Annotated in this window: 116 protein-coding genes, 1 pseudogene and 1 riboswitch (2 of these 118 running past the window's edge); of the genes and pseudogenes, 46 read left to right on the top strand and 71 right to left on the bottom strand. The window is 47.4% G+C overall.

Annotation, left to right across the window (positions count from 1 at the left end; all coding sequences use genetic code 11):
- The 3 genes from KNO85_RS11730 to KNO85_RS11720 form a co-directional block, all read right to left on the bottom strand.
- Positions 1-180 carry the beginning of a hypothetical protein gene (locus KNO85_RS11730; protein ID WP_214790303.1) on the bottom strand. It extends 312 nt beyond the left edge of the window, so 180 of the gene's 492 nt are visible here — the first part of the coding sequence; it begins with the start codon at positions 178-180; the stop codon falls past the left edge of the window.
- A gap of 87 nt (positions 181-267) precedes the next feature.
- On the bottom strand, positions 268-825 hold the full coding sequence (locus KNO85_RS11725; RefSeq protein ID WP_214790301.1) for a GNAT family N-acetyltransferase: 558 nt from the start codon (positions 823-825) through the stop codon (positions 268-270).
- Positions 785-1,549, bottom strand: coding sequence for a TrmH family RNA methyltransferase (locus KNO85_RS11720; RefSeq protein ID WP_214790299.1), 765 nt, complete (start codon positions 1,547-1,549; stop codon positions 785-787). The genes KNO85_RS11725 and KNO85_RS11720 overlap by 41 nt, the downstream gene beginning before the upstream one ends.
- A 222-nt stretch (positions 1,550-1,771) precedes the next feature.
- Between KNO85_RS11720 and KNO85_RS11715 the strand changes: the two genes are divergently transcribed.
- The 3 genes from KNO85_RS11715 (at position 1,772) to KNO85_RS11705 (ending at position 5,539) form a co-directional block, all read left to right on the top strand.
- Positions 1,772-3,400: a PTS transporter subunit IIBC gene (locus tag KNO85_RS11715; RefSeq protein WP_214790297.1), complete on the top strand. Its 1,629-nt coding sequence runs from the start codon at positions 1,772-1,774 to the stop codon at positions 3,398-3,400.
- A 51-nt stretch (positions 3,401-3,451) separates the two neighbouring features.
- Positions 3,452-4,243, top strand: coding sequence for an endonuclease/exonuclease/phosphatase family protein (locus tag KNO85_RS11710; protein WP_214790295.1), 792 nt, complete (start codon positions 3,452-3,454; stop codon positions 4,241-4,243).
- A 117-nt stretch (positions 4,244-4,360) separates the two neighbouring features.
- Positions 4,361-5,539, top strand: coding sequence for an MFS transporter (locus KNO85_RS11705; RefSeq protein ID WP_214790293.1), 1,179 nt, complete (start codon positions 4,361-4,363; stop codon positions 5,537-5,539).
- A 35-nt stretch (positions 5,540-5,574) separates the two neighbouring features.
- On the opposite strand, the gene KNO85_RS11700 is transcribed toward KNO85_RS11705, so the two are convergent.
- Positions 5,575-6,279 carry an alpha/beta hydrolase gene (locus KNO85_RS11700; RefSeq protein ID WP_214790292.1) on the bottom strand — a complete coding sequence of 235 codons (705 nt, stop codon included), beginning with the start codon at positions 6,277-6,279 and terminating at the stop codon, positions 5,575-5,577.
- Positions 6,280-6,352: 73 nt separating this feature from the next.
- Between KNO85_RS11700 and KNO85_RS11695 the strand changes: the two genes are divergently transcribed.
- On the top strand, positions 6,353-7,618 hold the full coding sequence (locus KNO85_RS11695; RefSeq protein ID WP_214790290.1) for a purine/pyrimidine permease: 1,266 nt from the start codon (positions 6,353-6,355) through the stop codon (positions 7,616-7,618).
- Between the two features lie 21 nt (positions 7,619-7,639).
- Here KNO85_RS11695 and KNO85_RS11690 read toward each other — a convergent pair whose 3' ends face one another.
- From KNO85_RS11690 to KNO85_RS11675, 4 genes and pseudogenes are all read right to left on the bottom strand, one after another.
- Positions 7,640-8,032, bottom strand: coding sequence for an RDD family protein (locus KNO85_RS11690; RefSeq protein WP_214790288.1), 393 nt, complete (start codon positions 8,030-8,032; stop codon positions 7,640-7,642).
- Positions 8,029-8,676: an NAD(P)H-binding protein gene (locus KNO85_RS11685; RefSeq protein ID WP_214790286.1), complete on the bottom strand. Its 648-nt coding sequence runs from the start codon at positions 8,674-8,676 to the stop codon at positions 8,029-8,031. Before KNO85_RS11685 ends, KNO85_RS11690 begins: the two co-directional genes overlap by 4 nt.
- A gap of 34 nt (positions 8,677-8,710) precedes the next feature.
- Positions 8,711-10,005, bottom strand: a pseudogene (locus KNO85_RS11680) (nucleobase:cation symporter-2 family protein).
- Entirely contained in the window at positions 10,002-10,583 is a 582-nt protein-coding gene (locus KNO85_RS11675; RefSeq protein WP_214790284.1) for a xanthine phosphoribosyltransferase, read from the bottom strand. The pseudogene KNO85_RS11680 and the gene KNO85_RS11675 overlap by 4 nt, the downstream one beginning before the upstream one ends.
- A 76-nt stretch (positions 10,584-10,659) precedes the next feature.
- A riboswitch (purine riboswitch) is annotated at positions 10,660-10,761 on the bottom strand.
- Positions 10,762-10,887: 126 nt separating this feature from the next.
- Between KNO85_RS11675 and KNO85_RS11670 the strand changes: the two genes are divergently transcribed.
- Genes KNO85_RS11670 through KNO85_RS11660 form a run of 3 tightly spaced genes read left to right on the top strand, consistent with a single transcriptional unit; the run spans position 10,888 to position 14,258 of the window.
- Positions 10,888-11,496: an NAD(P)-dependent oxidoreductase gene (locus tag KNO85_RS11670; protein ID WP_214790282.1), complete on the top strand. Its 609-nt coding sequence runs from the start codon at positions 10,888-10,890 to the stop codon at positions 11,494-11,496.
- 60 nt (positions 11,497-11,556) lie between these two features.
- Positions 11,557-13,110 (top strand): ABC-F family ATP-binding cassette domain-containing protein, encoded by a 1,554-nt coding sequence (locus KNO85_RS11665; protein ID WP_074034179.1) that lies wholly within the window; start codon positions 11,557-11,559, stop codon positions 13,108-13,110.
- A 20-nt stretch (positions 13,111-13,130) separates the two neighbouring features.
- A complete protein-coding gene (locus KNO85_RS11660; protein WP_214790280.1) occupies positions 13,131-14,258 on the top strand; it encodes a DUF418 domain-containing protein in 1,128 nt (375 codons plus the stop codon).
- Positions 14,259-14,367: 109 nt separating this feature from the next.
- Here the strand turns inward: KNO85_RS11660 and KNO85_RS11655 are convergent, their stop codons facing one another.
- The 5 genes from KNO85_RS11655 to KNO85_RS11640 all read right to left on the bottom strand — a co-directional run bounded on the left by KNO85_RS11655 (position 14,368) and on the right by KNO85_RS11640 (position 17,175).
- Positions 14,368-15,297, bottom strand: coding sequence for a manganese-dependent inorganic pyrophosphatase (locus tag KNO85_RS11655; RefSeq protein ID WP_214790278.1), 930 nt, complete (start codon positions 15,295-15,297; stop codon positions 14,368-14,370).
- A gap of 93 nt (positions 15,298-15,390) precedes the next feature.
- Positions 15,391-15,525, bottom strand: a complete 135-nt coding sequence (locus KNO85_RS14975; RefSeq protein WP_256441184.1) for a hypothetical protein — start codon at positions 15,523-15,525, stop codon at positions 15,391-15,393.
- Between the two features lie 97 nt (positions 15,526-15,622).
- Positions 15,623-15,904: a HesB/YadR/YfhF family protein gene (locus tag KNO85_RS11650; RefSeq protein ID WP_214790276.1), complete on the bottom strand. Its 282-nt coding sequence runs from the start codon at positions 15,902-15,904 to the stop codon at positions 15,623-15,625.
- Positions 15,905-15,971: 67 nt separating this feature from the next.
- A complete protein-coding gene (locus KNO85_RS11645; protein WP_214790274.1) occupies positions 15,972-16,931 on the bottom strand; it encodes a LacI family DNA-binding transcriptional regulator in 960 nt (319 codons plus the stop codon).
- A 10-nt stretch (positions 16,932-16,941) separates the two neighbouring features.
- Positions 16,942-17,175, bottom strand: a complete 234-nt coding sequence (locus tag KNO85_RS11640; RefSeq protein WP_214790272.1) for a hypothetical protein — start codon at positions 17,173-17,175, stop codon at positions 16,942-16,944.
- 245 nt (positions 17,176-17,420) lie between these two features.
- Here KNO85_RS11640 and KNO85_RS11635 point away from each other — a divergent pair, with 245 nt between their 5' ends.
- The 4 genes from KNO85_RS11635 to KNO85_RS11620 all read left to right on the top strand — a co-directional run bounded on the left by KNO85_RS11635 (position 17,421) and on the right by KNO85_RS11620 (position 21,765).
- Positions 17,421-18,704 carry an NCS2 family permease gene (locus tag KNO85_RS11635; RefSeq protein ID WP_214790463.1) on the top strand — a complete coding sequence of 428 codons (1,284 nt, stop codon included), beginning with the start codon at positions 17,421-17,423 and terminating at the stop codon, positions 18,702-18,704.
- A 228-nt stretch (positions 18,705-18,932) separates the two neighbouring features.
- The gene (locus tag KNO85_RS11630; protein ID WP_214790270.1) at positions 18,933-19,670 is read left to right on the top strand and encodes a (Fe-S)-binding protein; all 738 of its coding nucleotides are present in this window, start codon (positions 18,933-18,935) and stop codon (positions 19,668-19,670) included.
- Positions 19,671-19,672: 2 nt separating this feature from the next.
- The gene (locus KNO85_RS11625) at positions 19,673-21,076 is read left to right on the top strand and encodes a LutB/LldF family L-lactate oxidation iron-sulfur protein (protein ID WP_285800896.1); all 1,404 of its coding nucleotides are present in this window, start codon (positions 19,673-19,675) and stop codon (positions 21,074-21,076) included.
- Positions 21,073-21,765: a LutC/YkgG family protein gene (locus tag KNO85_RS11620; protein ID WP_214790266.1), complete on the top strand. Its 693-nt coding sequence runs from the start codon at positions 21,073-21,075 to the stop codon at positions 21,763-21,765. Before KNO85_RS11625 ends, KNO85_RS11620 begins: the two co-directional genes overlap by 4 nt.
- A gap of 39 nt (positions 21,766-21,804) precedes the next feature.
- On the opposite strand, the gene KNO85_RS11615 is transcribed toward KNO85_RS11620, so the two are convergent.
- Both KNO85_RS11615 and KNO85_RS11610 read right to left on the bottom strand, forming a co-directional pair.
- A complete protein-coding gene (locus KNO85_RS11615; protein WP_214790264.1) occupies positions 21,805-22,833 on the bottom strand; it encodes a DUF4097 family beta strand repeat-containing protein in 1,029 nt (342 codons plus the stop codon).
- A complete protein-coding gene (locus KNO85_RS11610; RefSeq protein ID WP_214790262.1) occupies positions 22,830-23,150 on the bottom strand; it encodes a PadR family transcriptional regulator in 321 nt (106 codons plus the stop codon). Before KNO85_RS11610 ends, KNO85_RS11615 begins: the two co-directional genes overlap by 4 nt.
- Before the next feature lie 189 nt (positions 23,151-23,339).
- Between KNO85_RS11610 and KNO85_RS11605 the strand changes: the two genes are divergently transcribed.
- Entirely contained in the window at positions 23,340-25,295 is a 1,956-nt protein-coding gene (locus KNO85_RS11605) for an ATP-binding protein (protein WP_214790260.1), read from the top strand.
- A 190-nt stretch (positions 25,296-25,485) separates the two neighbouring features.
- Here KNO85_RS11605 and KNO85_RS11600 read toward each other — a convergent pair whose 3' ends face one another.
- The 10 genes from KNO85_RS11600 to KNO85_RS11555 all read right to left on the bottom strand — a co-directional run bounded on the left by KNO85_RS11600 (position 25,486) and on the right by KNO85_RS11555 (position 35,988).
- Positions 25,486-26,118: an SDR family NAD(P)-dependent oxidoreductase gene (locus tag KNO85_RS11600; protein WP_214790258.1), complete on the bottom strand. Its 633-nt coding sequence runs from the start codon at positions 26,116-26,118 to the stop codon at positions 25,486-25,488.
- A 16-nt stretch (positions 26,119-26,134) separates the two neighbouring features.
- Positions 26,135-26,260, bottom strand: coding sequence for an SDR family NAD(P)-dependent oxidoreductase (locus tag KNO85_RS11595; protein WP_214790256.1), 126 nt, complete (start codon positions 26,258-26,260; stop codon positions 26,135-26,137).
- Complete coding sequence (gene nfsB / locus KNO85_RS11590; protein ID WP_214790254.1) at positions 26,260-26,913, bottom strand: oxygen-insensitive NAD(P)H nitroreductase; 654 nt, start codon at positions 26,911-26,913, stop codon at positions 26,260-26,262. The genes KNO85_RS11595 and nfsB overlap by 1 nt, the downstream gene beginning before the upstream one ends.
- A gap of 117 nt (positions 26,914-27,030) precedes the next feature.
- Positions 27,031-27,399, bottom strand: a complete 369-nt coding sequence (locus KNO85_RS11585) for a winged helix-turn-helix transcriptional regulator (RefSeq protein WP_214790252.1) — start codon at positions 27,397-27,399, stop codon at positions 27,031-27,033.
- A gap of 56 nt (positions 27,400-27,455) precedes the next feature.
- Positions 27,456-28,424 (bottom strand): mannose-6-phosphate isomerase, class I, encoded by a 969-nt coding sequence (manA, locus tag KNO85_RS11580; protein ID WP_251130688.1) that lies wholly within the window; start codon positions 28,422-28,424, stop codon positions 27,456-27,458.
- Positions 28,375-29,535, bottom strand: a complete 1,161-nt coding sequence (locus KNO85_RS11575) for a glycerate kinase family protein (RefSeq protein WP_214790250.1) — start codon at positions 29,533-29,535, stop codon at positions 28,375-28,377. Before KNO85_RS11575 ends, manA begins: the two co-directional genes overlap by 50 nt.
- Positions 29,536-29,594: 59 nt before the next feature.
- Complete coding sequence (gene mngB, locus KNO85_RS11570; protein ID WP_214790248.1) at positions 29,595-32,207, bottom strand: mannosylglycerate hydrolase; 2,613 nt, start codon at positions 32,205-32,207, stop codon at positions 29,595-29,597.
- 13 nt (positions 32,208-32,220) lie between these two features.
- Positions 32,221-34,149 carry a PTS 2-O-a-mannosyl-D-glycerate transporter subunit IIABC gene (gene mngA, locus KNO85_RS11565; RefSeq protein WP_214790246.1) on the bottom strand — a complete coding sequence of 643 codons (1,929 nt, stop codon included), beginning with the start codon at positions 34,147-34,149 and terminating at the stop codon, positions 32,221-32,223.
- Positions 34,150-34,283: 134 nt separating this feature from the next.
- Positions 34,284-35,009, bottom strand: a complete 726-nt coding sequence (locus KNO85_RS11560) for a MurR/RpiR family transcriptional regulator (RefSeq protein ID WP_214790244.1) — start codon at positions 35,007-35,009, stop codon at positions 34,284-34,286.
- A gap of 181 nt (positions 35,010-35,190) precedes the next feature.
- Positions 35,191-35,988: a glucose 1-dehydrogenase gene (locus tag KNO85_RS11555; RefSeq protein ID WP_214790242.1), complete on the bottom strand. Its 798-nt coding sequence runs from the start codon at positions 35,986-35,988 to the stop codon at positions 35,191-35,193.
- A gap of 189 nt (positions 35,989-36,177) precedes the next feature.
- Between KNO85_RS11555 and KNO85_RS11550 the strand changes: the two genes are divergently transcribed.
- A complete protein-coding gene (locus tag KNO85_RS11550; RefSeq protein WP_251130687.1) occupies positions 36,178-37,500 on the top strand; it encodes a hemolysin family protein in 1,323 nt (440 codons plus the stop codon).
- A 200-nt stretch (positions 37,501-37,700) separates the two neighbouring features.
- Complete coding sequence (locus KNO85_RS11545; protein ID WP_214790240.1) at positions 37,701-38,693, top strand: 5'-3' exonuclease; 993 nt, start codon at positions 37,701-37,703, stop codon at positions 38,691-38,693.
- A 15-nt stretch (positions 38,694-38,708) separates the two neighbouring features.
- Here KNO85_RS11545 and KNO85_RS11540 read toward each other — a convergent pair whose 3' ends face one another.
- Positions 38,709-39,512: a VOC family protein gene (locus KNO85_RS11540; RefSeq protein WP_214790238.1), complete on the bottom strand. Its 804-nt coding sequence runs from the start codon at positions 39,510-39,512 to the stop codon at positions 38,709-38,711.
- A 107-nt stretch (positions 39,513-39,619) separates the two neighbouring features.
- On the opposite strand from KNO85_RS11540, the gene KNO85_RS11535 reads away from it, so the two are divergent.
- Together KNO85_RS11535 and KNO85_RS11530 are read left to right on the top strand one after the other, a co-directional pair.
- Positions 39,620-39,946 (top strand): winged helix-turn-helix transcriptional regulator, encoded by a 327-nt coding sequence (locus tag KNO85_RS11535; RefSeq protein WP_214790236.1) that lies wholly within the window; start codon positions 39,620-39,622, stop codon positions 39,944-39,946.
- Between the two features lie 63 nt (positions 39,947-40,009).
- On the top strand, positions 40,010-41,017 hold the full coding sequence (locus tag KNO85_RS11530; protein ID WP_214790234.1) for a S66 family peptidase: 1,008 nt from the start codon (positions 40,010-40,012) through the stop codon (positions 41,015-41,017).
- A gap of 4 nt (positions 41,018-41,021) precedes the next feature.
- On the opposite strand, the gene KNO85_RS11525 is transcribed toward KNO85_RS11530, so the two are convergent.
- Positions 41,022-42,242, bottom strand: coding sequence for a helix-turn-helix domain-containing protein (locus KNO85_RS11525; RefSeq protein ID WP_214790232.1), 1,221 nt, complete (start codon positions 42,240-42,242; stop codon positions 41,022-41,024).
- 109 nt (positions 42,243-42,351) lie between these two features.
- On the opposite strand from KNO85_RS11525, the gene KNO85_RS11520 reads away from it, so the two are divergent.
- Positions 42,352-43,605, top strand: coding sequence for an MFS transporter (locus KNO85_RS11520; RefSeq protein WP_214790230.1), 1,254 nt, complete (start codon positions 42,352-42,354; stop codon positions 43,603-43,605).
- A gap of 21 nt (positions 43,606-43,626) precedes the next feature.
- On the opposite strand, the gene KNO85_RS11515 is transcribed toward KNO85_RS11520, so the two are convergent.
- From KNO85_RS11515 to KNO85_RS11500, 4 genes are all read right to left on the bottom strand, one after another.
- Positions 43,627-43,923, bottom strand: a complete 297-nt coding sequence (locus tag KNO85_RS11515) for a DUF3817 domain-containing protein (RefSeq protein ID WP_214746837.1) — start codon at positions 43,921-43,923, stop codon at positions 43,627-43,629.
- Between the two features lie 80 nt (positions 43,924-44,003).
- Positions 44,004-44,510, bottom strand: coding sequence for a DoxX family membrane protein (locus tag KNO85_RS11510; protein ID WP_214790228.1), 507 nt, complete (start codon positions 44,508-44,510; stop codon positions 44,004-44,006).
- 178 nt (positions 44,511-44,688) lie between these two features.
- Positions 44,689-45,102, bottom strand: a complete 414-nt coding sequence (locus KNO85_RS11505; RefSeq protein ID WP_214695810.1) for a pyridoxamine 5'-phosphate oxidase family protein — start codon at positions 45,100-45,102, stop codon at positions 44,689-44,691.
- Positions 45,103-45,219: 117 nt separating this feature from the next.
- A complete protein-coding gene (locus KNO85_RS11500; RefSeq protein WP_015880427.1) occupies positions 45,220-45,420 on the bottom strand; it encodes a cold-shock protein in 201 nt (66 codons plus the stop codon).
- 261 nt (positions 45,421-45,681) lie between these two features.
- Between KNO85_RS11500 and KNO85_RS11495 the strand changes: the two genes are divergently transcribed.
- Positions 45,682-47,277, top strand: coding sequence for a glycoside hydrolase family 55 protein (locus KNO85_RS11495; RefSeq protein ID WP_214790226.1), 1,596 nt, complete (start codon positions 45,682-45,684; stop codon positions 47,275-47,277).
- On the opposite strand, the gene KNO85_RS11490 is transcribed toward KNO85_RS11495, so the two are convergent.
- Positions 47,241-47,747 (bottom strand): flavodoxin domain-containing protein, encoded by a 507-nt coding sequence (locus KNO85_RS11490; RefSeq protein ID WP_214790224.1) that lies wholly within the window; start codon positions 47,745-47,747, stop codon positions 47,241-47,243. The two genes, KNO85_RS11495 and KNO85_RS11490, sit on opposite strands and share 37 nt — an antisense overlap.
- A gap of 103 nt (positions 47,748-47,850) precedes the next feature.
- Positions 47,851-49,500 carry a glycoside hydrolase family 13 protein gene (locus KNO85_RS11485; RefSeq protein WP_214790222.1) on the bottom strand — a complete coding sequence of 550 codons (1,650 nt, stop codon included), beginning with the start codon at positions 49,498-49,500 and terminating at the stop codon, positions 47,851-47,853.
- A gap of 123 nt (positions 49,501-49,623) precedes the next feature.
- On the opposite strand from KNO85_RS11485, the gene KNO85_RS11480 reads away from it, so the two are divergent.
- The 3 genes from KNO85_RS11480 (at position 49,624) to KNO85_RS11470 (ending at position 52,748) form a co-directional block, all read left to right on the top strand.
- Entirely contained in the window at positions 49,624-50,403 is a 780-nt protein-coding gene (locus KNO85_RS11480) for a helix-turn-helix domain-containing protein (protein ID WP_214790220.1), read from the top strand.
- Between the two features lie 85 nt (positions 50,404-50,488).
- The gene (locus KNO85_RS11475) at positions 50,489-51,829 is read left to right on the top strand and encodes a globin family protein (RefSeq protein WP_214790218.1); all 1,341 of its coding nucleotides are present in this window, start codon (positions 50,489-50,491) and stop codon (positions 51,827-51,829) included.
- Between the two features lie 19 nt (positions 51,830-51,848).
- On the top strand, positions 51,849-52,748 hold the full coding sequence (locus tag KNO85_RS11470; protein WP_214790216.1) for a class F sortase: 900 nt from the start codon (positions 51,849-51,851) through the stop codon (positions 52,746-52,748).
- Between the two features lie 47 nt (positions 52,749-52,795).
- Here KNO85_RS11470 and KNO85_RS11465 read toward each other — a convergent pair whose 3' ends face one another.
- The 3 genes from KNO85_RS11465 to KNO85_RS11455 all read right to left on the bottom strand — a co-directional run bounded on the left by KNO85_RS11465 (position 52,796) and on the right by KNO85_RS11455 (position 56,334).
- Positions 52,796-53,503, bottom strand: coding sequence for an ABC transporter ATP-binding protein (locus tag KNO85_RS11465; protein ID WP_214742571.1), 708 nt, complete (start codon positions 53,501-53,503; stop codon positions 52,796-52,798).
- A complete protein-coding gene (locus KNO85_RS11460) occupies positions 53,503-55,140 on the bottom strand; it encodes an ABC transporter permease (RefSeq protein WP_214790214.1) in 1,638 nt (545 codons plus the stop codon). The genes KNO85_RS11465 and KNO85_RS11460 overlap by 1 nt, the downstream gene beginning before the upstream one ends.
- 132 nt (positions 55,141-55,272) lie before the next feature.
- Complete coding sequence (locus KNO85_RS11455) at positions 55,273-56,334, bottom strand: Fe(3+) ABC transporter substrate-binding protein (protein ID WP_214790212.1); 1,062 nt, start codon at positions 56,332-56,334, stop codon at positions 55,273-55,275.
- A 229-nt stretch (positions 56,335-56,563) separates the two neighbouring features.
- On the opposite strand from KNO85_RS11455, the gene KNO85_RS11450 reads away from it, so the two are divergent.
- Complete coding sequence (locus tag KNO85_RS11450; RefSeq protein ID WP_214790210.1) at positions 56,564-57,130, top strand: TetR/AcrR family transcriptional regulator; 567 nt, start codon at positions 56,564-56,566, stop codon at positions 57,128-57,130.
- Positions 57,131-57,162: 32 nt separating this feature from the next.
- Complete coding sequence (locus tag KNO85_RS11445) at positions 57,163-60,315, top strand: efflux RND transporter permease subunit (RefSeq protein ID WP_214790208.1); 3,153 nt, start codon at positions 57,163-57,165, stop codon at positions 60,313-60,315.
- 44 nt (positions 60,316-60,359) lie between these two features.
- On the opposite strand, the gene KNO85_RS11440 is transcribed toward KNO85_RS11445, so the two are convergent.
- Positions 60,360-61,007, bottom strand: coding sequence for a YwqG family protein (locus KNO85_RS11440; protein ID WP_251130686.1), 648 nt, complete (start codon positions 61,005-61,007; stop codon positions 60,360-60,362).
- A gap of 238 nt (positions 61,008-61,245) precedes the next feature.
- Between KNO85_RS11440 and KNO85_RS11435 the strand changes: the two genes are divergently transcribed.
- From KNO85_RS11435 to KNO85_RS11420, 4 genes are all read left to right on the top strand, one after another.
- Complete coding sequence (locus KNO85_RS11435; RefSeq protein ID WP_214790206.1) at positions 61,246-61,599, top strand: CidA/LrgA family protein; 354 nt, start codon at positions 61,246-61,248, stop codon at positions 61,597-61,599.
- Positions 61,596-62,270 carry an LrgB family protein gene (locus KNO85_RS11430; protein ID WP_214790204.1) on the top strand — a complete coding sequence of 225 codons (675 nt, stop codon included), beginning with the start codon at positions 61,596-61,598 and terminating at the stop codon, positions 62,268-62,270. Before KNO85_RS11435 ends, KNO85_RS11430 begins: the two co-directional genes overlap by 4 nt.
- A gap of 101 nt (positions 62,271-62,371) precedes the next feature.
- Complete coding sequence (gene pepT / locus KNO85_RS11425) at positions 62,372-63,610, top strand: peptidase T (protein WP_214790202.1); 1,239 nt, start codon at positions 62,372-62,374, stop codon at positions 63,608-63,610.
- Positions 63,611-63,662: 52 nt separating this feature from the next.
- Positions 63,663-64,112, top strand: coding sequence for an SACOL1771 family peroxiredoxin (locus KNO85_RS11420; RefSeq protein ID WP_376777996.1), 450 nt, complete (start codon positions 63,663-63,665; stop codon positions 64,110-64,112).
- Between the two features lie 38 nt (positions 64,113-64,150).
- Here the strand turns inward: KNO85_RS11420 and KNO85_RS11415 are convergent, their stop codons facing one another.
- Positions 64,151-64,792: a hypothetical protein gene (locus KNO85_RS11415; protein ID WP_214790198.1), complete on the bottom strand. Its 642-nt coding sequence runs from the start codon at positions 64,790-64,792 to the stop codon at positions 64,151-64,153.
- Between the two features lie 188 nt (positions 64,793-64,980).
- Between KNO85_RS11415 and KNO85_RS11410 the strand changes: the two genes are divergently transcribed.
- Positions 64,981-66,606: an ABC-F family ATP-binding cassette domain-containing protein gene (locus tag KNO85_RS11410; protein ID WP_214790196.1), complete on the top strand. Its 1,626-nt coding sequence runs from the start codon at positions 64,981-64,983 to the stop codon at positions 66,604-66,606.
- Between the two features lie 32 nt (positions 66,607-66,638).
- Here the strand turns inward: KNO85_RS11410 and KNO85_RS11405 are convergent, their stop codons facing one another.
- Entirely contained in the window at positions 66,639-67,388 is a 750-nt protein-coding gene (locus KNO85_RS11405) for a FixH family protein (RefSeq protein WP_214790194.1), read from the bottom strand.
- A 265-nt stretch (positions 67,389-67,653) separates the two neighbouring features.
- On the opposite strand from KNO85_RS11405, the gene KNO85_RS11400 reads away from it, so the two are divergent.
- A complete protein-coding gene (locus KNO85_RS11400) occupies positions 67,654-68,850 on the top strand; it encodes a LysM peptidoglycan-binding domain-containing protein (RefSeq protein ID WP_214790192.1) in 1,197 nt (398 codons plus the stop codon).
- 43 nt (positions 68,851-68,893) lie between these two features.
- Here KNO85_RS11400 and KNO85_RS11395 read toward each other — a convergent pair whose 3' ends face one another.
- The 5 genes from KNO85_RS11395 to KNO85_RS11375 all read right to left on the bottom strand — a co-directional run bounded on the left by KNO85_RS11395 (position 68,894) and on the right by KNO85_RS11375 (position 74,690).
- Positions 68,894-69,331 carry a hypothetical protein gene (locus tag KNO85_RS11395; protein WP_214790190.1) on the bottom strand — a complete coding sequence of 146 codons (438 nt, stop codon included), beginning with the start codon at positions 69,329-69,331 and terminating at the stop codon, positions 68,894-68,896.
- Positions 69,328-70,653 carry a PepSY-associated TM helix domain-containing protein gene (locus KNO85_RS11390; RefSeq protein ID WP_214790188.1) on the bottom strand — a complete coding sequence of 442 codons (1,326 nt, stop codon included), beginning with the start codon at positions 70,651-70,653 and terminating at the stop codon, positions 69,328-69,330. Before KNO85_RS11390 ends, KNO85_RS11395 begins: the two co-directional genes overlap by 4 nt.
- 216 nt (positions 70,654-70,869) lie before the next feature.
- Entirely contained in the window at positions 70,870-72,138 is a 1,269-nt protein-coding gene (gene aceA / locus KNO85_RS11385; protein WP_074036681.1) for an isocitrate lyase, read from the bottom strand.
- Positions 72,139-72,213: 75 nt separating this feature from the next.
- The gene (locus KNO85_RS11380; protein ID WP_015880380.1) at positions 72,214-72,510 is read right to left on the bottom strand and encodes a hypothetical protein; all 297 of its coding nucleotides are present in this window, start codon (positions 72,508-72,510) and stop codon (positions 72,214-72,216) included.
- Positions 72,507-74,690, bottom strand: a complete 2,184-nt coding sequence (locus tag KNO85_RS11375; protein ID WP_214790186.1) for a malate synthase G — start codon at positions 74,688-74,690, stop codon at positions 72,507-72,509. Before KNO85_RS11375 ends, KNO85_RS11380 begins: the two co-directional genes overlap by 4 nt.
- A gap of 180 nt (positions 74,691-74,870) precedes the next feature.
- On the opposite strand from KNO85_RS11375, the gene KNO85_RS11370 reads away from it, so the two are divergent.
- Both KNO85_RS11370 and KNO85_RS11365 read left to right on the top strand, forming a co-directional pair.
- Complete coding sequence (locus KNO85_RS11370) at positions 74,871-75,317, top strand: MarR family winged helix-turn-helix transcriptional regulator (RefSeq protein WP_214790184.1); 447 nt, start codon at positions 74,871-74,873, stop codon at positions 75,315-75,317.
- On the top strand, positions 75,314-75,949 hold the full coding sequence (locus tag KNO85_RS11365) for a nitroreductase family protein (protein ID WP_015880377.1): 636 nt from the start codon (positions 75,314-75,316) through the stop codon (positions 75,947-75,949). The genes KNO85_RS11370 and KNO85_RS11365 overlap by 4 nt, the downstream gene beginning before the upstream one ends.
- 38 nt (positions 75,950-75,987) lie before the next feature.
- Here KNO85_RS11365 and KNO85_RS11360 read toward each other — a convergent pair whose 3' ends face one another.
- From KNO85_RS11360 to KNO85_RS11345, 4 genes are read right to left on the bottom strand one after another with little or no spacing between them, the layout of a single operon-like run.
- Positions 75,988-76,650, bottom strand: coding sequence for an NAD(P)H-dependent oxidoreductase (locus KNO85_RS11360; protein WP_214790182.1), 663 nt, complete (start codon positions 76,648-76,650; stop codon positions 75,988-75,990).
- Positions 76,651-76,666: 16 nt separating this feature from the next.
- Positions 76,667-77,278, bottom strand: coding sequence for a class I SAM-dependent methyltransferase (locus KNO85_RS11355; RefSeq protein WP_214790180.1), 612 nt, complete (start codon positions 77,276-77,278; stop codon positions 76,667-76,669).
- Positions 77,275-78,282, bottom strand: coding sequence for an ABC transporter permease (locus KNO85_RS11350; RefSeq protein WP_214790178.1), 1,008 nt, complete (start codon positions 78,280-78,282; stop codon positions 77,275-77,277). The genes KNO85_RS11355 and KNO85_RS11350 overlap by 4 nt, the downstream gene beginning before the upstream one ends.
- A complete protein-coding gene (locus KNO85_RS11345; protein ID WP_214790176.1) occupies positions 78,279-78,953 on the bottom strand; it encodes an ABC transporter ATP-binding protein in 675 nt (224 codons plus the stop codon). Before KNO85_RS11345 ends, KNO85_RS11350 begins: the two co-directional genes overlap by 4 nt.
- Positions 78,954-79,172: 219 nt before the next feature.
- Here KNO85_RS11345 and KNO85_RS11340 point away from each other — a divergent pair, with 219 nt between their 5' ends.
- Positions 79,173-79,610 carry a hypothetical protein gene (locus tag KNO85_RS11340; protein ID WP_214790174.1) on the top strand — a complete coding sequence of 146 codons (438 nt, stop codon included), beginning with the start codon at positions 79,173-79,175 and terminating at the stop codon, positions 79,608-79,610.
- A gap of 113 nt (positions 79,611-79,723) precedes the next feature.
- On the opposite strand, the gene KNO85_RS11335 is transcribed toward KNO85_RS11340, so the two are convergent.
- The 6 genes from KNO85_RS11335 to KNO85_RS11310 form a co-directional block, all read right to left on the bottom strand.
- Entirely contained in the window at positions 79,724-81,169 is a 1,446-nt protein-coding gene (locus KNO85_RS11335) for a glycoside hydrolase family 1 protein (protein WP_214790172.1), read from the bottom strand.
- Between the two features lie 16 nt (positions 81,170-81,185).
- Complete coding sequence (locus tag KNO85_RS11330) at positions 81,186-83,036, bottom strand: beta-glucoside-specific PTS transporter subunit IIABC (RefSeq protein ID WP_214790170.1); 1,851 nt, start codon at positions 83,034-83,036, stop codon at positions 81,186-81,188.
- A 102-nt stretch (positions 83,037-83,138) separates the two neighbouring features.
- Positions 83,139-83,990 carry a BglG family transcription antiterminator LicT gene (gene licT / locus KNO85_RS11325; RefSeq protein ID WP_214790168.1) on the bottom strand — a complete coding sequence of 284 codons (852 nt, stop codon included), beginning with the start codon at positions 83,988-83,990 and terminating at the stop codon, positions 83,139-83,141.
- Positions 83,991-84,200: 210 nt separating this feature from the next.
- The gene (locus KNO85_RS11320; protein ID WP_214790457.1) at positions 84,201-84,944 is read right to left on the bottom strand and encodes an AAA family ATPase; all 744 of its coding nucleotides are present in this window, start codon (positions 84,942-84,944) and stop codon (positions 84,201-84,203) included.
- Positions 84,935-86,203 (bottom strand): sensor histidine kinase, encoded by a 1,269-nt coding sequence (locus KNO85_RS11315; protein ID WP_214790166.1) that lies wholly within the window; start codon positions 86,201-86,203, stop codon positions 84,935-84,937. The genes KNO85_RS11320 and KNO85_RS11315 overlap by 10 nt, the downstream gene beginning before the upstream one ends.
- On the bottom strand, positions 86,200-86,850 hold the full coding sequence (locus KNO85_RS11310; protein WP_214790165.1) for a response regulator transcription factor: 651 nt from the start codon (positions 86,848-86,850) through the stop codon (positions 86,200-86,202). Before KNO85_RS11310 ends, KNO85_RS11315 begins: the two co-directional genes overlap by 4 nt.
- A gap of 144 nt (positions 86,851-86,994) precedes the next feature.
- Here KNO85_RS11310 and KNO85_RS11305 point away from each other — a divergent pair, with 144 nt between their 5' ends.
- Complete coding sequence (locus tag KNO85_RS11305; protein ID WP_214790163.1) at positions 86,995-87,546, top strand: hypothetical protein; 552 nt, start codon at positions 86,995-86,997, stop codon at positions 87,544-87,546.
- A 35-nt stretch (positions 87,547-87,581) separates the two neighbouring features.
- On the opposite strand, the gene KNO85_RS11300 is transcribed toward KNO85_RS11305, so the two are convergent.
- The gene (locus tag KNO85_RS11300; RefSeq protein ID WP_214790161.1) at positions 87,582-88,289 is read right to left on the bottom strand and encodes a hypothetical protein; all 708 of its coding nucleotides are present in this window, start codon (positions 88,287-88,289) and stop codon (positions 87,582-87,584) included.
- Positions 88,290-88,352: 63 nt separating this feature from the next.
- Entirely contained in the window at positions 88,353-90,269 is a 1,917-nt protein-coding gene (locus KNO85_RS11295; protein WP_214790159.1) for an endonuclease MutS2, read from the bottom strand.
- Between the two features lie 457 nt (positions 90,270-90,726).
- Here KNO85_RS11295 and KNO85_RS11290 point away from each other — a divergent pair, with 457 nt between their 5' ends.
- Genes KNO85_RS11290 through nagE form a run of 3 tightly spaced genes read left to right on the top strand, consistent with a single transcriptional unit; the run spans position 90,727 to position 93,571 of the window.
- A complete protein-coding gene (locus KNO85_RS11290) occupies positions 90,727-91,215 on the top strand; it encodes a PTS sugar transporter subunit IIA (RefSeq protein ID WP_214790158.1) in 489 nt (162 codons plus the stop codon).
- 20 nt (positions 91,216-91,235) lie between these two features.
- A complete protein-coding gene (locus tag KNO85_RS11285) occupies positions 91,236-92,078 on the top strand; it encodes a PRD domain-containing protein (protein ID WP_251125162.1) in 843 nt (280 codons plus the stop codon).
- A gap of 2 nt (positions 92,079-92,080) precedes the next feature.
- On the top strand, positions 92,081-93,571 hold the full coding sequence (nagE, locus tag KNO85_RS11280; protein WP_214790156.1) for an N-acetylglucosamine-specific PTS transporter subunit IIBC: 1,491 nt from the start codon (positions 92,081-92,083) through the stop codon (positions 93,569-93,571).
- Positions 93,572-93,856: 285 nt separating this feature from the next.
- Here nagE and htpX read toward each other — a convergent pair whose 3' ends face one another.
- Together htpX and KNO85_RS11270 are read right to left on the bottom strand one after the other, a co-directional pair.
- Entirely contained in the window at positions 93,857-94,744 is an 888-nt protein-coding gene (gene htpX / locus KNO85_RS11275; protein WP_214790154.1) for a zinc metalloprotease HtpX, read from the bottom strand.
- An 18-nt stretch (positions 94,745-94,762) separates the two neighbouring features.
- Positions 94,763-95,311 (bottom strand): LemA family protein, encoded by a 549-nt coding sequence (locus tag KNO85_RS11270; RefSeq protein ID WP_015880351.1) that lies wholly within the window; start codon positions 95,309-95,311, stop codon positions 94,763-94,765.
- 128 nt (positions 95,312-95,439) lie between these two features.
- On the opposite strand from KNO85_RS11270, the gene KNO85_RS11265 reads away from it, so the two are divergent.
- Complete coding sequence (locus tag KNO85_RS11265; RefSeq protein WP_214790152.1) at positions 95,440-96,624, top strand: amidohydrolase; 1,185 nt, start codon at positions 95,440-95,442, stop codon at positions 96,622-96,624.
- A 9-nt stretch (positions 96,625-96,633) separates the two neighbouring features.
- Here the strand turns inward: KNO85_RS11265 and KNO85_RS11260 are convergent, their stop codons facing one another.
- The 5 genes from KNO85_RS11260 to KNO85_RS11240 all read right to left on the bottom strand — a co-directional run bounded on the left by KNO85_RS11260 (position 96,634) and on the right by KNO85_RS11240 (position 100,421).
- Positions 96,634-97,953 (bottom strand): hemolysin family protein, encoded by a 1,320-nt coding sequence (locus KNO85_RS11260; RefSeq protein WP_214790150.1) that lies wholly within the window; start codon positions 97,951-97,953, stop codon positions 96,634-96,636.
- Between the two features lie 98 nt (positions 97,954-98,051).
- Positions 98,052-98,525 (bottom strand): DMT family transporter, encoded by a 474-nt coding sequence (locus KNO85_RS11255; RefSeq protein ID WP_214790148.1) that lies wholly within the window; start codon positions 98,523-98,525, stop codon positions 98,052-98,054.
- A gap of 11 nt (positions 98,526-98,536) precedes the next feature.
- A complete protein-coding gene (locus tag KNO85_RS11250; protein ID WP_214790146.1) occupies positions 98,537-99,211 on the bottom strand; it encodes a Crp/Fnr family transcriptional regulator in 675 nt (224 codons plus the stop codon).
- Positions 99,212-99,225: 14 nt separating this feature from the next.
- Positions 99,226-99,651 carry a DMT family transporter gene (locus KNO85_RS11245; RefSeq protein ID WP_214790144.1) on the bottom strand — a complete coding sequence of 142 codons (426 nt, stop codon included), beginning with the start codon at positions 99,649-99,651 and terminating at the stop codon, positions 99,226-99,228.
- Positions 99,652-99,761: 110 nt separating this feature from the next.
- The gene (locus KNO85_RS11240; RefSeq protein WP_214790142.1) at positions 99,762-100,421 is read right to left on the bottom strand and encodes a type 1 glutamine amidotransferase domain-containing protein; all 660 of its coding nucleotides are present in this window, start codon (positions 100,419-100,421) and stop codon (positions 99,762-99,764) included.
- 373 nt (positions 100,422-100,794) lie between these two features.
- Here KNO85_RS11240 and KNO85_RS11235 point away from each other — a divergent pair, with 373 nt between their 5' ends.
- A complete protein-coding gene (locus KNO85_RS11235) occupies positions 100,795-101,898 on the top strand; it encodes a glycerol dehydrogenase (RefSeq protein ID WP_214790141.1) in 1,104 nt (367 codons plus the stop codon).
- Between the two features lie 17 nt (positions 101,899-101,915).
- On the opposite strand, the gene KNO85_RS11230 is transcribed toward KNO85_RS11235, so the two are convergent.
- Together KNO85_RS11230 and KNO85_RS11225 are read right to left on the bottom strand one after the other, a co-directional pair.
- Positions 101,916-102,383 (bottom strand): hypothetical protein, encoded by a 468-nt coding sequence (locus KNO85_RS11230; protein ID WP_214790139.1) that lies wholly within the window; start codon positions 102,381-102,383, stop codon positions 101,916-101,918.
- A gap of 55 nt (positions 102,384-102,438) precedes the next feature.
- Positions 102,439-102,657, bottom strand: a complete 219-nt coding sequence (locus tag KNO85_RS11225; protein ID WP_214790137.1) for a hypothetical protein — start codon at positions 102,655-102,657, stop codon at positions 102,439-102,441.
- Positions 102,658-102,830: 173 nt separating this feature from the next.
- Between KNO85_RS11225 and KNO85_RS11220 the strand changes: the two genes are divergently transcribed.
- Positions 102,831-103,670: a M15 family metallopeptidase gene (locus KNO85_RS11220; protein WP_214790135.1), complete on the top strand. Its 840-nt coding sequence runs from the start codon at positions 102,831-102,833 to the stop codon at positions 103,668-103,670.
- Between the two features lie 76 nt (positions 103,671-103,746).
- Entirely contained in the window at positions 103,747-104,085 is a 339-nt protein-coding gene (locus KNO85_RS11215) for an antibiotic biosynthesis monooxygenase (RefSeq protein WP_214790133.1), read from the top strand.
- Here KNO85_RS11215 and KNO85_RS11210 read toward each other — a convergent pair.
- Positions 104,065-104,766 carry a CBS domain-containing protein gene (locus KNO85_RS11210; protein WP_214790131.1) on the bottom strand — a complete coding sequence of 234 codons (702 nt, stop codon included), beginning with the start codon at positions 104,764-104,766 and terminating at the stop codon, positions 104,065-104,067. The genes KNO85_RS11215 and KNO85_RS11210 overlap by 21 nt on opposite strands.
- 114 nt (positions 104,767-104,880) lie before the next feature.
- Between KNO85_RS11210 and KNO85_RS11205 the strand changes: the two genes are divergently transcribed.
- Both KNO85_RS11205 and KNO85_RS11200 read left to right on the top strand, forming a co-directional pair.
- Positions 104,881-105,612 carry an AzlC family ABC transporter permease gene (locus tag KNO85_RS11205; protein ID WP_214790122.1) on the top strand — a complete coding sequence of 244 codons (732 nt, stop codon included), beginning with the start codon at positions 104,881-104,883 and terminating at the stop codon, positions 105,610-105,612.
- On the top strand, positions 105,609-105,911 hold the full coding sequence (locus KNO85_RS11200; protein WP_214790120.1) for an AzlD domain-containing protein: 303 nt from the start codon (positions 105,609-105,611) through the stop codon (positions 105,909-105,911). The genes KNO85_RS11205 and KNO85_RS11200 overlap by 4 nt, the downstream gene beginning before the upstream one ends.
- A 31-nt stretch (positions 105,912-105,942) precedes the next feature.
- On the opposite strand, the gene KNO85_RS11195 is transcribed toward KNO85_RS11200, so the two are convergent.
- On the bottom strand, positions 105,943-107,421 hold the full coding sequence (locus KNO85_RS11195; protein ID WP_214790118.1) for an HD domain-containing phosphohydrolase: 1,479 nt from the start codon (positions 107,419-107,421) through the stop codon (positions 105,943-105,945).
- Positions 107,422-107,524: 103 nt separating this feature from the next.
- Positions 107,525-109,276, bottom strand: a complete 1,752-nt coding sequence (locus KNO85_RS11190; RefSeq protein WP_214790116.1) for a mechanosensitive ion channel — start codon at positions 109,274-109,276, stop codon at positions 107,525-107,527.
- Between the two features lie 222 nt (positions 109,277-109,498).
- Between KNO85_RS11190 and KNO85_RS11185 the strand changes: the two genes are divergently transcribed.
- The 4 genes from KNO85_RS11185 (at position 109,499) to KNO85_RS11170 (ending at position 112,062) form a co-directional block, all read left to right on the top strand.
- Complete coding sequence (locus tag KNO85_RS11185; RefSeq protein ID WP_026824646.1) at positions 109,499-109,912, top strand: methylglyoxal synthase; 414 nt, start codon at positions 109,499-109,501, stop codon at positions 109,910-109,912.
- A gap of 2 nt (positions 109,913-109,914) precedes the next feature.
- On the top strand, positions 109,915-110,817 hold the full coding sequence (locus KNO85_RS11180; protein ID WP_251126185.1) for a hypothetical protein: 903 nt from the start codon (positions 109,915-109,917) through the stop codon (positions 110,815-110,817).
- Positions 110,818-110,928: 111 nt separating this feature from the next.
- On the top strand, positions 110,929-111,444 hold the full coding sequence (locus tag KNO85_RS11175) for a YflT domain-containing protein (protein ID WP_214790115.1): 516 nt from the start codon (positions 110,929-110,931) through the stop codon (positions 111,442-111,444).
- Positions 111,445-111,456: 12 nt separating this feature from the next.
- Positions 111,457-112,062 carry a YflT domain-containing protein gene (locus tag KNO85_RS11170; RefSeq protein ID WP_214790113.1) on the top strand — a complete coding sequence of 202 codons (606 nt, stop codon included), beginning with the start codon at positions 111,457-111,459 and terminating at the stop codon, positions 112,060-112,062.
- 38 nt (positions 112,063-112,100) lie between these two features.
- On the opposite strand, the gene KNO85_RS11165 is transcribed toward KNO85_RS11170, so the two are convergent.
- The 3 genes in view from KNO85_RS11165 to KNO85_RS11155 are tightly spaced (at most 48 nt apart) and all read right to left on the bottom strand, a layout consistent with a single transcriptional unit that may run on beyond the window.
- On the bottom strand, positions 112,101-113,063 hold the full coding sequence (locus tag KNO85_RS11165; protein ID WP_214790111.1) for a 2-hydroxyacid dehydrogenase: 963 nt from the start codon (positions 113,061-113,063) through the stop codon (positions 112,101-112,103).
- Between the two features lie 48 nt (positions 113,064-113,111).
- Positions 113,112-114,254, bottom strand: coding sequence for a YcjF family protein (locus KNO85_RS11160; RefSeq protein WP_214790109.1), 1,143 nt, complete (start codon positions 114,252-114,254; stop codon positions 113,112-113,114).
- Between the two features lie 14 nt (positions 114,255-114,268).
- A protein-coding gene (locus tag KNO85_RS11155; protein ID WP_214790107.1) for a GTPase crosses the window boundary here: on the bottom strand, positions 114,269-115,343 show its 3' portion. It continues 44 nt past the right edge of the window; only the last 1,075 of its 1,119 coding nucleotides appear in the window; its start codon lies off the right edge, out of view — the gene reads right to left on this strand; it ends in the stop codon at positions 114,269-114,271.

Raw genomic sequence — 115,343 nt, 5'->3', positions numbered from 1 at the left:
TTGCAAGTCTTTCAACGTGCTCGATGTTTTGGAATGCTGAAAAATCGTTTTTACGAACGCAAAAATAATGAGACCGAAAATAACCATGAACACGATGGGAAACATAGCGAACACTCCGGTAAAGAATGAGTCCCCCATGGAGTCACTAAACGGATCTCCTCCAAATCCAAACACTGTCATTTCAAATTCCCCCTTTTTCTTTATGTACGTTCATTCAGTCGAATCGGTTTCATCAAAAAACCGCGATCATTCGACCGCGGTATCGATTCAACTGTTCAGTTGTTTCTCCATCATGATGCGCGGCTCGCCATCTTCTGTGTAGGCGCCCATGATGTCATATCCGCAAAGGAGGTTCAAAATGATGACCCCTTTGTTCGTATTGCGTGCTTTCGTCCGAATCGAATGGAACCCTTGCGCTTCGACCCATTCGAGTTGCGTGTCCATCAGCTTGCGACCGATGCCATGCTTTTGAAAGTCTGGGTGTACCCCACCCGCCCAGCTATAAAATCGATAAGGCTCTGCCTCATAACCGATTTTAAAACCGACCAATTGCTCTTCTGAGAAAGCTAAGAGCACTAACGGGTTAGCGTGTCGATACAGGCGTTCTTTGAAACGCAACTGATCGAGATCGCCATACAGCGTGCGATACAGTCGGAAGAAATCCTCTTCAAAATCTTTAAAGTTGTTCGTCACATCTTTTACGATAAATGAACTCGTCGTACTCATCGTGCCATCCCCTTTCAGTTTCTGGACAAAGATTCCGTACGTCTGTTCTTTTCGCCGTTCATTCCGAATTTCCTGTCTCCCGTTCGAAAGCCGTGACACCTTTTTGTTTATAAAGCCCGAGCGTACGCTTCGGTAAACTCTTGACCATCCAATCTTTGAAGATGCGCGCTTGATCCTCGACAGGCAGTTCATAGCCATCCGTCACGATATGGCGTGACCGTGTCGTGACATCATATAAGGAAATCGCAGCAGCGACAGAGATATTCAAGCTTTGGACATACCCTTGCATCGGAATGACAAAGTTTCCGTCCGCCTTGTTGAGCGCCGCCTCCGAGACACCGCTATGTTCATTCCCAAATAGAAGAACCGTCGGCTTCGACACATCCACCTCTTCGAGCGGGATTGCCTCTTCGCTTAATGCCGTCGCATACACTTGATAGCCGTCTTGTTTTAAAGCATCAATCGCTTCTTCAATCGACCCGTGCTCCACGACGTCCACCCAACGGTCGGCACTTTTTGCGATAATCGAGTTCGGTTTGAACTTCGCCCGTCCTTCGACGACGTGTAAGGTTTGTACCCCGAACGCATCGGCCGAACGCAACACGGCGGATTGGTTGTGCGGATCGTCCACACCTTCCGTCAAAATCGTGATATGGTTCGTTCGTGTATTCAACACTTCATACATCCGTTTGATACGGTCTGGCATGAGCATCTCATATAGAGGAAGATCGTCTTCCTTCAACACGCCCTTCTGTAATAACTCTTCTTTTAATTCAATCTGCTCATTCTTCGTCAAAGCAGATGTGGTCTGTCTCCAACCCATCTTTCTCGCTCCCTTCAACCTATCATATTGTAGCTAGATTCGATTCGGCTGACAAGTTCGCCTCATACATGTTGTTTCCCATCAAAGAATGAAAACAAATGAAAATAGGGAAAACGGTTGCATGAATTTATGCAATCGATTACAATCATTTATGCAAGCGATTGCACTATTGGCAAACACAAAAATAGATAAAAACTCCCTCACAGGAAGGAAGCGTATAGCATGAAACAATTGATCTCATTCGATTTCTGGCAAAAACTCGGTAAGGCCTTGATGGTCGTCATCGCCGTTATGCCAGCTGCCGGTTTAATGATTTCCATCGGTAAATTGATTGGAATGTCAGCCGGAGATGTCGGTATTTTATTAACAACAGCTCGCATTATTGAAGATTTAGGTTGGGGCATCATCGTCAACTTACATATCCTCTTCGCAGTCGCGATTGGTGGTTCGTGGGCAAAAGATCGTGCAGGCGGTGCGTTCGCAGCACTTCTCGCCTTCATCTTGATTAACCGTGTCACAGGTGCCATCTTCGGTGTCAACGGTGCCATGCTTCAAGATCCGGAAGCGACAATCGAGTCACTCTTCGGTGCAAACCTTGTCGTCGCTGACTACTTCACATCTGTACTCGGCTCACCTGCCCTCAACATGGGTGTGTTCGTCGGGATCATCGCCGGTTTCCTTGGTGGTGCACTATACAACCGTTTCTACAACTTCAACAAGTTACCGAACGCCCTCTCGTTCTTCAACGGAAAGCGCTTCGTACCATTTGTCGTCATCCTTGGCTCAGTCGTTGCTGCCATCGTTCTATCGATTGTATGGCCAACAATCCAAGGTGCGCTCAACAGCTTTGGTGAGTGGATCGCCACATCACGTAACACGGCACCAGTCCTCGCTCCGTTCATTTACGGTGCGCTCGAACGTCTCCTCTTGCCGTTCGGTTTACACCACATGCTAACGGTTCCAATGAACTACACGGAGCTCGGTGGAACATATACAATTTTAACAGGCGCGACAGCTGGATCGGTCGTTGCCGGGCAAGACCCGCTCTGGTTGGCATGGGTAACAGACCTCGTCAACTTACGTGCTGCTGGTGATACAGCTGCATACAATGCTCTTCTCGCTGATGTCGTTCCTGCCCGCTTCAAAGTCGGTCAAGTCATCTTGTCATTCGCTGCTTTGATTGGTGCCGCGTATGCGATGTACCGTAACGTCGATGCGGAGAAGAAAGCACAATACAAGCCGATGTTCTTGTCAGCTGGACTCGCTGTCTTCTTGACAGGTGTCACGGAACCAATCGAGTTCATGTTCATGTTCGTCGCACCAGTCCTTTATGTGGTGTACGCGCTCATGGCCGGTGCCGCTTTCGCATTGGCAGACATCATTGACCTACGCGTCCATGCCTTCGGTGCAATCGAACTCTTGACGCGCATCCCGATGATCGTCAAAGCAGGACTTCTTCAAGACTTGATCAACTTCATTCTCGTCTCTGTAGCGTTCTTCTTCCTCAACTTCGGTGTGTTCAACTTCTTCATCAAGAAGATGAACTTGCCGACACCAGGACGTAACGGAAATTACATGGAAGAGACGACAGAGAAGTCATCTGTGACAGGTAACGAACAAGTCATGGGGATTATCGCCCTTCTCGGTGGGGAAGAAAACATTGAAGATGTCGATGCATGTATGACTCGTCTGCGCGTGACCGTTAAAGACGTCACACTCGTCTCTGACGAACAAGAATGGAAGAAAAATGGCGCCATGGGTCTCATTGTGAAAGACCGTGGAGTCCAAGCCATCTATGGCCCGAAAGCCGACGTATTGAAATCAGACATTCAAGACGTCATCGGTGCATAATCTACTGGCCAACTCGCTCGAGAGTTGGCCTTTTTCTAAAGGAGGACTATCGTGAATATTTTAACGCTCAATTGTCACGCCTGGTTAGAAGACCGTCAACAAGAAAAGATTGACGCCATCGTCGAACGTATCGCGAGTGAAGAGTATGACCTCATCGCGCTTCAAGAAGTCAATCAACATAAAGAGGCTCCAATCCTTTACGAGAACATCCGTGAGAACAACTTCGCACACGTCCTCGTCGAACGTCTGAAAGAGTTGGACGTCCACTATCATATGACATGGGATTTTGCCCATTACGGATACGATATTTATGAGGAAGGCGTCGCCATCCTGTCACGTAAACCATTCCTATCAACAGAATCGTTCTTTGTATCGAAGACGACGGACCCAGACAATTACAAGTCCCGCAAGATTGTCAAAGCCGTCATCGAAGGAGCAGATGCTCCGACGACCGTTTACTCGTGTCATCTCGGGTGGTGGCATGACGAAGAAGAGCCGGTAAAACACCAACTCGATGAACTGATTCGTCGCGTCGAGCATGACGACCATGCCCTTCTACTCGGCGACTTCAATAACGATGCCTTCATTCGTGGAGAAGGATACGATTACTTGATGGAGAATGGACTCCAAGATTTGTTCCATCTCGCAACAGAACGGGAAGGCGATGCAACGGTACAAGGAAAAATCGCCGGATGGGATGAAAACAAGAAATCGCTTCGCATCGACTTGATGCTGACGAACGCCCCAATTCACGTTTCACGCCATGCCGTCGTTTTTGACGGAGAGAACGGTCCTATCGTCTCTGACCACGCTGGTGTCGAAGCGACCGTGTTTTGGCGTTGATTCACCTTTTTCTTCCGACTTGGGAGAAAAGGGTTTTTCTTTTGGGAAAAATCTTGTAACGTGAGAGAAGACTGATGTCTAACTACTAATGAATGAACTAGAAAGAAGTGTTTGAACATGAAGACAAGCTCGCTCAGTCGAAGCGACTGGACTTTAGTTTTATCCTTATCCTTATTAACCTTCGTTCTCGGAACGAGTGAATTTGTCATTGTCGGAATTTTGCCTGACATCGCAACCGGTTTAGCCATCTCGATTGCGACGGCCGGTAGTCTCGTATCGGCATTCGCCATCAGTTTTGCCATCGGCACGCCAATTATGATGTCATTGACGAGCCATCTTCCGAAACGTAAATTGATGCTTGGCCTGACCATCTTGTTCACTGTCCTGAACTTACTGAGCAGTCTCGCACCGATATATGAGTGGCTACTCATCTTACGCATGTTGACGGCCGTCGTCACTGGCGTGTTGATCTCGCTTGCCATGCTCGTCGCCAGTGAGAGTGTCCCACCGGCGAAGCGTGGGGTCGCAGTATCCTTTATTTTTGGTGGGTTCACGATGGCCAACGTGTTCGGTGTTCCAATCGGGACGTTTATCGGACAACAGGCAGGCTGGGAGTCAACGTTTTGGTTGACGACCACACTCGGCGCAGTCGCCTGGATTGCGATTTATCGTGTCTTGCCGAACCAACTGTCTCAAGAAAAAGCATCACTTCGCGAACAATTGACATTGCTGACGAACCCTCGCATCTTGATTGCCTTCTTGATTCCGGCGTTTGGTTTCGGGGCAACGTATGTCGTGTACACGTATCTCGTACCGATTTTAAAAGATGTACTCGGCGTACCGGTCGCCTGGGTAAGTCCGATCCTATTCGCATACGGATTCATTTCGATTTTCAGTAACATTGCTGCTGGAAAGATTGCTAGTCACAATCCAATCGGACGCTTACGGTTCGTCTTTCTCGTCCAAGCGTTCGTATTAGCCGCATTATTTGTGACGACGTCGAATGTGACGCTAGGTCTTCTCAACATCGCGCTCATGTCGTTCATGGCCATTTTATTGACGACATCAACTCAAATTTATTTGATTGATTTGGCGGAGAAGTTCAACCCGAACGCCAAAGGTCTCGCCTCGTCACTTATGCCCGTGGCGAGTAACGTCGGAATTGGACTCGGTTCCGCTCTCGGTGGTGTCGTCTATGCGACGAGCCCTATCATGACACTCGCGCTCGTCGGCGGCTTGGTCGCCCTCGTCACAGCCGGGTTGACCGCAGTCAGTTATTCGCTCGACCAACGCTAAAACGTGCGCACCTCGATGCAGGTGCGCACGTTTTTTCATAACCATTCAAGAATCGCTGAAAGGACTTCATCTAATTGTTCTTTCGATGTGAGCGGACTTTCCTGATCTCCTTTTTGTGGACCATACATCCCGAAGTTCGCATGGTTCCCGCCTTCGATTTGCACGAATTGACTATCTTCAGGAAGATCACTTCGACTTGCCTCGATATCTTCTGGTACAGCTAGCCCATCCAATTCACCCGAGATCGATAATACGCGTAAGTCGCTGTCGACCATCGAACTGATCGGATACGAGGCGAGGAAAATGACACCCTCCACCAACTCTTGATGCTCAAGTGCATACCCCGATGCCGCCGAACCTCCGAGGGAATGACCGGCCACGATCCAGCGTTCGATCTCCGGATGTGCCTCGATGATCGGGGCCGCCGCGTCGATATCTAAAATGCCTAAGTTGAGACGAAGCGACGGAATCGCAACGAAGACTCCTTCTTCCGCTAATCGTGTACCGTAATAAGCATATGCCTCCTTCTCGACTTTTGCTCCTGGATAAAGAATGATGCCGATTTCACTCGTCGTATCTCCAAACTCGAGACGGTTGTCGACCACTTTTCCTTCTTCCGCATACTGTGTCGCTTCATCGGTCGGTCCGTACGTGAACTGTGTCCAAATCAAAAAGCCGGCGATTGCGACGACAAGCAATCCTAATACAATCAGTCCTGTCCACTTGAAGAATTTCTTCATTATATAGCCTCCATTTGCATCCACTTCATCATAACGTTACACTAATAAGAAAAAGCATGATCAGGGGGACACCATGACCAGAAGTAATGTAACCACGACGATTCAGTGGTTTATTTTTATTTTAGCTACAAATATTGTACCACCACTCTCCATCGCCGCATTATTTGAACTGTCACCAGATGAGACGATGACCTTCATATCCCGCTCACTCTTCATTTTCGCACTCTTTAGCATCGTCCAGACGTTGCTCGGACACCGCCTCCCGATACTCGAAGGTCCTGCCGGCATTTGGTGGGGCGTCTTCACCTTATACGCATCCATCGGTCCTGCCCTATACGGAAGTCAGCAAGAGACGTTGCAGGCACTCGGATTTATGTTGTTCTTGAGTGGGATCCTTGGTGTGTTGTTGACCGTCACCGGTATTTTAAGACGAATGCTTTCCCTGTTTACACCACAAGTGCTCGGCGTCTATATGATTTTACTCGTCCTCCAGTTATCAGGGGCTGTTATTAAAGGTGGCTTCGGGGTGACGGAAGACGGGATCAACATCGTCCAAGCCGTCGCAACGGCTGGTCTCGTCTTGTTCGCGCTCACCCTCGAGCAAAGTCGCTTCAAACAATACGGACTCGTCATGACGCTATTTGTTGGATTCGGTCTGTTTCATTTACTCGACCTCGGAAACCCCATCGTTCGTTCAGAATCCTTCTTCCTCGTCCCTGAACTTCTTCCGTTCGGAAACTGGGTATGGGATTGGAACTTGTTGCCGACGGCTTTCGTCATCACCTTGCTTCTTATGACGAATGTACTCGCGAACATCAAATTAATTGAACGGATTGTCAGCTCTCGTGAAAAACGAGAAATCAAAGGGAACGTTCCTGCGTCTGGTGTCGCCAGTGGAATCAGTCAAATCGTGGCGGGTCTGTTCGGTACACCGGGTCCTGTCGCCATCTCAGGGACGGCCGGTTTCCTCTCTTCGACGGAGAGCGTCCAGCGTGCGCCTCACTTGATCGCCCACACTCTCATGATGGGGTTGGCACTCATCGGTCCATTCGTCTCGTTAATCGCGAGCATTCCAGCCGCTGTCGGCTATGCGATCGTGACACCACTTATCGCGACGATGATCATCATCGGAATCAATGAGGCCGCCTTCGAATTAAAACAATCGACGGCTTCTCTCACGGTCGGTCTTCCGCTCGTCATCGGTGCCGGTGCGATGCTCTTGCCCCCAGGTTCCATGAATGATTTACCGCCGCTCCTTGCGACCGTTTTTTCAAATGGACTCGTCCTCGGCACAATCGTCGCTTTGACGACGGCCATTTTAAGTAAAATCAAGGATTGAAAAAAGAACTGACCCAATCGGTCAGTTCTTTTCGCTTACATGCATATGGTAACGGGCATCGTGCGGTAACACGGCGCCTTCTTCTTGTTCAAAATGCTCACGGTCTTTCCAGTACCGAACCGCTGACAACGTATCTCGGTATAGGGCGCGCTGTAGCGCCTGTTTCGCCGTGACATCGGTGCCGTCGTCATTTTTCAACTCGAGTCCCATCAGTTTATAACCGATCGTTTGTCCACCTCGACGCATTTGGCAGGCTTCCATCGCGTACGTCAGCAAGGTTGGTGTGACGACCGCATGCACAAACTCGCTCTTCACTTTCTTGCGCACGAATTGTTCCACACCAACGCTGACGATACCTGCAATCACACTATCGATCAGGACCGCTTTCGTTCGTTTCTTCGTCAATGGGTTCATCGGCTCATCCTCTGCATCATCCCCGACGTCAACACTTCAATCCCTTCACCTTCTTCAGACGCCATGATTAAAGCACGTGCAACATGCAGCGCTTGAATCGGTGCGACTTCCGGTGCCTTTTCCACAAGCAGTGACTGGAACGGCCGACTGACGACCTCGGCCGCTTTCTCACCGAGTCGGAATGAATCACGCTCTCCAAGTAACAACGACGGACGCGCGATAATGAGATGATGGAAGTTGAAGATGCGCAATCCGTTTTCGAGCTCCCCTTTTACCCGGTTGTAAAAGAAAGACGAACGTAGCGATGCGCCTTGTGCCGATACGACCGCATAGCGTGTCGCACCGTGTGCTTTGGCGACACGAGCGACTTCAAGCGGCAACTCCAAATCAACTTGTTTGAACGCCTCTTGCGAGCCGGCGACCGCAATCGTCGTACCGAGTGCACAGTATACGTCATCGATGTGTGGAAGTGCCGCATCCATCTCCTCGAAGCCGACGACCTCGTGTAACTTCGGATGACTCCAACGCTTCGAGCGACGGACGACAATCCAGACCGCCTCATAACGGTCACTTTCTAACAACTGTTCTACCAATTCGCGGCCAATCAAGCCGGTCGCGCCTACGACAAGTGCAGTTTTCCCCATTCATGACTCCTCCTAGACTACTATTTCCTTCAGTCTAGCTGACTTGCCGTTCCTCGGCAATAATCGTCGTGGGACGGAAACGGTCCATCATACGGAAGAAACCGTTCAAGAGGAGCGCTGTGAACGAACCTGCTACGATGGCGCTATCTGTGAACAATTGAAGCCATTCCGGCATGTTCGCGACGATAGCCGGGTTTGCCGTAATGCCGAGCCCGACGCCAATCGAGAGTGCGATCGTGATCAAGTTCTCATTTTTCGCAAAATCAACCTGACTGAGAATACGAATACCGGAAGCAGCGACTGTTCCGAACATGACGAGCATCGCTCCGCCTAAAACGGGTTTTGGAATCAACGTTGTGAACGTGGCCACTTTCGGGAGGAATCCGAGCAAGATGAGTAACCCACCTGTCCAGAAGATGACGCGACGAGATTTCACACCCGACAATTGGACCAATCCAACGTTTTGACTGAACGTCGTGTATGGGAAGCTGTTGAAAATTCCTCCGAGAATCGTCGCGACGCCTTCCGCACGATACCCTTTTGTCAATTCTTTTGCACCGATTGGCTTTTTCGTGATGTCACGAACACACCAGTCGATTCAATCATCGAGATGATGGCGACGAGCGTCATGACGAGGATGGCGGACACATCGAATGTCGGCATGCCAAAGTAGAACGGCTGGACCATTTGGAACCAACTGGCTTCACGGACAGGACTGAAGTCGACAAGACCGAGCGAAGCGGCGATCCCTGTTCCGATGAGTACGGCAAAGAGGACAGCAGCGGCGCGTGTGAAGACAGTACCGACACGATTCAAGATGAGAATGAGTAAAATCGTCAAACCACCTAATCCGAGATTTTGCATGGATGCGAATCCAGGTTCACCGGGCATCCCGCCACCGATGTCATTGATGGCGACCGGAATCAGTGAGAGACCAATGATCGTCACAACCGAACCGAGAACGACCGGCGGGAAGAAACGTGCGAGCTTCCCGACAAAACCAGAAATGAGAATGACAATCAGTCCGCTCGCAATCAATGCGCCGTAAATGGCCGTAATTCCATTTGCGCTTCCAATCGCGATCATCGGACCGACCGCCGTGAACGTACATCCGAGGACGACTGGCAATCCGACACCCGTAAAGCGTGTCGTCCATACTTGTAAAAGCGTCGCCACCCCACACATGAATAAATCAATTGCGACGAGATAGGCGAGCTCGGTCGGTCCAAGACCGATGGCACCCCCTACGATGAGCGGGACGATGGCTGCTCCCGTGTACATGGCGAGTAGATGTTGAAACCCTAGACTGGCCGTCTTGAACGTATTCATCGCGCGACCTCCACGAATGAGATATGGTCTTTCTCTAATTTTGCGATACGTGCCAATGATTCGACGCGATAGCCACGCTCGATCAATTTATCACGTCCTGGTTGGAACGACTTTTCGATGACGATACCAACACCCGCGACCTTTGCACCTGCCGCCTCCACGAGTTGTGTCAATCCGAGTGCCGCCTCCCCATTGGCGAGGAAGTCGTCGATGATGAGAACACGTTCGCCTGGTAAGACGAAGCGTCGGCTCAAGCTGATACGGTTCGTCTCTTGTTTTGTAAAGGAATATACGTCTGCTTCAACGAGATCGTCTTGAAGCGTCAGCGATTTCCGTTTACGAGCGAATACGAACGGAATGCCCATTTCAAGTGCCGTCATCATCGCCGGTGCGATTCCGCTCGATTCGAGTGTGACGATTCGGTCGATGTTAGCGTCTTTGAAACGCTCTGCAAACTCTTTTCCGATGGCTTGCATGAGTACGGGATCGACTTGATGATTCAAGAAGGCGTCGACCTTCAGTACTTGGTCAGATAGCGCCCGACCCTCTTCACGGATTTTGTCTTCTAATTGCTTCATTGTTTTCCCTCCATAAAAAAATGCGATCCGTCACCCCTCATCGGGAGGCAACGAACCGCATGGAAATCAACGACAGCATACGACAAGCGCCACCCGTAGTCGAACCATTTACGGTAGTTCGGTAGAGACTTGCGGACCATATTTCCGCTGATATACGAGTGCGAATCTATTTTTATAAGATAGACCTTATTGTAGACGAGCTGGCGAGAAATGCAATAGGTTGGAATCAAACGGTGAAATGTTCGATTTTTCTGAAACTGCTGTATACTGTATGTATTGGATATGAGAGAGGAGCCTTGCCCTTATGAAGTTATTCGTATTAGGCGCAACCGGTCGGACCGGACATCAATTCGTCGATCAAGCCATCGAGCACGGTCATGACGTCACCGCGTTCGTACGGGAACAGAAAAAGCTGATTCAGACCCCACAACTCGAAATCATCGAAGGGGATCTATATGACATCGATTCGTTAACGGAAGCGATGCATGGTCATGATGCGGTCGTCAGTTGCCTCGGAACGGACTTGAGTGACCCAGACTTTTTAGCGAGTGTCACGGACAAACTCGTCCCGGCAATGAAGGCGAATGGGATCTCGCGCGTCATCTATTTGGCTTCCGCGGGTATCGACAATGAGATTCCGGGACTTGCGGGGAAAGCCATCACGTTCATGCTCCGGAAACCGCTCCGCGATCATCGGGCAGCCGTTGACTTATGGCGCAACTCGTCATTCGATTATACGATTGTACGACCGATGCAATTGACAGACGGTCCGCGTACTTCAACGTACCGAACTGCCATCGATGAGGTGCCAGAGAACGGCAAGCATATCTCACGGGCAGATGTCGCCCAGTTCATGCTTCACACCATCGAAGAGGATGAACATATAAGGAAGTCAGTCGGACTGGCGTACTAATTTGATTGGATTCATGCTACAATATCGGGTAGTTTACTTTGAAAGGAACGAAAACGAATTATGAGTATATTAACGGTACAAAACTTAAGCCACGGCTTTGGTGACCGCGCTATTTTGAACGATGTCTCTTTCCGTCTCTTAAAAGGAGAGCACATCGGTCTCGTCGGAGCGAACGGTGAAGGAAAATCGACGTTCATGAACATCATCACACGCAAACTGCAACCGGATGAGGGAAAAATCGAATGGGCAAAAAATGTCCGTGTCGGCTACCTCGACCAACACGCGGTACTTGAGCGTGGGATGACAATTCGTGACGTCTTGAAAGGTGCTTTCCAATACTTGATCGACATGGAGACGCGCATCGGCGAACTCTACATGGAGATGGGAGATGCGACACCTGAACAGATGGAAGACATGCTCGCTGAGGTCGGTGAACTTCAAGAGACGCTCGACTCGAACGACTTTTATATCATCGATGCGAAAGTAGAGGAAGTCGCACGTGGTCTTGGTATTTTAGACGTCGGCCTCGACCGTGACGTCACAGATTTGTCAGGCGGACAGCGTACGAAAGTATTGCTCGCGAAGTTGCTTCTCGAGAAGCCAGATATCTTGCTCCTCGATGAGCCGACCAACTATTTGGACGAAGTACACATCGAGTGGTTGAAGCGCTATCTCCAAAACTATGACAATGCCTTCATCTTGATTTCACACGATATCCCGTTCTTAAATAGCGTCATCAACTTGGTCTACCATATGGAGAACCAAGAGTTGAATCGCTACGTCGGAGACTATGACAAGTTCATGGAAGTATACGAGATGAAACGCTCACAGCTTGAAGCAGCTTATAAGCGTCAACAAGCCGAGATTGCCGACTTGAAAGACTTCGTCGCCCGAAACAAAGCGCGCGTCTCGACACGGAACATGGCGATGTCGCGTCAGAAGAAGCTCGATAAGATGGATGTCATCGAATTGAGTGCGGAGCGTCCGAAGCCGGAATTCCGCTTCTTGCAGGCCCGTACGTCAGGACGTCTCATCTTTGATGCGAAAGGTCTCGTCATCGGTTACGACGAGCCGCTCTCACGCCCGCTCGACCTTCAGATGGAGCGCGGTCAAAAGATTGCCCTCGTCGGAGCGAACGGAATCGGGAAGACGACACTCTTGAAGAGTTTACTCGGCCTAATCAACCCACTTGAAGGAACAGTCGAACGCGGCGAGTTTCTCGAAATGGGTTACTTCGAACAGGAAGCGGCAACGAGCAACAATACGTGTATCGAAGAGATTTGGAGTGAATTCCCGTCACTTAACCAACAACAAGTACGCGCGATGCTTGCGAAGTGCGGACTCATGACGAAGCACATCGAAAGTAAGATTTCTGTCCTCAGTGGTGGAGAAAAGGCGAAAGTACGTCTTTGTAAACTCCTCAACAACGAGACAAACCTTCTCTTACTCGATGAGCCGACGAACCACTTGGACGTCGATGCGAAGGAAGAGTTGAAGCGTGCGTTGAAAGAGTACAAGGGTAGTGTCCTCCTCATCAGTCACGAGCCAGAATTCTATGAAGATATCGTCACAGACGTCTGGAACTGTGAGTCGTGGACGACGAAAGTATTCTAATTCAGTAAAGGACGTGTCGTATGGCTGGCCCAATTCAAACGAATGAACGGATTATCTTGTATGACATTATCCGAGGGTTTGCCCTCTGCGGCATTTTCCTCGTCAATATCCCGAGTATGCTCGGGAGCGACTGGATGTTCGGTCGCCCCGACTATTATGGGAGCGACTTGTTCATCCGCACCCTCTTCGACTTGTTCGTGCAGACGAAGTTTTATACGATTTTCTCCCTCTTATTTGGGATCGGCTTTTCGATTTTCCTCGAGCGTTCTTACGCCCGAGGCGAATCGGTCAGTCGTTACATACGCCGGATTTTGATTCTCTTCTTGTTCGGTCTGGCACACTTGGCGATTTGGTCAGGTGATATCCTACATACATATGCGATGTGGGGCTTGCTGCTTCCTCTTTTCTATAAGTTGAGTAACCGTGCCATTCTGACATGGGCTTGGGGATTATTGATTGGAAGTATCCTTCTGTTGTACGGAACTTCCGCGCTGAATGAATGGAGCATGGGCGGAAGCTATTATGGTGGTATCCCGTTCCCAGATGTGTTTAACCAAGGGTTTGGTGCCTGGTTTGATTATCGGTATTCTGTTGAAATCTTTAACGCCTTCTCCAACTCGTTCGTTGTCGGCTTCGAGATTCTCAGTCTATTCTTGTTCGGACTGTATATCGGACGTGAACGAAAACTCCTGACATGGCGTCTAGAAGGGTTAACACGAACAGCCATCATCTGTGCTGTCCTTGCCCTCCCGTTCTTCGGCGTAATCATTTGGCATCATTATGGTGAAGGGTATCCTTATTTCTGGTTAAACTTGTTCGCCGTCTTGATTTCCGGGAAGTTACTCGCCACGACATATGTCTGCCTATTTACGATAGCCGTTCGAAAGGGTCGCACGTTCGCCCCGCTCCAAGCGCTCGGACGGATGGCGCTTACGAACTATTTGACACATACGCTCATCGTCTTCGTCCCTGTGATTGCGCTCGGAGCATACGGTACGCTCTCTTTGACCGAAGGATTGTTCCTAAGCATCGCTATTTTAATTGTCCAATCCATCTTCTCGATGTGGTGGCTAAAAAATCACCGTTACGGACCGTTTGAGAAGCTATGGCGCTTAGGGACGTATGGAAGACAAACAAAATCATCTTAAGATCGGACTTCAGTGTCCGGTCTTTTTTATGATGAATAAATGAATTAAAATAAAAAACTGCAGACGTATGAACGTCTGCAGTTTCGCTCGAGGCTAATGCTTCGAGTTTTTATTTTGTCGCCGCTTCTGTTAAGAATGGCACGATTTGCTTCTTACGCGAAACGACGCCCGGAAGTGTCGCCAATCCGTTTTGAAGCGTCACGTTGAACGCTTGTTCGAAGAGTTCTGGCTTTGGTCCGACGACGATCGCTTCTGAATCGTTCGTCAAAATGTTCGTGATGGCAAAGACGAACAAGTCTAAGTTTTTCGCTGCAACCGTATTAGCGATGGCTGCATCGACTTCCTCTTTACGGTTCAAGACATCGCTCGCATCGACCGTGTTCACTTGTGCGATTTCGACGCGATAGTCGCCCATCGCAAATTCTTTCGCATCGAGTGAGATGAGCTCTTCAATCGTTTTTTGGCTAAGGTCCGCACCGGCTTTGAGCATCTCAAGTCCGTATGCTTCCACATCGACACCAGCGATTTCTGCAAGTTCTTTCGCTGCTTTGATGTCCTCGTCCGTGCATGTCGGTGATTTGAAGAGAAGCGAATCTGAGATGATGGCTGAAAGCATCAAACCGGCCATATCCGCTGCAATCTCAACGCCGTGCTCTTTATACAATTTCAACAAAATTGTCGCTGTGCATCCGACTGGCTCTGCACGATAGTAGAGCGGATCTGCCGTTTGGAAGTTCGCGATGCGGTGGTGGTCGATGACTTCAAGGATTCGCACGTCTTCGATGCCGTCCGCACTTTGCTGGAACTCATTGTGATCGACTAAGATGACTTCTTCCGCCTCACCTTTCACACTTTCGATCAAGCGTGGTGCTTTTACGCGGAAATGATCGAGCGCATATTGTGTTTCCCCGTTCACTTCACCGAGACGGACCGCCTCTGCGTCCATTCCTAATTTCTTTTTCAGCTCGGCATAGGCGAGCGCTGACGTGATTGTGTCAGTATCTGGATTTTTATGTCCGAAGACTAGTACTGTACTCATGTCTCATTCTCCTCACTAAATAGTTTTCCCTTATCCATTATAACGTCCACGGCATTTCTTTCAATTCCCAAACAAAAAGAGCCGTGTCGGCTCTTATGATTGTTCATCTTCATCTGTCTCTTCGAGGTCGGAATGATCTCCTTTTGAATCCTCTTCGTGGGAGATGTCCGGTTGATCTCGTTTCAACTTCTCTTTTTCTTCTTGTTCACGCTTTTCTTTGTCTGACATATCGTGTCATCCTTTCGAAAATCCGACTTGTCGTAACCTGTTCCCTAAGCCAGATTTCGTCAAACGACATTTCATCAAACGTAAACAAACTGAAACGTCAGGCTTGAACGAAAACGATTTCTTCTCCGCGGAGTTCGACTTTCACGTCTTGCCCTTGGAACAACCATTCATCTTGTTCCGCCACGACGAAGCGAATGCCATCTTCCTCTGTCTCAACAGCTGCATTGTTCACGTTTTCCGTGATGACCCCGACGGAGAAACCATGCGTCAAGTCTGTTGATCCCCCGTATTTTGCGAATAAACGTACCGTTTGACCCGCTTCGACTTCCATCTCTTCTTTGAACCATTGGAGCGCTTCTTCTGTTACTTGAATCTTCATAACATTTCCTCCTCTCGACTACTTCTTTCATTCTAAACGTTTCAAAAGAGTCGAGCGAGGAAGTTGCCTAAAGTGTCGTACCGGTTTGATAGCTCACCGTCATTCCACGCGTTTCAGGTGGAGCCCCGTTCATTTCAGCGAGCGTCGTTTCAAACAGATGGCGACCAATCTGTTCATTCGGAGAAAGCATCGTCGATAACCCAAACGCCCGACCAATCGGATGACCATCAAATCCAAGCATGGCGACTTCCTCAGGAATGGCGACTTGCCGCCGTTGCATCTCCCCCAAAAATCCAAGTGCGACATAATCCGACGAGAAAAAGAGCGCTCGAGGACGCTCTTTTTGAGAGAGGAACGTTTCCGCCAATCGCATGCCGTCCTCACTCGTCAAATAGCCGGTCCAAATCCATTGCTCACGCGCATGCGCCACTTCATCGAAATAGGCTTGCTGACGCGCAAGGGAGCTCGGACTATGGCTTCTTGACAAGATGATTCCAATCTCTTCATATCCATGTTGCTGTAACACACGAATACCTGATACGAATGACGCATAATGATCAACGTGAATCGACGAAATCGTATCCGGTGCGCCGACGGTCGCCACGGCAATCGGTCCGTAAGTGCGATACGTCTCCATTTCCTTAAAGGACATCTCATGCGACAAGATGATCGCCCCATCAACTTCGCGATGTTTCAATAAATCAAGCGCTTGTCGCTCCTCACTCAACTTGTACTCCGTCTGCCACATGACGAGTCGATAATCGTGCTCGAGCGCCGCCTTGGCAAGTCCATTGACGAAAAAGCCGTAATACGGATGATCCATATAAGGTAAGATGACGACGACACGCTGTGTTTTTCCCGTCGACAACGTCAACGCCTGTTGATTCCGCAAATACCCGAGTTCTTTCATCGCTGCATGGACACGGGTCCGTTTTTCTTTCGATACGTACGGATGCTCGTTCAAGACGCGCGAGACCGTCGTCACCGAAACGTCAGCGTGCTTTGCGATATCTCGAATGTTTGCCATTCATTTCACCTCAACTTGTCAGTCTTTGCATATAGTGTACCCACTCTGCTTGCTGACTGTCACCTCTTTCGACGACTTGACTTCGAATCGCCTGAACGAGGCGGAAGCGCTCTTCTAACGGCAAATGAAGAAACTCTTCACGGAAACGGCTACACAACATTTTCCCGAACGGTGTATACAACTGATTGATGACGAGTTCGTATACGATTCCACTGCACCATGTCTTCCACGTTGTCGGTTTCATATCGGTTCCCCTCCCTTTGTCTATACCGTATCCTCTGAAACGCGTTTCAGAGCAAGCATATTTTGTAAAAAAGTTTATTTCCGAACATTTTTTATACCACCTAATCATTTTTGATGTTTTTTACTCAAAACAATTGACGTGAATCAAACATTTTTGTATAGTCATCAAGTTGATAACGTTAATTTGATCATTATTTTCAATTATTGTTCGGAAATAGACCGAAATAAGGAGTTTTATCGATGAATATTTTTAAACTGAAACAACATGGAACGAATGTTAAACAGGAAGTCACTGCAGGGATTACAACGTTCGTGACGATGGCATATATCTCTGTCGTCAACCCGGCCATCCTATCTGATGCCGGAATCCCTTTCGCTCAAGCTTTTACAGCGACAATCATCGCGATTCTCATCGGGACAGGCTTGATGGCGTTTTATGCGAACTTGCCGATCGCGGTTGCACCCGGCATGGGCCTCAACGCATTCTTTGCGTACACGCTCGTCGCCCAAGAACAAATCGCACCATCCGCTGCTCTCGGCGTCGTCTTCGTCTCGTCCGTCTTCTTTTTAATCCTGTCGCTTTCTCCGATTCGGACGAAACTGATTCAAGCGATCCCGACTTCGCTGAAACATGCGATCACGACCGGAATCGGTCTCTTCATCGCTTCGCTCGGATTGAAGTTATCGGGATTGATTGTCGCAGATGAGGCGAACTTGGTGCGTCTCGGTGACGTATCCTCACCAGAAGTATTACTCGTACTCGGTGGTTTAATCGTCTCGGCACTTCTCTTCTCGCGCAATGTCCCAGGGTCACTATTGATTGGGATGCTACTCACTGGAATCGCGGCTTACTTCATGGACATCTTACAAATCAACGGTGTCACGGCAATGCCGACACTTCCAGAAGGACTTATGGTCAACCCAGTGACAGCATTTAGTGATGTCATCCAATATGGATTATTCGGTGCCGTCCTCTCGTTCTTCCTCGTCACATTGTTCGATACGACAGGTACACTTGTCGGTGTCGGGAAACAAGCCGGTCTTTTAAAGGAAGATGGCACGATTGAAAATGGTCACCGTGCACTCTTTGCCGACTCGCTTGCCACAATGGGTGGTTCACTCGTCGGAACGAGTCCTTCGACTGCATACATCGAGTCTGCAGCCGGTGTCGCACAAGGTGGACGTACCGGTCTCACAACGGCTGTCGTTGCCGGCTTGTTCGGACTGACGCTCTTCTTTAGCCCGCTCATCGGTGCCATCTCTGGCGTCGCAGCGATTACAGCTCCTGCACTCATCATCGTTGGGGCTCTCATGTTGACGAACGTCCGTTATATCGACTGGAGCGACTTTAGCGAATACTTCCCGGCGTTCATGACGATTTTGATCATGCCGCTTTCAGGAAGCATCGAACGCGGAATCGCGTTCGGGTTCATCTTGTACCCGATCTTCAAAGCGATGAACAAAGAGACGGTCCATCCGCTCATCTATTTGTTCGGCGCACTCTTCATCTTGGAAATGTTCTTCCTATAATCTAGATGCAAGATCCTCGTCATATGACGAGGATCTTTTTCTGTTATACGTGCTTCCTTCCTGTTTTATATCAGAAAATAGATGAATGTCTGTTCAGTGAGATACGTTATCAATTAGACAGGATTTTACAAATAAATCAGTTTTTCTCCCTATTTTTCTGTCACTTTCCTACTCTTTATGAAATAATGACGTTGAAATCGCTATCATGAGAAGAAAGAAGGAATGGCTATGCCGAATGTAGCTTTATTCGTCACTTGTCTATCAGATACGTTGTTTCCATCCGTCGGACAAGCGACAGTCGAACTGCTTGAACATTTAGGGTGCGAGGTGACCTTCCCATTTGAACAGACGTGTTGTGGGCAACCCGCCTATAACAGCGGCTACCATGAGGAGACGAAGAAAATCGCCAAGCACATGATTGAAACATTCGAACAGGCCGATGCGGAGTATATTGTCGGACCATCGGGGTCATGCGTCATGATGATGCGTGACTATCCACATTTATTCCAAGATGATCCGGTATGGGGTCCTCGTGCAGAAGCGCATGCCGCCAAAACGTTCGAACTGACACAGTTCATCGTTGACGTGCTCGAAGTCACAGACGTCGGCGCCAAGTTTCCAGCTACAGCGACTTATCATGCGTCCTGTCATATGACCCGCCTCCTCGGAATCGAAGCCGCGCCAGGGAAATTGCTCGGAAACGTCGATGGCTTGACGATGGTTCCTCTCGCAAATGTACATAACTGTTGCGGGTTCGGAGGGACGTTCTCCGTCAAAATGCCGGACGTGTCGGTCCAGATGGTAGATGAGAAAGTCGAATCGATTTTACAGTCCGGTGCAGACGTTTTGATTGGGGCGGATGCGTCTTGTCTCATGAACATCGGCGGACGTCTTCATAAGCAAGGGCATCCGATCAAAGTGATGCACATTGCCGAAGTCTTGAACGAAGGAGTGAAGCAAGCATGAGCATGGGGATTCGGTTAGATGAGAAGTTTCAAGACCGTCGGAAGGACGGGATTGAGGATGCGTTCATGCGTCAAGCCGTCAGTTCGGCTCAAAATCGGCTGCGGGATGGACGGTTGGATGCTGCGGGTGAACTTGGAGACTGGGAAGCGTTTCGCGATCATTCGGAAGAGATTCGTCAACACGTGCTCGAACATCTCGATTATTACTTGTATCAATTGAGCGAGAACGTCTCAAAACGAGGCGGGAGCGTCTTTTTTGCAGAAACGCCAGAAGAAGCGAACCGCTATATTCGAGAAGTCGTTCGTTCGAAACAAGCAAAACATGTCGTGAAATCAAAATCGATGGTCACAGAAGAGATCGGATTGAACGAGGCACTCCAGGAAGAAGGATGTACCGTCGTCGAGTCCGACCTTGGGGAATGGATTTTACAACTCGACGAAGATCCACCGTCTCACATCGTGGCCCCTGCCCTACACAAAGACCGTGACGCTGTCCATGAGACGTTCACTGCTCACGGATATACGGGTTCGAACGATCCGACCGAGCTCGGACGCTACGCACGACAAGAACTCCGGAAAGACTTTTTGAAGGCAGAAGTCGGCATCACCGGTTGTAATTTCGCCATCGCGGAGAGTGGAGCCGTCGGGCTTGTAACCAATGAAGGAAATGGACGCATGGTGACGTCACTTCCTGATACGGTCATCTCTGTCATGGGGATGGAACGCGTCGTCCCATCTTATGAAGAGTTCGAGGTACTCGTCAATATGCTTTGTCGAAGCGCGGTCGGTCAACGCCTCACGTCATACATCACGACATTCGCCGGGACGCGTGCGGTCGGCGAAGTCGATGGTCCGGAAGAATTCCATCTCGTCATCGTCGACAATAAACGTTCTGGCATTCTCGGTACACAGTTCCAATCGGTCCTGCAATGCATCCGTTGCGCGGCATGCATCAACGTCTGTCCGGTCTATCGCCATATCGGTGGGCATGCGTACGGGTCAATTTATCCTGGTCCAATCGGTGCCGTGTTGGCCCCACTCCTAGACGGATACGAAAACTATAAAGAGCTCCCTTACGCGTCAAGTCTATGCGGTGCCTGTACAGAGGCATGCCCTGTGAAGATTCCGCTACACGAGCTATTGATTGAACACCGTCGTGTCATCGTAGAAGAAAAGAGACAATCACCATTCGTGGAGCGGATTGCGATGAAAGGATTTGCCGTCACGGCATCGAGTCCTTTCTTATTCGAAGCCGCGGAACACGTCGCACCGTTTGCGACATCACCGTTCGCCACATCTGGTCATATTGAAAAAGGGTTACCTGCTTGGACGGACTCCAAAGACTTGCCGCAACCGAACAAACAGACCGTCCGAGATTGGTTTAAGAAACGGGGGAACGTCGAATGAATCCTGGCACAATCACAAACCGTGAAGACTTTTTACAACGAATCGCCAAACAGCTCGGTCGTGAGGTCGACCTCACCCCACCGAAACGTGACTATAAATATCGCCCACAAGACGACGTGTTAAAAGATGCGAGCGAAGAGGAATTGCTCGAAACGTTTCGTATGGTCGCGACCCGAATTCATACCGATTTGGTCGAATGCGAATCCTCGCATCTCGATGATACGCTCCGTCTCTTGATTGGCCGTTATGACGGAACAAGGATTCTTGCGGAGAACGATGAACGAATTTCCGCTTGGGCACCCACAACGAGTGAGACGTTCGCTTGGTGGGATTCGTCACAACCGAAAGCGAGTCGAGAGCTGGCCGCCCGTGCCGACATCGGCATTACGATTGCGGATGCGGCGTTTGCGGAAAGTGCGACAATCGTTCAATATGCGAAGCCTGGCAAATCACGAACGATCAGTCTGTTACCGCAAGACCATATCGCAATCATCCCGAAATCTGTCCTTGTTCCACGTATGACGCAAACGGCACAACAACTTGCCGAACTCGACCAAGATGACCTCCGTTCCCCGAACGGTGTCAATTTCATCTCCGGTCCGTCGAACTCGGCCGACATTGAGATGAACCTGATCGTTGGTGTCCATGGACCCGTTCGAGTCGCCTATATCTTAGTGCATGACTTATAAGCATAGCCCCTCCATCGATTGATGGAGGGGCTATGTTAATCATGATACCGTGACACTTCCGTTCGAGCTTGTTAATTTCACATCAATCGATCCTTCACCGAACACGCACTCTTTCGACCGTTCTCCGAATACATTGACTTTTCCGTTCCGCGACTTCGCCCGAATCGTCACATCTTCTGGACGTTCCTCAACGTGCAAGTCAATCTTCCCATTGTTTGTCTTCAATCGAATCGGTGATTGAATCGATTGAACGATACAGTCAATTCGACCGTTTGACGTTTTGGCATCAATTGCCCCCATGACGTGATCGACATCGATTCGACCATTCGAGGAATGGATGTTAATCCGTTCTAGTTGAGAATGTTTTGCTTCCACGCGACCGTTTGAGGAATGGAGCTCCCAATCGTGACCGTGACAACTCGACGCGAGCACCTGTCCGTTCGATGTACGAAGCACACCTTGGCGTGCCTGAATATGATGCGCGATGACTCGACCGTTCTCACTCTCCACGTGTAACCGTTCCGCTTGAAGATCTTGTACATCACTCGAACCGTGGCGGTTTTTCAATTGAATCTGATGATAGGCGTGATGCGGCAGCTCGACTCGAAGCACCGGTGCTTTCGACCCGAACCACGAGAAGAGGTCAGAGAGACCGAAACGACGTTCGGATTCAATCCGAATCTCAAGCGTGTCCCCGACGATGTCCATCACGACCCCATGGTCGGTTTCCGTTTCGAGCGTCGCATACGCATAGCCATCCTGTGATGGTGTGACGAACACCTGTGCATGCTGTACTTGGATGAGAACACTTTGAAAGGCTACGGTCGAGCTTTTGACAACCGCAGGCGGTCGTGTCGATTCCGATACTTCAAAATCGACAGAAGCGAGTAGTTCCGAGGCGAGTACGCTCGGTTCCCCTAACTCGCGTGCCATCTCCTCATCACTTCTACCCTCTAATCGACCGCTCGTGAAATATTCAGACACGTCTCGTAAAATATCGAGGCGATCCTTCACCTTCACATTCATCAATAACTGCTCAAGCTCTGACAAGTACTGTTCTTCATTCATCTGTCGTCTCCCCCTCGGATTAAGTCATTGACGCCGTTCGTGAATACATCCCATTCCGCTCGCAACTCAGCCAAATGTGTTTTTCCTTGTTCCGTGATCTGATAATACTTTCGCGGAGGTCCTTCCCCAGACTCGGTTAAATACGTTGTGAAATAGCCCTCTGTCGTCAGTCGACGTAACAATGGATAGACGGCACCCTCTGAAATGGCAACTTTGGCTGAAATCGCTTGGACGAGTTCATAGCCATAGCGGTCTTGTTCCGCCACAAGTGCCAGTACACAAAGGTTGAGTACGCCCTTTTTGAATTGAGGATTCATGATCCCACCCCCTACTATACATAGAACAATAGCATATCATTCACTACTGTTCAATATATAATAGTATCCATTCCCCTGATTTCTCAATATATAGCATCTAAACGCTTGAATCTGTACAATGAAAGAACGACACTCGTAGGATATTAGTCACAGTCGGAATGTTCATCATTCTAGAAAGGAACGGTCTTTATGAAGTCATGGATTGACCAGCGGATCGGAAGACAATTTTTGTTCGTCTTCTACTTATTCATCGGACTGATCCTCCTCACGTCACTTGCCGTATATGTGTATACGGAAAACCAAATCGAACAGACGACGTCATCGCTCGAGAACATTAGTGAACGGCGCACGAATGCGACCGAATTGTTCGAGACATGGCAGTCGATGCAATATGAAATGCGCGGCTATGTACTCCTCGGAGACGATGCGATGCTAGAGCGCGTACAAGATAAACAAGTCTTGATTGACGAACAGACGACCTGGTTCGAACAGAACGCCGTGACCGATAAGGAAAAAACGTATGCGAGCGATGCGCGTACGCTGTTTGTCGCTTATCAGGAACGCGTCATGCCAAGCCTTGAACGTTATGTAGAAGGAAAGCGGAGCGGAAGCGTGACCGAACCCTTCTTAAAAATGCCAACGCTCGGGAAAGTAAACCCTCAAAAAGAGCCGCCGGCGGATCGAAAATTTAAAATCAACTCGAAAAGTGCCGCGGATATGAGCGCGAGCATCGTCGATATGGAGAGCGTCTTCACGGAATATCGGAACTCACTGAACGCAGAAGAGGATGCGCTCCGTGCTCAACTTGCGACACATACGAAATGGGCACAGGCCCTCTGGCTCCTCTCCTTACTCGGAGTCCTCTTCATTCTCTTCATCGTCGCCCGCCCTTACGTCCGACGCTTGACCGGTCAACTTCAAGAGTTAATTGAAAACAGTAAGCGTCTTGCCGGAGAGAAGCAACCGGTCACGCCAATCACGGTTCAATCTAAAAACGAGGTCGGTCAATTGACGACATCATTCCGTCAGATGGCGACTTCGCTTACGCATCAGCGTTATCGGATTGAGGAAGAGCGTGAAAAGACAGCTCGCCTTCTCCACTCGATTCGAGATGCTGTCATCTATGTCGAGCACGCGACAAGCGAAAAAGTGGCGAACCAAGCGTTGTTCGTCTTATTCAATCAACCGATCACAAAACGAAATGAAGTCGATTTATATCGTTTAGATGCTAGTCTTGAAGAACTCGGGCTGCAGGTCGACCAAAAAGATGCCTTTTTTGCATTCATGGAACGTTCATTCGATGGACAGTGTAAAGAAGAGAGCGTCACGTTCTCGATGAATCAGGAAGAGCGCTTCATTCAAATGTATGCGGAGAAAATTTATTTGAGAGGGACACGCCACGGCACGATGCTCGTCTTCCGTGATGTGACGCATGAGACTGAGGTCGATCGTTTGAAAACCGAACTCGTTTCGACCGTCTCCCATGAACTCCGCACGCCGCTCACGAGTATCATCGGATTCACCGAACTTCTTCGTTTCCGACAACTGTCTCCCGAACGTTCGGAGAAATATTTAGGGATGATCCATCAGGAAACGTTACGTCTCGAAGATTTGATTTCCAACTTGCTCGATGTTCAGCGAATGGAATCAGGACAACAGACGTACCACAATGAGACGGAGCGCCTATCGGACATCCTGAAACAGGCCATCGCCATTCATCAAGGGTCCAGTCAACATCATCGCATCACGTTTGATTGTCAAGAAGACGTCTATGTATATGGAGATCGGACACGACTCGGACAACTCTTCACGAACTTGCTTCATAATGCCGTGAAGTACTCTCCAAGTGGTGGAGACATCCATGTCCGTGTCGCATGTGAACGACCGGATTGGATTGATATTTCGATCGAGGACCATGGAATCGGGATTCCACAAGCCGCGCTGTCGAAGTTGTTTGATAAGTTCTATCGCGTCGACAATTCAGCCAGCCGGAAAATCGGAGGCACGGGCCTTGGTCTCGCGATTTGTAAAGAAATCGCAGAAGGTCATGGTGGCACGATCCACGCCGCATCGAATATCGGCAAAGGTTCCATTTTCACGGTCAGTCTTCCAAAAATGGATGTATCAAATCAAATGAGTAGTTAACGAGAAGAAGCCATCGCCTTTATGGGCGATGGCTTCTTTATATTGACAAAGTATTAGTTATGAAAAGGGTTGAAGAATAGGAAAGGCCCGAGAGATATCATCGTTGGCATCTTCCGAACTTATATCTCTCCGTTTACGCGGAAAAGCTGCGCCGCCAAGAATGATACAATAATCGCTGAATGACGTGAACTTAAAGATACGAAATGGAATTCAAGGTTTCCATGAGTTCCTGTCTGCGCTCTTCATCGTAAACATCTAGATGTGCTTCAGCAAACTGCTCACGATCATTATCGTAATATTTTCCTGACGCACCTTCAAATTCATCTAAAGTAGCGGCATCACGCAAGACTTTCGCTCCAATCATCAAATCATGACCATCGATTCCATAAGCACTTTTCACCATTTTACTACCCAACAAGGATTTTGGATTGACCGCTACGAAAGTCTGAGGGTATTTTTTTGATAACTCATATGTCCACATCGTAATTGCCAGTTTGCTTTGTGCATATGCGTCACCGTCCGTGATAGGTGAATGACCTCGTAACGCCCCGTAGTCTAATCGTGCCTGGGCAGCAGATGACACGTTGACGACTCGTCCTGTTACAGGAAGTAACGGCAACAGTCTCTTAGTCAAAACATAAGGTGTTATCGCATTCACAATGAAGCGAAGATCCCATCCGTTCTCCCCAAGTCGTGGCTGTGCCCCATAAATTCCAGCATTATGAATCAGGACATCAATCGAATTATGTTCTTTTAGTAGTCGGTCAGCGAATAACATGACGTCCTCTGACTTCGAAAGATCGGCAATATTATGAAGTGACATGACTAGAGTCTAATTCTCACACGACGGCCGCTAGTTTTTGCTCGTCTCGACCATGAACCAAAACCTCATGACCTTCCTCAATCAAAAGTTTGGAGGTCGCTAGTCCGATTCCGTCTGTGGCACCGGTAACGAGAATCTTCATCACACTTCCTCAATGATTTCAGCTAAATCAAGACGTGATTTTGGTAAGTCTGCATTGAAATCAGATTCCGAACGATATCCGAGTGATACGACAACACAAGAAGTGAAGCCTTTTTCCCGTAATGAGAACTCCTCGTCTAACATTTTCATATCTAATCCTTCCATTGGGATCGCATCAATTCCCAATGACGCGACACCAAGTAAAAACGAACCTAAATTCAGATAGACTTGTTTTTCAGTCCAATGAGATAAGTCTTTGTAATCGTATTTATGCATATCGACAAAAATCTTTCGCCCTGCGTGGTTAGCATGCTTGAATTCCTGTTCCGCAAAACGCCCATCCTCATCTTCCTTGTCCGTCACATGTTGAAGATACTCTTCTGTGATTTCCGTTTTAGATGCAAATACAACGACGGCAGATGCATTTGTCACTTTCGATTCATTAAAACTATAGAATCCATTCGCTGCTTTTGCGACACGCGCTTTTCCTTCTTCAGTTGTCGCAAGCACAAAATGCCATGGCTGAACATTCGTTGATGATGGAGAAAGTTGGAGTAGCGACTTGATTGACTCCATGTCCGCTTCAGAAATTTGCTTGGATACATCAAATTCTTTTGTTGAGTATCGATTGTTTAATGTCTTAACCAGTTGCATATCTACACTTCCTTTTTCGATTTTTAAAACTTGATATGCGCCTAGTATAGGACTCATATTACCCGCCTACAAGTACGGACTTCTTTATCCGTACGGACACTTTTGTACAGACTACGGTTATGCGTCATATTCTTCTTCGAAATAAATTTCTCCATATTGATGCTCATCTTGATAATCTTTTCCCCACGATCCTAATTGCTTTAAAATGGGTAAGAGCGCTTCGCCAGCCTCCTTAAGAGAATATTCTGCACGTGGTGGAACTTCGTCATATATTTTTTTAGCCAAGAGATCTGCTTCTACTAGTTCTTTGAGTTGACGAGAGAGTACTCGTTCATTGATGTTCGGAATTTTACGTTTCAATTCTCCAAATCGGATCACGCCAGCACCGCCTACGTGATAGATGATAAGTGGTTTCCATTTCCCCCCCATCACATCGAGCGCCAACTCTACATTACAATAAAAAATCTTATATTCTGCTTCTTTCATGATTCCCTCCTCATCATTCCTAACACAAAAAGACACCGTCTCCGATGTCTTAAATCTTACAGGATACAATCACTCGTAATCCACTCCATAGTTCCAACAACCGACAACGATTGATGATGTGCAGTCACGATGAGATGATCACCTTGTTGAACATCCACTCCATCGATTTGACCATTCCCTTTTAAAATCGATATGAGTCGAAAACGATTCAATGACGAAAGATTGAAACCTGTCTGAACATTCATATGATAGACATTGAATTCATTCGTTTCAACCAACGTTGTAATTGTGCCATCAGGAACTTTTATTGTTTCTGGGACAATGACTACCTGTTCATTCGGGAAGTTCGTGACAGCTAATGCTTTTTCTAAATGTAATTCTCTAAGATTTCCCGTCGCGTCGACACGATCAAAATCATATACCCGATAAGTCGTGTCTGATGACTGCTGTGTCTCAAGAATAACGATTCCTTTTCCAATCGCGTGAATCGTACCACTTGGAACATAGATGAAATCACCTTTTTTTACCGGCATGCGACATAAGAGGTCATCCCACTGGCCATGCTCAATCCGCTCCAAAAATTCTGATTTTGTTTTTGCACGATGACCAAGAATCAATTCCGCATCAGGTTCTGCATCGACCACATACCAACATTCGGTTTTTCCGTAAGGTTCACCTTCTAAACGTTGTGCCTGATCGTCGTTTGGATGAACTTGTACGGATAAATCCTCCCTCGCATCTAACAATTTAATGAGTAGAGGAAATTCTTCATTTTTGTACTCTCCGAATAAATAACGGTGATTTTTCCATAGCTCCGCTAGAGACATTCCTTTATATTCTCCAGCCAAAACGTAGCTCATGCCGTTCGGATGCGCCGAGATTCCCCAACATTCCCCAATATTTCCATCTGGAATTTTATAGTTAAAGAGAGTACTTAACTTTCTACCGCCCCATATTCTCTCTTGAAATACCGGTTCAACTTTTAGAATCATTGTTCCCTTCCTTTCTGGCTTGGAAAGTAGCATAGCAATGTGCCGCCGTCTGTTTAAGATGTTCATAAGCGACTTTTGGTTTCATTAACTCTTCGAGAGACATTGGGCCCGACGCGATGGAATGTGCTGCGAGAACGGAGGTATGTTGTAACTTTTCAAATGAGATGTTGACACTTCCCCCAAGTAACACTACGGGTATCTGTTCTTTCGCTCCAAGCTTTCCAATCATCAACGGAAGCTTTCCGTTTAAGGTTTGCTCATCGATTTTCCCTTCGCCCGAGATCACTAAAGCGTAGTTGGCAATTCGTTCGGGAACATCGTTCAGCGACAACACCAATTCTGCACCGGATGTATATTTAGCACCGGCATAGGCGTATAGTGCTCCTGCAATTCCGCCCGCCGCACCGCTTCCGACACATAATTGAACATCCACTCCTGTATCTCGTTCCATCAGTTTTGCGAAATGTTTCAACCTCTCATCTAGTAACAACACGTCCTCTTGGGTCGCACCTTTCTGTGGTGCATATACATACGCTGCCCCGGTCTCTCCGTAAAATGGGTTCTCTACATCGCAGACCAGAACAATCTCTGTGTCTTCTAACCTCTTCTTAAGCTCACACAAATCACTGCGAACCACAGAATGAAGGTTTTCGACGTTAGTGACTTCTTTTTGTTTAGCATCGAAGAAGATTCCTCCGAGTGCACGTAACATCCCGAATCCGCCATCCGTTGTTGCGCTCCCACCTAACCCGACATAAATCGTTCGACTTCCTTCTTTGATTGCATCAAGGATGAGTTGCCCGACCCCATAAGATGTCGCAAGTCGCGCGTTCCGTTCTTCGATTGGAACTTGAGGTAATCCACACGCCGCCGAGACTTCGATTACCGCTGTTTGATGTTGTCGATTGATTCCATACATCGCCATCACTTGTTTTTTTCGTGAATCAAGTACTTCAAGCTCCCGATTTTCGAGTTGTAATGCATGTCGTAATGCAGAGACCGTTCCTTCTCCTCCATCTGCAACTGTCAAAAGATCAATGCGTTCATTTGGATTGACCATTCGGATTCCATCTTTTACAGCTTGGTTAGCTTGTTCGGATGTCAGACTTCCTTTGAATGAATCAAGTGCTACTAATACAGACATGTTGATTCCCTCCGTATAAAAATCAATCAGGACACGGATCATCCATGTCCTGATTCGTTTTATTTCATCAAGATGGACTTCACTTGATTCGGTAAGATATTAAACTGATTGTTTGACACGACCTCAGTAATGTCTCGAACCGGTTCTTCATTCAAATTGACTTCAGTGAATGAATCAAAGTCTACTTTCGTAAACATGAGAGGAATCGTATGTTCAGTCGGGTTATACACACGCAACAGTAACGCTTTTTCGTTCTCTGCTTTCTTCAAAGTGCTCATCAATAACCCATTTTCAGCCATTTCAAAAAGCGATGCAGAGGCGTTTAAGCAAAGTCCGGTAGGGTTAAGCTTCATCGCATCATGCGGAATTTTGTTATAGGTCACAATCGGTGTAAGATGACGTTTCGCCAAGTCAGAGAGACGTTCAGTTCCATCCAATGATGTGAATGCAAGGTCAAACGTATACGTTCCAATCATCTGGGAATCCGGTGTCGATAATTTGATTCCAGATGGTCGCCCAGGTCGTCGAACAAGCTCTTCTTTACCTAACACGCCTACACTTCGGAACAAGGTGATGGCTAGTGTCGATTCACCTTCTTCTATTACTTCAAACTCACGTGAGCTGTTCGTAATGACACCCATTCCATTTCCTGATTCTTCTTGTAATCCCACATAAGACAACATCGGGAAAATTCCGTCCGGTCGTTCATTCCATCCTTCTTCTTCCCATACATGAATTGCATCATCGATGAACGGTCGTTTGATTTCACCGAACTGATTGTCGGAAAACGAAACATTCGTTTGGACAGAAGTTGGCAAACAAAGGCGAAGGCGATGATCATTTGCGTCATTATCCACGACTACTTTGAGTCCAATTGTTGAATCATTTTGTTCAATGACCAATTCAAGTGAAACCTTCAATAGATTCGTCAGTCGCCCATCTTTTCGTTCCATCAAATCACGCGGGATCTTCATATCATGTGAAATCGTGACAACTGTTCGGTTGGATGTGCTCGTCGTTTGAATGATCGGACGACTCGATTGTGTCGTGATCGGATTGTCTCCTGCGAGCGGAGAATAGTCATATTCATCTCCATCATCTCCACTATCTTCGAGCCACAACAAATCTCGGTGCAATACGCCCGATCGTTTATCCAGCAAATCGATAGTTCCATTTTCTTTGACCGTGATGTCATAGACTTTTGTTTCAATCAGTTGTGGACCAAATACTGTCGTCTCTTCTACAACTGTTGGCGTCGACTCTGATACTACAAATACGGTTTCATAGCTAAGTGCTGCCAATTCACGTCGAACTTCGATTGTATACTTGTAAAACGGATCATAGTTGCCGTAGTGAACGATTTGGCGATCAATCAAGCCTGGATCAATGATTTCTTTTTGAATCAATTCATAAGGTACTTCCGTTCCGTCTTCTGTTTCTAAGCGGAATGATTCAAACTTTGTGATGACTTCCGTCCGAATCACACGTTCTTCGGCAATGCTTCTCAAATTAAAGAACGTCAATCTATCTTCTGTTCGTTTCGTGTCAATCGAATCCACAATTCTACGTTTATAGAATGTGATCAATTGATCTGTTTTTTCGTTTGCGATGAAGAAACGGTTGAAGATTTCAGCATGGACTTTATCCGAACAACAGCAACCGATGCTGTCATGGGCATGATTTTTCATGATTTCTTTCCAAATCAATTCGATCAAACCGTGATGATATTCAATGCCGAGGGAATACGCTAAACTCATCAATGGTTCGAGCGTGTTCGTCAACTTGTTCTCAATGATGGCGTTCATCGTTTTGATATCCATTCGAGTTGAATAGATACTTCGGTGAACCCGCATGTATTTTCCATCGAGAAATTCGCCGCTAATCGTCGGAAGATTCAACTGTTTCTCGAGTTGCTCAAACACTTTTTCATAGCGACTCAAGAAAAATTCACGTTCAGGATACAAACGATGCAGTTCGGTGAGCACTTCCGTAATATTTTGCTGAATCGGCATCTGGTCATGACCATTTGGAAGGAGAAGGTTTTCACCTGTGGCTCCGCGATCAAGTACTGGCAAATATTTGTCCATGCGTTTCTTTAACGCCTCTGGTTCGGTAGGCAAATACTTTCCGATTGCATAACCGAGTGGCATCAATTGAACCAATACGTTCGATCCATCTTTCGATTCCCAGTAGAATTCAGTCTTGTTTGTCCCATGACGTTCCGACGTTCCACGCCAAAAGATGGAGCGCTTGATCCCGAAACCATTCAAAATCATTGGCATTTGAGCAGATTGACCAAAGGAATCAGGCAGATATCCGATTTCCATATGGGGTCCAAACTCTTTAGAGTCTTTAATACCGTATAGCAAGTTTCGAACTATTGATTCTGCCCCAACAATCATCTCATCCGTCTGTGTATACCAAGGTCCGATGATCAACTTGTTCGCCTGAACGAGGCGTTTAATCCGCTCACGATTCTCCGGCTTTACGGCCAAATAATCTTCTAAAATAGACGTTTGTCCATCTAACACGTAATACGGATAGTGCTCATCTGTTTCCAAACGATGCATAATTTCTTCTAAGTTATTCACCAACAGAATTCTTGACTCTTCTGTGGAGAAGTACCATTCACGATCCCAATGCATATGTGGAACCACATGAACCTGTTTCATTTCTATCTCTCCTTTATGCTGCTTCTTTCTCCGCTTTCAACTGCTTTTGAACTTTGTGTCTCCGTGTATACAAGAGAAGGAATGTAGAGATTGCAGCCCCTACTAATGCTGCTCCCAACCAAATCGTTGCCGCGAAGAACAACGGTGGACCTTGAAGTAGTGCTAATGAGAAAATCCCTGCTCCCGGAACGTTCAATCCGATCCCAAAATATGCAACGATTGCGCCCGTCACGGCTGAACCCGCAACGAGTGACGGAATCACTCGGAGTGGGTCATTGATCATGAATGGAATAGCCCCTTCTGTAATACCGGCAAGTCCGAGTAACCAAGTCTGTTTCCCAATTTCACGTTCTTCACGTGTGAACAATGTTCTACCTAAACGCGTTGCCAATGTGACCGAGAAAGCAGAAACCATCTTGACCGAAGCGAATGCCGCATACGGGATAAAGTTCCCGCTTGCCATCGCACCGATACAGAACGTATATGCCGCTTTGTTGATTGGACCACCTAAGTCAAACGAGACCATGGCTCCGATAATCGCTCCAAGTAAGAGCGCATTTGCTCCTTCTAAACCACTTAACCATTCGAGCAATCCTGTGTTTAGCGCCGCAAGTGGTCGACCAATGACGAACAACATAATGGAACCGACGACTAATGTTCCTACTACTGGGTACACCCAGAAACTAATGAATCCTGCAAATGTACCTTTTGGTTGTATTTTCGCTTTTAAATACTTAAGGAAGTAACCCGCTAACAAACCACCGAGCATCCCACCTAAGAAACCACTACCAATTAAGTTCGCGGCAACACCAGCAGCAAAACCTGGACCTAGCGCCGGTTTATCTGCAATCGAATACGCCATGTATGCTGCAAGGATTGGAATCATAAGTTGACCTAAGAGCGATCCACCTAATTGTCTTAACAACCACAACCATGAGCCTTCTTCAGCATAAAGCGCCTGTAAATCAAAAATTTGGGCGATAAAGACCGCGACCGCAAGCGTCATTCCCCCGGCGACGATGACCGGTATAATATGAGAAATCCCAGTAAGCAGTGAATTTTTCACTTCTGTCTTCCATGACTGACCATCTTCTTCAGTATGCGTAGCCGAAACTTCTTTGAACTCACCGCGCGCTTCACTTTCGCCTTTATTTAATGCTTTTTGCACTAATTGTTTTGCATTACGAAGCGGTGATGCGACTGACGTTTTTACTTTCGGCAAATGACTGAAACGTTCTTCTTCTTTTACGGAAACGTCCACAGCAAAGATAACAGCTTCAGCACTTTCTAAATCTTTTGTCGAGTGGCGATCCTCAATCCCGTTCGCACCCTGCTTCTCGACTTTGACTTTCACGCCAAGTTCTTGACCCGCTTTTACTAGAGCTTCTGCCGCCATATACGTATGAGCGATGCCGGCAGGACAGGCTGTGACGCCCAAAACTAACTTTTGATTTTCATTTGATGAAATCGAATTCTCTTTCTCTTCCGTTTCATCTAATCGAACAAGCATCTCTTCTGGAGATTTCGCTTGTAATAAACGATTCTTATATGCCGTGTCAGTCAGACGAATAACAAATTCTGATAATAGCGACAAGTGAGTAGATCCTGCTTCAGCAGTAGGAATGGCCAACAAAATGACAAGATTGACTCGATTGGTAGGGTCAACACTTTCCCAGTCATCGATTGGTTGTTTAAGGGTGGCGATAGCAAAACCAGCTTTTACAACTGCATCTGACTTTCCATGAGGAATTGCAAGTCCTCCTTCAAATCCTGTCGGCGATAATGCTTCACGCTCCATCACTGCTTGATAAAATGTTGATTCGGACGTGATATTGCCATTTTGCTTAAGTTGTTTGATTAAAAAACGAATCGCTTCTTCTTTTGAGGAGAAGGATTGTTCAACATTCAACAATGAAACGTCTGTGCTCTCTCTCAGTTGCATAACTTCTGTCCTCCTTATGAGAATGAATAACTTTCTATATGCCAAGTGTATCAACAAAAAAAAGAGAAGAATGATTCTTCTCTTTTTTGCACAAACTCTATTCATGTAAGGGTTTTCATGTGTATTTATACACATCATTTATACGATTTCCAATAATCTTCAAGGATGTGTCTTAATAGATAAAAAATAGGTGTAGGGTCCGTAATGTTATGATGATGACTGTAGATTGGAGGGGATGAAAAATATAATGAATATGAGGATTCTCTCTGCAAGGTATTGTCGCATAAATGAGTAATAGCAACCGTTCGGACATGACGCTGTTTTGCGAGATGTGCCAGCTCAATCAATTGACTCGTTTCACCCGAAACGGAAATAAATATTAACAAGTCCTTACTTGTTAAAGTTTCAAGTTCTGTCAGCATATTATGACGATGAAGATAGAATTCACACTTCTTGTTTACTGTTCTTAATCCATTCATTAGATATTCGCAGTAAATAGCCGAGTCACCTATTCCATATACGATGACACGAGAAGATTGGTGAATCATCATATTAAACGTTTGTATTTTCTGATGACTTAGCAAAGCATGTGTTTTTTTAATGTTTTGCATCGCATCTAACTCTTCTAGTTCGCGCAATTCTTCCTTCATGGCCGTTTTCATGTGTGAAAATCCATCGTATCCAAGCTTTCGCGATAAACGAATAATCGTATTTGGTACCGTAAACATTTGAGTAGCCAATGATTGTACTGACATATGGGTTACATCTTCAAAATTGGCCTGAATATATTCTATGATTTGATCGTCTGTATCATTTAACAGATGCTCAAAATTTAGAATCCGATCATTAAAATGAAGCATAATCTCCTCCCGAAACACAATAATCCTACTCATTTTTCATTTGCATTAAATATAAAATAAATTATATACATGTATCACTCTTTCATTTAAGCGATTACAACAATCTCCATTAGCTTATACGACACGTAAAGAACTTGCAATCAAACAAAAAAGAGAGGTGTGTCCCCCTCTTTTAACTTCCTTATTGAACTTTATTCTCTGGACCGAATGATGGATAAAGCGATAGTCCACCATCCGCAAAGATTGTTGTACCGGTCACATAGGACGATTCATCTGATGCGAGCCAAGCGGCAACGGCGGCAATCTGCTCTGGCTTCCCAATGACGTGAGATGGGATAAGTGCCTCCAGCCCTTTCTTCTCTTCCGGGTCGCTCATCGTCTCTTCGTTGATTGGCGTATCGATTGCACCTGGTGCGATCGCATTGATACGAATGTGGTTCGGTGCATATTCGAGAGCGACTGATTTTGTGAACATTTTTACGCCGCCCTTACTTGCTGCGTAATGTGTGTAGCCCGGACGCGGAATGACTTCGTGAACGGAAGACATATTAATGATATTGCCTTCGATTTCATGTTCAACAAAGTATTTCAAGGCAGCACGCACACCAAGGAACGTACCGTTCAAGTTGACGTCGATAATCTTCTTCCAATTATCGAATTCCATCTCATGCGTTTTCGCTTCGACTTGTACGCCGGCATTGTTGACGAAGATATCCATCTTCCCAAACTCAGAGATAGCTTTCTCAATCATCTTCTCCGCGAGTCCTTCTTCCGAGACGTCTCCTTTCACGGCGACGGCTTTCCCGCCACCCGCCTCGATTGCACGGATGACTTCCTCCATCTCTTTCTCACTGCTGCGATAGTTCAGGACAACGCTCATCCCTTCCTTCGCATAGCGTTCCCCGATGGCTCGGCCGAGACCTTTCGAACTCCCCGTGATGACTGCGACTTTTCCTTTTAACTCTGGATAGTTTGCCATATCAATTCCTCCTTCATCTTCTCGGGTTTAGTTCCCGCATTCCCCTCTTCATCAAACATGATTGGCTGCATTTTGAATATTGGAGACAAATCAACTATACTGAAACAAACTATTCGTTTTCAGGAATTGCCTGAAAGACGTTTGATCTTATACTCAATGGAGGTGACTCCCCGATTTTTGGGGGAATTGTTGGACAGTCCCATGTTACTCAGCTTACTCATCGTTGCGCTCTTAATCTTTTTGACCGCCTTTTTCGTGGCAGCCGAATTTTCAATTGTGAAAGTGCGTGGCGCTCGACTTGACCAGCTCGTGCTTGAAGGAAATAAGAGAGCGGTCAGCGCAAAAAAAGTCATCGAGAATATCGACGACTCCCTTTCTGCATCTCAGTTCGGAATCACGCTTTCTGCACTCGGGCTCGGATGGATTGGTGCCGATCAAATCGAAACATATATCCACACGTTGGTCGACCAGCTAAACTTATCGCCATCTCTCGTGACATTCTTGTCGTTCATGATCGCATTCTTACTCATTGCGTTCCTGCACGTCGTCATCGGGGAACTCGTTCCGAAAACACTTGCGGTTCATGAAGCCGAAAAGTTGACGCTCCTTGTCGCACGCCCGCTCTACGTGTTCACGAAAATCTTCTACCCGTTCATTCGTGCCTTGAACAGCATGGCACGTCTCACTCTCCGTTTATTCGGAGTGCAGACGACGGCGCAGGAGACGGCACACTCAGAAGAAGAGCTGAAAATCATCATGACGGAAAGTTTCCGCAGTGGTGAAATTAACGAAAACGAGTTGGCGTATGTACAAAACATCTTCTCGTTTGACGAACGAATCGCAAAAGATGCCATGGTTCCACGTATGAATATGGTCACAATCGATGAAGAAGATACAATTGAAGAGATCATTTCAGTTGTCGAAGAGCACCAGTACACACGTTATCCAGTCACAAGAGATGGAGATCGTGATGACGTCCTCGGATTCGTGAATGCGAAGCAACTCTTTACTGCTCAACTGTCAAAAAATGATGCACCATTCGAGTCGTTCATTCACCAATTACCACTCGTCACCGAATTCACACCGCTCCAAGAAGCGATGGTGAAGATGCAAAACGCGCAGACGATGATGTGCTTAGTCATCGATGAGTACGGGGGGACTGCGGGCCTCTTGACGATTGAAGATATTTTGGAAGAAATCGTTGGTGAGATTCGCGACGAGTTCGACCGAGATGAACAAGCAGAAATTACCGAAATTGCTCCGAAGCATTATCGCCTCTCTGGACTTGTGTTGACGCAAGAACTAGAGGAGCGGTTCGGGATCGAAATTGAAGATGACGTCGATACGGTCGGCGGATTCGTTTTGTCACAAAAAGCGAACGCACGAACAGGAGAACGGTTCATTTTGCCTGGTAATCATGAACTGATTGTCAGTGAGGTCGATAACCACCGAATCGTCTTCGTCGATTTGATCTTAGCCTCTTATGAAGATGAGGAACCCGTATCAGAATAACGCTTTTCTTAACGCCCTTCTCTATATTTTAGAGAAGGGTTTTTGATATGTGAGCTGAACTGTCGCTATATTTTCGCCTCTTGCCGTGATATACTGCACATATGTTGCTTATTTGAGTGTCACGCACTCAATGACACAACATCACCGAAACATGGCGAGATGTTCGGTTTAAACAGAAAGAAATAGAAAGAAGGTTACGCATGGAACGCAAACTATTTTTGATTGACGGTAACTCCATGCTGGCCAGTGCTTACTATGGTGCCGCCGCGAGCCGAACGAAAAAAGGACGCGAGGTATCTAAAAACGATCGGAGTGCCGTCATCGGAATGACCGGCCTCATCCGGACGATTCTACGTAGACATCGTCCGACTCACTTTGTCGTCGTCTGGGACGTCTCACGTGAAACATTATGGCGTCGAGAACTCTACCCGGGCTATAAACGCCGCAGACGTCAAACACCGCCTGAATTGAAAGCGCAAATGGAACTCATGCGTCAACTGCTTGAAGATAGTGGGATTCCACAATTCCAAGTAGAGGGCTATGAAGGGGAAGATTTAATTGCCCACATCGCGCGTAAATTCAGTTGCAGTGCACCTGTGGTCATCATGACAAAAGACAAAGACTTGTTACAGCTTGTCAGTCCACGAATCACCGTTTGGTTGCAAACACAGGAGCTTCAGCAAATGCAGGCTCGCTGTGACATTCGTGATAACCGCCCATTACCGCTCAAACGTCATTTAGAAATTCGACCAGAAGAGATTGCGGCGTTATACGAAGGATTGAAACCGAAGCAACTGTCAGCCGTTAAAGCGTTGACGGGAGACCGTTCTGACGGGATTCCGCCAGTTGCAGGGCTCGACGAAAGCCAATCGGTCCAATTGATCAAACGATTCGGTTCGCTCGATAAGCTGTATTCTGCCTTGAGTATCAAAGGTGACAAACGACAACAAGTAAATGAAACGATCGCGGCACTGACGTCAGAGGAGGTGCCCCGTAACTTGAGACGAACACGCAAAAAAGCAGAGCGCAATATGGAGCTCGTTCGTCTCGATGTCACGGTGCCAGCACTTGAACATTTGAAGCTAGCTCATCTCGAGCTCAGCATCAATCCGAAGCGAGTCGAGCAAGCGTATCAAAAACGCGGACTTCGTCTCTCATTCAATGCAAGTCAGAAGAAAGTATCCGCACGTTAATAAAGAACGGACGCCTCAAGCGCCCGTTCTTTTTATATGCACGGTAATTCCGTCCTCATCGGTCAACGACCACTCAGACGATGTTCCTCCTAGTGCCTGATTCGTCTCTTCATCGACGAGAAGTGTCCACGCCTCGAGTCCGGCCTCAACCCCTAACGCATCACTCGGACGTGCCCACACGTTCGTCCCAACGTGATGGTGATATCCGTCGGCCGCAAGGAACAATGCCCCCGGATAAGAATCGGTCGTGATGGAAAATCCGAGTCGGTCATGGTAGAAGCGTTTCGCCGCCTCGATGGACCGGACTTTAAAATGCACATGTCCCATCGTCGTCCCGACTGGTAAACCTGTAAACGGTCGATCGGCTGCAGCTTGAAGCATCGATTCATAGTCGACCGGCTCAGTCGCCATTTTCACATGCCCGTTCGCTTCATAGCTCCATTGTTCTTTCGGACGATCGGCGTATAGCTCGATTCCGTTCCCTTCTGGGTCACTCAAGTAGAACGCCTCGCTCACCAAATGGTCGCCTTGCCCGACTTCGATACGCCGCTCGATGAGATGTGCCAAGATACTTCCTAACGCTACACGATTCGGTAAGAGAATCGCTAAATGAAATAATCCCGCCGCCCGCGGATTTGTCTTCGCTTCGGGAACACTGCGCAAGATGACGAGCGGACGCTCCTTCGTTCCGAGCGTGACAAGCCCTTCGGTTTCTTCTAGGACGCTCATCCCGATCACGTCTACATAAAATTGTGTCACTTGTTCAATGTCACGAACTCGAAGCGTCACCGGTCCTAATTCAATTTTCTCGATTTTCATATACAATCACCTCCTCTTCACTATACCCGCTCGGCTTATGTTGCAGAAGTAGGCACAAAAAGGTGGTATAGTTACCTCAACGATACTATTGGAAAGGAAGAGTGATTGTGACGAAGATAACAAGCTGCGAGGTCGATACGGCACTTGAACTAATCACAGGAAAATGGAAGCACTCCATCCTCCTCGTCCTAATCAATGGTGACACGTTACGCTTCAGTGAGTTGAAGCGAGCATTACCAAAGATCAGTCAAAAGATATTGACCGCGCAACTCCGTGACTTGGAAGAACAGGATATCGTCATCCGGACCGTCTATCCAGAAGTTCCCCCCCGTGTCGACTATCGCTTAAGTGAGTATGGGAAAACACTCATCCCGATTCTCGAAGCGATGAACGAATGGGGAATGCGTCATGCGGAACGTATGCGTTCCAACTAGTTGTCCACATGTGGATAACCGTCTTACCCCATCCCATTTATCACTTATCCACAGGAGGTCGTCATGATTCGTTATCCACAGTTAACCGGTCATCAGATTGGGGTCACTGCCCCATCATCCGGTATACCAACAGAACTACACCATTTATTGCATCAAGCGGAACATAAGTTTTCTGATCGAGGGTTCACGTTGCAATTCACTCCAAATGCGTGGAAACAACAATTCGGGAAGTCCTCCCCGGCTCGCGTACGAGTAAATGAATTAACCAATCTCCTTCAAGACGACACTGTCGACTTGATCATTCCGCCTTGGGGCGGAGAACTTTTAATGGAGATCCTCGACCAAATCGAGTGGCAATCCTTACCCGCAAAATGGATGCTCGGTTATTCAGATACGAGTTTGTTACTCTTCGTCTATACGCTAAAAACCGGAATCGCCTCGGCCCATGGTCCGAACCTGGTCGATTTACGTGCGGATATGTGGGACGAGACGAGTTCACGTTGGTTAGATGTATTGTCGACGCGGGTCGACGAGACAGTCATCCAGCGCTCGTCTGAGAAGTTTCAAAAGGAGTGGCAGTTTGACAATCCGACGCCACACCTGTTTCATTTGACGGAAACGACTGAATGGAAAGCGATTGGGGGTCAACACGCGACAGGTCGATTGCTTGGTGGATGTCTCGATGTGCTCTTACATACAATCGGGACACCGTATGGAGACGTCAAGACATTCCAACATGAATACCTGAAGGATGAACCGATTCTTTGGTATTTTGAGAATGCCGAGATGAACGTTCCGGCATTAAAAAGGACCCTCCTTCAAATGAAGTGGGCCGGTTGGTTCGATCATACGTCTGGTATTCTATTCGGACGAAGTGATGCCCCATCTGTGCATCAAGACTATACGGTCGAGATGATGTATGAAGAGCTTCACCACATGCTAGGTATTCCAATCTTTTACGATATCGATTGCGGACACGTCCCCCCACAGATGACGTTCGTCAACGGGGCTCACGCTTCTGTCCAAGTCGAGCATGGTCAAGGAACATTGATTCAAACATTCAAGGGCTGATACGTCAGCCTTTGATTTTAACTAGTAGCCCCGTTAAGTTTTGATGATAGTACCCTTCAGGGAATTGATCAATAAGTATCTCGATCTCCTCTAACCATTGATTCCCACATCCGTAAAGGGTGCCAAGTAATAGTCCTTCTAAATAAATGGCTTGGTCAATCAAGCTATGCTTCAGTTGCCATTCATTTCTTCTTTCCCACAATTCATTTAAGAATACTTCCGCTTTTTCGATATCACCTTTCATCGCATGATAAACTCCTTTGAACATTTCAAAAGGAGTAATGAAGCGTTTTTCCTCTTTAATCACCATATAGCTTTCTTCTTTTTGCAAGATTTTTTCGATAATGTTTAATTGAACCCCCATCAAGTCTACATTATTTTGTTTCATCGCCACTAAGCCTTCTGTAAACGCCAATCTCATTCTAGAAGAATCATCTTCGGTAAAATCAACATACTGTCGAGCTTTCATGATTGCTGTCTGAATCAATTCATTCTCTTTTCGATAAAGTGCGCAAATGACGAGAGCTCGATATACGTCATCTGCTCGATAATAAGTTCGAGTCTGTTTCATATAATTCAATGCTTCTTCTAAATATTGAATAGCGTGAGACAATTGAGCGTTGTAAAGTAATTCTTTAAAAACAAGTAACATATAAAATTCGATACGTGTTTTTGTTTTCATCGCTTGAGAATCGAGCTGTTCAATCAGTTCGATTTTTTCACCCGCTTCATCAAATCGATCCCAGTGCATTAAATAATATGCTTGACCGATTCGCGTCATTGCAATTTCATCTTTCTCACCTAATCGTTCAAATAACTCAATAGCACGATCATAATAACTTAATACTAAATCCCGATTATCATTCGTCAAAATGGCGTCACCATAAAAAACATACGCTCGTCCCAACCAAATCGATTGCATGTCACTATCAAGAAATGGTTCTAAACGCTCGATAATATCTTTATTGTCCCATTTCATAAAACCCATATCTGCGTACTCGATTTCCTCTACAAGTTTTTGTAGTTCAGACTCTCTAGAATCTTTGAGCAAAAACTGTACTGATACATCCAATCGACTGGCGAGTTCTCGCAAACTGCGCATCGATGCCTCCGCTTTTCCATTCTCAATCATGCTAAGCATTGATTTCGTGACAATTCCTTCCGCCAACTGTGTTTGAGTCATTTTTTTCTGTTTTCGCAATGCTTTAATTCGCTCTCCAATCATATGACACCCCTTAAAGTTAAATTATATTGAACTTTATGTTTACATTTCACTCAATTGCCTTTATGATAATGTTAAATCACATTTAACTAATTTGTAAAGGAGACTTCTTATGAAAAAATCATTTTCGAATCTACACATCTTGTTAATCGGAAAATTCATGTCGTTGTTCGCCTCAAACTTGTTCACATTTATCGCCGGATTGACTGTACTTACCACTTCCGGTTCAGGGTTACAATTTGCGATTGTCTTATTAGCAGGAACCCTTCCTCGCATTCTGCTCTCTCCTTTTGCTGGTGCTTATGCAGACAAGCTAAATCGCAAGCGTGTCATCGTAAATATGGAAACGTTAAATGGAATGCTGTTTCTTCTTGCCGGAATTTCGAGCTTAATTTGGACATTTAATGTCCCTGCTTATCTTTTGATCACCGCATTACTCTCTGTTTTTTCAACTTTCCTATCCGTGACTTTATCTAGCTCAATCCCTCTTTTGTTTAAGGAAGAAGAGTTACAACGGACAAACTCATTAATCCAAAGTATCATCTCATTTTCAAGTATCGGCACACCTTTATTGGCCGGAGCTTTATTTAAAATTCTACCGATTTCCGTATTCTTGTTCAGTTCAGCTGTATTATTTTTCATCGCAGGATTAGTCGCCACTCAACTTAAATTTCAAACCCGCGATATTCAAGAAACGTCTCAGTCGACTTGGAAAGAAGTACAATCCGGGTTTCAATATCTTAAAAAACAGCGTGTTTTATGGACCATTGCGCTCCTCGCTACTTTTCTTAATTTCTTTTTTGTCGCATCCGAAGTCTTATTCCCTATTGCTGCCTTACAAGAAATCGGGGTATCACCTCTTCAGTTCGGATTTTTAGAAAGTATGTTCGCCATTGGGTTTTTAGTCGCTTCATTACTACATGCATTACCATTCTTCAAAATTAAGTACCGACTTTCAACGATGAGAAGTGCCTTAATTGCTTTAAGCTTACTTTTTATCGGTCCAGCCATCCCACTTTACTTTACATTCAACGTATTGCCCGCTATCTTATTCTTTTCATTTTTCGCTTTATTGAGTGGCCTCTTCGTTATTCGAGCCAATATTCCGATTCAGATGTATTTACAAACGAACACAGATCCCAATTATCTAGGTCGTGTAATGGGAGTCCTCGAGTCACTTGCAATGGGAATCACACCACTTGGGTTCATTCTTTTCGGGTTTTTAAGCGATTTAATTCCAGTCGCTCTTCTCTACACCATCTGTATGATTTGTTTGCTTAGTCTCACTTTGATTTCCATGCATCGCATCCGTCACGATATCCAAGCAGAACGAGCAGAAGTCCAGTCGATCGAACGCATCTCGTAACGAAAAAAGACATCGAACGAATCAGTTCGATGTCTTCTCTGTTGACGGGAGTACCCGTTTTTCTAATAAAAATGGTCCGAATGGGATGACCGATGCCATGACGGCAAGCGTCAGAACTTTGAAGCCCCAACGGAAGCGCCATGCCATGTAAACGGCTGCGAGCACGTAGGCAACAAACAAGAAACCATGTGCAGCGCCGACGATGCTGACCGCGAGTGGAATACCCGCCATATATTTCAGTGGCATCGCGATGAACAGTAACAACAAGAAGGACACACCTTCTGTGTAGCCAAGCCATTTAAAATGAGTCGTAGTCATATGCGTTCTCCTTTATCTCTGTAGGCTATATCTATCGTAGCCGAAACATGAGAGGTTTGTCACAGGAGAGTGCATAAAAGTTACGAGGCTATTTGACGATTTGGTGAACGATGCAATACTTTTGTTTCGACGAAGTTGCGAAGGAACAAGCCATCGACTCCGATTTTTCCTGCGTTATGTCCAGCAACCAAAATCAATACAGATACGATCAACATCGTCGGGTTCGTACTGACCGTCCCTGAGAGCAAGAACGCCATGTTCATGACAAGACCGAAGAACGCCGCGCTACGTGTAAGTGCACCGAGCAATAACCCTAACCCGACCAAAAATTCACCATAAGGAATAAGGACATCGAATAATCCGGCGTTCGGAATCGCAAAGTTTTCTAAGAATGCAGCCCACCATCCCGCGACGGCTGGATGCTCTCCAGTCGCGAGCGTCACCGCGTTGTTTAAGAAACCTTCCGTTCCAAAGCCACCTGTGATTTTACCCCAACCTGCTGTTAACCAATGATAACCGAGCCAGACACGTAACACCGTCAAGATTGCCGTAGCGATGTTATGATTTTGCCAAAATTTCGTGAACATGATGATTCCTCCCTTTCAAGAAGTTGAATAAATGAATAATGTGATTACATTCACAATATAACACCTATGTTCACTATTTCACATATGTATTTTGCTTTGTTCATGATTCGTCCATATGTACGTCACACTCTATTCACATCCAGCAAAAAGACGCCTACTCGAGGCGTCTTTGAGGAGTTTACAACGTTACTTCTTGAGGTGGCTGCCCTTTTTTGTTCATCACACGCATCGATTCTGGTTCGATTTTGAGAATGACCAATTTCGGATCGTCCGGACCATCAAACCAGCCCTCGAGTTTGTCGTTCCACACTTTTTCTTTCATCGATTCATCGTCTGACACAGTCGCTTTACCTAAGATTTCTAAGTAAGTGTCTCCCACTCCATCTCCATCATAACCAATCAAAATATGCGTATATGGATTCTTCTCTAATTCCTCTACCTTATCTGTATCGTTCGAAGTTGCTGTATAGAGCGTGAAATCATCATGGAAAAATGTCATGTATCGACTATGTGGCTTCACCTTATATACCGTCGCCATCGTCCCTACATCACTTGAATCTAGGATTTTCAAAGCTGTTTCTTTTGCACTCATTCCAAATTCCTCCTTCATGATTTGTCGCTCGTATACTGTTCCCTCAAACTACACGATTAAACACAAAAAAACCTGCTCGCCGATGCGAGCAGGTATCATATTCCTTAGAAAGGAAGATTAGATTTTTTCAACGTTAGAAGCTTGTGGTCCACGAGCTCCGTCTGTGATTTCGAAAGTTACTTCTTGGCCTTCTTCAAGTGTCTTGAAGCCGTCGCCTTGGATTGCTGAGAAGTGTACGAATACGTCGTCTCCGCCTTCCATTTCGATGAAGCCGTAACCTTTTTCTGAGTTAAACCATTTTACTTTACCTGTGTTCATGAATGAACCCTCCTGAAATAAACGCTATGCGTTATAGTAGTGCCTTACTAGAAAAAACTTGACCAAAAAAAATACAAGCCTCTGGATTATCTAATGAAAAATAATCCCAAGCACTTGTGAATTATGATTCCAGCTATTCTTAATTAAGCACATATTGAATATAACACGACTAGATGCTTCTGTCTAGTAAATACTTCTGATTGCTAAAAAACAAGGTGAAACGGGTACATGCTAGAGAAGATGATGCTAGGAGGATCTATTATGAAAAACGCAAGAGAGCAACAATCAATCGCCTCGATGATCGCTTCTTACTCGGATTGGTCTGAAGACCTGATTCATCAATCACTCGAGTGGCACCGAGCGACACGCGAAAAGTCTTACTCAGCGCAACAACTGTCCATACCTTGCCGAATTCCATTGACGGAACGCATTGCTCCTGTCCAAACATCACTCCCGCTCGAACAAATCGATGGAATCGTTCGTCCTGTTTGGATGCGGCGACTCGATGCGGAATATTTGAATCTGATACAGGTCACGGAACAACGCGTCGACGTGACGGACTATGGGGCCGTCGGAGATGGTAAAACGGATTGTACGCTCGCCTTTCGTCTCGCTCTCCGTTCCAACCGTCGTGTCTTTGTCCCAGCAGGCGTGTATATCGTTCGAGGTATTCGCCTCCCTTCCAATTGTGTGCTAGAAGGTGCCGGTCAAGATGTCACGATTCTAAAACTATCCGATCGCGCACCAAGACATCGACGACTATTACGAAATGCCACTCCTTTTGTCGGAAATCATCATATCGAGGTGTGTCACCTGACGCTCGATTGGAACGTTGCGCGTTTAGGAGATGTGAAACGGACGACGAGCGGTGACACATCTTCGAGTGCTTTGACGTTTGCGCACGTGACGTATGGCTGGGTGCATCACGTGACGGCCAAAAATGCTGGACTACATGCGTTCGATATCACGTCTCCACACTATCATTATCTCGGAGATGGACTCCGCGCCGCAAATGGCAGTCGCTACATCCACCTCGACCACCTCGAGGCGACGAACTATGGCGATGACGGAATCACGACACATCATAGTGATGCTATCTATATTACCAACTGCTATTGTCATCATCCTCATGGTCGAACGCATGCCCTCGGATTCTCAAACTCGAACGGCATTGAGATCGACGACGGATCTCGACATGTCACGCTCGTGAACAATAAAAGTGAAGGCTGTTTTGGCGGAATCGAAGTGAAGGCACATGGCACCTCGTCAGCCGCTCATGACGTCCATATCTTCGGACACCTCTCCGTTCACGACAATCGCTCATTCAATTTCCGCCACATCAGTCATCATTTAGCGGACGACCCCGATTCGGCGACGGCACGCTTTCTGTCTGGTACGAACTTGGTGTCCATCGAACCGATTCGAAGCCCGCTCTATGCGAAGTCCTCTCCAAGAAGTCTAGTCGTCTCGGCGTATCAGGATGTCTTGATTCATGGATTGACCGCCATCGGTGACCCGACCTACGATTATGAACAACATCCGGCACTGGCGATTCAATACAAGTCTCGACGCGTTCAATTACATCGCATCTCCGTGCGCGGATTTACAACCTCGAGAGCTGATCTCGAGCTGTTCGGGGGAGATAACCGAACCGATGAAGTGACCATCGAAAACTTGCGATGCCACGAATCTGCGCCAATCGCTTTGAAAATAGGACGTCAGCTGGAAAACATCGCACTTCATCAAATCGAAGGGCAGAAAAAAAGTGGAGATGTACTCATCTCCACGAAAAGCCCAATCGATGTGCAAGATCTACTCGCTTACGGATTCTCAGACCGGGTGCGTTCGAACGTTTGAGCCGCCTCCACGAGCCGGTCCAATTTGTCCTCATCGAGTTCAAGCGAGCTTTCTTTCTGTTTGGCCATCATTCGGACGATTGCTTTGTCTAAAAAGCCCATTCGTTCAAAGTCATACCCGCTGCCGACGACTTCGACGAAATAGGCATGCTCGCGCAGTGTGGCACGATAGGCTTCTTCTAACTCACGAATCCGCTCTGATTCTGTCGGTGTGCCGGCACACAAATACAAAGCAAGGGGGCGCTCGAGCAAGTGTTCTTCATGATTGGTCAACCATTCCTTCATCTCGTCCTGGATGGTGCCCATCCGAATCGAGCTGCCGACGATGACGTGATCGATTGTCTCCCACATGACGATCGGCTCTTCCACGATATTTTGGACATGAACGTCTCCCGATAACCGTTCAGCGAGTAGAGACGCCACTTTTTCACTTGTCCCATATCTCGAAGAGTAAGCGATTAAAGTACCCATGTCGTTCCCTCTTTTCATGTCAGACGTTATTTATTCTATTCCCGAATCATGAAAAGAAGATACGTATGCACTCAAAAAAGCTCGCCAAATGGCGAGCTTTTCGTCACAGTTTATACACTTGTGCTTCGTAAGGACGAAGGGTGAACGGTTCAATCGGTTCCATGTTGCCGATGACGCGTTCTTTGACGTCATATGGTAAATCACGTTGTTGTGTGTCGCCTGAGAAGTTACAGAGCACGAGCCAAGTTTCTCCTTCGAACGATCGTGTGAACGCATAGACCGCCTCATCTTCCGGGAGCAAGAGCTCATACTTCCCATAGACGACGAGCGGATTGGCTTTACGGAGCGCAATCAACTGACGGTAGTAATGGAATAACGATTCCGGGTCTTTCCGTGCTGCTTCCGCATTGATGTCGACATAGTTCGGATTGACCTCAATCCAAGGCGTCCCCGTCGTAAATCCACCGTGCGCTTCGTTCGACCATTGTACCGGCGTGCGTGAATTGTCACGTCCTCGCTCATGGATTCCACGGAAAATCTCGTCGTGCGTTAACAACCCTTTTGATGTGTAATCACGATAGGCGTTCAACGTCTCAATATCCCGATACTGATCAATCGAATCAAACGCGACGTTCGTCATCCCAAACTCTTCGCCTTGATAAATATAAGGTGTTCCTTTTAATAGATGAAGGAGGGTCGCAAGCATCTTCCCAGAACGGACACGATATTCCGGTGAATCGTTTCCGAAGCGCGAGATGGCTCGTGGCTGGTCGTGGTTACTCCAGTACAGGCTGTTCCACCCTTCCTCTTCCAGTCCTTCTTGCCAACGTGAGAAGATCGTCTTTAACTCGGTCAACTTCCAGTCCGTCGGATTCCATTTCCCGAAGCTGCCGTTTCCGACGTCTACGTGCTCAAAATGAAAGACCATGTTCAGTTCGTTACGGTCTTCCCCCGTATAAAGCTTCGCTTCTTCCACACTGACACCTGGCATCTCACCAACCGTGATGGTGTCGTATTTCGATAAGACTTCTCGATTCATCTCTTGCATGAATTCATGGATGCGTGGTCCATTGAAGAAGAATGGCGTACCGTCGCCGTAGCCCGTTCCTTGCGTTTGACCATCCGGATAGCTTGGATCTTTGGAGATCATATTGATGACGTCCATCCGGAACCCGTCGACACCTTTATCGAGCCAATACGTCATAAGGTCATACACTTCACGACGAAGCGTCTCACTTTCCCAGTTCAAATCCGGTTGTTTCTTACTGAAGAGGTGAAGATAATACTCATCACTTGCTTCATCATACTGCCAAGCACTTCCGCCGAAGAAAGCTCCCCAGTTCGTCGGTGGCTGACCGTCTTTCCCTTTTTTCCAAATGTAATAGTCACGATATAGGCTCTCTTTTGAAGAACGCGACTCTATGAACCATTGGTGTTCGTCAGAAGAGTGGTTGACGACAAGGTCCATCATGATTTTGATCCCATATCGATGCGCTTCCTCAAGCATCGCATCAAAGTCTTGCATCGTACCGAACTCATCCATGATGGCACGGTAATCACGGATGTCGTATCCGTTGTCATCGTTCGGCGAGTCATACACCGGCGAGAGCCAGATGACATCAATCCCGAGTTCTGCCAAGTAAGACATCTTCTCCGTGATTCCTTGGATATCACCGATTCCGTCCCCGTTCGAATCATTGAAGCTCCGTGGATAAATTTGATATACGACCGCTTCTTTCCACCATTGTTTCATGTTACGTCCTCCTTGAAGTTCATTTCCGTTTCAACGCTTTCATCGTACTGCCTTCAAGTATGCATGACCATCCATGATATGATTAAGATATGTACAATCTTGCTATTAAAAGAGGAGATTATTATGGAAATCGGCTTTTGTGGCTATTCATATCATACAACGACTTATACTTTTCCATTTGCCAACTTACTCGATACGTATCTGATTCGCTTGCAGACGGAAGGAACGGCTCGGGTGATCGTCAATGAGGAAACACTATTCACACGACCTGGTGACGTATTGATTGTTCGTCCGGGTGACTTCTATGAAATGCATGTCGACACACCCGCGAGCGGAGACTACCATATCTTTTGTACCGGATCCACGATTGATACATGGTGGCATGCGATCCCACGGGAGCGACTGTATTCCATCACCATTGATTCCCGTCTCCTATCGCTATGGCAACACATCACGGAAGAAGTGCGTCGACCGCCTTCTGAACAGAGCACTGGATTAATCGAAACACTCGTCCAAGCGCTCTTACTCATGCTCGATCGCGCCATCCAAGACGTTCATTCCCATGCACGACCTCCAGTCGTCTCACGCATGATGCGTTTTATCGAAGCCCACGTCACGAGTGACTTCAAAGTGGCAGACGTCGCTATAGAGGTCGGACTAAGCGTTTCAAGAACCGTTCATCTCTTTAAAGAAGGGACCGGGATGACGATCATCGAATATGCACAATCGATTCGTCTACAGCTTGCCGAAGAGCAAATGCGCTATACAAAACATTCGTTAGAAACGATTGCGGAACTGTCTGGATTTCGAAGTTATCCATATTTCCACAGAATTTTTAAACGAAAATATGGCGTAGCACCAGGGGTGTATCGCACTCTTCAACAAAAAAACGAAAAAAAATAAAAAAAGAGTGATCCATTTTTTGAACCGCTCCGTTAGATGGGTGTAAATAACGACAACACTCACTTACGAAAAGGAGCGATTACACATGAAGAAGAAGACGTTAAACAAAATCGTAGCACCGGCACTAGCCTTAGGACTACTCGTACCGGTCAACGCACAAGCGGCGGATCACACACCGACAGCAAGCACACCAGCAGGTGACCTTCGCGCCACACTCGATCAACTCTTATCTGAGCACTACGTATTAGCCGTCACATCGATGATGAAAGAATATGACGAGGCAGCGGACGCTGAAGTATCGATGAAAGCACTCGATCAAAACGCACTCGACATGACACCAGCCATTTCTTCTATCTATGGAGAAGAAGGCGGGATGAAATTCGAAGAAATCTTCCGTGGTCACAACGACTATTCAGCAGATTTCGTTGAAGCAGCAAAATCAGAAGACAAAGAGTTACGCATGGAAGCTGAAGCTGAAGTTGACGAATTCGTAGATGAGTTCTCAACATTCCTCGACGCAGCGACGGAAGGTAACTTACCGAAAGACGCAGCAGCCGATGCACTTGAACTTCATGAAGACCAAGTCCTCTCTGTATTCGATAACTATGTCGAAGGAGATTATGAAGAAGCTTACATGACGTTCCGTGAAGGTTACAAGCACATGTTCAACATCAGTAAAGCCCTCTCAGGTGCAATCGTCACACAAATGCCTGACAAATTCACGACTGGAGCTGACACACCAGCTGTTGAACTCCGCTCGACATTGAACAGTCTTGCAGGTGAGCACTTCGCCCTCGCTGCAATCGGTATGCAAAAAGGTTACGACCAAGCAGAGGACTATGACTACGTGACATGGGCAGAAGACCAAAACACACTCGACTTTAAAGCGGCCATCGCATCTGTATATGGTGACGAAGGTGCTGCACAGTTCGAAAAAGTTTGGAACTCGGATCACATCACAGCACAAGGTGATATCGTAGCCGCTACACTTGAAGGTGACGAAGCGATGATTGAAGATGCGCGTATGCGACTTGATACTTTCGCTGTCGACTTCAGCACATTCCTCGATGCAGCAACAGAAGGTAACTTACCACAAGCTGCCGGTGAAGAAGCCATCAAACAGCACGAAGCGCTTGTACTCGACACATTTGATCAATATGTCGCAGGCGATGCAGAAGCGGCTTGGATGTCATTCCGTGAAGGATATGCGTTCATGTTCGGTGTTGGTGAAACACTCGGTAACGCAATCGTGACACAAATGCCTGACAAGTTCGAAGAAACAATGATGCCTGAAGAGATGCCTGAAACAGGTCTCGGTGGTGCACAAGAACAATCAATGAACAGCCTCTACGCTGCATTAGCTGTACTTGGCGGAATCTTACTCGCCTTCGTAACGCTTCGCAAACGTAAAGTGTCTGAACAATAATCAATAAGGAGGGAGCCCCATGAACAAGCGCCATTTGTTTCTGGCGCTCTCTCTCTTTTGTTTTAGCTTCTGGACGTGGACGAGCGCCCAAGAATCGTCGTCACCACCTGTAGAAGAAAAACAAATAGAGGAGAGCCCGGATTTAACGGCTGAATTCTCACTTCTACAGGAAGAGGTGAAGAAATTACGATTAGCTGAGGAAGAAGAAAACGCCAAGGCCGTTACCCCTGTTCAAATCCAAATTCCTAAAATTGATGTCGATACCGCCATCGAGCAAGTCGGAGTACTGGAAAATGGACAGATGGGTGTGCCAGAAGATGAAAATCAGGTTGGGTGGTTCGAACCCGGTGTCACACCTGGAAGTAAAGGGAACGCCGTGATTGCCGGTCATGTCGATAGTAAGACCGGACCAGCCATCTTTTATCAACTCGATCAACTTACAAAAGGCGATGACGTTCTGATTCAAGATGAGGCGGGGAACACCCTTCGGTTCCGCGTCACAAAGACAGAACGCTATGATACGAAAACCGCGCCAATCGAAGAAATTTTCGGTGCCACATCAAATCGTAATTTAAATTTGATCACCTGTTCGGGTACGTTCGGGGACGGGGGCTACGATGAACGATTCGTCGTATATACAGAGCTAGTGGATACCGAGCTGAACGAAACTGTCGAACTCGAGACACCGACGGCAGTCGAACTGAGAGGAAACTTATTGACATGGCATGCCGTACGTCAAGAGAGCGTGATCGGATATCGCATCTATGAAGTCGTCGACGGAAAAGCGACTCATATCGAAAGCATCCCGTCCCATGCGCGAAAGAGTATCGAAGTCGCAAGTGACAACACCAAATCCTACTATGTGACTGCGATCGACCAGCTCGGGAACGAGTCGAAACCTTCTGAGATGACCAAATGACAAAAGACCCCTTATTCACTTTGGAAGTGGATAAGGGGTCTTCTCTATTACACGAAGCAAGGAATCTGCGGATTGAACGTCTTATTGTTCTCCGTCATGACTTGCTTTTTAATTTTGCCTTCTCCGAGGTAAACGATGCGGTCAGCAAGCGCCTCAGCATCTTCCTCATCGTGTGTCACGAAAATCGTCGTCGTGCCCGTCTGCTTCAAAAGACGGCGAAGGTCGTCGCGAATCCGATGTTGGAGTGACGTATCCAAGTTACTGAACGGTTCGTCTAGAATCAACAACGCCGGTTTTGGTGCAAGCGCACGAGCGAGTGCGACACGTTGCTGTTGTCCTCCACTAAGTTCGTACGGATAACGGTGACGGAACTCCGTCAAATTGACGAGTTCGAGCATCTCTTCGACACGCGCATTCCGTTCCTTGCGACTAAGCTTGTGAAGGCCGAATCGAATGTTCTTTTCAACAGTCATGTGCGGGAAGAGTGCGTAATCTTGGAAGACCATCCCGACGCCACGATCTTCTGGCGGCATGAACTGACAATCGTCGCAACAGACACAGTCGTTCACGACGACGACGCCTTGGTTCGGCATCTCGAGTCCTGCGATCAATCGGAGAATCGTACTTTTCCCAGAACCGCTATCCCCAAGAAGCGAGACGATTTCGCCTTTTGTAATCGAAATCGAGAACCCTTTGATTGTTTCTTCATGCGCACCTTTATAGCTAAAATGTAAATCATTGATTTGAACAAACATTAGTCGGCCTCCTTATCAAGCACCTTGTGGGAAACGAAAATCAACAGTCCACTCATGAGGACGATGACGATCGAAGCGAGTGCCGCTTCGTGAATCTTCTCATCACTCACATATTTGAACGCCTGTGTCGCAAGCGTCGAAAAGTTAAATGGTTGTAAAAAGAGCGTCAATGGTAACTCTTTCATAATATCAATAAAGACGAGGATAAACGCGCTCATGATAGCGCCTTTGATCATCGGGATATCCACGCGGAAGAACGTTTGGACCGTGTTCCAACCAAGCATGCGGGATGCTTCCGTGAACGATTTTCCGACCTTCTCGAACCCGCTCTCAATCGAGTTGTATCCGATAGCGAGGAAGCGGATGACGTAGGCAAAGATGAGCATGATGAGCGTCGTACGAAACACGAACGTCTGACTCAAGTCGAGCGCCTTAGCCATGTCGAGCACTTTGTCATCGAGCCATAAGAAGAGCGTGATGACCGCAATCGCGATCGCTGCTCCCGGAATCGAATACCCAAGCGTCGTCACCTTTGAAATGACGCGTGTCATGTTCGACGGGAATAGTCGCGTATAGTTCGCAATGATGAGTGCGAACAACAGGATGATCACCGTTGCGATAAAAGCGACACGAACCGTATTCCAAACGAGTTGCCAAAATTCTTCCGTGAAGACCGTATCGAACGTCAGGAACGTCCAAGCCGTCAACTGCGTGAACGGAATGACGAATGCGATTGCAAAGACGATTGAGACGTAGGCGAATACTGCGTAGCGATGCCATCCTTGAAGCGGTCTCGGTTTGAGCGGCTTCACTTTCGTCGAAGCGTAACTGAACTGCTTTCGTCCCCGTACGAGCCGTTCCATCGTCAAGATGGCGATGACAAGAATCATCAGGGTACCCGCTAGCTTCAATGCCGACGACGTGTCTTTCATCCCGAACCATGTGCTAAAAATAGCGGTACTGAACGTCTGAATCCCGAAATATTTTACGACGCCATAATCGTTGAGTACTTCCATCAAGACGAGACTGACACCACCGATAATAGCGACTCGGGAAATCGGAATGACGACGGTGAAGAAAATATCCCACGACCCACGCCCGAGAATCCGTGCGTTCTCAATCATCGAGGACGACTGGTTATGCAGGAACGCTCGTGTAATCGTATAGATGTATGGATACAGGAACAAGGTGAAGATAAACACTGTTCCCTGAATCGACATGATATTGAAGTACGATTGATCGACGGTGATGCCGAACTGGTTCCGTAACGTCGTTTGAATCACACCCGTATAGTTTAAGATGCCGTGATACGTATACGCCCCGATATAAGGCGGGATCGCCAGCGGCAAGATGAGTGCCCATTTAAAGAAGCGACGGAACGGAAAATCATAGACGGTCACGAACCAAGCGAGGCTCGTTCCGATCACTGTCGTCAGAAGACCAGTGGCCAACATGATGAACAACGTGTTCCGTACGTAACGGGGCAACAAATACTCTTGAATGTGCTGCCAGTTCTCGTTGACCGGTGCGAACAATTCGACGAGCACGACGACTCCCGGCAAGACGATCAATAAAATCGCGAGAAAGCTAAGGATCGCCCATCCATTCAGTTGTCTTTTAACCGCGTGCCAGTTCATGTCGTACCGCTCCCGTTCTATAAACAATCAATTCCTGTCCCATCATATCAGTTTCTACGTGTCCCGTGTAGCGCTTAGGTGTTAGAAACGCAAAAACCTCCGGCCTGAACTCTCGTTCAAGCCGAAGTCATCTTACTTCCAACCCACTTCGTTAAAGATACGGATTGCTTCTTGTTGGTTTTCACCAAGTACTGAGAGGTTGATGTCTTGCTCTTTGAACTCGCCCCATGATTGAAGAAGCTCGTTCGGTTCAACCGATTCGTTGACTGGGTATTCGTAGTTCACACTCGCAAATTTCTCTTGAGCTGACGGTTCTGACATGAACTCCATCAACTTCTGAGCGTTTTCTGTGTTTTTCGATGCTTTTGTCATCGCGATACCAGAAATGTTCACGTGTGTGCCTGTTGTATCCTGGTTCGGGAAGAAGACACCGAGCTCTTCAGCGACTTTCTTCTCTTCTTCGTCCTCAGAATTCAACATGAGACCCATGTAGTACGTGTTCATGATGGCGACATCCCCTTCACCGGCGACGACTGCTTTCGCTTGGTCACGGTCGTTCCCTTGTGGGTCACGTGCCATGTTGTTCACTAAGCCTTTCGCCCACTCTTTCGCTTCATCGACACCGTTCACTTCGATGAATGATGCGAGGAGTGAGATGTTGTACATGTTTTCAGACGGACGGACGAGTACTTTGCCGTTCCACTGTTCTTCTGTCAACGCTTCATACGTCGACAACTCTTCTGGTTTCACGCGATCTTTCGAGTACACGATGACACGTGCACGTTTCGTCAAACCGAACCATTCGTTGTCCGTGTCACGATATTTGGCAGGAATGTTCGACTCAAGCTCATCGCTATCGACCGCTTGGAGATGTCCTGCTTCTTTCGCTTGGTACAAGTTACCGGCATCTGCCGTAATGAAGAGGTCAGCTTCTGTGCTCTCGCCTTCAGTGTTTAAACGCTCGAGGAGTTCGTCACTCTTACCTTCCACGACGTTTACCTTGATGCCCGTTTCTTCTTCAAACTGCTTATATAATTGTTGATCGACATCGTAGTGGCGACTCGAGTAAACATTGACGACGTTCGAATCGTCTGAGCCTTCATTTGAAGTTGTCTCATCTGTGCTTGCACAAGCGGCAAGGAGCGATGTCGTTAGTGCTGCTGAAATTCCTAAAGCTGCATATTTTTTGTTCATCTGTCATTCCCCCACGTTCAATTGATTTCTCTCTTTGGTAATGATAATTACTCTCAGTACCTATCATCACTGATAATCATTCTCACGTCAAGGTTTTTCTGCAATCGCTATCACATTGAATGTACGATTTGTGACAGTTTTGAGGTTATCATTTCTTGACTTCAAAAGAATGCGGACGATATAGTGAAATCAAACAAACCGTCTGGTCGGTACAGAAAGGGGTGGAAATATGACAAACCGATCGAACGTCACAAAACAAAAGCTACTCGATGCGGCAACGGACATCATCATGAATCAAGGTGTGCATCAACTTACGTTAGACGAAGTAGCCAAAACAGCCGGTGTTTCCAAAGGTGGACTTCTCTATCACTATGCTTCAAAAGAAGCGCTAATGACCGCAATCGTTGAGCGGTTGCAACAAGAGCAGAATGAACTGTATGCCTCACTTCAACAAGAAGGTCACGGTCCAGTCGAAGCGTTCGTTCGTCTGTTCGACGAGACGAACCTGCATCCCGAACGTTCCGCCATTCACATCGATGTCGAGAAAATGATCGCATTTCTCACGCTGTTCGCCGTCGACCAAGAGTATGCAGATCGATGGAAGCAAGATTTAGATACGTTCTTCGCCCAGTTCCAAAAAACAGCCGACCCGGTTGAAACGATGATCATTCGTTATGCGCTCGAAGGCATGATGATGTCAGAACATTTTGGTGTCGGTGTTCCCCCTGCCGAGCTCAAACAAGCGATTATTGCCCGATTGATTGAGCGGGCGCACGATATCGATCGTCAATCATAAAAAAACAACATATATGAGGAGATTAAAAACCCATGCAGAAAATCACATCCTTCTCCGTTAACAACAAGTTCGCCGTCTGGTTGATGACGATCATTTTGACGGCCGCCGGTCTTTTCGCCGGTTTGACGATGAAGCTTGAGACGTTACCGGACATTACGACACCGACCGTCTCGGTTACAACCATTTACCCAGGTGCATCCCCTGAGCAAGTGCTCGAAGAAGTCAGTACCGTTCTAGAAGACCGGCTTCAAAGTTTAAATGGTGTGGAACAAGTCCGTTCTTCATCGTTCCAAAACGCTTCGAACATCCAAATCGATTACGATTTCAGTACAGATATGGATGAAGCGGAACAGCAAGTCAAAGACGCGTTAAGTAACGTCGAACTACCGGAGTCGGCACAAGAACCTCAAGTGTCACGTCTCAGTTTCGACGCTTTCCCGGTAATCGGGGCTGCCATCTCGGATGAGAGTCTTGATTTGGCAGAATTGACGAAACTCGTCGAGGAAGAAGTCCAACCTGCGCTTGAAGGTGTAGAAGGTGCACAAACGGTCCAGATTGCGGGACAAGAGATTCGCCGCGTCGAACTTCAATTCGACCAAGAAGCGCTCGCTGAATACAATTTGACAGAAGACACGGTCAAACAATTGATTCAAGCGAACGATGCGCGAATCGCCCTCGGTTTGTATGAGTTGGGTGACACGGAGCAAGCCGTCGTCATCGACGGAAAGTCGGAGACACTCGAAGCGTTCCGCGATATCCAAATCCCTTACTCACCAGCACAATCAGCACCGGCGACACCGTCTGCTCCGACGGAATTGCCACCTGGTCAAACACCAGACGTGCCGACAGAGGTCCCGACGGAAGCACCATCGGCATTGCCACCGAACGTCCCAACGACAGTTCCGACTGTCGCGTTGAGTGAGCTTGCTACCATCGAAGACAAAGGAATCGAAGAATCGATTTCTCGCTCAAACGGCGAACGCTCAATCGGTTTACAAGTAACGAAGACACAAGACGCAAACACGGTCGATGTCGTCAACGCTGTCAAAGACATTTTGGCTGACTTCGAGGCAGAATACGATACAGCGAATGTATCGATCACACTTGACCAAGGACAACCGATTGAAGAATCGGTCGAGACGATGTTATCGAAAGCATTGCTCGGTGGTTTATTCGCCATCCTGATCATCTTAGTGTTCTTGCGCAACTTCCGATCGACAATCATCGCTGTCATCTCGATCCCGTTGTCGCTTCTCATGGCACTCATCGTGTTGAAACAATTGGACATCACGTTGAACATCATGACACTCGGTGCGATGACCGTCGCGATTGGACGTGTCGTCGATGACTCCATCGTCGTCATCGAGAACATTTACCGTCGACTCACACGGGCGAACGAACCACTTCGCGGAAAAGAACTGATTATCGCGGCGACAAAAGAAGTGTTCATCCCAATCGCCTCGTCGACGATTGTCACGATTGCAGTATTCTTGCCACTCGGTTTTGTCACAGGATTCGTTGGTGAGTTGTTCTTGCCGTTCGCCTTGACTGTCGTCTTCGCCCTTCTCGCTTCGTTGCTCGTGGCGATTACGGTCGTTCCGATGATGGCCGACTCGTTCTTTAAGAACCGTGACAAGTTGAAGCCGGAAGAAGGTCCAGGGAAACTCGCAGATTGGTATCGCGGTGTCTTGAACTGGTCACTCAACCATAAACTCGTCGTCTTTGGACTCGCGACTGCCCTTCTCATCGGTAGTTTCGCTCTTGTTCCAGCGATTGGCGTGAACTTCTTAAATCAAGAAGCAGATAAGACACTATATGTCACGTTCGACCCAGAACCGGGCCAAACGCTTGAAGATTCGATTGCTGCAGCAGAAGTGGCAGAAGAATACTTCATGGACGAACAACCGAACGCAACGGACGTTCAATTTACAGTCGGTGGAGAGAATCCGCTGAATCCAGGAAACAATAAACAAGGAATCTTCATCGTCCAGTATGACCCGGATACGGAAGATTTCGCAGATGTGAAGTTGGCTGATATCGAGAAGTTGAATGAACTCGCTTCAAACGGTGAGTGGAAAGAACAAGACTTCTCAGGTGGCGGCGCGACGAGCGGTGTGACGTATAACGTCTATGCCAACACACTTGAAGATTTAGAAGCGATCGTGCCGACCTTCATCGAAACGATTGAAGAAGAGACAGACTACGTGCGTCAGGCAACGTCAGACTTACGTGAGTCATATGTACAATATACGTTCAACGTCGACCAACAGGCCGCAGCGGAAGCTGGTGTGTCAGCAGGTCAAATCGCACAAGTGATCAGCCAATTCCAGGCACCAGAAAGCCCACTTGCGAGCGTGACGGTAGATGATAAACAGTTAGACGTCATCATCCCGAACGAACAAGTGACGTATGGCAGTGTAGATGACTTACAAGCACAAGAAATCACAACACCGTTCGGTCCACGTCCGATCTCAGACTTCATTGAAATCGAAGAAGGCACGACGCCGGACACACTCGTCGAGCGCGACGGAAAACTGCTCGCCCAAGTAAGTGTTGAACTCAGCACGGATAAAGCGACAGAAGCATCTGCCGCGATTGAAGAACGCGTATCAGACATCGAACTCCCTTCTGGCGTATCGTATGATGTCGGTGGGGTAACGGAACAGATTCAAGAATCGTTCACGCAGCTCGGTCTTGCGATGCTCGCTGCGATCGCCATCGTGTACTTGGTTCTCGTCATCACATTCGGCGGGGCAGTCACGCCATTCGTCGTGTTGTTCTCACTTCCGTATGCGATTATCGGAGGACTCGTCGCCCTTCTCATCACAGGTGAAACAATTTCGGTATCTGCCTTGATCGGAGCACTCATGTTGATTGGGATTGTCGTCACAAACGCCATCGTCTTGATCGACCGCGTCATTCATAAAGAAGAAGCCGGTTTATCAACACGTGAAGCGTTACTTGAAGCAGCAGGCACACGCCTTCGCCCAATCTTGATGACCGCACTCGCGACAATCGGTGCACTCGCACCGCTCGCACTCGGTCTCGAGGGTGGCGCACTCATCTCGAAAGGTCTCGGTGTCACCGTGATCGGCGGACTCACAAGTTCGACGCTCCTCACGTTGCTTATCGTACCGATCGTCTATGAGTTCTTCGCACGATTCCGTAAGAAAAAACAAGCGTAAACAAAAGAGAGTTGACTTTTAATAAGTCGACTCTCTTTTTTCGTTCAATAACACTGCATGATGATTTCGGTTTCTTCAAATCGTTCGGCACGGAGGGCATCTTCTGGGATAAGAAAATAGAGAATACCCGCATCCCCGAACATGACATCTAACTCTTCAGATGTGTCCATTTGAAACAACAGGAATGGATCATCGAATCGTTCCCCATATGTTTCTTGCACTTCTTCAAATACGTCATTCTGTACTTCATTCGGATGTCCACCGATTGCGTGGAGTTCTTCTTGATCGAATTGTTCGACGAGCGTTTCGTACATGTCGTCACCGAGCAAATCGTACAAATCATACCCATTCTCCGCATAACTCTCTTTGAAAGAAACGGCACGTTCATTCAATGCTTCTCCAACTCGCACTCGCTCAAGTTGCGTTTCTTCCGTATACAAGACACGCCAAAGATGACGTTGATTTTCATCTCCCCAAGGTTGTTCTTCCAAGTCATAGAAGAAAGACAACAAACCTTCTTTCGGGAGTGCATCCACGGATTCGAACTCAGCTAAATCACTTAAACGGAACTGAGCTAAACACGTCATATTCTCCCCAGGGTGCGAGTCAGCATTTGGCAAATCAGGATACCCACCAAACTTTGAATGGCCGATTGGCACCTCTTCTCGTGTGGTTCGTGGTACAAGCGTCAAATTGACCCGCTTCGTGAACGCACGTAAAATGTCTTCTCCGTTTTGTAATCCATGCTCTTGAATAATTGCTCAATCGTTTTTAGTTCCATCTCGACACCCCGCTTGTTTATGATAGATGTAGTATAGCATCCCGAACGTATGTACCCCTTATCTTTTTTGTTATACCCTTTTCTTGACCAATAACGATGAATTTGAGAAGATTCATACGTTTTGAATGAAGCGAAAGGAAGTCATATAAATGAAATTATTTAAATGGATCATCGGACTCTCACTCTTGTTTGGGTTGAGCACGCTCGGCAACTGGATCGTTGAAACGTTCTCCTGGAAAGTACCGGGCAGTGTCATCGGCATGGTGCTCTTGCTCGTCCTCTTACTGACAAAAGTCATTCGCGTGGAGTGGATTGAAGACAGCGCTGGATATTTGACGAAGCATCTCGCCTTCTTCTTCATCCCGATTGCCGTCGGTCTCATGGCGTACGGTACGTTGTTAAAGGCCGCCGGCATCCCGCTTCTCCTCACGTTACTCGCCAGCATGGCGGTCGGAATGATTGTGACGGCGCTCGTTTCCGGGAAAGAAGGTGAGGCATCATGACATACGTTTGGATTGGATTGACGATTCTCGTGTATACGCTTAGTCGGCAACTCTCTAAAAAATGGGCATCCCCGTTCACCAATGTCGTCTTCTTAAGTACAGCCATTTTGATTCTCTTGTTACTCGTGACGGGACAGTCCTATGATACGTATAAACCGGCTACCGATCTCATCACGATCTTACTCGGTCCAGCGACGGTCGCCCTCGGATTGCCACTCTATCGCAACCTACCTGTGTTACTCGCTCGGGCAAAGCGAGCATTAAGTGCGATTGTTATCGGGTCTCTCTCCACGATTTTTGTCGCTGTGCTCTTCGGGAAGTTGTTTTCGTTTACCGAAAACGTGTTGATTGCGCTATCGGTCAAGTCGGCCACGTCTCCGATCGCCCTCGAGTTGGCTCGACAACTAGAGGGGGATGCGACACTTGCCGCCTCAATTGCCGTCGCCTGCGGTATTTTAGGTGCGATGCTCGGACCGGTCTTGTTGACGTGGATCCGCATGGACGACCCGTTCACGCGTGGACTTACGCTCGGCACCATCAGTCACGGGATTGGAACCGCTCAGGCAGCGACTGAACATCCGCTGTCTGGTGCAACAGGTGGTGCTGCGATGGGATTGACCGCCATCTTCACATCGTTCATCTTACCCATTCTATATCCGTTTCTCTTTTGAACAGGTCACGCCCACTTCATCGATGGGTGTGACTTTTTTGTTTCGACTTCGAGCGCTCGTGATAAACTAATGAAGATGAAACTTTTAGAGGAGGGCAATCCATGCAAGAAAAATTAATTGAACGCTTAATGACTTACGCGAAGATCGATACACAGTCTGACTTCACGAGTACGACAACACCATCGACGGCTAAACAATGGGATTTGATTCGTCATTTGGAGAAAGAATTAAAAGAACTCGGACTGACAGATGTCGAGACGGATGAATACGGCTATCTATTCGCCACACTTCCAAGTAACGTCGATTATGACGTCCCGACAATCGGATTCCTTGCTCACGTGGATACAGCGACCGACTTCACAGGAACGAACGTGTCACCTCAACTCGTTGAGCATTATGAAGGTGGCGACATTGTCTTAAACGAGTCATTGAATGTCGTCTTATCACCAAAGGACTTCCCGGAACTTGATGGGTATATCGGGCATACGCTCATGACAACCGACGGCACGACACTCCTCGGTGCGGATGATAAAGCAGGGATCGCTGAAATCGTCACAGCTGTCGAATACTTATTGGCCCACCCTGAGATTCCACACGGGACGGTTCGCATTGCCTTCACACCAGATGAAGAAATCGGACGTGGACCACATAAATTCGATGTCGCCCGTTTTAATGCGGACTTCGCTTACACGATGGATGGGGGACCGCTCGGCGAGTTGCAGTATGAAAGCTTCAACGCAGCCGGTGCGACCGTCACCTTCCACGGAACGAACGTACACCCAGGTAGCGCGAAAAACAAGATGGTGAACTCGATGAAGCTCGCGATGGCTTTCCAAAACCGTTTACCGGCTGATGAGGCACCAGAGCGTACGAGCAACTACGAAGGATTCTTCCATTTGAACGGCTTCAATGGGGATGTGGAGAAGACGACACTTCAATACATCATTCGCGATCACGACAAACAGAAGTTCGAAGCACGTAAAGCATTGATGGAGAAACTTGTCCTCGAATGGAAACAAAAATACGGGGAAGAGCGGATTGAGCTCAAGATGGAAGATCAGTATTACAACATGGCCGAGAAAATCGAACCCGTGAAACACATCGTCGATACCGTCGCTGACGTCATGCGCGGCCTTGGCATCGAACCGAAGATTGAACCGATTCGTGGTGGAACAGACGGATCGCAACTTTCTTACATGGGTCTTCCGACACCAAACATTTTCACGGGTGGCGAAAACTATCACGGGAAGTTTGAATATATCTCTGTGAACAATATGGAAAAAGCAACAACCGTCATCATCGAAACACTTCGCACATTCGCGAAGCGTGCACAAGCATAACAAATGCGCCTCCAATCGTTCTCTTTTACACTAGAGACATTGGAGGCGATTTTTGATGAAACATACATTTAGCATGAACCTCGGCTGGGATGGCGGACGAAATGACGTCGGTACCCTCGAGGCCGAGCGGTTAAAGACACAGATTTCAATCCCACCCGAAATGGACGGTCCCGGAGTCGGTACGAATCCGGATGAGATGTTACTCGGAGCCGCGGCCACGTGTTATATCATCACACTCGCAGCCGTACTCGGACGAAGTGACTTGACTCACCGTGGCATCACGATTGATGCGGAAGGCATCGTCGATGTGACGAACGGCATCTTCACCTATGAGACGATTCGCTATGTGACAACGATTCAAGTACCTGCAGAGATGACGGATCGAGAAATCACGCTAGTCGAGCGCATCGCGAAAAAAGCGAAAGATCAATGTATGATTTCACGCGCGCTCGCAGGAAATGTGGCGTTTGAATTGAATACGACCGTTGTACGAGTCGACTAAAGCCATCGTGATGATGGCTTTTTCTGTGCATCGAAGTATCAGCTGCCTTGTTGATCGACAATCTCACCGTTCACAGAAATTCCTCGTACAACCGCGTCTTCTCCAATTTGAAAATAATATCGGTACGGGCCTTTTTGAATCACCGTTGCCTCGGTGAACGTATTGTCATGATGAGATTTCGTTTCAATCGTATCGATTTCTGGATTGTTCACTTCTCCAAATCCCACATTGAAAGAATGTTCGACGTTTCCGGCTTCATCGTATTCTCGTAAAAATGTGCTATATGAGGTGAAATTGTCGTTTTCATAGTGCGTCCACCCTCTTGGTCCAAGAAGCTCCCACCCTTCCTCGTTATTCCCCTCAAAGAACTGGACGACTAGTGCCTCCATCTTATTTTGAAACTCACTATTATCTTGAAACTCTATGACATCTTGGAACTCTGCTGGATCTGGAATCGTCGTGTACATGACGATGGTCACCCCATCGTGACGGGTTGTATAAATCAATTTATTCATGTCATAAGTGAGACCCTTAGCCAACGCCTCGTCAAAATCATCATATTTCCCAAACTCAAACTTCCCCACCTCAAACGCTTGAAGTTCACTCTTCAATAGCGAATTCACGATATTTGAACTGACCACAACGAACAGGATGATCAACCAAAGTCTAATTTGTTTCATAGTATCCCCCATTTTATTCACGTTCATTTCGTTCTACATAATATTTCCATCTTACGGTGTAGAATCCTCTATCATGATGCACAAGTTGATCTTTAACGTTTGTGAATCATGACGTGACACTGCGCGATTTTTAAAAACGTGATACAATACACGTCGTAAACTAATCAGAAAAACGAGGGATACCATACATGATTACAGTAAATAACGTCAGCCTACAATTTGGCGGCCGCAAGTTGTTCGAAGACGTGAACATCAAGTTCACACCAGGCAACTGTTACGGATTAATCGGTGCAAACGGTGCCGGTAAATCGACATTCTTAAAGATTTTATCAGGTGAGCAAGATACGACGACGGGTGATGTGAGCATCACACCGGGTGAGCGTCTCGCCGTCCTCAAACAGGACCACTATGCGTATGAGGACAGTGCTGTTCTCGAGACCGTCATCATGGGTCACGAGCGTCTTTATAGCGTCATGAAAGAAAAAGACGCGATTTATATGAAAGAAGATTTCTCAGACGAAGACGGCATGCGCGCAGCTGAACTCGAAGGTGAATTCGCCGAGTTGAACGGTTGGGAAGCAGAGTCGGAGGCGTCGATGGTTCTTCAAGGTCTCGGCATTACAGAAGCGCTTCACCAGAAACAAATGAGCGAACTCACAGGTGGCGAGAAAGTCAAAGTCCTTCTTGCCCAAGCACTCTTCGGTAAACCAGACATCTTGCTTTTGGACGAGCCGACCAACGGACTTGACCTAAAAGCAATTCAATGGTTGGAAGAGTTTTTGATCAACTTTGAAAACACAGTCATCGTCGTTTCCCACGACCGTCACTTCTTGAACAAAGTCTGTACGCATATGGCAGACCTCGACTTTGGAAAAATCCAATTGTACGTCGGGAACTACGACTTCTGGTATGAGTCAAGCCAACTTGCTTCACGTATGGCTTCAGACCAGAACAAGAAAAAAGAAGAGAAAATCAAAGAACTTCAAAACTTCATCGCACGTTTCAGCTCGAACGCCTCAAAGGCGCGTCAAGCAACGTCACGTAAGAAGTTGCTCGATAAGATCACACTCGATGACATTCGTCCGTCATCACGTCGTTATCCGTTCGTCGGATTCACGATGGAACGCGAGATCGGGAACGATGTTCTCTATGTCGACAACGTATCGAAGACGATCGATGGCGTAAAAGTACTCGACAATGTCACGTTCTCACTCAACAAGACGGACAAAGTCGCATTCGTCGGTCGTTCGGACGTTGCCATCACGACACTCTTCAAAATTCTTATGGGTGAGATGGAACCAGATACAGGTTCGGTCAAATGGGGCGTGACGACGACTCAGTCGTACTTCCCGAAAGACAACTCGGAATACTTTGAGGGCTCGGAAAAGAGTATTTTGGACTGGTTGCGTCAGTTCTCACCAGCCGATGAGTCAGATACGTTCCTTCGCGGATTCCTTGGTCGCATGCTCTTCTCAGGTGAAGAAGTCATGAAGAAAGCGTCTGTCCTCTCAGGGGGAGAAAAAGTACGCTGCATGCTCTCGAAGATGATGCTCTCGAACTCGAACGTGCTCGTCCTCGACGATCCAACGAACCACTTGGATCTTGAATCAATCACTGCACTTAACAACGGTCTCGAGTCGTTCAAAGGCGTGCTTCTCTTCAGCTCACATGACCATCAGCTCATCTCGACGATTGCGACACGCATCATCGAAGTGACACCGAACGGCATCGTGGATAAAGAAGCAACGTACGATGAGTACTTGGAGAACGAAGCGCTTCAACAACAAGTTGAATCACTCTACCAAAACGCATAATAAAAAATCGGCTCAAACGCGAGCCGATTTTTTTATTTAACGTCTACCGTCTCCATCACGTGTTCATGAATGTCATGACCTTTCGTGACATGGACTTGAACGTTGTATGCGCCAGATTCAGTAAAGGTGTACGATCCTTTATACATTCCTGCCTCTGCCTCTTCCAACTTCACCCACTCATGCTTTTCTGCCCCGTCTTGGAAGATTTCGAGTTGTACGTCTGCTCCCGCGAGCATCTCCTCTTCAATCATAACGTGCACCATGAACGGTTGTTCTTCACCTGCTGTCGCCTCTTTTGGGTCAAGCGTGATATCCGCTCCAGCGTGGTGATGATGGTCACTATCCTCTTCCGCTTCGGCAGCCGTTTCTGGATGTCCGACTGTCACGTTCGTCGTCGGCATCGTGTGCATCGAACGAGCCGTCACGTGAACTTGGACCGTGTAGACTGCCTCTTCAGCGAACGTCGTCTCCGCTTCATAGACGCCATCTTTCGTGAGCGTCGCCTTAATCATGTCGCTCTCTTCTTTCGCACCGTTCTTCCACACTTCGAATTTAATCTCATCCGCATCGTCTACAGGCTGACCGTCTTGCGTGACTTTTACAGATAAAGGTACTGTTTCTTCTTTTTCTGCCGTCGCCGCCACCGTCAACTCTGCTTCAACAGGTTCCATCGATTGTGGAACAGCTGCGCTTTCCGCTTCTTTTTCCGTGCCGCATGCACCGAGTACGAACAGGCCGATGAGTCCAAACACGACCCCAAACCGTGTCATCATCTTTTTCATCATAAGTCCTCCTTATAAATCGCTTACATCTTTCACACATTCTTCATGATACCATCCCTTTCCAGAAAGAGTGTGAGCATTCTGTGATATATCCCACGATACGTTCTCACAAATTTCACACATATGATTAATTGAAAATTTATCGTGTGCATTTCCGAATTTTAGTCCATCATTTCTAAAAAGGGGTATATAAAAACTATATAGGGTGTGCATTTGGAAAGTCTTAACATCAAGAGGATGACATCATGAATGGAGGCGAATTCAGATGAAACGTAGGGTCATTCGTGGGGCGATGGCATTTTTCATCTTATTGGCGATGGTGATCACACAATCGATTTCCGTCAGTGCCGCCGCTTCAAAATTTATCACGAGTGTGAACACGACGAGCAAGGTTGTCGCGTTGACATTTGATGACGGGGCAGACGGTGCGAACACGAACAAGATTTTAGACATTTTGGCAAAAAACAACGTGAAAGCGACCTTCTTTTTAACCGGATCGGGTGCGAACAATCATCCCCAATACATTAAAAACATCGCTACAAAAGGACATCAGCTCGGTAATCACTCGTATACGCATCCTGATTTCACCAAACTGACTGCCACTCAAATGAAATCCGAACTCGACCGCACGGAAGCTTTGATTAAATCGTTGACTGGCAAAACGACGAAACCACTTTTTAGAGCACCGTTCGGAGCCGTCAATAGTGCCGTATTGAACGGCGTCGGCGCCGCCGGATATGGATACACGATTCAATGGAACATCGATACAATTGACTGGAAAGGATTGACCGCGAGTCAAATCAATACGAAAGTACAAACCAATATTAAACCGGGTTCCATCGTTTTGATGCACACAGGTGCGGGGGCACCGGGCACCCCACTCGCATTACCAACGATGATTTCGCAACTCAAAGCAAAAGGGTACAAATTTGTCACGGTTTCGCAATTACTCGCCTATCAAAACACGTCAACGAACAAAACGTATACCGTGAAATCCGGTGACACGTTGTACAGTATTGCACGGACATACGGTGTCACCGTATCGGCTCTTGCTGCCGCAAACAATATCACGAACTATAACTTGATCTATGTTGGACAAGTGCTCATCATTCCAGGAACAACCGTCACACCACCACCTACAACGACCGTGAAATATACCGTGAAATCGGGTGACACGCTCTACAAGATTGCGACAATGTACAATACGACTGTCGCAAAAATCGCAGCCGCTAACAATATCACAAACGTCAACCTTATCAGTGTCGGACAGGTGCTCATCATTCCAGGAACGACCGTCACACCACCTCCTACGACAACCGTGAAATATACGGTGAAATCTGGGGACACACTGTATAAGATTGCGACAATGTACAATACGACTGTCGCAAAAATCGCAGCCGCCAACAACATCACGAACGTTAACCTCATCAGTGTCGGACAAGTGTTGACCATTCCAAAGTAACAGTACTCAAACTAAAAAAACCGCTGCGCGTGCAGCGGTTTTTTTAGTGATGATGTCCACCACCGTGACCATGTGACTGAACTGTCGATTGTTCAATCTGATCAATTTGATCTTGTGGTACATCACCGACAATCATCCATGTGGTCGGTGTATACACTTTCTGCCCTTCATGCACCATGCCGTTCACTTGATAGATGCCTTGATCGAGCTTCACGCTCGTCACGAGATATCCATCTTTTTCGGTTACTTCGTACGTCCGTGTCTCTTCCGACTCGTAAGGTGTGACTTGAATATGACTTTCCGTCACACGTTCGTCATTCGATACTTTCATCGCAAGCGTCGTCGATCCAACCTCTACACGTTCAGGTACAATCAATTGAATGCCGATCGGATCAATCGAGCGGTCGACCGTTTGAAGCTGACACGCTCCTAACCAAAGTGTCGTCATGATGACAGGAATGACTTGGATGAATCGTTTCATGCTGCCACCTCCGCTTTCAACTTTCGACGGCCAATAAACCAATCAAATACAAGAACGACGAGGATACTGATCCCTGCGAGCGGTAATGTGACACCGAGAAGTAAAATCAAGATACCGACGATTCGTTTGATTCGTTCGTCTTCAAACCGCTTCATTTGTTCGATGGATCCGACTTTCCGTTTGCGCCACATCACGAATGAGCTGATGACGACAAAAATAAGACCTAGACAAAGCGCGACTCCAACCAATTGATTGAGTAATCCGAATAGGCGACCTTCATGGAATGCGATTCCGACCGTAATCAGTTTTCCGAGAATCCCGTAATCCGCATACGTCACAGAACTAAGTGTCTCACCACTATATTGATCTAAGTTCACCGTTGCTTCTTTGAACGGGTGTCCTGCTGCCGATGTGACAGTGTATACGCCTGTCTCACCTTGTGGCAAAGAAACGGTATACGGGCGCTCAATCGAAACTTCACTCACCACACGATTTAAATCAATTGGCAATAGCGAACTCGGTGAAGACGCTGGGACGAGGTCTGCTTGTGTCGCCCAAGGCACGTCTTCTGCCACATCTTTCGTGGTCACGGTTGATTCAGGTTTAGCACCGAACGCATACGCGTACATCGGTGTTCCGGTGTTTGTCGATGAGGAAACCCATTGCAACATCGCACCCGACACGGATGACCAGGCCAATCCTGAACTGATGATGATGACAAGTCCTAACGATGACCATAAAGCGACGCTACCGTGCATTTGCTTCCACCACTGCCGCCCTTTCCCGAGCTTCGGCATAAGCATCCGAATCGGGTTTTTCCCACGTGGCCAGAATAAGAATGTCCCCGTAATAAGAAGAATGATCGCCCAGGACGCCGCGAGTTCGACGACCCAGTTCCCGATTTGACCACCTAATAGTGTGCCATGAATCAAAACTAATAGATCCATGCTGCTTTCGGCAGTTCGTGTTCCTAAAACTTCTGCCGTTTCTGGATGAATATATGTATACATCATCTCGTCATTGTTCATCCAACCGATTCGAGTCGATTCTCCTTCACCTGGCAAACGGATCGATGTGATCATCGCCTCCGGATGTTCTGCCAGGAATGATTCTTTTTGGACTTCAATCGGTTGTTCTTCGGCAAATGATGCCGTCATCATGTCTCTGTATTGCATTTTCGTTAATTGCGGTTCAAATAAATAAATGCTGCCCGTCACAGCCAGGATAATGAAAATCGGCGCAAAAATAAGACCTGCATAAAAGTGCCAACGCCAAACCGCTTGATACCAAGCGTTGCGTTTCTTTAACCGTTCCCCCTGCATGATGCTTCCCCCTTTATCATTGTGTCCAACTTGTGAACAGATTGAGTATACAAGGAATGGAAACGGTTTATTCTTGTCAATTGTGACAACTATTCGTCGAATTGGAGAAGTGAAAATGAACTTCAATTCATCTTTTTTTCACATATTTACTGAACCGACTCACACACTTTCACACAAATAAAGAGACGCCAACAAATCGGCGTCTCCAAAGTGTGATTAATTTGTGAATTGCTCTGCTTCTGTCGAACCGGCAAGTGCAGTCGTGGATGATTGCCCACCTGAGATGACGAGTGAGACTTCATCGAAGTAACCCGTCCCGACCTCTCGCTGGTGACGTGTCGCCGTGTAACCATGTACTTCAGCCGCAAATTCTGCTTGTTGTAACTCCGAGTACGCTGCCATCCCACGGTCTTTATACCCGCGTGCGAGCTCGAACATGCCGAAGTTGAGGGCGTGGAATCCAGCAAGTGTGACGAACTGGAACTTGTATCCCATTGCGCCGATTTCTTGTTGGAACGTCGCAATCTCTTCATCTGATAGCTTCTTCTTCCAGTTAAATGATGGCGAACAGTTGTAAGCGAGAAGTTTGCCTGGATACTTCGCATGAATCGCTTCAGCAAATTGACGTGCCTCTGCCAAATCAGGTTCAGACGTCTCACACCAGACGAGGTCTGCATATGGCGCATAAGCGAGACCACGAGCGATCGCTTGCTCGATACCAGCTTCCGTCCGATAGAAGCCTTCCGGTGTACGCTCTCCAATGATGAACGGGTGATCGATTGGATCGATGTCGCTCGTGATCAAGTTCGCCGCATGCGCATCTGTCCGCGCTACGATGATGGTCGGGACGCCCATGACGTCTGCCGCGAGTCGAGCCGAGATCAAGTTTTTCACAGCCGTCTGGGTTGGGAGTAACACCTTCCCACCGAGGTGACCACATTTCTTCTCAGACGAGAGCTGGTCTTCGAGGTGAACGCCAGCAGCTCCCGCTTCGATCATCGCCTTCGTCAATTCGAATACGTTGAGGACACCACCGAACCCGGCTTCCATATCCGCGACAATCGGTGCGAACCAATGTGTGTCACCTTTTCCTTCTGCCGTTTGAATTTGATCGGCACGTTGGAGCGCCTGATTGATTCGTTTGACGACACTTGGAACCGAGTTGGCCGGATATAAACTTTGGTCCGGATACATGTGACCTGACAGGTTAGCGTCTGCCGCTACTTGCCAGCCGCTCAAGTAAATCGCTTCAAGTCCTGCCTTCACTTGCTGAATGGCTTGGTTTCCTGTCAACGCGCCGAGTGCATGCACGTAGTCACGCTCGTGCATCAATTGCCATAAGCGTTCCGCCCCCTTTGTCGCGAGCGTCTGTTCAATCACAATCGATCCTCGTAATTTCATAACATCTTCTACGGAATATGGACGTTCTACCCCTTCAAATCGTTCCGACTTCCAGCTATCCATCAATTGTTCGCGTTGTTTCATCAATAAACCCTCCTGTATTATATTAATTTCAATAAATTAGATTTGTTATATAACAGATAGTGCAAAATAAATGGGTTAGTCAAGGTAAGCACAGCACTCCAATGCCGCTTTGAACGTCGAGTGTTCCATTCCACAGCAACGACAGACGTTCTCTTCGTCCCGATCTTCCGGTTTGCGGAAGACGACGACTTCATCAATCGGTTCCTTCATGATTTGAAGTGATCCATCTGCCCGGTCCAAGACGAGACGCATCAAGTCGTTCCCGTATACGAATGCTGTATTCGCCAAAGAAGCTGTCGATTCTCCAGATACGATGCGGCGGACGACCCAACGTTCAATCAACTGTTCGCTTTCCATTTTTTTCGTAGTCATGATGAGGTTCCTCCTTTAAGGTTTAACTCCATAGTTTGTCGTTTCATAAATTCACGGCGACGGCGATGTAAGATCGGTTCTGTGTACCCGTTCGGTTGTTTCAACCCATGAAACACGAGTTCATGCGCAGCTTGATAAGCGATCGATTGATCGACGTTCGGTGTCATCGGTCGATAATTTGGATCTGCCTCGTTTTGTTCATCGACGACCTGTGCCATTCGATAGAGTGTGACTTCGACTTGATCTGCTGAACAGATGCCATGATGCAACCAGTTGGCCACGTGCTGGCTTGAAATACGAAGTGTTGCCCGGTCTTCCATTAGCCCAATATGATGAATATCTGGCACTTTCGAACAACCAACACCTTGTTCGACCCAGCGAACGACGTATCCGAGCAATCCTTGCAAGTTGTTCTCGAGCTCTTCTCTGATTTCGTCTTGCGAATAGATGCCTGTCGCAAGCGGAATATCGAGGAGTTGTTGTCGTTCATTTTCCAAAGCAGGTTGCTGCATCAATTGTCGCTGCACAGCAAAAGCGTCGAGTTGATGATAGTGCATCGCATGGAGCGTCGCTGCCGTTGGGGAAGGCACCCACGCCGTTGTCGCCCCGGACCGTACGTGCGCAATTTTTTCACGCATCATGTCCTGCATCTGATCAGGCATCGCCCACATCCCTTTCCCGATTTGTGCACGGTGATGGAATCCGCTCTCGAGACCAGTCGATACATTCAATTGTTCGTATGCAGCGAGCCAAGGAGACGTCTTCATCTCTCCTTTTCGACGCATTGGTCCAAGTGTCATCGAGGAATGAATCTCGTCCCCCGTCCGGTCGAGGAAGCCCGTGTTGATGAAGACGACCCGATCTTTCACTTGAGCGATACAGTTTTTTAAATTGAGCGACGTTCGTCTCTCTTCATCCATCACGCCGACTTTTAACGTATGGCGAGGAAGGCTCAATCGATCTTCCACGGCGTCAAACAAGTCGTTGCTGAATGCCACTTCTTCAGATCCATGCATTTTTGGCTTGACGATATAGATGGACCCTTCCCGAGAGTTAAGGTTGCGATGTAGATGTCGACTCGCAATCAGTGAAGTAAAGATGGCGTCTACTATACCTTCTGGTACCTCGCGACCTTCTGCATCAAGCATCAAGTCTGTCGTCATCAAGTGTCCGACGTTCCGAATGAATAAGAGCGCGCGTCCCGGGAGGACGACTTCCGCTCCACCTTTTCCGATTAAACGCTTATCCTCATTCAAATGTCGTGAGAGTCGCTTCCCGTTCTTTTCGAACGATGCTTCAAGCGTCCCATCCATGAGGCCAAGCCAATTGCGATACAGATGAACTTTGTCTTTCGCACAAACGGCTGCGACCGAGTCCTCACAATCCACGATTGCGGATAGGGCTGATTCGAGCTCGATGTCCATCAGTCCAGCAGGGTCGACTTTCCCGACCGGATGTTCACGGTCGAATTGCAGTTCAACGTGTAAGGCATGGTGCTGGAGCATCAATGTTTTCAAATTGTTCAAGTCCCCGGTATAACCGACGAAGGAATCATGTGCGAATGCGTGCTCATCTTCCCCAATCACCGCGTAGGCGACATCATCACGAACGAAGTAACGTGTCACTTCCCCGTGCGATCCTGACGGCAAAGGGAACGTGTCATCTAGAAACTGTTTTGCCAATCGAATGACTTCATTGCCGCGAATGGGATTGTATCCCGGCCCTTTTTCCGTACCGTCCGTCTCTTCAATCATGTCTGTTCCATAAAGGGCGTCGTAAAGACTTCCCCATCTGGCATTGGCGGCGTTGAGTGCATATCTAGCATTGTCTAATGGTACGACGAGTTGCGGACCGGCTTGATGCGCGATTTCTCGGTCAACATTCGACACGTCAATGTTGAAATCTTCGACGACCGGTTCGATATAGCCGATTGACGTTAAAAACGTCTCATATTCGATCGGGTCGACTTCGTCTTGCTGACTGTACCACTCCTGTAACAATCGTTCGTATGTCGCACGCTTTTCTAGAAGCATCTGATTCACTGGAATGAAACGCTCTAGAAGCGATTCAACACCTTCCCAAAAATCGTTGATTTCATGGGGTTCAAGTACGTTTGTATTCACGAATTCAAACAGCTTCTCATGAACATGGTACGTATTTAGCCGTTCGTAATGTTCCAAGCGCTCACATCCTCCTTAATCATTGTTATATATCAGTTGATTACAATATAGACTATTATATAACAGTTTGACAACCCATTTCTTAAAACTTTTTATTTGAAATCTCCTCAAGATGGGTTTACTATACATTGTGTGACCCATCAATGATTGAGTCATCAATGATTTGAGGAGGCGATGTGCATGCGAGATTCTTGCTCGCTTCGTGATCAAATTCTCTATCACATCATCACCGTACAAAAAGAATTGGGGCAATTATTCGACTCCGAAATGGGCGGGCTCAGCTTAAGTCGCTATGACATTTTAAGCAACCTGTATCACGTCGGTCCATTGCGGCAACGTGAATTGCAACAACGCGTTGATGTCGATCATGCGGCTATCACCCGACACCTGAAACAGCTAGAGACACAAGGACTTATCACGCGTAGACGTTGTGAACAGGACAACCGTGTCATCTATGTCGAGTTGACAGACGATGGTCGTGAACAAATTGCACATTGGACTGAGCAAAAAGAGTGCTTAACGGACCGACTTTTTGTCAACATGAAGGTAGAGGATCAACAACAGTTATTAACATCTTTGACGATGTTACAAGATACAATTGACCATGAAAGGAAGACAACAATATGAACACTGCTACACAAAAAGACTTTATGGAGATTGTCAAAGGACGCCGTTCGATTCGTGTATACGATGAGAACGTCAAAATCTCAAAAGAAGAAATGACACAAATTCTTGAAGAGGCGACGACAGCACCTTCATCACTTAACCTACAACCATGGCGCTTCGTCGTCATCGATAGCGCAGAAGGAAAAGAAACACTCCTTCCACTCGCAAGCTTCAACAAACGCCAAGTCGAAACGTCTTCAGCGGTCATCGCACTCTTCGCTGACTATCAAATGGCAGACTACACAGAAGAGATTTTCGATACAGCGGTAGAACGCGGGATGATGCCGGCCGAGGTCCGTGACCGTCAAGTCGACATGATCAAAGGCATCTTCAAAGACGCACCGAAAGAAATGATTAAAGACAGCATCATGCTTGATTCAGGTCTCGTTGCGATGCAACTCATGCTCGTCGCACGTGCACATGGTTACGACACAAACCCAATCGGCGGATACGATAAAGCGAACATCGCTGAAGCGTTCGGCCTCGACAAAGAACGTTACCTTCCAGTCATGCTTCTCTCAATCGGAAAAGCAGCAGAAGAAGGATATCCATCAGTACGCTTCCCAGTCGACCGCATCACAGATTGGAAATAATTCAAAAGGGTACATCGCCGAGGCGATGTACCCTTTTTTCATCCGATATATTTGACGACTTCGTTAAAGTCACGACGTGTTTTCGGGGCAAAATCGCGCGCCCGGTACCCAAATGCGACCATGACCGAAAGCGACCATTCGCCTCGTTCCATGACACCTTCTGAGATGAGCAACTCATCGATTTCCTCTTGATTAAACCCTTCAATCGGGCATGAATCAATCTCGATTTGTGCGGCCGCCGTCATCATGTTCCCAAGTGGGATATATGTCTGACGCTTGATCCATTCTTGGAAGACGCGCTCATCGTCTAATAGACGATAATCGTTCTCTTGAAACTCCTGTACCCGTTTCACGCGTTGTGCGTATTCTTCTTCCGTGCGACCTTGTACGCCCGTCACGATATGACGAATATAGTCCGCATCGTAACGCATCGCTTTCGGTGTTCTTGCGAGAATTAACACGAAGTGACTCGCAGTCAAAGCCTGACCTTGCGCTCCCCATGCGTGATCTTTAATTTTTTGGAGTAAATCTTCCCGACGGACCACGACAAACTGCCACGGCTCAAACCCGAACGAACTCGGGGAAAGACGTCCTGTCTCTAAAATGAACTCCATGTCCTCTTCTTTGATTTTACGGTCCGCATCGAATACTTTCGTCGCTTGACGCCAACGATACGCCTCTAAAATGTCTTTCTTTTTCATCGTACTCACTCCTCCATCACCAAGATGATTCCATCATATCAAAACGATAAATCAAAAATCGCTCATGAAGATTCTTGAGGGGTAGTCGAACGGTCTTCAAATAGTGAAAAGGTGTCTCGTCGTTCAAATAATGGAGATACGCATCTGTCGGATAATACAGAATCACATCGACTGGACGAGGATCTGTTTCAACGGATGCTATGATATTTGAAATGACTTGTCGAAAGATGTTTACCGAGAACGGATTAAAGAAGTAGAAGCGGTTCGCCTCTTTCGGAATCGTAAATTGTTCTGCCAGTCCTTGTTCCAATTGAACACTTCCTCGGGTCCGGTGTTTCTTCGTATAACTCACTAAATTTTGAAGCGCCTCTTCGTGGAACCCACCGTCCATCTCGACACCAATTGCCCGCACACGAAACGTATACGCCAAATAGAACGGCAGACGCCCCTTGCCCGAACCGAAATCCACGATGGTATCTGTGGACTCTAGCGGATACGCATCTCGAAGCAAATCGAGCGCTTCGTAAGGAGTCGGTTCATAACGGTGATATTCCGCCGACGACGGGAATCCCTGCTGAGGTTTAGCCGTCTGGATGTGTAATAGGTGCTCATATTGCTGTTCGTTCATGATGAACCTCTTTCTTGAATGGATTGGAAGAATGGATGCCGCTCCATCTCCCTCGTGAACGACGTATGCTCCTGATAGGCGACATACAATAGATAAATCGGAACCAACACTTTGAACCAGCTCGGAAGGAGAATCACGCTCGTGACCCCGAGCGGAATGAGTCGAAACCATAAATTCCGATGACTCGGCGTTCTAAAGTACATAAGGAGTGCCATCGTCCGTCTGACGGTTCCAAAGCGATTCGGTCTCGGTCGATACAAGGGACGTTTTCGCTCACTCGTCTTTTCGATGGCACCTGAGGTTGTCAGTAGCATACGGTCGAACGAGGCACGTTCACGTTCCCCAATCTCAATCTCGCGACCGATACTCGGATGTCGCGACACCCAGCCTTCCCCGACGTATAATGCAAAGGTGACCATCACGCTTCCAATCAATACACCGAGTAACACCGACTCAATCAATAGCGCATACACGCCTACGAAAGCAAGGAGTATGATCAAGAATCGCTTCGTAAGGTGGGCATGTCGGAGGCGAAGTTGATATTGAATCCACGCATGACACCAGGCAAGCAGGAAAAGTGAGGCTCCGAATGCGAGAATCTCGACAGCACTTCTTCCCTTCATGTGAAGAATCGGCGTAATCAATAAAAGATAGAATCCGTATTGAATGACATGTTGAACGAGATGATATGAAACAGAATACCATTTCAACTGTCGAATCATGCTCCGGTCAGACACGAGGATGATGTCGGCGCGCTCCACCCAGACAAAAATACGATCTTGCCACATCACCCACCCGAACAGGATTGTCCATAACAGGTAAGGTACATCACGCATCCAGTCAAAATCACCTTGCCATATACGCCAGTAGGAATAGCCTGCCCATATGAGCAGAGGGACTACCCCATATAAAAAAATCGTCCAATCGACAATCAATCGGACTGTCTTCCACTGTTGCTTCATATAACGGGAAACACGCATCCAAAATAGTCGTTTCGCAATCATCGGAGCGCCACATCTTCCATCATATCGAACAAGGTCATCCCTTCTGTTTTGAGCGTTTCTCGAATCTCTGCTTTCGTCCCACTCGCCAGCAGTTGTCCGTCATCAATCCATACGAACCGGTCGCATAACCGCTCGGCCGTATCAAGAACGTGCGTAACCAATAAGACAGCGGCTCCCCTCATGCGCTCCGCTTCTAACAGTCGAAGTAGCTGAATCGTCGTCGTTGCATCCAACCCGATAAACGGTTCATCGACAATCAATACATGCGCTTCTTGGATGAGCGCCAATAAAATCATCGCCTTCTGTTTCATCCCTTTTGAAAATGAAGAAAGATAGCGGTCTGTCACATATTCTAGTCGGAAAAGCTGCAGCAACGCCTCTGTCTTTTCTGTCGAATCCACGCCCGTCAATTCTTGGACGAGCGCGATATGTTCAGATAGTGTCAAATAATCGTAGTAGACCGGTTGCTCCGGGATGTACGCATAGCGTTCCAACTCGACTGTCCCTTTCATCCAAGGAATCGTCCCTGTCAGACAGGCAATGGTCGTCGTTTTTCCCGCTCCGTTCGACCCAATCACCCCTAAAATTTCACCAGTCCGCACTTCGAACGCAATGCTTTGAATGACAGGTTCGTTTATCTCGTATCCTGCCTTTTCGATTGCTACGATCATCTCTTTTCCCCCTATTTAGAACGAAATCGAGCATCATTCCTTTCGCCTTATCCCAGTATAACCCAAATAATCTGAACAGATGATAGACACTCCGGTTGAAGCGGTCTCTTCATGCATCACTCACGATTATTTTTTTCTGAAGGTTGAGTGAGATTCGTTTACTTTAGCGTGGTAACGTGGAATGATAATGATAACAACTCTTTAAAGTGAGGTGACGGCGTGTCTACCACCGAGTACGAACAAGCGACATCTATTTTGCACCACCTCTTTACCGCCTCCTCCTTCGTCGGAATCGATTTTGGTTCTGGCCCTAATCATCATCTCCTCTATTTTAGCCGCCAAGGACTGGAATCATGGATCTCAATCGAGGGACCTTGGCATGTCCATGCCACACAAGACACATTTGACGAAGGCGAACAACTCGAACAACTCATGCGGCTCCGTCGTGAACGCATCCATCACGTACGACTCGGAGACGATCACCCGCATCTCGAACTTCAATTCGAATCCGGTTCTCTACTATTCATCAACGGATACCAAGAACACTTTGAGTGCTGGCAAGCAGGAGACGCGAGACCACTTGGTGGAGACGCCTATCTGTTGGTCGCGATGCCACAAGGCGAGCTCGCAATCTTTGCGGATGGAGACGACGAATGAGCACATGGATGGAAATTATTATGTATATGTTGATTGCTGGGGGCATTAGTCTCGCGATCATCTTATTGCGAAAAATCACGAAAGCATGAAAAAAGCGGCCGAGGCCGCTTTTTTCATTTGACTGATTCTTCTTCGTATAAGCTCGCACCTTGTGAACGAATCACATCTTGGTACCAGAAGAACGATTCTTTCCGTTTTCGCTCTAACGTCCCGGTACCATCGTCATGTCGATCCACGTAAATGAAGCCGTATCGTTTGCTGTACTCACCTGTTGAGGCACTCACCAAGTCAATACAACCCCAACTCGTATAGCCCATCACTTCAACCCCATCTTCGATGGCATCCATCATCCCTTTTAAATGGTCGCGCAAATAATCGATTCGGTAGTGATCATGAATCGTTCCGTCCGACTCGATTTGATCATATGCACCTAATCCGTTCTCAACGATGAATAATGGAAGCTCATAACGTTCATATAATTTGTTTAAAATGACACGGAGTCCCGTCGGATCAATTTCCCATCCCCAGTCGCTCGCTTGTAAGTATGGATTCTTGACACCGCTCATGATATTACCTTCCGCCTCATCCTGACCTTTTTCAGCCTTTTCAGTGCGCGACATATAATAACTGAGTGAAAAGAAATCCACTGTATTCTCTTTGAGGATATCAAGGTCGCCATCCTCCATGGCGAGTTCAATGCCATTCTCTTCGAAGAAGCGTTTCGCAAAGCTCGGATACTTCCCGCGTACGTGAACGTCTCCGCAGAAGAAGTTCATCATCCGCTCCGCATCATGTGCATACCAAACATCATCTGGGTTCGAGCTGTATGGATAAACTGGAGCCGCGATGAGCATACATCCAATTTGCATCGATGGGTCGATCTCGCGTGCTGCTTTCGTCGCGAGTGCACTTGCAACTAGTTGGTGATGAAGTCCCTGATACGTCAGTTGTAATGTGTTTTCTTCTTCTCGGACCGCAATGCCTAGGCTGAGCATTGGCATGAATTGAGCGCCATTGATTTCGTTAAACGTCAACCAATATTTGACCTTCCCTTGATAACGTTCGAATAAGACGCGACTATATCGTTCAAAATAGGTGACGAGACGGCGGTCCCGCCAACCCCCATAATGTTTTGCAAGATGTAGCGGCATCTCATAGTGTGAAATCGTGACAAGTGGTTCAATCCCTTGTGCGACCAACTCATCGATGACACGATCGTAGAATTGAAGACCTTCCTCATTCGGTTGCGTTTCATCCCCGTTCGGAAAAATTCGTGACCAGGCAATCGACATACGGAACGTCTTGAATCCCATTTCTTTAAAGAGGGCGATATCTTCTTTATAGCGATGATAGAAATCAATGCCTTCATGGTTCGGATACGAATGTTCCTCATGTAATTCAAAATCGAACGTCGGGTCATGAATGATTTTCATTCGCTGTTTCCCACCAGGCATCACGTCAGCAATCGAAAGACCTTTCCCACCTTCTTGATAACCGCCTTCTAATTGGTTGGCCGCAGTGGCTCCGCCCCATAAAAAATCACTTGATACTTGTTTCATCTTGTCTCCTCCTTTGTTATACAATGACGCGTAATACGCCATGATTCGCTTCTACCGCTCCTGTGTAAGTTGGTAATACGTCTAAATAATGATCGGTATTCGTGACAATGATCGGCGTGATCGTGTCATACCCTTCCCGGGCGATGGCATCCATATCGAATCGGACGAGCGGATCTCCTTCTCTCACTTTCTGTCCATTCGTCACAAGCGTTTCAAAATACTTTCCGTTTAGTTTCACCGTGTCTAAACCAATATGAATCAACACCTCAACACCGGTATCAGACCGAAGGCCAATTGCGTGTTTCGATGGATAGACCGTTACAATTTCACCATTGAACGGGGCATACACTGCGCCTTCTGAAGGCATGATGGCAATCCCTTTCCCCATCGCCCCACTCGAGAACACTTCATCACGAACCGTTTCAAGCGACACGACTTCCCCTTTTAATGGAGCCGAGACCGGAAAGCCTACTTGCTCAGATACAGACTGGGCGACCTCTTGTTCCTGCGACTCGACTGTCACTTCTTCTTTGTGGAACACCATCGTCAAAGCGAGTGCAACCACTGCCGCTACCGCCATTCCGATAAATGCGCCGTAAAAGGCTAAATCGACACCCGTTGCCGGAATCATGACCGGGATACTGAAGATTCCGAGTCCTCCCATCGCATAGGCTGCTGTACCGAACAGACCACCAATGACACCACCTGCCGCTCCACCAATCATCCCGAAAACGAATGGCTTCTTACGAGGTAATGTTAATCCATACATCGCCGGTTCTGTGATTCCGAAGACACCCGCAATGGTCGAGGAAGTCCCTAACCCTTTCACTTTTGGATTTTTCGCCTTTAACGTGATTGCTAAAACAGCACCGACCTGACCAAATGTGGCCATCAATACACCGACAACGATTGTATCCATACCGACAACCGATAAGTTGTTGATGATGATTGGCACAAGTCCCCAGTGAAGTCCGAACATGACGAGCACTTGCCAGAACGCACCGATGAATGCGATGGCGATTGTCGGGCTCAAGTCATATAAGAACGAGTATCCGTTCGCTAATCCTTGACTCGCATATGTCGCAACTGGTCCAATGGCTAAAAAAGTCAACGGGACAACAAGTAACAATGCCATCATCGGCGTTGTGAAGTTTCGGACGGCCTCATGTGTATGGCGGTTGAAGAATGTTTCTACTTTTGAAGACACATATGTCGCCAAGATAATCGGAATGACCGAAGACGCATAACTCATCAAGACGACTGGTACATTGAGAAACGTTAACGACTCACCTGCTCCTTGAATCGCAACAATCGAAGGATAAACGAGTGCACCCCCGATGATCATCCCAATATACGGGTTACCACCAAATTTCTTCGCGGCCGAATGTCCCAAAATCACCGGTAAGAAGTAAAATAGTGCGTCTGCCGCGGCATTTAAGACGACATACGTTCCCATCTCTTGTGTCAATAATCCGAGCGCAACGAGAATCGCAAGCAATCCTTTCAAAAGACCACTACCTGCCATTGGTCCGAGAATTGGCGTAAAGATTCCAGCGATTACATCAATCAATCGGTTGAACACTCCTGATTTTTCTTCATCATCAGTCGAAGATGTCTGGAAACCACCGACATCGACAACCTCTTTGTAGACATATGGTACATTGTTTCCGATTACGACTTGAAACTGTCCACCACTTTGAACGACGGTGATGATGCCATCCAGTTGTTTCAATGTCGCCGCACTCGCTTTTGATTCATCCTTTAGTTTGAAGCGTAACCGCGTTGCACAGTGAAAGACGCTCTTGACGTTCTCCTTGCCACCGACATGCTGCACAATCGTTTCTGCCAGTTGTTTATATTGTTCCATTTTGTTCACTCCTCATCATTTTAGGTAAAAAGAAAAACCTAAATCACCACACAAAAAATTGTGTAGTCATTTAGGTTTGGCCTGCATCATCAGTAACCATCCTTAGGATCGACGTTCTTTCATTAAGTTTTCGATATGAATCATCATGTACAGCCGTTCGTCCATCGATACATCGTAATGATATTTCGTCGCAATCAACCCGGCGATCTTTTCGACACATTCAAATGCTTCCGGATATCTTTGCTTCACCATCAGGAACAAAGTTTCGTCACCCGTTGATTTGACCTTCTCTCCAGATGCGAGACGCTGCACAAAATATTTTAGATGGGTCAAAAAGCGTGCATAAGCGTATGATTCCTCGTCCAATTCGATTTGAAAGTGATACGTGATGATCGTCAGAATCGCTTGCGTAGCTCTCGTCATCTCGGTGACGAGATGAAGATTCTCACCTTTAACACCAGACATCGTCGCATTGACGAGGTGTAAGGCGATTGCCACTGCCTCGTCCTCATCAAGTTTGACCTCATGTCGCTCATTGATCAGGTTAACCGCTTCTTTCCCGATAACGAACTCTGGGGCATAAAATCGTTTCACTTCCCAAACGAGAGGATTTCGAATTTGGATTCCATCTTGGTACCGACTGAGTGCAAAATGAAGGTGGTCAGCCAGCGTCACATATAGTGAGTCATGGATGGGTTGGTCCAATCGCTGTTCGGCCAATCTGACAATCTGCTTCACCGTTTCCATCTCAGCTGTCGGCATTTCATTTAAAAAGTGAACGAAACGCTCATAGCTCTCTTTACTCTCGAGCGTAAAGATTTTTTCGATTCGTGTCTGATCGATCTGATCGCCCGGTCGTTTTTGAAACGCAATCCCACGTCCCATCACGACCTGCTCTTGACCGTTCGCATCGATGGCTACGACATTGTTGTTGAACACTTTTGAAATATGCATGGTCTCCTCACCTCGCTCTCATTCAACTGAACTGAAAAGAAAAAAACCTAAATTCACACCAGAGTCCAACATGGAGTCATGGCATCAATTTAGGTTTTGCCTGCATCACCAGTAACAATCCCAAAGTGGATTTTCTTCTTTTCGATATAAGCATACTCCCTAGAAATCTTGACGTCAACATAAAAATAAAACGCTTACATCGTGACCGTTTTATTCATCAAACAAGATTCGTTGCATGCGTTCTGGCGCCTCTAAATAGTCACGCATAACCCGTACATGCTCCAAATCGTCAAACGCCGTCGGGGATAGCCCGGTCTCTACTTGCAAAATGACCGCGCCTGGATATGACATCAAGATGGGTGAGTGACTCGCGATGATGAATTGACTTCCGGATTGTACAAGTTCATGCATACGCGCGAGCATGGTCAGTTGTCGCATCGGTGACAATGCGGCTTCTGGCTCATCCAAAATATAGAGCCCTCTTTCACGGAATCGATGCAACATGAGAGAGAGGAACGCTTCACCGTGCGATTGTTCATGAAGGGAACGTCCGCCGTATGACGCATAAAACCGTTCAGGATCACGCCCTGATTTCGCCATCTCATCCACATAACTCGATAGTTGGTATGCTGTCTCGGCACGTAAGAAAAAACCATCTTTCGGTCGATACGGACCACGAATCGGACGCAACGCTTCATACAAGGAACTATGCGTCGCCTCTGTTTCAAATTGGAAGGACGGTGCTCCGCCTTCTGGGTTGAAGCCCGCCGCTACAGCCATCCCTTCAATTAAAGTCGATTTTCCACTCCCGTTCTCTCCGACGAGAAACGTGACCGGATGATGAAACGTCAGTTCATCGAGGGTCTGAAAGATTGGTAGCGAGTATGGATATCCTGTCGAACGAATGCGTTCTCTCTCTAACCGTATCCCACGTAAAAATAATGTCATGTCCATTCGATCCAAAATGTCGCCCCCTTATGTGAATCGACCCCGTACGAGAATCCTTGCGCTTCAAGTAAGAGCTTCGTGATGGCGAGACCTAAGCCATGACCATTTGAACGATCACCCTTCACGTACATATCCCAAATCGAATGCCCAATGGAAGGGTCAATCCCGTCCCCTTCGTCTGTCACGGACAGTCGATGTGGTGTCAGTTTGATGGTAATCTTTCCGCCAGTAGGGCTCGCCTCATACGCATTTCTAATGAAGTTCGAGAGTACCCGTTCCATTGCGAGTCGATCAGCTTGAATCGATACCGGTTCGAGTTGTAAGTCTAGGGTCACATCTTTTTTTCGGAACCATTCAGACATGCTTGACGTCAATCGACGAATCAAGTCGTCTAGTTGTAGCGACTCCATTTCGAGCGGAATCGTACCGGTGGACAACTTTGAATATTCGAGCATCTGATTGACGAGTCGATCGATACGATCTACTTCCTCGGTAATACTTTTCCCGGTCGTAGAAACCTCTGACGCCTTCACGACACCCAGCTCCAACATTTCTGCCTCGTTTCGAACGATGGCGAGCGGTGTACGCACATCATGCGTCACTCCGGAGATAAATGATTTTTGGAGTGCTTCTTTTTCTTGAAGTGATTCGTTCATTTGACCGACCGTAACGGTCAAATCTCCAATCTCATCGTTCGTCACATTCGGAAGTGTAATGTCGTGTCGCCCTTCCATAATCGAGGTAGTCGCCTGTTTTAATTCCACAAGCGGTTGCGTGAGTCGACGACTCATCCAAAACGTAACACCGATGGCAACCAACAGTGCCAGAATAAACCCACCCGCTAAGATGAGATAGATTTGTTGGAACTGTGGATTTGAAAACGGCACCGGGCTGTACGTCACGATTTGGACGTCCCCTTCTTCTTGTAAGTACGTCAAGAAACGGGTCCCATTCACACTCACTTCGTCTTGAACTGCTAAATCATTCGGATCGAGGGTAATCGGCATCATGCGGTGCATCCGACCACCCCGCTCTAGCTCGATGCGTTGCCCGTCTTGAAATAAAAGTACGTCTAATTGACCTGGAATCCCGCGTCCTTCCTGAATGGCTTCATATACAATCGCCGCCTCGCGCTCCAATTGTGCATACGTCTCATCTTCTGCGAAACGTCCGATTAATAAGGATGTGAGTCCGAAGGTCAAAACCGCCATCACAGCAAGCGGTAGGATAGCCGTCCATAATAGTTTCTTCATCAGACGGTTCATGACAGTCCCTCTAATCGATAACCGACCCGGTGAACGGTCTTCAGCTGTTCTTTTAATGTCGGTGATTTGTCACGTAATTGCTTGATATGGGTGTCGACCGTACGCGTATCTCCGACAAACGTATAATCCCATACATCGTCGAGCAGGCGGTTCCGATCTAACGCCTCCCCGACGTGCTTCCATAAGTACAAAAGCAATTCATACTCTTTGTTCGTCAGTCGGAGCGGTTGTCCGTTCTCTTGTACCATCCTCGACTTGATGTCAATGGTGAGTGCCCCGAATTGAATCAAATCAGTCTGTTTCACGAGACGTTTCAAACGAATCTCCAACTCTTTCAAGACAATCGGTTTGACTAAGTAATCGTCCGCCCCGAGTTCCAATCCAAATACACGGTCATCCGCCTCACCACGTGCGGTCGTCAAGATGATGGCGGGCGATGGTTGTTGCGCTTTTAATGTCGGGATCAAGGTCCAACCTTCCCCGTCAGGCAAACGAACATCTAATAACACCGCATCAAATCGTTGATGTAGCTGTCGCTTCGCCTCACCGAGAGTCGTCGCCACGGTCACATCAAATCCGGCATACGTTAAAAAACGAGACATGCCCTCCGCCAGTTTTTGTTCATCTTCCACAACGAGTACGTTCATCTCATATCGCCTCCACACCCATTATATCGCACACATCGAATGTCCCACCGTTTCCCAAAGACAATTTGCAGAAATCTTGCAACTCCCTCACAACTTTCCTCACCTTCAGATCTACACTTGGAGTATCAAAAGGAGGAGATACACATGAAATCAACGAAACTTGCAATCGCCTTGGCCGGTCTATTAGCCGTCTCAGGCACTGGGGTATATGCCGCGACGAATGACACGGCGACAGACGAATCGACAACGACAGCATCCACCCAATGTGAACGAGGCGAACGAGGTCCTGGTATGTTTGGTGATCGGGAAGCAGGTCATGCCGCTCTCATCAAAGCGCTTGGTTTAACGGAAGAGGAAGTGGACGCTGCACGTGAAAATGGACAGTCACTTCCTGAGCTCGCGGAGGAAAAAGGCATTTCGATTGAAGCATTCATCGATGCGATCATGACATCGCATGAAGAAAAACTGGCGACCGCTGTAGAAGAAGGAAACGTGACACAAGAAGAAGCCGATCAAATCCTTGCGGATCACGAAGAGCGTTTTGCTGATGTGACAAGTTATGATGACTTAGAAGATGCTCGCGGTATGCGCGGCGGACGAGAAGGTGGTCGCCATGGCCACGGTCACGGACCGCATCATGACGATGCTTCAACAGAGAGCGACAGCAACGTAGAGAATCAAAGTTCAAGCTTATAAGTCAAAAGGCAGCCACGACGCACGTGGCTGCCTTTTCATATGACGAGTAATAACAACGCATAACTTAATAGTCCAACTAAAAACGCACCAAAACTACTCTCACGTTCAGCAGGCAATTCTTCTTTCATGACGTTCAAGATGACGCCACCTGCTAAAAAGGCGACAACGATGGACAAGCCAAGTTCATTCACTTCTGCAAATGTACCAACTGCCCACCCTATGAGTACAGCAAGCGCCAAGAAGATGCGCCCTTGTCGATCATAAAGTTGCTGGTGATGCTGACGCAATCCTTGATCGACCGTGACAAAGTGTATGCCGAGCGCTACAAAATAGAGGAACATCGTGCCATTTGACTGAAATTCACTTTCTGCGAGCACATACCCGATGCTAAACGTATAAAGCGTGAATGAACCAATATGAATCCAAAATACATATGGTTTTTGTTTGCGCTTATTGGCTGTCGCGAATCGCTCGAGCCCATAAAAGACAGCCAGTCCTAACATACTGATAATCAAGATATGGTTCTCGAGGGAAGCGAAGACGTTATTTCCAATCTCTCCTTCGAGTTCACGTTGATATTCATTTAACTCTGGTAACAGATGAAGGAATACATAAGCAACGGCAATCCCGCCAGCCACTGATAAAAAGCGACTCCTCGGCACTTCACGCACATGAATGAGCTTTCCTGAAAAAAAGTGAATCACCGCAAAGCCGAGCGCAAACCAAAAACTTAATTCGAACACGTAAGTCCCTCCCACATTAAGACTTCTCTCTATGTGCTCTTACCCGTTCGCTGTATGCTACATTCACTTTCGATTTGATTGCTCTTGTTTCTTTCTTTCCCGAATCTCTTTCTCCACTCGTCGTAACGCTTTTTTCGACCCTCGCGCAAAGTCGTGTGCTTCCTTACGCTCCTGATACGTCGTGAATAACGTATCCAAATCATAGTCAGCCGGATAGAGTTCTATGGCACGCGCCTCTAGCCGGACACGACGACTCGGTAGCTCAACATAATCGTCATTCACGAACACCCGGACATGCCGACGCGATGCATCAAACGAATAGACAAGCCCGACTTGATTTGTCTCTAACAACCGGACACGGTCACCTTTTTCAAAGCGTTCCGCCTCTTCAAGAGGAACCACTTCCACTTCGCGAGCGATTTTAGCATCATCGACTTTCGTGGTGTCATACGTTTTCTCGTTCATATAACGAGATGCCTGTTTCAAAATCGCTTCCGGCAACTTCATCTTCCGAGCGATAAACAAAGCATTACTGTCGCCAGACTGCCCCATGAGCAGTCGGTATTTCGGTTCGAGCGTTTCCGGATCAAACTGCATCGCTGCGTTCATGAAATCCGGATGCGCTTCAGAATACGATTTGATTTCTCCATAATGCGTCGACGCCACAACGATTGATCCACGTTTATAAGCCGCTTCTAAAATGGCAATCGCCAGAGCGGCTCCTTCATTCGGTTCCGTCCCGCTTCCAATCTCATCGAATAGCAGCAGTGACCGTTTTCCAGCAGTTTGCATGATTTTCGCCACATTGTGCATATGCGCCGAGAACGTACTGAGTGCCGACTCCAAGTCCTGATTATCTCCGATATCGACGAACACCTCATCGAATGTGGAGATGACCGTATCGGTGTGTGCCGGGATATGCAGCCCCGTCATCGTCATCAAACTGAGGAGTCCAATCGTTTTCAAGACGACCGTCTTTCCACCAGCATTCGGTCCAGTGATAATCAAGCCACGATAGTCTGTACCGATGGCAAAATCGAGTGGAACGGCACTTTCTAAGAGCGGATGACGCACTTGCTTCAATTGGATTCGACCGGTCGCATTCACATGCGGTGTCACGCCATCAATCGACTGACTGTACTTCCCTTTGGCGAAGACCATATCGTACTGCGCGATGACATCGAGTGTTGCCTCGATGTCAGAAAGGACTTCTGTCACCGCTCCGGTCAAGGTCGCTAACACTTGATACACTTCTACCGCTTCTTCCGTGCGTTTAATGACGAGTTCTGCATTCAATTTCGAAATAGCCTCCGGTTCGATAAAGACCGTTGTCCCACGATTCGATGTGTCTACAATCGTACCCGCTACTTTATGCTTGTATGAAGCTTTGATTGGGATGGTGAAGCGATCCTGTTTTTTCGTGACGAATCCGTCTTGAATCATCTCGCGATTGGCGGCGCTCTTCAAAAACTTGGCCAACCGCTCCTCGATTCGCCCTTCGAGAATGTCGACTTGTTTTCGGATCCGCTTCAACTCTTTCGACGCCTCATCGACGACTTGTCCAGCTCGAATCGCTTGCGTGATGTCTTCTTCTAGTGTCCGCCATTCGCCCATTCCAGCAGCATACGCGGACAGGAGCGGTGCAAAGAATTCATGTTCGAGCATGAATCGCTTCAGTTTACGTGCTCCTCGTAAAAATTCAGCGACCGCTTCAAGTTCTGTTGCTTCGAGTTGGATGCCTCGTTGTAGTTTTCCGATGATTGTTTCCATATCAGAAACCCCGATGAATGGGACGTGTGACGTCGCATCTAAAATCGCTCGTGCTTCAGACGTTTCCTGCAGACGCTTCTTCACCGTCGCAATATGGCTCGTCGGACGTTGTTGTTTGAGTAACCGTCGCCCGAATCCGCTGATGCAGAAGCGCTCTACTTTCGTCATCAATTCGTTGTATTGTAATTTTTCAAATGTTTGTTCGTTCATATGTCTCTCTCCTCAAATGTAGAATCGAGATACCGCGCAAACAAAAAAGCGTTGGTCGATGACGACCAACGCAAAAAGACAGACCGGTGTCTGGCAGTTTTTGATGGGCGGTATCTGTAACGGAACATGACGGCATGACAAAAAGACGTGTCATCCGACATTTTTCAGTTCGTTAGGCAGATACAACCTCACTCATCAACATGCAACACCTTTCTTCAATAGATTCGCCTTAACTATACAATAGATTCATCACCTTGTAAATTTTTAGAGAACGCTTTCAAAAAAAGACTTGTGTCTCAAATCAACACATGTTATGTTGTACGTGAAGAAACGAATAGCGATCACATGTGACTGATTCGATCAGGCATGGGGTAAGACGTACGGTGCATGCCACCCGTCTATACTCCATGCCTGTTTTGTTTTTCCGCGTTTTGTTTTAAGAAAGGATGTAGAAGATATGCTATGGAATAAGTTAATGAATCGACACAAACCGACACTACACTCGCCAATGGAAGGAGACGTCATTCCACTCGAACAAGTAGCCGATCCGGTCTTTAGCGAAAAAATGATGGGCGATGGCATCGCGATCACACCGACAGACGGAGCAGTCGTCTCACCAGCTGACGGAGAAATCGTACAAATCGCTCCGACAAAGCACGCCATCGGCATTCGGACCGAGGATGGTGCTGAGATTTTGATTCACGTTGGACTCGACACCGTCGAACTCGAAGGTCGACCATTCGATCTCCGTGTCGATGTGGGTGACCATGTGAAAACGGGGCAGCTGCTACTCACAGCGGACTTGGCACAAATCCATCAAGCTGGTAAAGACACCGTCACGCCGATGGTCGTGACGAATGGTGGAACGCTTGCCCATCACTATGCCTTCACATTTACGAAGGAAGCCGTCCCAGGTAAGACGGTCGTCGCCCGAGTGGAAGCGTGACTCCGGAACAAGGAGGACACATGATTAAGATCAAAAAGATTCTAAATAACAATGCGGTCATCGTCTCGGACGATGGAGAAGAAAAGATTGCGATTGGTCCTGGCGTCGCCTTTAAAAAGACGAAGAACGACATCGTGAATCCCCATAAAATCGAAAAGTTGTTCATCATGCCGGAAAATGACAAGTTCCAACAGTTACTGAGCCGGATTCCCGTTGAACACTTCACCGTTTCCGAGGATATCATCTCCTATGCGGAAAAACGTCTCGAGACTTCATTCAACGAACACATCCACATCGTCTTGACCGACCACATCTCGTTCGCCATCGAACGAGAAATGGATGGCATCTTATTGCGCAACAAACTGTTGAACGAGATTAAAATCCTCTATCGGAATGAATACGAGATTGGGCTATGGGCGATTGAACATATCGCTGAAAAGCTCAACGTGAAAATGCCGAAAGACGAAGCTGCGTTCATCGCGCTTCATATCCATACGATGAAAGTGAAAGGAGGTGATTTACGCAAGACGGTCAAACAGACAACGATTGTCCGCGACATGATTCAATCGATTTCACGACGACTTGATGTATCCATTGAAGAAGATGACTTATCCTACCAACGATTATTAACCCATTTACGGTTCGTCATGGATCGGGTCAACCATTACGATCATCACACGATTGATGAAGACATGCTCCGCATGATTCAGACGAAATTCACGTCTGCCTATGCGTGCGCATCTGATGTCGCAAAAGAAATGGAAGAGACATATGGCATCGTCTTGCCCGAGTCAGAACTTGGCTATATTACGCTCCACATTCAACGTCTACAAGATCAACACCACCAAAAAGGAGGACATTAACAATGATGAATTATTTGCAACGTCTCGGACGTTCCCTTATGTTACCGGTCGCCGTACTTCCGGCTGCCGCCATTCTCATGGGGATTGGTTACTGGATTGATCCATCTGGTTGGGGGTCAGGAAACATTGCCGCTGCATTCTTAATTAAAGCAGGGGCCGCGATTATCGATAACATCCCAATTCTTTTCGCAGTCGGGGTAGGTCTTGGAATGTCAAAAAACCGAGACGGTTCAGCTGCACTCAGTGGACTCGTGGCTTATTTGACCGTCACGACACTTTTGGCAGCCGGAACGGTCGCCTTGTTCCAAGGAATTGACGTCGAAGCCGTCAACCCGGCGTTCTCGAGAATTGAAAATGCATTTATCGGTATTTTATCAGGATTAATTGCCGCTAGTATGTACAACCGCTTCAGTCACGTCAAACTACCGGACGCCCTCGCATTCTTTAGTGGGAAGCGTCTCGTTCCAATCATGACAGCCTTCTCGATGATTCTCGTATCAGTCGCGCTTTACTTCATCTGGCCGGTCGTCTTTACAGGTCTTGTTGGATTCGGGGAATCGATTTCAAAACTTGGCGCATTCGGTGCCGGGCTTTATGGATTCTTTAACCGTCTCTTGATTCCAACTGGTCTTCACCATGCCCTCAACTCGGTATTCTGGTTCGATGTCGCCGACATTAACGATATCGGAAAGTTCTGGTCGGGTGAAGGTGAAAAAGGTGTGACAGGAATGTATCAAGCCGGATTCTTCCCAATCATGATGTTCGGTCTCCCAGCCGCAGCACTTGCGATGTACCATACAGCGAAGACAAAACGGAAGAAACAAGCTGCATCACTACTATTCGCAGCAGCGTTCGCTTCGTTCTTTACAGGTGTAACTGAACCACTCGAGTTCTCATTCATGTTCCTCGCACCTGTTCTTTACCTTGTACACGCAGTCCTTACAGGAATCTCGCTCTTTATCGCGGCAACGTTCCAATGGACAGCCGGCTTTACATTCAGTGCTGGTCTCGTTGACTTCTTCCTCAGTTCAAGATTACCTCTTGCCAATCAGCCGTACATGCTCATTGTGCAAGGTCTCGTATTTGCAGTCATCTACTATGCCATCTTCCGCTTCATGATTGTGAAGTTTAACTTAATGACGCCAGGCCGCGAATCAGATGAAGTCGTTGATGCAGTCGCAAGTGAAACGACAGACGGCGAAACGAAAGTGGCGCCGGTCGCATCTGCCTCTGGCAACGAATTCTCAGCGATGGCGAACATGATCTATGATGGTCTCGGCGGTGACAGCAACGTCACAGGAATCGAGTCTTGTATCACACGCCTACGCGTTGATGTCAAAGACATGGATACCGTTAACCAAGATCAAATCAAAAAAGCTGGTATCCCTGGCGTTAAAGTCGTCAGCCCGAATCATATCCAAGTCATCGTCGGCACAAACGTTCAGTTCGTCCTCGATGAGATTGAAAAAATCCGTAGCCACCGCGCCGGATAAACGTCGAAAGCCACCTCATTCAGGTGGCTTTTCTTGTTTTTGTGCATATTGTTTATAAAATTGAATGAAATAGTAGAGAAAGATCCACGGTAAGATGTATTGCGTGAGCCACATGAAGACCTTAAGTACTGTATGCACAATATATGGTCCTAGCCCAAATAAAAATAATACGACTAGTAAAGCGACTCCTAAACCTATGTATATCTTTTTATCCAACTCATCCACCTCCTTATTTTCCCAGTTCAGTGTAACATAAAGAGCCTGCCGCAACCGGGCAGGCTCTTCTTACATTTGACGAAGTCGGGAAATCCGCTCGACTGGATCAGGGTGCGTCGAGAAGAGACCACTTACTTTCTTCTTGAGTGGGTCGGAGAAGTAAAGTGGGGCCGAGGCACTCGACGCTTGCTCGACCGGTGTCTCGACGTTTGCAATCTTCTCAAGCGCTGAGGCGAGGGCATCCGGGTTACGGGTCAGTTCCGCTCCACTCGCATCTGCCAAGAACTCACGATTTCGTGAAATCGCCATATTAATGAGCATCGCGATGAGCGGGGCCAATACCAATAAGACGAGTCCGATGATGAGAAAGATTGGATTCTGGTTTTGATCGCGTCTCCCTCCACTGATGCTTCGGAAAAATAACATACGTGACCCGATGTCGCTCATGATGGCAATGACCGATACAAGTGCGAGCGTGACCGTCGAGAGCCGCACATCATAATTCTTAATATGTGCGACCTCATGCGCAATCACACCTTCTACTTCTTCGCGAGACAATCGTTCTAGTAGTCCCGTCGTGACGGCGACGGCCGCCTTTTCCGGCTTCAGTCCCGTCGCAAATGCGTTCGGTGACGAATCGTTGATGATAAAGACACGAGGCATCGGTATCCTCGCGACCATTGCCATGTTTTCGACCGTATGCCATAAAAAGCGATGCTCTTCGACCGAGGTCACCTCTTGCGCCCGATTCATCTTCATGACGATGTTCGTGCTCGACATGATGACGATGCCGACATAAAACAACGAGAAGATGGGTGTGAAAATCAACCCCGGGATTGCGTCCCCGTAGTTGACGTAGGAGATGGCCGCCCCCACGAGAAGAACGAATAAGACGAACCCCGTGACGATGAAAACGGTCTTTACTTTATTCTTTCGAATCTGTTCATAGAGGAGCATAGCTGCCACCTCGATTCATCAAAACGACACGCGAACGTTTTCGCGCTCTTCAGCACGTGCTTCAAGCATGTCGCGTTTTTCGAAATGATGGACGGACGCGATGATATTCGTCGGTACCGATTCGATTTTTGTATTGTACTTCATGACCGTATTGTTATAGAGCTGACGCGAGTACGCGACCTTGTTTTCAGTCTGCGTCAATTCTTCCTGCAACATTTTGAAGTTCTCGTTCGCCTTCAAGTCTGGATACGCTTCACGAAGCGCGAACAGATTTTTCAACGCCCCGCTCAGTTGGTCGTTCACCGCCATCTGATCTTGACGATTCGACTTCTCACCAAGCTGATTTCTCAGTTCAACGACCTTCGCGAGCGTCTCTTGCTCGTGTTTCGCATACCCTTTCACCGTCTCGACCAAGTTCGGAATCAAATCATACCGCCGCTTCAACTGAACATCGATTTGAGCCCATGCCTCATCGACCCAGTTCCGATATTTGACGAGCCCGTTGTACATCGAAAAATAGATGAGTACGAGCACGACAACCGCTACAATCGCAATAATCCACCCCATGTTGTCACCTCATTTCTTCATTTTCTCCTGTATTAATTCCCTTTACTCGTATAAGATAAGCTTAACTTTCATAACAATTTGTAAATGGATTCATTTCTTGACACGGTAATCACAAAGGAGTGTTCGCAATGATCGTCACGCATGCCGAAGTACGTTTGACAGAGTTGTTCGAAGAGATGGTGTCACTAAGGCGCCATTTTCACCAATATCCAGAGCTGTCCTTTCAAGAAGTCGAAACGCCAAAGATGATTGCCTCTTATCTCCGTGCGCTTGGAATCGAGGTGCGTGAACACGTTGGCGGTAATGGTGTCGTCGGTCGAATCAAAGGCGGTGACGGCCCGACCATCGCGTTACGTGCCGATTTTGATGCGCTTCCGATCCAAGATGTGAAAGATGTCCCCTATCGTTCAAAAGTAAATGGGGTCATGCATGCTTGCGGACACGATGCCCATACGGCTACACTTCTCGTCCTAGCGAAAGTGTTGACCAAGATGGACCTTCCGGGAGACGTCGTGTTGATTCATCAGTTCGCTGAAGAGTTGGCTCCAGGGGGTGCCAAACCGATGATTGAAGACGGGTGTCTCGACAACGTAGATTATGTATACGGCGCACACATTTGGACGCCCCTCCCCTTCGGTACCATTGGCGTGAAAACAGGTCCCGTCATGGCTGCAGCCGATCGATTTGAATTGACCATTACAGGAAAAGGTGGACATGGCGCGATTCCGCAACATACGGTCGATGCGCTCATGGTCGCCGTGAACGTGGCCAATCATCTCCAACAAGTGGTCAGTCGACGCGTTGACCCGCTCGAACCAGCCGTTCTCACCATCGGGACTCTCCATTCCGGTCAAGCGTTCAACGTGATAGCCGAAGAAGCGAAGTTATCTGGAACCGTGCGTACGTTCACCCATGAGACGCAAGAAAAGATGATCACGGATATGGAACGCATCATCCGTTCCGTCTGTGCTGCGAGCGATGCCGAGTACGAGCTCGACTATATAAAAGGGTATCCTGCTGTCGTCAATCATGTGACGGAAACGGAACACGTCCGGCAAAGCGCAATCGACGTCGTCGGTTCAGATGGTGTTATCGAGATGGCACCGCTCATGGTCGGCGAAGACTTCGCCTACTATGTAGAACAAGTGCCCGGTAGCTTCTTCTTCACGGGAGCCGGTAACCCCGAGCTTGCGGCAATCTTCCCTCATCACCATCCTCGTTTCGATGTAGATGAACGGGCGATGTTACACACGGCTCACATCTTGTTAGGCGCTTTACAACGAACATGGACGGCACACGAAAAAGAGGGCTGATGCATCGCATCAGTCCTCTTCTGTGATTGGTTCTTGTAGTTCTGAGACAAGCACTTGGTCGACACGCTTACCGTCCATATCCACGACTTCAAAACGAAGACCATACGCTTCGACCACATCGCCCCGCTTCGGAAAATCACCGAGGGCATAAATGACGAGTCCCGCGAGCGTGTGATAGGAGTTGCGTCCTTCATCGAATCGGTCATCCCGAATCTCAAACGTTCGCTTCAAATCTTCGATTCCGAGTAACCCGTCCGCTAAATACGACCCATCTTCACGACGCACCACTTCCGGTGTATCCTCTTCAATCATGACCTCTCCGACGATTTCTTCCAAAATATCGAACAAGGTGACCATGCCAAGGAATCCGCCATATTCATCTAAAACGAATGCAATCTCGACACCATTTTTCTGCATCATTTGAAGCACTTGGCTCGCCTCTCGCTGTTTCGGAACGATAAGCGGTTGCTTGATGCGTTTTAAAATCTGTGACGGTTCACGCAATGTCGGTAACGTCAAAATGTCACGTACGTCGATATAGCCGACAAAATCGTCGAGCGAGTCGCGACCGACCGGTAACTTGTTATGTTTACTTTCATAGATCGACTTCTTGATATCATCCATGTCATCTTCTAAATCGACCCATTCGAGCGTCGTCCGCGGTTGCATGAGTTCATAAATCAATTGATCATGAAAAGCAAAGACCCGTTCGACCTGTCGTACTTCTTCATGGGCGAACTGACCTTGCTGAGCTCCTTCAAATAAGAGTTGTTTGATTTCGAGTTCGGTCTCCCCACTCGTCTGTTCCGCCTTCAACCCTAATAATTTAAACAAGAAGAGCGTCGATTTCGATAAAATCCAAATGAACGGCTTCATCACCTTGCTGAATAGATCAAGCGAAGGAATAATCGCCATCGTGACTTTCTCAGGCGAGACGAGCGCAATCCGTTTCGGTACCAATTCTCCAATGATGAGCGACAAATACGTAATGATTGTAACGACGGCCACATAAGCAACCGTCCCGGCATACTGCGTACTCATCCCGGCTTGTTCAAACGCCGATGCGAGCGGAGCCGAGAAGCGCGCACCCCCGTAGGCCCCGTTAATAATCCCAATCAATGTGATTCCGACTTGAACGGTCGACAACAAATCTGTCGGGTCTTTCGAATAGTGAAGCGCAATCTTCGCACTTCGTTTCCCTCGATTTGCTTCAACCTCAAGTTTTGCAGGTTTCGATGAGATGAGCGCAATTTCTGTCATCGCAAAAATCCCGTTCAACACAATCAAAAACAAAACAATCAACAAATCAATCACTATGGAAGAATCCACTTTTTTATCACCTCAGCTAATTTTTAAACCATACCGCTTCATTTTATCAAAAAATCGTTACCAACCTGTACCCGTTTTGTCAGAAAAATAGCCACTCCTCAAGAAGTGGCTTCGTTGACAGCTTGTTTGGCGATGGCCGCGGTTTGGGACTGCTTAAAGAGAATCACCCCGACGAGCAGGACCGTAAGCCCGACCACTTGTCCAGACGACAAGGTGATTTGAGGCATTCCGAAGGCGCCGTACAAATCGACGAGTAACGCCCAAATGAGTTGCGACACGAGAATGAGTGACACGGACAACGTTGGACCAAGCAATTGGATGCTACGCATGACACAATACACAACACCAACACCAAGCAATCCACCGAGCCAATAAATTGGAGACACGTCACGTAATCCGGAAAGATTGCCTCCGAATAGTAACAACGGGATGATGGATCCGACCAGACCGACGATAAAGACCAGTACCGTTGTCGCCCAAGCTCCTAAATTTGTATTCATTTTTGCATTGACCGCTGCCTGGACACTAATAAATGCCCCGGCCACTGCTGAACAGATGATTCCAAAAACCATGTAATCGCTCCTCACTCATAAAACATGCCATTCGCACGTTCCTTCAATCGTTCACTATTTAAAATGACAACTTCTTTTCTCGTTCGTGTGACCAATCCTTCATCGACGAACGCCTGCAACGTTCGATTCAAATGACGATAACTCGTCCCAAGCCATTCGGCGACTTCTTTACGCTTCAGTTGACTCATCTCAGCTTGAAACAGCTCATTACCCGACTCGCTAAGCGAGATCAAATAACCAGCCAACCGTTCTTCAAGTGTCGACATGAGATGATTGGATGAGGCGTTCGCCTCGATGAACAGCTTTTCGGACACCCCGCGCAATAGATGTTCCGTAAATTCGACCGTACGATTATGACGACGAAGTACCTCGAACGGAATACGTAAACATATTACCGGGCCAACCGCCTCGACGGTATGCAACACGTTACGACCACTCGCATATTCGATGTCACCAATCAGGGTAGGTGCAGCTTTTAAACGAAGCAAGCGCAACTTCCCTTCTTCACTCAGCGTATAAATTTTGACACGTCCTTCGAGAACGACAAACAAGCATTCAATATGTTGATTGTTCGAACAAAGCATTGTCCCGGATTCATAAGTGACTAAAGAAGAAGCTTCGAGCGTTTCGTTAGAAAAAAGATGATCCCACTGCAAACGTGTCAGTGCATCCATAATATTCATCATTGGAATTGAACTCCTTACGCGAATGTATAAATTCCGATACCGACGACCATCAAGACGAGTCCCATGACCTGTCCCGTATTCATCGGCTTCCGTTTGACACCAAACCAGCCGTTCAAATCGATGATAAAGGCTCCTACCAATTGTGCCACAAGCAGGACACAGATTGCCCACGTCACACCAAGTTGTTGAATCGCTGTCAGTTCACCGAACACGACGAATACACCAAACAGTCCACCTAAACTATAATACCAAGGGACACGTTTGAAGGCCGTCATGTCAGCATCTCGTTTGAAAAAGTAAATGACGAGCGCTAACAGAAGTCCGACGAAATGGACGATTGTGACAGACATCCATGCCCCTACTGCATCTCCTAGTTTGGCATTAAAAATTCCTTGTAACGCGATAAACGTGCCAGATAGTATGGCAAATATAACTCCCATGTCATTCCCCTCTCTCTTTGTCTGACTGTACAAAAAGAATGACAGTTTGAATAGGACATATGTCCAAAAATAAAAAGCAACTTCGAATGATCGAAGTTGCTTCATCATGTTTATCCGAGCAATTTGACGAGTTCTTTCCCGACCGCTTCAGAAGACTGAGGGTTTTGACCTGTGACGAGTCGATCGTCCACTGCCACATTCACCGCCCAGTTGTCGGCTCCTTTGAACTGTCCGCCTTGATTGCGAAGTCCCGTCTCCAATAAGAACGGTACAGCTGAATCAAGTTGCATTTCTTTTTCTTCTGCGTCGGTGAATCCTGTCACCTGTTTATCTTTGACGAGTGGTTCATTGTTACTAAGCTTCACATTGACCAATCCAATCGGTCCATGGCAAACCGCTCCAACAATGTTTCCACTTTCGTATACGTTGCGAATCACGCGCTGTAGCGTTTCATTTTCTGGGAAATCGACGACTGTCCCGTGACCACCAGGCAAGTAGATTGCGTCGTATGACTCGTCTGCGACTTGATTGAGACGCGCTGTGTCTTTGAGCAACTCGCGTGTATTTAAAATATCTTCCGACAAGCCATCCTCTAAACTATTCGCATCGATTGGCACGTCTCCACCTTCGATACTTGCGACCGTCACTTTGTACCCTTCTTTTTCAAACAACAAGTAAGGAACGGCAAACTCTTCAAGCCAAAGTCCAGTTGCATGGCCATTTGATAATTCATTCGCTGACGTTGTGACAATCAGTACATGTTTCGACATACTCAATTCCTCCTTCAATAATCAACATACGACACTATTGTTCCCGATTCATCATCCGTTAAACCTGATGAACTGTCTCGACATCATGAGGTGTTTCTTTTTTTGACCTGGTGATTTATTCAGCCTACCTCTTTTGTATATCCTTCTATACTGAGGATGAATCGTCACTCTGAACAATGAAGGGGATATCTCGTATGACGAAACGAATGAATGACTGGGGGTTTCTCGCTGTTGTTGCCATCATCATCTTGTTGCTTGTGCTCGGTCAGTTGAAGATCTTCATGTAATCTTCACGGACATTCCTTCACAAACTGTAGTATGATGGCGTTGTAAGCACTTACAACAAACCCAATAGGAAAGGATGAATTTCACTATGTCAGAACGTATTTTCATCAGTCCGGCTAAGTATGTGCAAGGGAAACAGACGATTGATCGTATCGGAGAATTCGTCGCCCACTTCGGTTCAAAAGCTTTACTCATCGCCGATGACGTCGTGTGGGATTTAATCGGTTCGCGTGTGACAACGTCGCTAGAGACGAGCAATCTTGAGTCGACGAAAGCAGATTTTGTCGGAGAGGCATCGAAACATGAGATTACTCGAATCGCCACAGACGCCAAAGAGAGCGGTACAGCATTTGTGATCGGTCTCGGTGGCGGTAAGACGCTCGATACGGCAAAGGCGGTCGCAGATGAATTGGATGCGCGCATCGTCATCGTACCGACGATTGCCTCGACAGACGCACCGACGAGCGCACTTTCAGTCATTTATACAGATGAAGGCAATTTCGAAAGCTATCGTTTTTATAAAAAGAATCCAGACCTCGTTTTAGTGGACACCGAGTTGATTGCACAGGCACCGCCACGCTTCCTTGCATCAGGAATTGCCGATGCTTTAGCGACGTGGGTTGAAGTGCGAAGCGTTCTTTCATTTGGAGGGAAAACGATGGCCGGTGGTGTCCCGACGCTTGCGGCGGAAGCGATTGCCGAACGGTGTGAAGAGGTGCTGTTCACGTACGGCATTCAGGCGTATGAATCCGTCAAAGCAAAAGTCGTCACACCTGCGCTCGAAGCCATCGTTGAAGCCAACACCCTATTGAGCGGTCTAGGCTTTGAAAGTGGTGGCTTGGCTGCTGCCCACGCCATTCACAATGGATTCACCGCGTTAGAGGGGGACATCCACCATTTGACGCACGGCGAAAAAGTTGCATTCGGAACACTCGTACAACTCGCACTCGAAGGACGTCCTCAAGAAGAATTCGAGCAGTACGTTGCCTTTTATATGGCACTCGATTTACCGGTCACACTCGAAGATATTAAATTGAAAGATGCATCCCGAGAAGATATCTTGAAAGTCGGAAAAGCTGCCACGGCAGAAGGTGAAACCATTCATAGCGGTTTTGATGTCTCGCCTGAAGAAGTGGCAGACGCGATCATCGCGGCCGACCGATATGCCCGTCTTTATCAAGAGCGTTTATGAAAACAGCGAGAAGAAGCTCACACGGCTTCTTCTCGCTGTTTTTTAGTCGGGAGAAACGAAAGGACAACTCCAATCCCCATACAACCGACTGTTAGGAAAAAGAAAGTCAGTTGGTTCATATAAATAATATTCGTGAATTGGTTCCATCCTTCTGCGAAAGACTCGTTCGTAGATAAACGAATTCCTTCCCGAAGAGACGTCGCTTGCGATTGATTGGTCACCCAAGCAATCCCGGCCATGATGAGACTACCCAAACCTAATACGATTCTCCCCATCGGTCGCACGGATGCTGTGACCCGACGTGTCATCCGGATCGTAATCCAAATGAATAATAATAGAAACGGCCACCCGATTAAGAGCACAATCCAGTATACATTCCCTTCACTCGGCGTTTCCGAATAAGGGGTTGTCATCACTTCACCAAGCTTGAAGATCCCAAACGCGATCAACGTCACGATAAACCATGCTTTTATTAACTTCTCCATCTCAACACCTCGTCCTTAGTATAGCAAAAACACCGTATGCGTCTGCATACAGTGTTTAGTCTTTCGGTCGGACGACGTAGTAAATCAAAATGACGAGCCACGTCCATACCCCTGTAAAAATCCCAACAATCCCGACGATGAAGAACCCAAGCGGAATCATCGATTTCGTTCGATTGTAGTCCTTCCACATATTCGATAGCCCTTTGATATTAAAGTATAAAAAGGCAAAGAACAGGACGAGCAACAACAGTGGTAATCCAAATAAGACTTCCATTCGCTCACTCCTTTCTACGATCTCATTCGTTATGTTTATTGTACCGGATTTAGTGTCTCGCTTCATCGGACCCAAGCTGTATCCTCATCCGACCTAAGGATGGATAAAAGATGCTCAGTCCATCAAGAAAACGGGAAAAGGAACATCACCTAACCCAAGAGGAGGCGTTTGCCATGAAATCCCTGCGTATCTTGATCATTTGTCTGCTCTTGTTTCAGATGTCGCCGGTGACAGCGGCATCCTCGTCCCCACAACCAGGTTATACGATTAAAACGACGTATTTGTACGGTCGTGCCATGCAATCTTCTCCAATTCTTAAGACGCTACGAACGAACGTCCCGGTCCGCTACACGACCTATAACCGGAGTTGGTCAAACGTTTATATCGGAAGTGCAAAGTACTTCACTCCGACCGCTAACTTGAAAGCCGGTATCCCTAAAATGCCTACGGCCGATCGGTTACGACTTGTCAATAAAACGTATGGACTCCCGTCCACTTATCGTTCCCCACAACTTGTGACCTTAACCGTCCCAACTGTCTATCAAAAAGGAAGTGAACGTACACTGATGACAGCGGAAGCCGCTTACGCATTGGCGAAATTGTATTACGCAGGTCGGAAGCAAGGTCATACGTTGTACGCACTCAGCGCGTATCGCTCCTATTCGACCCAAAAATCGCTATACACTTACTGGGTCAATACACGCGGAGTTTCATACGCTTCAAAATATGTCGCCCGTCCCGGTCATAGTGAGCATCAAACCGGGTTAGCCGTAGATATGACGAGTCAACGAATGAAACTAGGGTTATATGAATCCTTTGACCAATCGCCTGAAGGAAAGTGGATGATCCAAAACGCACATCTTTACGGCTTCATCGTCCGTTATCCGAAAGGAAAAGAAAAGATCACAGGCTACAATTATGAACCATGGCATTTGCGTTATGTCGGGGTCAATGAAGCAACGATGATGAAGCAAAAGAATTGGGCGTTTGAAGAATGGTGGATCAAACGTTGAGTGAGCATCCTTTTTCAGGCATTTCTCCGTTCACGTTATAATGGAGTCATCTTATTCGTATAGGGGGAAATGCGTGATGTGGATCGTGATGAACAAACTAGATGTTGAAAAAGGAAAGGTCGATGCGGTCAAAGCACGCTTCGAAACGACAAAAGGAATCGAAGCGATGGATGGCTTTGTCCGTATGCAAGTGTTGACAGATACGTCTGATGCGGCAATGGATCATGTGGTCATCATGACAACATGGCGTGATGCGGAAAGCTTTGAGAACTGGCGTGACAGCAACGCCTACAAACACGCCCATAAAAAACGGGATGACGGGACGTCCGAAGTGAAACCAATCGTCCTCGGCAACACCGTCACCCAATATGAGGTTGCCATTGAACACCTCACCTCAACGGAGCGCGTTCAGTAAATCTTGAGGGCGAATGATTCCAAGTAACGTTTCATCCGGGCTACCGGTATTCGTAATCAGGAGGGCGTCGTATCGTGCGCCCTCTTTCATTTGTGTGAAGCAATGTTGTGCCTCTATGACCGTAGCATCTTTTCGAATGAATCGATAACGATGCATATGTGGATCATGGTGAAGCACATGCTTCACGCGGACTCCTTTGAGTGATAAGTTGGTTCCGTCGATTGTCTCGGCCAGCCAACTCGTCACTCCTTTTTTCGTCAGTAGACCACGCCACGAGCCATTGTCGTGATATACCGGAAACTGCGAGTAATTTTTATCGCGAATCTCGCGTAGCACCTCCGTCAAAAAGTCTTCTGACTGAAACGTCACCACGGATTTCGCAAACAATGGGATGACGAGACGGGGATGAAGTAGCTCCCGTTCCACCTCTAAAATCAATTCAACGAGCGATTCGTGTGGTTCCGCGATAATAAAATCAGGTTCTCGTCGCTCATGGACGATGGCATTTCGCAGTTGACTCATTTGATGTAAATCTTCTTTATAACGGTCGATGATCGGGTTTTGTTTCGCTAACCGATTCACCATGTTGCTAAAGCTGAAATGTTGTCCATCTCCCATCTCTCGACTCAAGTAGTCCTCGATTCGATGATAAGAGGCCAAAAATTCTTCAGCACGACTCATGTGACCACCCTCCTTAACGATACATGTATACCCTCTTTTTCATCGTTTGAGCAGGAAACCGTTCATTCATCCCGAATGACATAGAAATCATCTTGATTCTTAAGGAGGGCTGTCATGGCGACTTCGATTCAATCCACATCCCCATCTTCACAACAATCGACATTTCGTGCCGGCCTTCGGGCAGGTATTCCCGTTGCAATTGGATACATCCCGATCGCCATCGCCTTTGGGCTTTTAGCAAAATCGTTTGATCTTCCAAACGCCATCACGTTATCTATGTCGTTTTTCATCTTTGCGGGAGCGAGTCAGTTCATTACCGTGCAATTGCTGATGACCGGTTCGATGTATTGGGAAATCATTCTGACCACGTTCATTCTAAACTCGCGACACTTTTTAATGTCCGCCTCGTTGTCACAACGAATCGAAACGACGTCTCGAAAACTATTAGCAACCATCGCCTTCGGGGTGACGGATGAAACGTTCAGCATTGCGTCCACCAGAAAAGAGGCACGTTCTGGTCTGTTCGTCCTCGGGTTAAATACAATTGCCTTTCTCGCTTGGAATATCGGTACATGGATTGGCGTCTTCCTAGCCTTCGGTCTTCCCGGCACGTTACAGGCGAGCATGGGCATTGCGCTATATGCGATGTTTATCGGGTTACTCGTCCCTTCATTGACGACTCGTCCCGTCTTTTTTGTCGCAAGTTTCGCCATCATGATTCAAGCGATGCTTCATTGGGGCATCACACCGTTCTTTCCAATCTCAGACGGCATCCGAATCATCATCGCGACCGTTGTTGCAGCCGGAATCGGTGCTTTTGTATTTAAGGAGGAACAGGTAACATGATATCTTTGTTTCTGCTCGTCCTAGGGTTGGCTCTTGTCACGTACCTCCCTCGCGTCATTCCGCTACTGTGGTTAAAGGACTTGGCGTTACCGGCATATATGAAACGATTTCTCTCTTTCATCCCTTATGCGGTATTGGCCAGTTTGATCTTTCCGGGGGTCTTATCCTCCACAACGACGACGACGTCCGCCTTATTCGGAGGGGTGGTTGCTACGACGCTCGCGCTACTTCGCGTTAATCTCGTCGTTGTCGTCATAGGAGCCGTGTTCGGTGTTTACGCCTTCCAAACCTTATTGTAAAAGGAGTCGCACACGAGGTGCGGCTCCTTTTTCATGCGGAGATGGCTTGTCGCCGAAGTCGTACAAAGACGTCTACGAATTCGGCGTCCCATTGTGTCCCACGACCGCTCTCTAAAATAGAGAGTGCCTTCTCAACCGGCATTCCCGATCGATAAGGTCGGTCTGATGTCATGGCATCATAAGCATCGGCAATGGCCATGATTCTCCCGAATAGAGGAATATCGACTTCACTTAGGCGATCCGGATAACCCTTTCCATCGATTCGTTCATGATGGGATCGAACTCCGGCTAAAATGGGTTGAAGGGATGCCGGCAAATGGATTTGACTCAAAATATGAATGCCGATTGTCGGATGTTCCTGAATCTTTGAAAACTCTTCGTCTGTCAACTTCCCCTCTTTTAACAGGACATCGTCGCGAATTCCGATTTTCCCGATGTCATGAAGCAGTGCTGACTTATTGAGTAAATCGATTTGTTCTTTTGGCAAATCAAGGGCACGGGCAAGTTCCACCGAGTACATCGCTACACGTTCCGAATGACCTGCTGTATATGGGTCACGTGCATCGAGTGTTGCGGCAAACAAAATGAAGAGGCTATCTAGCAGTTGCGCATTCTCTTGTTCTCGAGCGTTCACCGTCTCAACCATTTGGTTGAAGCCACCGATCAATTGGGCGAACTCGTCTAAATAGGGATTTTCGATTTTTTGGAGTCGTCCTGACTCCATCTGTTCGATTCCCGATGTCAAAAGTCCAATCGGCCGTTTGATGTTGTCATAAAGTAAGAAACTACATAACACCGCAATCCCGACAATGATGACGAGAATCACGAACGCCCAGTTCCAATACGTATCGGTGCGTGTCGAGGTCGAAAGTTGAACGCTCGAAGCCAACATAAACAGCATAATCGGAAAGACACCTGTAATGAGCATGCTGATCAATAATTTCGTTCGGACACTAAACGATTGATATGTTGCATGGATAGGTTGATGAAAGAGCTCATAGTGCTTATCCTTCATATGCACAAGAAGCGGTTCCACTGACCGTACCGTTAAAAAATATTCAATCAATGCATGTAACACGGCAATCATGACAGCACCGATGGCGGCTAGCCCAATCAAACGATACGGTAAATCAATCCAATCATAATAAATACAAAGGGTCGTCAAAGCGATTGACGGGATGGATAATCCAAATAAATGCGGACCTAGAATCCGCTGTACCGTTAAAATCGGGAATCGACTCGCTTGCTCGAACGCCGACGTCAATTCATCAATTGTCGGTGTGTCGGTCGCAAAAAACTGTCGAATCGGTCGAATGTGACGGCGGTATAAGAAAAGTTCGGATGTGATCATGATAATCCCTGAGCCTAGCATGATGGTCAATAGCAACAACACCTCACGAACGGACAAATCAAGCGTCTGAAAAATAAAGACTCCACCCACTCCAAAAACGGCTAATCCTGATCCAATGATATAGTTGATTACGAGTGTTCGTTGAAATCGTTCAAACATTCCCCTCACCTCTGTCTCTCTTTTCTTTACCTATCGACCAGATTCCTTTATAAGTTGAACACAAAAAACGGATCTCCGCATGGGAGATCCGTGAAAGATTCAATTAAGGACGCAACGGACCATCATTGTCATCAAGTGAACGATTGTCTTGATCCGGGGTGATATTTTCGTGGAACGGATTTGGTTCCGGTCCGTCAACGTGATCTCCCGTTGAATCATGAACGTCTCGCTTCATCTCTTGCTTGGATTGTTCCGCTTCGTGCTTCGACTGCTCAACACCTTGTTTTGCTTGATGCTTCGCAGCTTCCGCTTCACGACTCATCTGTTCTTTTTCTTGCTCGAGCCCTTCTTTTGACACTTCTGTCTCATCAATACGTTGCTCCGCTTTTTTCAAATAGCGTGCCGCCGTCTCGCGACCACCAAGACCGAAGGCAAGTCCGAAGGCGAGAGCCACGGCTCCGAGAATGAGAAGGAATGCCGTATTGACAATCATTGGCGCGATGCCAAGTTGACTGATTGCCATGAAGAAGACGAGACCGAGAATCGCGTATTTCGCTACGTAACGAAGTGCGCTCGGTTGTCCTGCTCCATCGACAAGGACACTTCCGACCAAACGCTCTGCCATATTAGCCAACCAGAAGCCGACCGCCAAAATGATGAGTGCTGCAATCACCATTGGCAAGTAAGCGAAGATTGCCGTTGCGAGAGATGCCATGAACTCGAGATTCGCGACCTGAAGTGCCTCAGATACGAAGAGTAAAATCACGATTACTTGGACAATGACACCGACCACTTGGGCGATTGACATAGAGGATGCGCGTTCCCCGAAGCCCATTTTTTGAGCCAGTGAATTGATGCCAAGGTTTTCAAGGAGCGATACGACAACACCTTTCAACCATCTTGCGACAAACACACCGACGAGGACGAGAACGATTGCAACAAGGATGTCCGGAATCATGACAAGGACATCGTTGAGCATCGCAATCGCTGGTTCCGAGATACCTCGAATATCAAGCGCTTCAAGTGCTGAGATTGTGACCGGAATCATGATGAAGATGAACACGATTGTACCGATCGCTTTCGCAAGACTCGATCCTTTTACATAGTCAGAAAGATGGAAACGTTCTGCCAATCGATCTAATCCTGCTGCCTCGAGAAACTTCGTCAAAATATCGCGGACAATCTTCGCGACGACGTAACCGATTGCGAAGATGAGGGCTGCTGCGACAAGCTTTGGAATAAATCCGAGGAAACTGTTTAACAAGTCCTCGAATGGTCCGCTGACCCCACGAAGTCCAAGTGCATCAAGTACAGCCGGTAATGCGAGTAAGAGGACGAGATAGAAGACGATATTCGCGACCGTATCGACCCATTTCGTTTGGTTGACACTTGTCGATTCTTGTCCTGTCTTTTCCATCAACTTGCTCAAATTCAAGCGATGTCCCGCCATTTGAATCCCTTTTTTCAGAAGGGTGGCGACGACCCATGCAACGAGTAAAATCAAACCGGCTTTAATGACACCGATAATTAATCCAGAGAATCCTTCATAAATCTGACTGAACGGCTCTGTGATTGCAGGAACGTTCATAAATTCAAAGATGATCAGGAATGCGAGAAGTAAGACTCCAAAGAACACCACTTTCGCAATAATGCGTTCAGGTGTCCACTTATCTCCTTTTTCCCCCTCTTTTTTGATACCGGCTCGCTCATCGAGTCGTGCCTTCTTCAATGCTTTTCGTGTCACGTTTTCCAATACTTTCGCCAAGATATAACCGACTACGAGAATAACAATTGCCAGCAAAAGCTCTGGTAGCCATGACATGAACGAATTGAAGTTATACGTCGTATTGTTCATCGAATCTTCCTCCTTTTTTTATGAAATGATTGCTTTTCCTTAACAGTGCTCCTTCTTTAAATACCTATATTTCAAAATCATCAAACATCATGCACATAACAACTCGTTTACATGACTATTACGATTTATCGGAATTGGGTACGTTAGTTAAGAGAGAACTCGTGTCAAATCACTCGAGATATGATACGAATAACATGAGAAGTCATTTTAGGAGGAATTCGAATGAACATCGCTTTAGTGGCTCACGACAAAAAGAAAGACGATTTGATTGTCCTCATTAAAACGTATGCACATATTCTAGAAAAACATCAATTGTTCGCAACGGGTACGACAGGTAAACGGATTGCGGAAGCGACCGGGTTACCGGTGCATTGTTTCCGCTCAGGACCGCTTGGAGGGGACCAAGAAATTGGAGCTGCCGTCGCACGTGGAGAGATGGATATGATCATCTTCTTCCGAGATCCATTGACTGCCCAACCTCACGAACCAGATGTGAGCGCATTGATGCGTCTGTGTGACGTTTATTCCATCCCCCTTTCAACAAACATGGGCGGAAGTGAGATTTTGATTCGAAGCATCGAACAAGGTGATTTTGAGTCGCTCAAACTTTCTCATAATGACGAACCACCTGCGTGACCATGACAAACCAAGAAAGGAGAGGAATCTCCCTGGAACCGAATATGATTCACGACCCGAACGTCCAACAGTTTTTTAACGAAGTGCGAAAGCGCCTGATTGAACTAGTTGGAAATGAGGCGGAAGCGGACCGCCTCTTGCTGGCACTCGCCGGCTACATCCGCCATGCGGAGAAAAGTGGACAGTCGTTAGACGGCCTCTTAAACCAAGATCCGCACGAGTATGCTCGTTTCCTCATTGAACAACCAGAAACAAATGAAGAATATCGACGTCGTTACCACGTTTTGATCGAGGCCTCGGATGAATTAAAACCTCATGAAAAAGCTCAGGCGAATCGAGATTTCGATTGGGCCGTCAATCAACTGGATGAAGCGAAACTCTCATTAAAAGAGATTGAAGTACGAGACCTTGCATTCCTCGCCTATACAAAAATCGAAGCACTCAAATCGTCACGTGCGATTTGGAACCGATTTGGCTGGTTGCTCGGTATGATTTTGGCATTTTCCTACGCCAACTTACTGCTCGTCATCGACGATGTATTTAGCGGACGGTTATTCACTGCCCCAATGTCGACTTATCCAGTAGATTATTTAGCCTTCCTGTTACCCGTCCTCGTGACTGGTGCCATCTTTGGTGTATTGACCCGCTTTCGGCACCACATCCAAACGCTCGGAAGACGAATCGCATTTGCTCTACTCATTGTAGTCGTCTACGTTACATCCATCTTTTTGATTCAACCGCTTTTAATGATGCTCGGTTGGTCGTTTGTCATTCAATTGACTCCACTGTATGCCCTCATTCTCTTGGCAATCAGCGGCTTTATGGCCATCTGGACGTTGATTGAATTCGTCTGGAAGAGCACACGTTGTTCACTCGGTGACGACACGCTCATGCTTTACTACTAACCACGCCACTCCTTTAAGGAGATGGCGTTTTTTGTTTCGATTTTGGACAGAACGGAAATTACTCCTATTGTGACGCTAATTGAAGAGTGACAAAATCTAAGGGGGTATTCGATGTCAGAACGTAAAATGATTGGTCTGTTTCAGACGGAACAAGAAGTCATGCATAAAGTAGATGAATTAAGGGCTGCAGGGGAAGCCGAGAAAAATATGCATGTCGTCGCCAAACGAGATGGGGAAATCTCTGCTTTACGTGACCATACGGATGTAAATGCCGAGGCTGGGGTTCGAGATGTGAATTTGCTCGATCGCGTCAAAGCATTCCTACATGGAAGTGACCGTATCCGTGACGAGCTGCGCAACATGGGCCTTAGCGATGCAGAGGCGGAGCAATACTATGACGCCATCGATGAAGGTCAGATTTTACTCTATGTCGATCGCCATTCGTACGACCGCTATCCGAATATGTATAAAAAAGATAGCGAACTCGATCATGACAAAGGGGAAGAGGCAGATGGAATCGCGTTTGACGCGAAACCATTCAACGACCATGACGAGGAACCAAAAGGTACAAAGGATGACCCGATTGTTCGCGGACATTCAGGTTTAGAAGACCATCGACGACTATAAGGAGGAGTTACTATGAACGAGAAACGATTCATCAGTATGCACGACACACAAGATGCGGCGCTTGGAAAAATTGAAGAGTTACGCGCAAAAGGGTACGAGGACTCACACATTTACGTCGTCACGAAGCATGAAGACAACGTATCGATTTTGAGACGGGACACAGACGTTCATACGGAAGCTGCACATCATACAAGTTGGTTCGATAAGGTCCGATCCTTCTTAAGCGGACATGAAGATGTTCATGCCGGTTTACGAAATATGGGACTTAGCGAAGATGAAGTGAAACGTCACTATGACGATGTCGAGGCCGGTAAAATTCTCGTTTACGTCGATGAAGATTTTGAACGTCGTCATCAGGACGGGATGACGGTTGACGCGAAACCGTATCAAGACGCATCATCCACTCATCTCGGTAGTCATACAGACGACGGATTAGAGATCGATTCGAAACCTTATCATGAAGCCCAGACGGTCGATCCAAGTCACCCGGTGGACCCAGAACAAGATAAATTAGACGAAGAAACGAAGAAACCTGACCGAGAAGAAAAACTACGTGGTCTCGATGATCGTGCTTACCGAAATGACGTCGAAGACCCAGACAACATTCGACGTTTTTAATTATAAGAAGAGCCTGACGCGTCCGCGTCAGGCTCTATTTACGTCAATCGATTCTTCGGTTCTTTTCCTTCCAGCACGTTCACGATAGCGTCTCGGTTCAACGCCATCATCGCGAGACGCGTTCGAATCGAGGCACTCCCGATATGCGGCAGTGTCGTCACGTTCGGAAGCGTCAATAGCGGATGATCGAGATTGACCGGTTCTTTCGTGAACACGTCGAGTCCCGCTCCCCAAATTTTCTTCGCCTTGAGTGCCTCATACAACGCCTGTTCATCGATGATCTCTCCACGAGCCACATTGATGAAAATCGACGTTTCTTTCATCTTGGCAAACTCCTCAGCTCCGAGCATGCCTCGAGTCTCATCCGTGAGCGGAGCGAGAACGACGACGAAATCAGATTTCGTCAACAGTTCATTGATTTCCGCATACGTGAAGCCGTACATCGACTCCGACTCATGACGACGCGTCCGGTTGTGATACAGCACCTCCATATCAAACCCTCGTGCCCGTCGTGCGACCGCCTCACCAATCCGTCCCATGCCGATAATGCCGAGCTTCGCTTGATAAAGGTCCATCCCGACATACCCCATCGGCAGCCAAGACTTCCACTCGCCAGCACGTAAATCACGCTCTGCCTCACCGAGACGCCGTGCCGTCATCATCATGAGTCCAAACGTCAAGTCCGCTGTCGTTTCGGTCAAAACGTCCGGAGTATTCGTCACGATGACTCCCTTCTCTTTCGCTGCGTTCAAGTCGATGTTGTTATAGCCGACAGCCAAGTTGGAAACGACCTCTAAATTCGTTGCACGTTCAAATACCTCGCGGTCAATCGTGTCACTGAGCATCGTCCACAGTGCATGTGCACTTGCCACCTCTTCTAAAAGAACCTCACGTGGGACACTTTCCCCCTCATGTTCCCACATACGTACATCATAATGGTCACGAAGTGGCGCGACTGCTTCTTCCGGCAAACGCCGCGTAATATAGATTCGTTTTTTCATCTTTCTCCCCCTCTCTACACTTACTTGTAGTCTAACAAAAGGGAGCCGTTAAGATGGTTGATCCGACTTCGGAGTTTGTTTCAGGAACTTTTCAAACAAGGAGCCGAACTCTTGATTCAACAACTGCTCGATTGTTTTTGAGGAGTCCATCGCATTTCGATAAGCAATTTCGTTGATGGCGAGTCCTATCGCCCACGTGATCCCCGAGGCGACAGTTGCATTAATGACACCAGCTGCGGCGTTCGCTCCAGGGAAGAATTTCATTACGTTCAATAGTAGCGTCTTCGATAGCGTACGACCGATTTGTGGGATGATCGTGCTTCCAATGAGTGTCTTCAGTAAATCGTCACTCGCCTTCACACCCCAATAACGGAACAGGTGGACGCTCATCGTCACTTGAATCGGTGTCAATGCCACGGCATCTGCGAATGGAAGTGGCACTGCCGCAGCAGTCCCCGCACTCGCCACATAGCCTGAGATGATTCGATTCGCTTTCTTCCGTTTCAACTTGAGCATCGCTTCACTCTCTGCCTGAATCTCCATCAAGAGTCCTTCCTGTAATGAAGTGTCTAACTGTTCGACCGACCACACAATCAACCGTTCCCAATCGACATACTGTCGTAACGTCTCATCATTCAATATTTCCGGGGAAATGCTGACTTGGAAGACGGATTCCTCTGATACGACCTCATCTAGTTCATTTCGTAGCGCCGTCAGTTCATCCAAATCGACTTGGTCGATTTGTGTAAATAAGACAGCGACAGCGGTCGATTCACGTAGACGACGAATGAGCGTCTTGTCGAGCGGCGTGACACGTTTTGTCGCAGCGTTGATCGTGTACCATACAAGATGGATTCGATTCGTTGCCTCTTGTCGCTTTGCGTTCTCCACAAAACCGATGACTTCTTCCTCATAATGTTGCTGCCGTGCGCTGCCGATTTCATATCCTTCACTATCAAACAACGTGACCGCAATATCCTCACTCTTATATTGGTGAATTCCTCGAGTGACTGGCTCCCCCGCCGCCACCTTCGTCAAATCACGACCGAACACATGGTTCACGACTGAGCTTTTCCCAGCCCCGGTCGCTCCTGCGATGAGGATGTTTGGTTTCTTCACATTGCCACGAAGGCGATCGAGCTCCGCTTTTAAATCATATTCTTTAAAATCAAACCGTTTTGTCGATTCCATTCTCGTTTCCCCCTTTATGAGTTGAGCGTTTGACCAAGTTGACGCATCTCGCGCTCAAAGCCACGTCGAATCTCTTCTTCAATCGTTTGTTTCACAGATGCATATTGTTGATTGATGGCCTTTTTGATGCCTCGTTCTGCCGTTCGGCGCTTGAATGCCCAGTAGATGAAGTGCACCCCAGGAATCATTCCGAGAACCATCTTTCGGACTGTTTTCCCGAACGAATAGTCAAATCCGAGCTCGACTCGTCTCGTTCTAAATAGATGATCGGCTTGCTCACCGACTAGCGGATACCGCTGCATGAGTTGGATATAGTGACGCACCCCTTCTGCCATCGCGTCTTCCGTCGTCACGGCCGCCTGCTCGAGCGTTTTCTCTAAATCTTTTTCAATGTTCCGGGCTTTCCAACTGATCATCGCTTGCGGAGTCAGCATGCGAATTTTTTCCGCTGACGTGATACTTCGAATGCGCCAATCTTCCAATTCTTCTATGAGATGATTCGTCAGATTGATGGGAAGTTTTCGTTCAATGTCTTTCCACAAGTTCGTTCGATTCCGTTTCCACACCTCTTCGTACCCTCTCACCGGGACACGTTTCCCCGTCAGTAACTTCTTTTCGACACTGTTGACACGGATGATGTCTCCTTCTTCAATCGGAAGTTCGCGTAATAGCACCCGCTCCATCGCTTCCGCCTTCTGTACGCTCATCGGGTCTTCCTCGTTGAAGTTGGTCAGGATGAGGGTGACGTTGCTCCCCCGCTCATATAACGGCTTTAAAATCGCCTCGAGCTCGTATGCCTCGACACGTCCTGATTGCACGGACAACAAATAATAGATGGTGTGAAACCACTCTGCGATATCGAGGGCACCTTCGCGCTGATGAACAATGGATAGGATAGCTTGATGCCATTCTTCGGAACGGTCTGCTTCAAGCCCCCACGTATCAAAGAAACGAAATAAGATGCCTCGCTCTAAATCGTAATACTCGTATTCATGAAGCCCTTCTGCGGTGACCGGACTTCCGGCACGCGATTCGGCGACGTCATGACCGTATATATAATTGATGAACGCACTCTTTCCGACACCGGTC

The sequence above is a fragment of the Exiguobacterium sp. s124 genome, assembly GCF_018617485.1.
In the GTDB taxonomy this organism is placed as follows: Bacteria; Bacillota; Bacilli; order Exiguobacteriales; family Exiguobacteriaceae; genus Exiguobacterium; species Exiguobacterium aestuarii.
Note: the sequence above shows the minus strand (reverse complement) of the source record. Positions and strands in the feature narration are given on the sequence as shown.

Excerpts from the sequence above, each read along its gene's own strand:
- KNO85_RS11235 (WP_214790141.1), top strand. The coding sequence starts at position 100,795 with ATGTCAGAACGTATTTTCATCAGTCCGGCTAAGTATGTGCAAGGGAAA.
- KNO85_RS11365 (WP_015880377.1), top strand. The coding sequence starts at position 75,314 with ATGAACACTGCTACACAAAAAGACTTTATGGAGATTGTCAAAGGACGC.
- KNO85_RS11685 (WP_214790286.1), bottom strand. The coding sequence starts at position 8,676 with ATGGGGAAAACTGCACTTGTCGTAGGCGCGACCGGCTTGATTGGCCGC.
- KNO85_RS11430 (WP_214790204.1), top strand. The coding sequence starts at position 61,596 with ATGACATACGTTTGGATTGGATTGACGATTCTCGTGTATACGCTTAGT.
- KNO85_RS11225 (WP_214790137.1), bottom strand. The coding sequence starts at position 102,657 with ATGGAAGTCTTATTTGGATTACCACTGTTGTTGCTCGTCCTGTTCTTT.
- KNO85_RS11170 (WP_214790113.1), top strand. The coding sequence starts at position 111,457 with ATGAACGAGAAACGATTCATCAGTATGCACGACACACAAGATGCGGCG.
- KNO85_RS11700 (WP_214790292.1), bottom strand. The coding sequence starts at position 6,279 with ATGAAGAAATTCTTCAAGTGGACAGGACTGATTGTATTAGGATTGCTT.
- KNO85_RS11390 (WP_214790188.1), bottom strand. The coding sequence starts at position 70,653 with ATGCAGGGGGAACGGTTAAAGAAACGCAACGCTTGGTATCAAGCGGTT.
- KNO85_RS11295 (WP_214790159.1), bottom strand. The coding sequence starts at position 90,269 with ATGAACGAACAAACATTTGAAAAATTACAATACAACGAATTGATGACG.
- KNO85_RS11220 (WP_214790135.1), top strand. The coding sequence starts at position 102,831 with ATGAAATCCCTGCGTATCTTGATCATTTGTCTGCTCTTGTTTCAGATG.
- KNO85_RS11215 (WP_214790133.1), top strand. The coding sequence starts at position 103,747 with ATGTGGATCGTGATGAACAAACTAGATGTTGAAAAAGGAAAGGTCGAT.
- KNO85_RS11620 (WP_214790266.1), top strand. The coding sequence starts at position 21,073 with ATGAATCCTGGCACAATCACAAACCGTGAAGACTTTTTACAACGAATC.
- KNO85_RS11655 (WP_214790278.1), bottom strand. The coding sequence starts at position 15,297 with ATGAGTACAGTACTAGTCTTCGGACATAAAAATCCAGATACTGACACA.
- KNO85_RS11665 (WP_074034179.1), top strand. The coding sequence starts at position 11,557 with ATGAGTATATTAACGGTACAAAACTTAAGCCACGGCTTTGGTGACCGC.
- KNO85_RS11695 (WP_214790290.1), top strand. The coding sequence starts at position 6,353 with ATGACCAGAAGTAATGTAACCACGACGATTCAGTGGTTTATTTTTATT.
- KNO85_RS11380 (WP_015880380.1), bottom strand. The coding sequence starts at position 72,510 with ATGACTACGAAAAAAATGGAAAGCGAACAGTTGATTGAACGTTGGGTC.
- KNO85_RS11445 (WP_214790208.1), top strand. The coding sequence starts at position 57,163 with ATGCAGAAAATCACATCCTTCTCCGTTAACAACAAGTTCGCCGTCTGG.
- KNO85_RS11240 (WP_214790142.1), bottom strand. The coding sequence starts at position 100,421 with ATGTCGAAACATGTACTGATTGTCACAACGTCAGCGAATGAATTATCA.
- KNO85_RS11505 (WP_214695810.1), bottom strand. The coding sequence starts at position 45,102 with ATGAGTGCAAAAGAAACAGCTTTGAAAATCCTAGATTCAAGTGATGTA.
- KNO85_RS11190 (WP_214790116.1), bottom strand. The coding sequence starts at position 109,276 with ATGAACAATACGACGTATAACTTCAATTCGTTCATGTCATGGCTACCA.
- KNO85_RS11270 (WP_015880351.1), bottom strand. The coding sequence starts at position 95,311 with ATGGGGTGGATTATTGCGATTGTAGCGGTTGTCGTGCTCGTACTCATC.
- KNO85_RS11410 (WP_214790196.1), top strand. The coding sequence starts at position 64,981 with ATGATTACAGTAAATAACGTCAGCCTACAATTTGGCGGCCGCAAGTTG.
- KNO85_RS11205 (WP_214790122.1), top strand. The coding sequence starts at position 104,881 with ATGGCGACTTCGATTCAATCCACATCCCCATCTTCACAACAATCGACA.
- KNO85_RS11355 (WP_214790180.1), bottom strand. The coding sequence starts at position 77,278 with ATGAACGAACAGCAATATGAGCACCTATTACACATCCAGACGGCTAAA.
- KNO85_RS11615 (WP_214790264.1), bottom strand. The coding sequence starts at position 22,833 with ATGAATGAAGAACAGTACTTGTCAGAGCTTGAGCAGTTATTGATGAAT.
- KNO85_RS11230 (WP_214790139.1), bottom strand. The coding sequence starts at position 102,383 with ATGGAGAAGTTAATAAAAGCATGGTTTATCGTGACGTTGATCGCGTTT.
- KNO85_RS11490 (WP_214790224.1), bottom strand. The coding sequence starts at position 47,747 with ATGGGTACTTTAATCGCTTACTCTTCGAGATATGGGACAAGTGAAAAA.
- KNO85_RS11525 (WP_214790232.1), bottom strand. The coding sequence starts at position 42,242 with ATGATTGGAGAGCGAATTAAAGCATTGCGAAAACAGAAAAAAATGACT.
- KNO85_RS11465 (WP_214742571.1), bottom strand. The coding sequence starts at position 53,503 with ATGTTTGTTCAAATCAATGATTTACATTTTAGCTATAAAGGTGCGCAT.
- pepT (WP_214790202.1), top strand. The coding sequence starts at position 62,372 with ATGCAAGAAAAATTAATTGAACGCTTAATGACTTACGCGAAGATCGAT.
- KNO85_RS11305 (WP_214790163.1), top strand. The coding sequence starts at position 86,995 with ATGAAATCAACGAAACTTGCAATCGCCTTGGCCGGTCTATTAGCCGTC.
- KNO85_RS11600 (WP_214790258.1), bottom strand. The coding sequence starts at position 26,118 with ATGTCACTTCATAATATTGCCGATCTTTCGAAGTCAGAGGACGTCATG.
- KNO85_RS11415 (WP_214790198.1), bottom strand. The coding sequence starts at position 64,792 with ATGAAACAAATTAGACTTTGGTTGATCATCCTGTTCGTTGTGGTCAGT.
- KNO85_RS11320 (WP_214790457.1), bottom strand. The coding sequence starts at position 84,944 with ATGGACATGACATTATTTTTACGTGGGATACGGTTAGAGAGAGAACGC.
- KNO85_RS11470 (WP_214790216.1), top strand. The coding sequence starts at position 51,849 with ATGAACAAGCGCCATTTGTTTCTGGCGCTCTCTCTCTTTTGTTTTAGC.
- KNO85_RS11335 (WP_214790172.1), bottom strand. The coding sequence starts at position 81,169 with ATGAAACAAGTATCAAGTGATTTTTTATGGGGCGGAGCCACTGCGGCC.
- KNO85_RS11585 (WP_214790252.1), bottom strand. The coding sequence starts at position 27,399 with ATGAAAGAAGCAGAATATAAGATTTTTTATTGTAATGTAGAGTTGGCG.
- KNO85_RS11605 (WP_214790260.1), top strand. The coding sequence starts at position 23,340 with ATGAAGTCATGGATTGACCAGCGGATCGGAAGACAATTTTTGTTCGTC.
- KNO85_RS11250 (WP_214790146.1), bottom strand. The coding sequence starts at position 99,211 with ATGATGAATATTATGGATGCACTGACACGTTTGCAGTGGGATCATCTT.
- nagE (WP_214790156.1), top strand. The coding sequence starts at position 92,081 with ATGATGAATTATTTGCAACGTCTCGGACGTTCCCTTATGTTACCGGTC.
- KNO85_RS11245 (WP_214790144.1), bottom strand. The coding sequence starts at position 99,651 with ATGGGAGTTATATTTGCCATACTATCTGGCACGTTTATCGCGTTACAA.
- KNO85_RS11485 (WP_214790222.1), bottom strand. The coding sequence starts at position 49,500 with ATGAAACAATGGTGGAAAGAAGCGGTCGTATATCAAATTTATCCACGG.
- manA (WP_251130688.1), bottom strand. The coding sequence starts at position 28,424 with ATGCTACTTTCCAAGCCAGAAAGGAAGGGAACAATGATTCTAAAAGTT.
- KNO85_RS11575 (WP_214790250.1), bottom strand. The coding sequence starts at position 29,535 with ATGTCTGTATTAGTAGCACTTGATTCATTCAAAGGAAGTCTGACATCC.
- KNO85_RS11395 (WP_214790190.1), bottom strand. The coding sequence starts at position 69,331 with ATGAAACGATTCATCCAAGTCATTCCTGTCATCATGACGACACTTTGG.
- KNO85_RS11540 (WP_214790238.1), bottom strand. The coding sequence starts at position 39,512 with ATGAAAATCGAGAAAATTGAATTAGGACCGGTGACGCTTCGAGTTCGT.
- KNO85_RS11595 (WP_214790256.1), bottom strand. The coding sequence starts at position 26,260 with ATGAAGATTCTCGTTACCGGTGCCACAGACGGAATCGGACTAGCGACC.
- KNO85_RS11345 (WP_214790176.1), bottom strand. The coding sequence starts at position 78,953 with ATGATCGTAGCAATCGAAAAGGCAGGATACGAGATAAACGAACCTGTC.
- KNO85_RS11675 (WP_214790284.1), bottom strand. The coding sequence starts at position 10,583 with ATGAAGCAATTAGAAGACAAAATCCGTGAAGAGGGTCGGGCGCTATCT.
- KNO85_RS11290 (WP_214790158.1), top strand. The coding sequence starts at position 90,727 with ATGCTATGGAATAAGTTAATGAATCGACACAAACCGACACTACACTCG.
- licT (WP_214790168.1), bottom strand. The coding sequence starts at position 83,990 with ATGCATATTTCAAAAGTGTTCAACAACAATGTCGTAGCCATCGATGCG.
- KNO85_RS11650 (WP_214790276.1), bottom strand. The coding sequence starts at position 15,904 with ATGAAGATTCAAGTAACAGAAGAAGCGCTCCAATGGTTCAAAGAAGAG.
- KNO85_RS11310 (WP_214790165.1), bottom strand. The coding sequence starts at position 86,850 with ATGAACGTACTCGTTGTGGAAGATGAACAAAAACTGGCGGAGGGCATG.
- KNO85_RS11555 (WP_214790242.1), bottom strand. The coding sequence starts at position 35,988 with ATGGCAAACTATCCAGAGTTAAAAGGAAAAGTCGCAGTCATCACGGGG.
- KNO85_RS11400 (WP_214790192.1), top strand. The coding sequence starts at position 67,654 with ATGAAACGTAGGGTCATTCGTGGGGCGATGGCATTTTTCATCTTATTG.
- KNO85_RS11285 (WP_251125162.1), top strand. The coding sequence starts at position 91,236 with ATGATTAAGATCAAAAAGATTCTAAATAACAATGCGGTCATCGTCTCG.
- KNO85_RS11210 (WP_214790131.1), bottom strand. The coding sequence starts at position 104,766 with ATGAGTCGTGCTGAAGAATTTTTGGCCTCTTATCATCGAATCGAGGAC.
- nfsB (WP_214790254.1), bottom strand. The coding sequence starts at position 26,913 with ATGCAACTGGTTAAGACATTAAACAATCGATACTCAACAAAAGAATTT.
- KNO85_RS11165 (WP_214790111.1), bottom strand. The coding sequence starts at position 113,063 with ATGAAAAAACGAATCTATATTACGCGGCGTTTGCCGGAAGAAGCAGTC.
- KNO85_RS11455 (WP_214790212.1), bottom strand. The coding sequence starts at position 56,334 with ATGAACAAAAAATATGCAGCTTTAGGAATTTCAGCAGCACTAACGACA.
- KNO85_RS11405 (WP_214790194.1), bottom strand. The coding sequence starts at position 67,388 with ATGAAAAAGATGATGACACGGTTTGGGGTCGTGTTTGGACTCATCGGC.
- KNO85_RS11610 (WP_214790262.1), bottom strand. The coding sequence starts at position 23,150 with ATGAATCCTCAATTCAAAAAGGGCGTACTCAACCTTTGTGTACTGGCA.
- KNO85_RS11350 (WP_214790178.1), bottom strand. The coding sequence starts at position 78,282 with ATGATTGCGAAACGACTATTTTGGATGCGTGTTTCCCGTTATATGAAG.
- KNO85_RS11715 (WP_214790297.1), top strand. The coding sequence starts at position 1,772 with ATGAAACAATTGATCTCATTCGATTTCTGGCAAAAACTCGGTAAGGCC.
- KNO85_RS11315 (WP_214790166.1), bottom strand. The coding sequence starts at position 86,203 with ATGAACCGTCTGATGAAGAAACTATTATGGACGGCTATCCTACCGCTT.
- KNO85_RS11435 (WP_214790206.1), top strand. The coding sequence starts at position 61,246 with ATGAAATTATTTAAATGGATCATCGGACTCTCACTCTTGTTTGGGTTG.
- KNO85_RS11480 (WP_214790220.1), top strand. The coding sequence starts at position 49,624 with ATGGAAATCGGCTTTTGTGGCTATTCATATCATACAACGACTTATACT.
- KNO85_RS11625 (WP_285800896.1), top strand. The coding sequence starts at position 19,673 with ATGGGGATTCGGTTAGATGAGAAGTTTCAAGACCGTCGGAAGGACGGG.
- KNO85_RS11690 (WP_214790288.1), bottom strand. The coding sequence starts at position 8,032 with ATGAACCCATTGACGAAGAAACGAACGAAAGCGGTCCTGATCGATAGT.
- KNO85_RS11370 (WP_214790184.1), top strand. The coding sequence starts at position 74,871 with ATGCGAGATTCTTGCTCGCTTCGTGATCAAATTCTCTATCACATCATC.
- KNO85_RS11495 (WP_214790226.1), top strand. The coding sequence starts at position 45,682 with ATGAAAAACGCAAGAGAGCAACAATCAATCGCCTCGATGATCGCTTCT.
- KNO85_RS11660 (WP_214790280.1), top strand. The coding sequence starts at position 13,131 with ATGGCTGGCCCAATTCAAACGAATGAACGGATTATCTTGTATGACATT.
- KNO85_RS11180 (WP_251126185.1), top strand. The coding sequence starts at position 109,915 with ATGACAAACCAAGAAAGGAGAGGAATCTCCCTGGAACCGAATATGATT.
- KNO85_RS11670 (WP_214790282.1), top strand. The coding sequence starts at position 10,888 with ATGAAGTTATTCGTATTAGGCGCAACCGGTCGGACCGGACATCAATTC.
- KNO85_RS11460 (WP_214790214.1), bottom strand. The coding sequence starts at position 55,140 with ATGAACTGGCACGCGGTTAAAAGACAACTGAATGGATGGGCGATCCTT.
- KNO85_RS11200 (WP_214790120.1), top strand. The coding sequence starts at position 105,609 with ATGATATCTTTGTTTCTGCTCGTCCTAGGGTTGGCTCTTGTCACGTAC.
- KNO85_RS11175 (WP_214790115.1), top strand. The coding sequence starts at position 110,929 with ATGTCAGAACGTAAAATGATTGGTCTGTTTCAGACGGAACAAGAAGTC.
- aceA (WP_074036681.1), bottom strand. The coding sequence starts at position 72,138 with ATGAAACAACGCGAACAATTGATGGATAGCTGGAAGTCGGAACGATTT.
- KNO85_RS11720 (WP_214790299.1), bottom strand. The coding sequence starts at position 1,549 with ATGGGTTGGAGACAGACCACATCTGCTTTGACGAAGAATGAGCAGATT.
- KNO85_RS14975 (WP_256441184.1), bottom strand. The coding sequence starts at position 15,525 with ATGTCAGACAAAGAAAAGCGTGAACAAGAAGAAAAAGAGAAGTTGAAA.
- KNO85_RS11545 (WP_214790240.1), top strand. The coding sequence starts at position 37,701 with ATGGAACGCAAACTATTTTTGATTGACGGTAACTCCATGCTGGCCAGT.
- KNO85_RS11185 (WP_026824646.1), top strand. The coding sequence starts at position 109,499 with ATGAACATCGCTTTAGTGGCTCACGACAAAAAGAAAGACGATTTGATT.
- KNO85_RS11640 (WP_214790272.1), bottom strand. The coding sequence starts at position 17,175 with ATGAAACCGACAACGTGGAAGACATGGTGCAGTGGAATCGTATACGAA.
- mngA (WP_214790246.1), bottom strand. The coding sequence starts at position 34,149 with ATGCAACTGAGAGAGAGCACAGACGTTTCATTGTTGAATGTTGAACAA.
- mngB (WP_214790248.1), bottom strand. The coding sequence starts at position 32,207 with ATGAAACAGGTTCATGTGGTTCCACATATGCATTGGGATCGTGAATGG.
- KNO85_RS11510 (WP_214790228.1), bottom strand. The coding sequence starts at position 44,510 with ATGTTCACGAAATTTTGGCAAAATCATAACATCGCTACGGCAATCTTG.
- KNO85_RS11450 (WP_214790210.1), top strand. The coding sequence starts at position 56,564 with ATGACAAACCGATCGAACGTCACAAAACAAAAGCTACTCGATGCGGCA.
- KNO85_RS11705 (WP_214790293.1), top strand. The coding sequence starts at position 4,361 with ATGAAGACAAGCTCGCTCAGTCGAAGCGACTGGACTTTAGTTTTATCC.
- KNO85_RS11360 (WP_214790182.1), bottom strand. The coding sequence starts at position 76,650 with ATGAAAAAGAAAGACATTTTAGAGGCGTATCGTTGGCGTCAAGCGACG.
- KNO85_RS11560 (WP_214790244.1), bottom strand. The coding sequence starts at position 35,009 with ATGCTTCATTTTAATGATCGGATTCTAAATTTTGAGCATCTGTTAAAT.
- KNO85_RS11645 (WP_214790274.1), bottom strand. The coding sequence starts at position 16,931 with ATGGCAAACATTCGAGATATCGCAAAGCACGCTGACGTTTCGGTGACG.
- htpX (WP_214790154.1), bottom strand. The coding sequence starts at position 94,744 with ATGCTCCTCTATGAACAGATTCGAAAGAATAAAGTAAAGACCGTTTTC.
- KNO85_RS11520 (WP_214790230.1), top strand. The coding sequence starts at position 42,352 with ATGAAAAAATCATTTTCGAATCTACACATCTTGTTAATCGGAAAATTC.
- KNO85_RS11630 (WP_214790270.1), top strand. The coding sequence starts at position 18,933 with ATGCCGAATGTAGCTTTATTCGTCACTTGTCTATCAGATACGTTGTTT.
- KNO85_RS11500 (WP_015880427.1), bottom strand. The coding sequence starts at position 45,420 with ATGAACACAGGTAAAGTAAAATGGTTTAACTCAGAAAAAGGTTACGGC.
- KNO85_RS11330 (WP_214790170.1), bottom strand. The coding sequence starts at position 83,036 with ATGGAACAATATAAACAACTGGCAGAAACGATTGTGCAGCATGTCGGT.
- KNO85_RS11475 (WP_214790218.1), top strand. The coding sequence starts at position 50,489 with ATGAAGAAGAAGACGTTAAACAAAATCGTAGCACCGGCACTAGCCTTA.
- KNO85_RS11515 (WP_214746837.1), bottom strand. The coding sequence starts at position 43,923 with ATGACTACGACTCATTTTAAATGGCTTGGCTACACAGAAGGTGTGTCC.
- KNO85_RS11530 (WP_214790234.1), top strand. The coding sequence starts at position 40,010 with ATGATTCGTTATCCACAGTTAACCGGTCATCAGATTGGGGTCACTGCC.
- KNO85_RS11255 (WP_214790148.1), bottom strand. The coding sequence starts at position 98,525 with ATGGTTTTTGGAATCATCTGTTCAGCAGTGGCCGGGGCATTTATTAGT.
- KNO85_RS11195 (WP_214790118.1), bottom strand. The coding sequence starts at position 107,421 with ATGTTTGAACGATTTCAACGAACACTCGTAATCAACTATATCATTGGA.
- KNO85_RS11160 (WP_214790109.1), bottom strand. The coding sequence starts at position 114,254 with ATGGAATCGACAAAACGGTTTGATTTTAAAGAATATGATTTAAAAGCG.
- KNO85_RS11265 (WP_214790152.1), top strand. The coding sequence starts at position 95,440 with ATGATCGTCACGCATGCCGAAGTACGTTTGACAGAGTTGTTCGAAGAG.